We start from the raw sequence: 98,977 nt of genomic DNA, 5'->3' as shown, positions 1-98,977 counted from the left end.
GGTGTCGACCAGCGTCATGCCCAGCTCAAGGCCGGCGTGCAGCGCGGTGACCTCGTCGCCGCGGCGGCCGGGGTCCTCACCCCAGCCCCAGGTGCCCTGGCCCAGCACAGGGATGAACTCCCCGCTCCGCAGCATTATCCGCCGCATCCGCGATCACTTTCCTTCTGGTTGCGCTGAGGTGGGATGTGGGCTGAACTCCTCGAAGGGCCGGCGCGTCCCCGGCCGGTGCCTGCTGCCAACGCTAGCACTCGCGCGCCCGAACGCTACCGATTCAGATACGCGCGCCCATCAGCAGCGGGGCGGCGACGGACCATCAATCTCTTTCAAGGGTCCATCATCGGCTGGTCAGGGGGCGACGGGTGTCGGCCGGGGAGCCGACGAGAACGCCTCAGTCGTGCAGCCGCTGGCTGATCACCGTCGACACGCCGTCCCCGCGCATGGTCACGCCATAGAGCGCGTCGGCGATCTCCATCGTCCGCTTCTGGTGGGTGATCACCAGCAGCTGGGAGTTGTCCCGCAACTGCTGGTAGATCTCCAGCAGACGTCCGAGGTTCGTGTCGTCCAGCGCCGCCTCCACCTCGTCGAGGATGTAGAAGGGGCTCGGGCGGGCGATGAACAGCGCGACCAGGAACGCCACCGCGACCAGCGAGCGTTCGCCACCGGACAGCAGCGACAGCCGCTTCACCTTCTTGCCGGGCGGGCGCGCCTCGACGTCCACCCCGGTGGTCAGCCACTGCCCCGGCTCGGTCAGCACCAGCCGGCCCTCGCCGCCGGGGAACAGCTTGGCGAACACCTGCTCGAACGCGGCCTCCACGTCGGCGTACGCCTCGGCGAACACCTGCTGCACCCGGTTGTCCACCTCGGCGATGATGTCGGTCAGGTCCTTGCGGGTACGCCGCAGGTCGTCCAGCTGTTCGGACAGGAACTGGTGCCGTTCGGTCATCGCGTCGAACTCCTCGAGCGCGAGCGGGTTGACCCGGCCCAGCACCTGCAGGTTCTTCTCCGCCCGGCGCAGCCGCTTCTCCTGCTCGGCGCGCACGAACGGTACCGGCTCGGGTTGCTCGTCGTCCTCGGTCAGCGCCGACCCGTCGGGGCGGGTGAGCACCGGGATCGGCAGCTCCGGGCCGAACTCCCCCATCAGCGTCTCCGCCTCCAGGCCCAGCTCGGCCATGGCCTTCTCGGTCAGGGTTTCGACCCGCATCCGCTGCTGGGCGCGGGCCAGCTCGTCGCGGTGCACGCTGTCGACCAGCTGCTGCAGGTCGGCGGCCAGTTCGCGGGAGCGGCGCCGGGCGTCGGCCAGCGCCCGGTCGGCCTCGGCGCGCTCGCTCTCGGCGGTGCTGCGTTCGACCGCGGCCAGGTCGCGGGAGATCTCGACCCGGCGCAGCAGCCACTCGGCGGCGCTGCGCACGGCGCGGGCGTTCTCGGCCTCGCGCCGCAGCTGCCGGCGGCGGGCCTCGGCGCGGGCCCGGGCGCGGCGTTCGTTCTCGGCGGCGCGTCTCAGGGAGTCGGCGCGGCCGGCCAGCCCGCGGACGCGTTCCTCGGTGGTACGCAGGGTGAGCCGGGCGTCCATCTCGCCCTGTCGGGCGGCCCGGGCGACCTCGGCGAGCCGGTCCCGCTCGGCCGGGTCGGCGTCCTCCTCGATCTCCTCGGCGGAGGCGAACTTGAGCCGCTGCTCCAGCTCGGCGAGCTTGTCGGCGTCTGCCGCCTGCTGGGCCTGTGCCTTCTCGGCGGCGGCGGCCAGGCGTCCGGCCTCGTCGGCGGCCTGACGGGCCAGGTTCTGCCACTTGCCGAGGTCCTCGGCCAGGGCGGCCATCACCGCGTCCGACTCGTGCAGCCGGCCCAGCGCGACGTCCAGCCGGGAGCGGGCCTCCTCGTGCCGGCGGCCGACCTCGCCCAGGGCGAAACGGAGCCGCTCCACCTGGTGGTCGGCGGCCACCAGCCGCTTCTCGGCCTCGTCGACCGCGGCCTGGGCCTCGATCAGCGACTGCTTGTGCCCAGATCCGCCGGCGGCGAACCAGGCGGACAGGATGTCCCCGTCGCGGGTGACCGCGGTGACGTCGGGCAGGTCGGCGACCAGCCGGCGGGCGGCGGGCAGGTCGTCCACGACGGCCACCTTCCGCAGCACCCGCAGCACCGAGGGACGCAGCTCGGCGTCGCAACCGACCACGTCGGCGGCGTACTGCGCCCAGTAGGGCAGCTGCGGCCACACCTCCCCGTCGGTGACGGCACCGCGCAGCAGCAGTCCGGCGCGGCCCAGGTCCTCGGCCTTGAGGTGGTCGAAGGCGCCGACCGCGGCGTCCAACCCGGTCACCGCGACGGCATCGGCGGTCTGACCGAAGGCGGCGGAGACGGCGGCCTCGAAGCCACTCTCCACCTGCACCAGGGCGGCCACCTGGCCGAGCAGTCCGCCCACCCGGTCGGTGGCCGCGAGCAGGGCGGCGGAGGCGTCCTTGCGTTCCAGGCCGAGCTTGAGCGCCTCCAGCCGGGCGGCCGCGGCGGCGCGCTCCTGGTTGGCGGACTGTTCCTGTTTCTGCAGGTCTCCGAGCTGCCGCTCGACGGCCTCCAGCTCGCTGGCGGCCTCCTCGTGCTCGGAGTCGAGGTCGACCTCGCCGGCGTCCAGTCCGGCGACCTTGGTCTCGAGCGAGGTGAACTCGGCCCGGGCCCGCTGGGCTCGTTCCAGCGCCTGCGTGCGAGCAGTGGTCAGCCGGCCGATCTCCTCGACCACGGCCTCGGCGCGGGAGCGGGCGGAGTTGACCTGCCCGGTCAGCCGGGCCAGCCCTTCGCGGCGGTCGGCGATGGCACGCAGTTGGGCGGCGAGGCGTTGTTCCTCGGCGGCGTGCGCCTTCTCGGCGGTGTTGCGGCGCTCGGTGGCGCCGGCGAGGGCTTCGTCCGCGCGGGCCACGTCGGCCCGCAGCTCCTCCTCCTGGCGGCCCACCTCATTGGCCTCGGCCTCGAGCTGTTCGGGATCGCGTCCGGGCCGGTCCTCGGTGGGTTGGTTGCTGGCGTTGCGCACCCGTTCGGCGGCGATCGACATGGTCGAGGAGACCCGCTCGCGGAGCCCGGACAGGGCGTACCAGGTTTCCTGGGCGGCGGTCAGCCGCGGCAGTCCGAGGCGCAGCTGTTCCTCGGCCTCCGCCTCGGCCTCGCGGGCGTGGGCGAGGGATTCCTCGATGCGGGTCCGCCGGTCGCGCAGCGCCTGCTCGTCGGCCAGGTCGGACTCCAGCGCCAGGGTGGCCTGGACGAGGTCGTCGGCGAGCAGCCGGGCGCGGGCGTCGCGCACCTCGGCCTGGATCACCACCGCCTTGCGGGCGACGTCGGCCTGCCGGCCGAGCGGCTTGAGCTGGCGGCGGATCTCGCCAATCAGGTCGTTGAGTCGGTTGAGGTTGCCCTCGGTCGACTCGAGCTTGCGGAGCGCCTTCTCCTTGCGCTTGCGGTGCTTGAGTACGCCCGCGGCCTCCTCGATGAACCCGCGCCGACCCTCGGGGGTGGCCTGCAGGATCGAGTCCAGCTGGCCCTGGCCCACGATTACGTGCATCTCACGGCCGATGCCGGAGTCGGACAGCAGTTCCTGCACATCCAGCAGTCGGGCCGCGTTGCCGTTGATCGCATATTCCGAGCCGCCGTTGCGGAACATGGTCCGGCTGATGGTGACCTCGGTGTATTCGATCGGCAGCGCGCCGTCGGTGTTGTCGATGGTCAGCGCCACCTCGGCCCGACCCAGCGGGGCGCGACCGGAGGTACCGGCGAAGATGACGTCCTCCATCTTGCCGCCGCGCAGCGACTTGGCGGCCTGGGCGCCCATCACCCAGGCGAGGGCGTCGACGACGTTGGACTTGCCGGAGCCGTTGGGACCGACCACGCAGGTGATCCCCGGTTCGAAGTTCAGCGTGGTCGCGGAGGCGAAGGACTTGAAGCCACGCAGCGTCAGGCTCTTCAGATACACGATCAGCCCCCGGGCGGGGTCTCGGGTCGGCGCCGGTCCTGCAACTCGTTGCCGTCCTCGTCGACCAGTTCGGGCGCGACGGCGGCGGCGACCATCGGCAGGTCGTGCTCGGGGTGCTTCTTGCGCCCCCGGACAGCGCGGAAGGTCCACACCTTGTTCACCACGTAGTTGATCGGCATGGTCAGCACGATCTGGATCAGCGTGGCCCAATAGAGCGCGGTCCGCAGCCCGGTCGAGTCGTCGAAGAACGGGAACTGGTGCAGCGACACCGGCGAGGTGTCCTTCAGCAGCAGGGTCAGCAGCACCTGCCCGACGACGTAGGCCACCATGCCGACCGCGAGGAACGGGAAGAACTCGCGCCACCAGCTGGCGTGCTTGCCCGACTTGAACGTCCAGGACCGGTTCAGCTGGAAGTTCCACGTGTTGGCGACCAGGAACGCGATCGTGGTGATCACGTGGTACCAGCGCACATTGAAGTCGGTCACCGGCAGCGGGAAGGCGATGCTCAGATAGGGCGGCAGCAGCTTCTTGCAGATGACCGTGACGATCAGGTTGACCAGAACCCCGGAACCGCCGACCAACCCGAACCGCAGGAATTGCAGCCAGTTGTGGCGTTGACGCACGAAGACGTAGTGGGCGGCCCTTTTCACGATTGGCCCAGCCTAGCCCCAGGCGGGCCCCTTCGCAGAACCTGCGCGAGCGCGTGGCGTGGGGCGGGGGCCCGCAGCGGACCGGCCATCCCGGTCGGCTCGCCCGACCCGCTGCTGAAGGTTGCTCCGTCGCACAGGGGTGATCTTGTCGATCATGACGTCGTTGTCGTTTCGCAAGCCGCTCGAGTCTGTCGCTTCGATCCGGTGTCTGAGCAAAGGCGCGTCAGTCAGGGTCGACGTGAGTGGGGCCACGGTGACGGAGTCGGTGCGGTCAAATGGATCATCCTGGACGATCAGAGCTGGCCTGGGATTCGTCGCATAGACGCCGCCCGCGACGGTCCAGAGTTCCCCTCGCCTCACTCCTTTCATCCCCGCCGAATTAGCGCTTCCGCTGGCACTTCGGGCAGAAGAAGCTGGATCGATTCATGAACGGCTCACGCCGAATCGGCGTACCGCAGCGCTCGCACGGCAGGCCCTCCTGGCCGTAGGCGTGTAGGGCCCGGTCGAAGTAGCCGGATTCGCCGTTGACGTTGACATAGAGCGCGTCGAAGCTGGTCCCGCCCTGCTGCAGCGCCTCGGCCATCACGGCCCGCGCGGCCTCGAGCACGCCGACGGCCGCGGATTGGCTGAGCCGGTCGCAGAACCGCCCATAGTGCAGCCGCGCTGCCCACAGCGCCTCGTCGGCGTAGATGTTGCCGATCCCCGACACCACGGTCTGGTCCAGCAGGGCGCGTTTCACTGCGGTACGCCGACTCCGCAGTCGGCGCGCGGTCTGGTGCACGTCGTAGGCCGGGTCGAACGGGTCGAGGGCGATGTGCGCGACCTCGGCGGGCAGTTCGGCGCCGCCGAGCGACAGCGACACTCCCCCGAACATCCGCTGGTCGACGAACCGCAGCTCGGATCCCCCATCGGTGAACCGGAACCGGATCCGGGTGTTGCGAGCGTCCGGCAGACCGACCTCAGCCGTGCGGAACTGCCCGCTCATCCCCAGGTGCACCAGCAGCGCATCCCCGTCGTGGAACGGCAGCCACAGATACTTGCCGCGCCGCCGCGGCGTACCGAACGTGCGCCCGACCAGGGTGGCGGCGAAGTCCTCGGCGCCGGCCAGGTGACGGCGTACCGGACGGGGGTGCAGCACCTCCACCGCGGCGATGGTGCGGCCACCAAGGTGTGGGGCGAGGCCGGCGCGAACCACCTCGACCTCGGGCAGCTCAGGCACCGACGTCTTCGGTCGCTTCGGTTCCGCTGCCGGTGTCGGCGGGCTCGGGGGCGGCCGCCTGCTGACGTTCCCGCAGCTCGGCGAACGCGGTGCCGGCGGCCTCCTGCTCGGCCTGCTTCTTGTTGCGGCCGCTGCCGTGGCCAAACCGCAGCTCGCCGAGCACCACCACGGCCTCGAACCGCTTGTCGTGATCGGGTCCGGACTCGCTCACCTGATAGCGCGGGGCGCCCAGCCCGAGCGCGGAGGTGAGCTCCTGCAGTGAGGTCTTCCAGTCCAGCCCGGCGCCGAGCTGGGCGGCCTGCTCCATCAGCGGATCGAACAGGTGGTGCACCAGCGCGCGGGCGCCGGCCAACCCATGGCCGAGATAGACCGCGCCGATCAGCGCTTCCATCGTGTCGGCCAGGATCGATGACTTGTCCGCACCGCCGGTGGTGACCTCCCCGCGCCCCAGCCGGATCAGCGGCCCGACCTCAAGACTGCGAGCCACCTGCGCCAGCGCCCGTGCGTTCACGACGGCCGCCCGCAGCTTGGCCAATTCGCCCTCGCTGTGGTCGGGGTGCACCCGATAGAGGTGTTCGGTGACGACCAGCCCGAGCACCGAGTCGCCGAGGAACTCCAGGCGCTCGTTGGTGGGCAGCCCGCCGTTCTCGTAGGCGAACGAGCGGTGCGTCAGCGCAAGCACGAAGAGCTGGGGGTCCATCGGGACCCCCAGCTCGGTGCACAGCTGCTCAATGCCAGCCATCGAGTTCGCAGGCCGACCCCGTTGGGGCGTCGGCCGGCCGGGTCGGCGACCCGGCGTCAGGTCAGGACTCGATGACCTGACGGCGCGCGGTACGCGGGCCGTACTGTCCGCAGGACGGGCAGGCGGTGTGCGGCAGGTGCTTCTCGCGGCAGGCGGGGTTGGCGCAGGTGACCAGGGTCGGGGCCTGGGTCTTCCACTGCGCGCGACGGTGCCGGGTGTTGCTGCGGGACATCTTCCGCTTCGGGACGGCCACGGTTCTCTCCTGTGTCGGTTGCGCACCGGAGGCTCCGGCGCTGTCCCCGCGGGTGCGGGGTTGGTCTTGATCTCAGTTGTCGCTGCGGTTCTGCCAGGCGGCCAGGTCACCCCAGCGGGGATCGACGGCCTCCTCGTGTCGGTGCTCCGGGTCGGCGTTGAGGTTGGCCCCGCAGGTGGGGCACAGTCCCTCGCAGTCGTCACGGCACAACGGCATGAACGGCAGCTCCAGCACCACCTCGTCGCGGACCAGGGGTTCGAGGTCGATCAACTCGCCCTCCATCCTGCTGGCCTCCGCGTCGTCCGGCTCGGTGCCCGGGTAGAGGTAGAGCTCCTGGACGTCGATCTCGAGCCCCTGCTCGATCGGGTCCAGGCAGCGTCCGCACTGCCCGACCACCGTGACCTCGGCGGTCCCGGTGACCAGCACCCCCTCGACGACCGACTCGAGCCTGAGGTCGAGTTGGATCGGCGATCCGGTGGGTACGCCGATTACGTCGCCGCCAATCCCCTCGGGCGCCTCGGTGCTGGTGTGCAGCTCCTTCATCGCGCCCGCCCGACGACCCAGGTCGTGGGTGTCGATGACCAGAGGGTCCCTCCGGTCCAGCGGGCGTGCAGAAGTGCTCATCATCAACCCCTTCCGCGCACGACGGCATGACGGCGTCATAACCGACGCACCAGATTACCTGCGCCCCCGAGCACGACGCAAACCGCGCGGAGGATCGTGCCAGCACCGTACGCTGACCCGCGTGGCGCGCACCGACCAGAGCAGGGCCTCGGCCTCGGCCGGGCCGCGCCGCCAGCGCGTCTGGATGAGCGTCCGCTATCGCGTCCTGCTCGCCGTGACGGTGCTCTCCCTGCTGGCGATGACCCTGGCGGGAGTCGTGGCGTACGCCCTGGAACGCCAGCGGGTCGACAACGAGCTGGACGCCCTGCTGCGGATGCGGCTGACCGAGACCGTGTCTCTCACCGAACGCGGCCGCAGTCCGGTCACCGGCGAACCGCTCGCCGACACCCGGGCACTGCTGGCCGCCGCCGTCGAGCAGGGACTCCTCCAGCAGCACGAGGGGCGGATGGGACTGATCGGTGGCCGGGTGCTCCAGATCGCTCCCTCGGCCGCGACGGTACGCCCGGAGCGCAACCTGGAGTTCGTCGCCAGCCTGGGCGGGGTCCCGCTCGACCACGCGACGCTGGACAGCTTCTATGAACCTCGGCCGGGCGGTTCGCCGATCTTCCGCTATCTGGCGGTGCCGGTGCAGATGGCCGGCGATCCGGAGCCCGGGCTGCTGGTGATGGCCATCGACTACCGCGCCGAGCACCAGGCCCTGGATCGAAACTTCCGGACCTATCTGTTCGTCGCGGCGGGGTCGCTGGCGCTGGTGTGGTTCGTCGCGTGGCTCCTGATCGGTCAACTGCTGGCGCCGATCGCGCTGCTGCGGCGTACCACCCGGGAGATCACCGACACCGACCTGAGCCGGCGGGTCCCGGTCCAGGGCCACGACGACCTGGCCCTGCTGACGCGCACCGTGAACGACATGCTGGACCGGCTGGAGCAGACCTTCGAGACCCAGCGCAGCCTCTATGACGACGTGGGCCACGAACTGCGCACCCCGCTCACCATCCTGCGGGGCCACCTGGAGGTGATGGATCCGACCGACCCGGCCGAGGTCCGCGCCACCCGGGCGCGCGGCATCTCCGAGGTGGACCGGATGGCCCGTCTGGTGGAGGACCTGATCACCCTGGCCAAGGCGGAGCGTCCCGACTTCATCCGCCTGCAGTCGGTCGACGTCGGTCCGCTCACCGATGAGGTGCTGGAGAAGGCCCGCGCCCTCGGTCCGCGCCAGTGGCGCCTCGCGGAGGTGGCCGACGTGGCGGCGGAACTGGATCCGCAACGGGTTTCCCAGGCCCTGCTGGAGCTGGCGCGCAACGCTGTGAAGTTCTCCCCGGCCGGCTCGGAGATCAGCATCGGCTCGCGCCAGGAGGGAGCTCTGGTACGCCTGTGGGTGCGCGACCAGGGGTCCGGGATCGACCCGGATCTCGTCTCGCGGGTGCAGGAACGGTTCGTCCGCGGCGGGCACCAGGTCGACGGCTCGGGACTCGGACTGTCCATCGTGGCGGAGATCGCAGCCTCCCACCGCGGCTCGCTGGAGATCCAATCCGTGCAGGGATCGGGCAGCACCATTAGTCTCGTTCTGCCGGTCCACCCCCTCCCGCCGGTTCTTCAGTCAGGTCAAGAGCGCGAGGAAACCAGATGAGTACCATCCTGATCGTCGAGGATGAGGCGGAGATCGCCTCCTTCATCGAGCGAGGGTTGCAGCGCGCGGGCTATGACACGGAGACCTCGAGCAGCGGTCAGGCGGCGATCACCCGGGCTGCCGAGGGAGCGGTCGACCTGATGGTGCTCGACCTGGGCCTGCCTGACATGGACGGTTTCGACGTGGTACGCGAGATCAGGCAGACCGGTTCGCGGCTGCCTGTGGTGATCCTCACTGCCCGCGGGACGGTGTCCGACACGGTGGCGGGGCTCGAGTCCGGGGCCGACGACTACATGGCGAAGCCGTTCAGCGTCGAGGAGCTGCTCGCCCGGATCAAGCTCCGACTCCGTGCTCCCGAGACCGAATCGCTGGTGCTCACCCACGGCGACCTGACGCTGGATGTGCGCACCCGGCGAGTCCGGGTCGGGGGCCGCGAGATCGAGTTGACCGCTCGTGAGTTCGCACTCGCCGAGGCGTTCCTGTCCCATCCGGGCGAGGTGCTGAGCCGGGAGCAGTTGCTCTCCAAGGTCTGGGGACTGGACTTCGACCCGGGCTCCAACGTGCTGGAGGTCTACGTGCGCTATCTGCGTCGCAAGATCGGTGCGGAATACTTCCAGACGGTGCGCGGGATGGGTTACAAGCTGGTCTGAGCCGACGGCACCGCGGGGGGAGACTTCTTCCTGCCCCCGCCGGATGACTTGGTGACCGGGGATGACTTGGTGACCGGGGACGCCTTGGTGTCCGCGGGGCGCTTCCCCTTCTGCTGCACCCCGACCTCGGGAGTCTTGCCGCCATCGACGGTCGGCCTGGTCGCCACCGGCTTGCGGGGAGCGGGCTGCTGCTCACCCTGATCATCCTGGTCACCGTTGCCCGCGCCCTGACTGCCCTGGACCTGATTGTGGCCCGGGCTGCCGCTGGTGGCGGGGGCCGACTGTGCTGCCTCGGTCGTTGCCAATATCCGCTCGACCGGCCGTTTGGCAACCGTCGTCTGGACCGATGGCATCGGTCGGGCGAGGTCGTCACCTTCGCGGGTGGCCGCGGTGCTGGCGGAGGGCATACGCGTCCCCGTGCCGACGCGGCCCACCTGAGCTCCGCCCGCCGGGAGGTTGGGGGTGGCGCCCACCGCCGGCGCGACGGCTGGGGCGGGCTCGGCGGCCGGTGCCGCGCCAGACGTGGCCGGGCCGGGTTCGGAAACCGGCCCCGGGACGGGAACACCTGGTTCCGGGGCCGGGGCGGAACTCGGCCCGGACGGCCGTGCCGCTCCGGGGTCCGGCATGGCAGGGGTCTCGGTCCTCTCCCCGGGGTCGAAATCGCCGACCGGTTCCGCGGCCCCGGCCTGCTGGCCGAACAGGGCTCCGCACAGCACCTGACCTCCGGGGAGCAACGAATAGTTCACCCCGACGATGCCGACGGCCATCAGCACAGCCGAACCGACGACTGCTGCGGTGGCGCGTCTGGCGGGCATTCAGTCCCCTCGTGGCTGTGGATTATGAGTGAACCCTACTGGAGGAGGCCCCGCCAGCGATATAGGTCACCTGAACAGAAACGGCGACAGGTGCGGATCAGTCGTGCGAGGGCAGCGGCTCGACGTGCTCGGCGTCCAGCCCGGAGCGCTCGGAGAGTCGCTGCCGCGCGGTAGCGACCTGGCTGGAGGTCTTGTGCAGCACCGACTCGAAGGACGCCAGCCGGGAGTCGATGAACACGTCGGTCTCGCGGCGCAGGGCGGCGCACTCCTGCTCGGTGTCCCGGCGCAACCGCTCGGCCTGCTCCCGGGCCACCCGGGTGATCTCGTGCTCACTGGCCAGTTCGTCGGCGCGCGCCTGGGCCCGGGCCAACACCTGGTCGCGCTGGGCGTCCGAGTCGGCAAGCACCTGGTTCGCCTGGGCCAGCTCCTCGGGCAGGGCGGCGCGGATCTGCTCGATCAGGTCGAGCAGTTGGCTGCGATTGACCATGCACGAGGCGGACATGGGTACGCCCTTGGCCTGGGCCAGCGCCTGCCGCAGCTGCTCCAGCCCGTCCATCACCTGATCGTTGCTCATCGCTTCTCCTCGTTGCGCTCCGCCACCCTGGCCGCGATCCTGGCGGCGGTCGCCGCCGGCACGAACTCGGCCACGTCCCCGCCCAGCTGCGCGATCTCGCGTACCAGGGTGGACGACACGAAGGACCATTCCGCCGCCGTCGGCAGCAGGATCGTCTCGATCCCGGTCAGCCGGTGGTTCATCTGGGCCATCTGCAGTTCGTAGTCGAAGTCGGAGGCGAACCGAAGCCCCTTGACGATCGCCCCGATCCCCTGCTCGGCACAGAAATCGACCAACAGCCCGGAGATCAGCGTGACGCGTACGCCGGCCACGCCCTCCAGCGCCTCGGTGAGCATCTCCACCCGCTCGGCCGGGGCGAACAGCCCGTTCTTGGCGGTGTTGTTGCCGACCCCGACGACCACCTCGTCAAAGAGCACGGCGGTACGCCTGATGATGTCGAGGTGCCCGTGGGTGCACGGGTCGAAGGAGCCCGGACAGATCGCCCTCATCGCTGCGCAGTCTCCTGTTCTGCTCCGCTGGCCTGCCGGTCATCGCCCAGGTCGACGGCGAAGTGCAGGGTGGTCTCACCGTAGCGGCGCTCCCAGCCGTCGCCGACCCCGGGCGGCCAAGTGGGGTCGGCGCCGCGACTCGAGCGCTCCACCACAACCAGCCCGTGCCGGGCCAGCCAGCCACCGGCGACCAGCGCCGTGAGCACCTGGTCGAGCTTGTCGGCGGGCGCGTCATAGGGCGGGTCCAGCCAGACGATGTCAAACGCGTGCAGCGCCGGGGCGGCCAGGAAGGTCTCCACCTTGGCTGTGCGGACGGTGACCGCCAGCTCGGTGTCGGTGGCGTTGCGGCGGGCCAGGTCGGCGGTGCTGCGGTCGGCCTCCACCAGCACCACCGGGCCGGCGCCGCGACTGGCGGCCTCCAGTCCGATCGCGCCCGTTCCGGCGTACAGGTCGAGCAGGCTGAACCCGCGCAGCGCCTCGTCCGAGGGCTGGTCCTGGCCGTCGGCCCAGGACACCAGGGCCGAGAACAGGGCCTCGCGTACACGGTCGGAGGTGGGCCTGGTGCGCTGGTGGTCCGGCGTCAGCAGGCGACGGCCGCGGGCGGTACCGGTGATGATCCGACTCACCCGGCCATTATCCAGCGACGCCCGAAATGCCGTGGGACCTCTCGCACCGGATTCGACCGAAACTCCCCCGCGGCCCGACCGCGGCGGTGACAATGGACCCATGGACTCCAACGACATGAACGACCCCGTCCAGGAGCTCGACGAGTCCGAGTGCTGGCGGTTGCTGGGCAGCCAGCAGGTCGGTCGGCTGGCCACCGGTGCGCAGCCCCGGCCGGAGATCTTCCCGGTCAACTTCGTGCTCGACGAGGGCTCGATCGTCTTTCGGACCGCGCCGGGGAACAAGCTGATCACCCTGGTGATCAACAACCAGGTCGCCTTCGAGGTGGACGAGTACGCCGCAGAGGCCAGCGGGTGGAGTGTGGTCTGCCACGGCAGGGCGGCGATCGTCGAGGACGCCGAGCGGATCGACCGGATCGCCGGTCTCGGGCTGCAACCGTGGGTGTCCACGATCAAGACGCACTACGTGGCGATCGAGGTGGACGAGATCACCGGGCGCCGGTTCAACTTCGGCGAGCAGCCCGAGATCGAGGGCTGACCCGAGTTATCCGGCTGGCGTCACGTACGCTCCAGCCACTCGGCGGCGGCCAGCTCCTCGACCTGGGTGATGGCGTCGGCCACCCCCGGTTCGGTGCACTCGGGGTCGCGCGCCACACACTCCTCGGCGATCGCGCGGGCCTGCTCGAGCAGGGTGACGTGGTCGAGCACCCGCAGCAGCCGCAGCGAGGAGCGGGCCCCGGCCTGGCTGGCGCCGAGCACGTCCCCCTCGCGGCGCTGGGCCAGGTCGACCTCGGCCAGCTGGAACCCGTCCCGGGTCGCGGCGACCGCCCGCAGCCGCTCGGCGGCGGTCGAGTCACCCGGCGTACGCGTCAGCAGCAGGCACAGGCTCGGATGCTCGCCCCGGCCGATCCGACCGCGCAGCTGGTGCAGCTGGGAGATGCCGAACCGGTCGGCGTCGCAGATCACCATCACCGAGGCGTTCGGCACGTCCACCCCGACCTCGACCACGGTCGTGGAAACCACCACGTCGAGCTCGCCGGCGGCGAAGCGGGCCATCACCTGGTCCTTCTCCTCGGCCGGCAACTGTCCGTGCAGGGCCGCCACCCGCAACTCCGCCAGCGGCCCGCCCGGGCCGGTCAGCTCGGCGTACAGGTCGGTGACGTTGCGCGGTGGCGGTGCATCCGGTTCGACCGGCATCAGGTCGACCTTGTCGCCGGCGGAGATCTGCGGGCAGACGACGAACGCCTGCCGTCCGGCGGCGACCTCCTCGGTGATCCGCTGCCAGGCCCGCTGCACCCACGCCGGGTGCTGCTGCTCGGGCACCACCTGGGTGACCACCTCGCTGCGGCCGGCGGGGATCTCGGTGAGCGTGGACACCTCGAGGTCACCGAAGACGGTGATCGCGACCGTCCGCGGGATCGGGGTCGCGGTCATCACCAGCACGTGCGGGCGGGCCTCGGCCCGGTCGTTCAGCGCCGCGCGCTGCTCGACGCCGAAGCGGTGCTGCTCGTCGACCACGACCAGGCCCAGATCGGCATACTGCACCCGGTCGGCCAGCAGCGCGTGCGTACCGACGACAATCCCGGCCTCGCCGGAGGCGATCTGCAGCAGCGCCTTCTTCTTGCGGGCGGCGGTCATGGACCCGGACAGCAGCACGACGCGGGTGCTCAACCCGGCGTCCAGCAGCCCGCCGTCTCCGGCCAGCGAGCCGAGCATCCGGGTGATCGTCTGGTGGTGCTGCTGGGCGAGCACCTCGGTCGGCGCCAGCAGCACGGCCTGGCCGCCGTTGTCGACGACGGTGAGCATGGCCCGCAGCGCGACCAGTGTCTTGCCGGAGCCGACCTCGCCCTGCAGCAGCCGCTGCATCGGGTGGGTCTGCGCCAAACCGGTGAAGATTTCCTCGCTGACCTCCTGCTGTCCAGCGGTGAGCGTGAACGGCAGCTTGGCGTCGAAGGCAGCGAGCAACCCGTCGGTACGCCGGGGCCGCGGCGTACCGGGTTGGTTGCGGGCGGCGGCACGCCGGTAGGCCATCGCCGCCTGCACCGCGAACGCCTCGTCGAACAGGAACCGCTGCCGGCCCAGCCACGCCTGCTCGAGGTCGTCGGGTCGGTGCACGAACTGCACGGCGTCGGCCAGCTCGGGCAGCTTCTGATCGGCGGCGGGTTCGTGTTCGACGGCGCGGTCGGCCCGGGCCAGCGCCACCAGGTCGACCGCCTCGCGGATGTGTGCCGGGAGCGGTTCGGGCAGGGCGCCGGACTGCTCGCGGACCAGGTCGACGCACTGGGCGACGGTCCAGGTGGGCAGCTTGGCGGTGGCCGGATAGATGCCGATCAGCCCGCCGATGCGCGAGGCCAGCTCGCCCATCTGCTGGTTGCGCTGCGCGCCGCCGATGATCGCCCCGTTGTCGTCCAGGATGACGAAGTCGGGGTGGGTGAGCTGCAGCTGCCCGTTGAACACGCCGATCTTGCCGGCGAACAGCCCGCGGGCGCCCTCGTCCAGGGTGCGGTCCCAGAAGTCGATCAGGTGCGGACGCCCGAAGAAGGTGAGCCGCAGCGTACCCGTGCCGTCACCGACCACCACCTCGAGTCGCAGCGCCCGCTGGTGGCCCTTGACGCCCTTGTTGATCACCCGGGAGATGAACGCGGCGTCCTCCCCCACCCGCAGGTCGCGCAGGCTGGTCGACTCGGCGCCGCGCAGGTAGCGCCGCGGGACGTGGCGCAGCAGCTCGCCGACGGTGTGCAGCTTCAGCTGGGCGAACTGCTTGGCGGTGCGGTCTCCCAGCACGGTCTCCAGCCGGGTGGCCTGGACGCGGTACGCCGGGGTCTGCCACATGGGGCTCACCCTAGCCAAGCCGACAGACAGTGCGGGCAAACAGAAAGGACCTGCCCCGCTCGGGACAGGTCCTCACGTCGGCACTGATTCAGCGGCTGACCTTGCCGGCCTTCAGGCAGGAGGTGCAGACGTTGACCCGCTTCGGGGTCCCGCCGACCACGGCCTTCACGCGCTGGATGTTCGGGTTCCAGCGACGCTTGGTCTTCTTCTTCGACCAGGGCACGTTGTGGCCGAAGCCCGGGCCCTTGGCGCACACGTCACATACGGCAGCCACTGGAGTGTCTCCTCGTCAGAACTTTTGATTGGGGGCCGATCCGGTGAATCGGCAACCGGTAAACCATAGCCGACGGGCGTACGCCCCTCCAAATCAGCACGGGCGTACGCCGCAGCGGCTCAGCGCCGCAGCAGCATCAGCACCGCACTCACCCGGCGGTGCTGACCGGTGTCGCCGTGCAGGCCGAGCTTGGCGAACCAGCACCGGCGGGGCGATCCCCCGGCTCGGCATCCGCAGCTCAGTCAGCGCCTCCTGGCTGAGCAGGGTGTACGCCACAGCGGCCTCGCCGTGCGCCAGCCCGCGGGCCACCCACGGCGGGCTGATCAGGAACAGCAGCCCGATCAGGCCCTGGGTGAGCGCCTGGGCCGGCATCCACATGATGCCGAAGAACTCGAGCCCGGAGCGGTACTCACGGCCGGCAGCACGCTGTCCAGGATCACGGTGGCGTTCGGGGCGAGTTCGGTGCACGCGGCACCGATCGTCCAGGTGCGGGCGATGCTGAAGGTGACGGTGGAGACGATGAAGTGCAGCACGGCCCTCCCGCAGGCTGGCGTCCCGGCGTCGGGCTGGCCCGACACCTCGAACCCTGAGCCTGCCGAAGGGTTGACCCGAGCCTCAGTGGCTTCGACAAGCTCAGCCGGCGTACCCGGGCTTCGACAAGCTCAGGTGGTGACGACGGTGGGGATGATCATCGGCCGGCGGCGGTGGGTCTTGTTCACCCAGCGACCGACCCCGCGGCGCAGCACCTGCTGCAGCTGCTGGGAGTCCTCGACCCCCTCCTGCATCGCCCGGACGAGCGCGTCGGCCAGTTCGCGACGGATGCCGTCGAACACCGAGTCGTCGTCGACGAACCCGCGCGCGTGCAGGTCGGGGCCGGAGACGATCTGGTTGGTGTGAGTGTTCACCACGGCCAGGATCGAGATGAACCCCTCCTCGCCGAGGATGCGCCGGTCGGTCAGCTCGGTCTCGGAGATGTCGCCGACAGTCGACCCGTCGACGAACACATAGCCGGCGTCCACCCGGCCGACCACGGACACCTTGCCGTCGCGCAGGTCGACCACGTCGCCGTCCTCGACGATCACGGTGTGGTCGCGGCGTACGCCCGTGGCCTGCGCCAGCTCGGCATTGGCGATCAGGTGACGCACCTCGCCGTGCACCGGCATCACATTGCGCGGGCGGACGATGTTGTAGCAGTAGAGCAACTCGCCCGCCGAGGCGTGTCCGGACACGTGCACCAGCGCGTTGCCCTTGTGGATCACCCGGGCACCGAGGCGGGAGAGCCCGTTGATCACCCGATAGACCGAATTCTCGTTGCCCGGGATCAGGCTGGAGGCGAGCAGCACGGTGTCGCCGGCGCGCAGCTCGATCACCGGGTGCTCGCGGTTGGCGATCCGGGACAGCGCCGAGAGCGGCTCGCCCTGGGAGCCGGTGGAGATGATCACCACGTCCTCGGGCTTGTACTGGTCGAGGTCCTTCAGCTCGATCAGTGTGTTGCCGGGCACCTTGAGAAAGCCGAGGTCGCGGGCAATGGACATGTTGCGCACCATCGAACGGCCGACATAGACCACCTTGCGGCCGTAGCGCACCGCCTCGTCCATCACCTGCTGCACGCGGTGCACGTGGGAGGCGAAGCAGGCCACGATCAGCCGCTGGCTGGAGGTGGCGAACACCCGCTGCAGCGCGGGCTGGATGTCCTTCTCCGGGGTGGTGAAGCCGGGCACCTCGGCGTTGGTGGAGTCGGTCATGAACAGGTCAACGCCCTCCTCGCCGAGCCTGGCGAAGGCGCGCAGATCGGTGATCCGACCGTCCAGCGGCAGCTGGTCCATCTTGAAGTCGCCGGTGTGCAGCACCTTGCCGGCCGGTGTACGCAGGAACAGCGCCATCGCGTCGGGGATGGAGTGGTTGACCGCGACGAACTCGAGCTCGAACTGCTCCAGCTTGACCAGTGAGTGGTCGCCCACCTCGCGCAGGTCGGTGTTGCGGATCCGGTGCTCGCGCAGCTTTTCCCGCAGCAGCGCCAGGGTGAGCCGGGAGCCGAACACCGGGATGTCGTTGCGCAGCTTGAGCAGATAGGGCACCGCGCCGATGTGGTCCTCGTGGCCGTGGGTGAGCACCAGCCCGACGATGTCATCGAGCCGGTCGCGGATCGCCTCGATGCCGGGCAGGATCAGGTCCACGCCCGGGTGCGCGTCGTCGGGGAAGAGTACGCCGCAGTCGATCAGCAGGATCTTTCCGTTGACCTCCAGGCTGGCCATGTTGCGGCCCACATCACCCAGACCCCCCAGCGGGATCACCCGGAGGGTGTCGGGCTTGAGCTTGGGCGGAGTACGCAATCCGGCAGCAGACATGACTTTCAGGCTACTGCACGTTTTGTTGTCGGCTCGCGCACCCGCGCCATCACCCGCTCTCAACGCACCCCGACCGGCGCGATGCCCCCGACTTGCGCAACGCCCCCGATACACCGGGGGCGAGGCGCAGGCCAGGGTGCGAGGCGAGTGGTGGGCGACTCACACCGAACAGTGCAGGCGTACCTGCTTGATGCGCACGCTCTCGTCGTCGGCGCCGATCTCGCGGTGGGAGCCGTCGGGGGCCCAGCCGGAGTCGGTGAGGAACTTGCGCAGCGCGTCGTCGGTGGAGGTGACCCACCAGTTGGCGATCTCGAACCCGTCGGCACGCAGGGTGTCGATGCAGGCGTTCAGCAGCCGGGAGCCGTGCCCTGCGCCGCGGGCGGCCGGGTCGATCAGGAATTCGCCGATCATCCCGTCGGTGCCGGCGGTGGCGTCGGGGTCGTCGCTGGGCATCGTGGCGGCCATCCCGACGACCCGGTCGGGGCCGGAGCGACCATCGTTGGCGGCGACGGCGACGAGGACGCGATGGGCGGCGAGCGGGGGGCGTTCGATGGAGCGCTGCCACGCCTCGGTCATCGTGGCCAGATCGAGCTGCCCGAGCAGCACCTCGGCGCGGTCCCCCAGCTCGACCGCCCACACCCGCCGCTGCAGGGCAGCGATGTCTGCGGCCTCCCGCGGCAGCGCCAGGCGGACAGAGTCAGGACGGGGTTCGCTCACCCGGCAAGGTTAGGCGCAAGAGCCCGCAATCCAACACGGGGAGCGTCCCCTGGGCTGAGTTGGCGAGCCCGAGGACGAAATTCGGTACGCCGACCGCAGGCGGTCCGCGAACCGCACCCGGATTTCGGCCGAAGGGAGCCAACTCAGAGCGACCGTTCGCGCGCGGAGCGCGCAATTCAATGCAGGCAGCCCACGATTGCCGGCTCGGGGGAGCTGGCAATCGCGAGCTGCTGGGTCAAGGCACATGTCTGATGTCCATCACACGTTCATCAGCAAAGTCTCATACCGGGAGGTAAGTGATCGTTCATCAACCGCCGGTCAGCACCACGTTCCGCCCCGCCAGACCCAGCATCGGGCCCTCTCCGGTGAGCTGGAGGCTTTCGGCGCGGATGCCCATCGGCAGGTTGAGCGGCACCGACGGAACCGCCTGATCAACCATCCGTTGCACGACCGCGGCGGGCAGCTGGTACCCCGCCAGCTCGGCCTGCACCTCACGGACCCGAAGGCTCTGCTCGTTCACGTCCAGCACCGGCCGTCCGCGCAGTGTCACCGGGGCGCGCTGTCCGAGCACCGACAGCGAAACCGTCAGTTCGACCCGGCCGTCGGGCAGCGGCGTCACCGGTACCCCCGCGGCCTCCTGCACCGACGCCCAGCCGACCTCGGCACTGCCCTGGAGAGAGCCCGCGGTGATCCGCCGGTAGTTGTCCGCGGTTGTCACCTCACCGAGTTGCAGGTGCAAAGCCCGCACCGTCAGCGGGCGGTCTCCCCCGGTCCGCACCCCGGCGGCCTCGACGTTGACCCGGTTGAACCGGTTGGCGGCGACCTGGGTGAGGAACGGGAACCCGATGATGTCCACCGTGGGCCGTTCGGCCAGTCCCAGCTGGGTCTGCAGCTGGGCGGCCACCTGTTCGTTGGTTTTCGTACGCGCCACCCGGTCGGCCACGATCACCCCGGCGACCAGCAGCACCACGACGACCAGCAGGATGACCGGCCCGCGCTGACGCCTCCTGCTCAACGGGCCCCTTCGTCCAGCCCGAGGATGCTCTCGATGCCGATGGTCAGCCCGGGCCGGTTGGGCACCGCGCGGACGGCGGCGATGACGCCGGGCATGAAGCTGACCCGATCCAGCGAGTCGTGGCGTACCGTCAGCGTCTCCCCCTCAGTGCCGAACAGCACCTCCTGGTGCGCGATCAGGCCCTTCAGGCGTACCGAGTGCACGCGGATCCCGTCGACGTCGGCACCGCGCGCGCCGGGGACCTCCTGCTCGGTGGCGTCCGGGACCGGCCCCACTCCCGCCTCGGCGCGCGCCGCGGCGATCTGGCGGGCGGTGGCGGTGGCGGTACCCGAGGGCGCATCCGCCTTGCTCGGATGGTGCAGCTCGACCACCTCGACCGAGTCGAAGAACCGCGCGGCCCGCTTGGCCATGTCCATCATCAAAATCGCCCCGATGGAGAAGTTGGCGGCGACGACAACGCCAACACTGGGCTTCTCGGCCAGCCACTCGCGTAACTGCTCGAAGCGCTCCTCGGTGAAACCGGTGGTCCCGACGACGGCGTGGATGCCGTTGTCGATGCTCCAGCGCAGGTTCTCCATCACCGCTTCGGGGTGGGTGAAGTCGACGACGACGTCGGCCGCGCGCGCGTCCTCCTTGGGATCGCCATAGTCGAGACCGGCGAGCAGATCCAGCCCGTCGGCGCGGGTGACCGCACGACAGACCTCGGCGCCCATTCGCCCGTTCGCTCCAAAGACGGCAACTTCCATGTTCTCCACTTTCTCAGCAGGTGTGTCTGGTGCGACAGCGTCGTCGGCGAGTTCCTCCGCAAGGCCCTGTCAGGGCCCCGAAGGCGTACGCCTCCACTCTAGGGCGTACGCCGAATCGGCCGCTGGCGGGCATGAGACCGCGTCCCCTGCGCCTGTCAAGACCCAGATCTGGCCACTCACCGAACATTGACCCAGCCCGAGAACCCGACGCTACGTTCCGCGGACTGAAGGAGGCCCACCATGGGCGATGCGACGATGGGTCGCCGGGTATTGGGGGGTCTGGCGCTGGGGGCCGCGGCAGCTGCCGTGGCGTCCGGGGGAATCACGCGGAGGCGGCGCCGACACCTGCGCCGAGCGAACCCCCGCGACCGGCGGCACCGCGCGCCGACCTGACCGCGGGCTTGCCGCGAGTCACCAGCGACGCGTGGCACCTGGCCCGCCGCGCCACCCTGACCCCGACCATCGACATCGTGCGCGAGATCGAGCAAGCGGGGATCGACAACTGGCTGAACCAGCAACTGAACCCCGGCAACATCGTCGACTCGGTGGCCAACGGCCTGGTCGAGAAGTACTACCCCGGCACGACGAAGGAGAACCCCGCCGACATCGTCAGCTACACCGGGCACAGCCAGACCAATTTCCAGGCGTTCAAGCTGTCCCACCACCTGGTCCGGGCGGTGGTGCTGCGTCAGGTGTTCGGCAGGCGCTACCTGCTGGAGGCGATGACCGAGTTCTTCTCCGACCAGATCTTCGTCTCCGCGCGCGGCCTGGCCGAGTGGTACGTCGCGCACTTCAACCAGGTGGTGCTCCGCCGGCACGCGCTCGGCAGGTTCAGCGACCTGTTGTACGCCGCGTTCAGGCCGGCGGCAACGGCCAGGGCGTGCAGTGGGTCGAGGGCTTCGCGATGGACATCCAGACCATGGTGGGCGACTCGGGTGCCCCGGTGATGGCCGGCAGTCGCGCTGTCGGATTGGTGACCAGCGGCGGTACCAGCGCCGGCGGCACCACCTATGTGACCAACCTGAACTGGGTCGAGGGTCGGGGGCTCCGCCTGCTCACCAACGCCGCCCCGAACTTCCCGGTGGTCGGCGCCATCGCCGCCAAGTGGAATGCGCTGGGCGGGCTGAACGGCTTCCTCGGTCAGCCGCTGGCGCCTGAGGGGTGCGGGCTGAAGGACGGCGGCTGCTGGCAGCCGTTCGCCGGCGGCAAGATCCACTGGTCGCCGAAGACGGGCGCCTTCTTCACCCGCGGGCTGATTCAGCAACGCTGGGAACAGCTGGGCTGGGAGAACGGCGTGCTTGGCTATCCGACGACCGACGAGAACTGCGGGCTGAAGGACGGCGGCTGCTGGCAGGGGTTCCAGGGCGGCAGCGTCTATTGGGCGCCCAACACCGGGGCGCACTTCATCCGCGGCGCCATCCGCGACCGTTACGGCTCGGTCGGCTGGGAGGGCGGCCAGCTCGGCTTCCCGCGTACCGACGAACTGTGCGGGCTACGCGACGGCGGGTGCTGGCAGCAGTTCGAGGGCGGCCGGATCTATTGGTCGCCGGGCACCGGCGCACAACCGGTGTGGGGAGCGATCGGCATCTATTGGGACGCCAACGGGATCGAGAACGGCCGCTTCGGCTATCCGGCAGCCGGCGAGTCCTGCGGTGGTGGCGGTTGCTCGCAGCGGTTCCAGGGCGGCACGATCACCTGGCATCCGGTCAACGGCACCCGCGGCTGACCGGTCAGATCCAGCGTTCGACCAAGCCGCTCAGCCGCGACCGGTTCACCCGGCCGCCGACCACGCCGAGCACCGGCGGCACCGTCAACACCTCGGCGGCGACCGCGGCGACCTGCTCGACGGTGACCTGCTGATAGTGCTCGAGCACCTCGGTGACCGTCCGGGTGTCCCCTGCCAGTTCGGCGGTGCCGAGCCGGTTCATCCGGGCGCCCGGGGTCTCGTACGCCAGCGCCGTCTGCCCGCGCAACTGGCCCTGGGCGCGGGCGAGCTCCTCCTCGGTGATGCCGTTCTCGACGACCTCGGTGAGCGCTCCGCGGACCACCGCGGTGATGTCGGCGACCCGGTCCGGCAGGCTGCCCCACTCGATGGTGAAGCCGCCGGCGTCGGCGTACGCCCCCTCCCCCGCGTCGATCGCGTACGCCAGCCCGCGCCGCTCGCGGACCTCGACGAACAACCGGGAACTCATCCCGCCGCCGAGCACGGTCGCCAGCAGGTTGAGCGGATAGCGCCGCTCGTCGATCGCGCTGCCCACCCCGTCGGTGAACACCCCGGGGCTGGGGAAACCGAGCACGGCCTGGGTGTGCTCCAGCGGGCGGCTGCGGACCAGCACCGACCCGGGCTGATACTTCACCCGGCTCGGGCGGGACCGAGCGGTGTCGCGGCTGCCGGCGAGCTGCTCGTCGAAGGGCAGCAACTGCTGCACCAGGCGATCGTGGTCGACCATCCCGGCCGCGGCCACCACGATCCGCGGGCCGCGATAGTGCCGACGCCAGAACCCGTGGATCTGGTCGCGGCTGAGCGCTCCGATCGACTGCTCGGAGCCGATCACGCTGCGTTCCAGGGACGACCCGGCGAACAGGCGTGCGGAGACGAGTTCAGAAGCTGCCTCGGCGGGGTCGTCGTGGTGCATCGCGATCTCGTCGATGATCACGGCACGTTCGGCGTCCACGTCGGCCTCCCGCAGCAGCGAGCGGGAGAGCATGTCGGTCAGCACCTCGACGGCGACGTCGGCGTGGTCGGCCAGCACCTTGGCGTGGAAGCAGGTGAGCTCCTTGCCGGTGTAGGCGTTCAGGTCCCCGCCCAACTCCTCGATGGCCCGGGAGATCTCCTCCGGTCCGCGGCGGCGGGTGCCCTTGAACAGCACGTGCTCGAGGAAGTGTGACACCCCGTGCAGGTGGGGTGACTCGTTGCGCGACCCGGTGCCGACGAAGCAGCCGATGCTGAAGCTGTGCAGCCCCGGCATGTGTTCGGTGACCACACGCAGACCGCCCGGCAGCACCGTGCGGCGGCTTTCGCCGCCGAGGTACTGCCGGGCGGAAACGCTGGTCGGACTGGCCAAACTCAGGCCTCGGTGCCCGCGGACTCGGCACCGGAGGTGTCGCCGGAGTCCTCGGACTCCTCGACCACCGGGATCAGCGACAGCTTGCCGCGGTCGTCGATCTCGGAGATCTCCACCTGCAGCTTCTGCCCCACCGACAGCACGTCCTCGACCGACTCGACGCGCTTGCCACCGGCCAGCGGACGCAGCTTCGAGATGTGCAGCAGGCCGTCCTTGCCGGGCAGCAGCGACACGAACGCGCCGAAGTTGGTCAGCTTCACCACGGTGCCGAGGTAGCGCTCACCCTTCTCGGGCATGGTCGGGTTGGCGATCGCGTTGATCGTCGACCGGGCGGCCTCGGCGGAGGTCCCGTCGACCGCACCGATATAGATGGTGCCGTCGTCGTTGATGGTGATCTCGGCGCCGGTGTCGTCCTGGATCTGGTTGATCATCTTCCCCTTGGGGCCGATCACCTCACCGATCTTGTCGACCGGGATCTTCACGGTGATGATGCGCGGGGCATATTCGCTCATCTCGTCGGGGCGATCGATCGCCTCGTTCATCACCTCGAGGATCGTGTGCCGGGCCTCGCGGGCCTGCAGCAGCGCCTTGGCCAGTTCCTCGGCAGGGATGCCGTCGAGCTTGGTGTCCAGCTGCAGTGCGGTCACGAAGTCCTTGGTGCCGGCGACCTTGAAGTCCATGTCACCGAGGGCGTCCTCGTCACCGAGGATGTCGGTCAGCGCGACATAGTGGGTCTTGCCGTCGATCTGCTCGCTCATCAGACCCATCGCGATGCCGGCGACAGGCGCCTTCAGCGGTACGCCGGCGTTCAGCAGCGCCAGGGTGGAGGCGCAGACCGAACCCATCGAGGTGGAGCCGTTGGAGCCGAGCGCCTCGGACACCTGACGGATGGCGTACGGGAACTCCTCGCGATCGGGCAGCACCGGCAGCAGGGCGCGCTCGGCGAGCGCACCGTGGCCGATCTCGCGCCGCTTCGGCGACCCGACCCGGCCGGTCTCACCGGTCGAATAGGGCGGGAAGTTGTAGTGGTGCATGTAGCGCTTGGAGTCCTCCGGCGCCAGGGTGTCGAGCTTCTGCTCCAGGCCCAGCATGTTCAGCGTGGTGATGCCCAGGATCTGGGTCTCGCCGCGCTGGAACAGGGCGGAGCCGTGCACGCGCGGGATCACGCCGACCTCTGCGGACAGGGTGCGGATGTCGGCGACCCCGCGGCCGTCGATGCGGACCTTGTCGGTCAGGGTGCGGTGCCGGACGACCTTCTTGGTCAGCGCCTTGAGGGCACCGGAGATCTCCTTCTCGCGGCCCTCGAACTGCTCGGCGAGCTTGGCGGTGACCTCCTGGCGGATGCCGTGGGTGGCCTCGTTGCGCTCCTCCTTGCCGGCGATCTGCATGGCCTGCTTGACCCGCTCGCCCGCCTCGGCCTCGACCGCGGCGTACACGTCGTCCTGATAGTCCTTGAACACCGGGAAGTCCGCGGTGTCCTTGGGGAACTGGGCGGCCAGCTCGACCTGGGCGTCGCAGAGCGCCTTGATGAACGGCTTGGCGGCCTCCAGACCCTTGCCGACGACGTCCTCGGTCGGCGCGGTCCGGCCGGACTTGACCAGGTTCCAGGTCTGGTCGGTCGACTCGGCCTCGACCATCATGATCGCGACGTCGCCGTCGGAGAGCACGCGGCCGGCCACGACCATGTCGAAGGTGGCGTCCTCGAGCTGCTCGACGGTCGGGAAGGCGACCCACTGGTCGTCGATCAGCGCGATGCGTACGCCGCCGATCGGGCCGGAGAACGGCAGGCCGGCGAGCTGGGTGGACAGCGAGGCGGCGTTGATCGCGACCACGTCATAGAGCACGTTCGGATTCAGCGCCATCACGGTGACGACGACCTGGACCTCGTTGCGCAGACCCTTGACGAAGGACGGGCGCAGCGGGCGGTCGATCAGCCGGCAGGTCAGGATCGCGCCCTCCGAGGGGCGGCCTTCGCGACGGAAGAAGGAGCCGGGGATGCGGCCGGCGGCATACATCCGCTCCTCGACGTCGACGGTCAGCGGGAAGAAGTCGATGGCGTCGCGCGGGGTCTTCTGCGCGGTGGTGGCGGACAGCAGCATGGTGTCGCCGTCCAGATAGACCGCGGCGGAGCCGGCGGCCTGGCGGGCCAGCAGGCCCGACTCGAAGCGCACGACGTGCTTGCCGTGCTTGCCGTTGTCGATGATGGCCTCGGTGAACTTGAGGTCAGGTCCCTCCACAGGGACTCCTTTCGTGTGCGATCGCAACCACACACGGGCGACCCGTTGGATGGAGGCCGGTCTTCGATCGAGGTCCGCGGGTCGGCGTACGATGGCTGAGCCTGTCGAAGCCTCCCGAAGACCACTACCGAGGACCGAGGACTCCCGGACACGGCCGGGCGAGCGCGATCTGGTTGATCTTGATTCACAATTCTTCGGTTGTACGCCTCAGGCTACCGGACCGGTCCGCCGAGGCTCGAATCGGCCTTCTGCGCGCCGAAACGGGAACTCAGCCGAACCGCCCCAGCCCATAGGCGATCGCCAGCAGGATCAGGGCGACCAGCAGCATCCCGCCCAGCGCGATCAGCATGTAGCGCAGGATCCGGCCGAAGTCGAGGACCTTGAACTCTTTCCCGTCGCCCTCCGGCCCCGGCTCAGGGGTGCGCTCACTCACGCGGGCAGGCTACCGCGCCGCGCCACCTCGGCGGCCATGCCAGCGCGGTCGGCGCCGCCGGCCAGCAGCAGCTGCACCAGCAGGCGTACCTTAAGCGGCGCCAGCCAGCCGGCCGCGATGAGGCCGCGGCCGATCAGGTCGATCTCGGCCCCGGGATAGCCGTAGGTGCGTTCGAACACCGGACCGGCGAGGGTACGCGAGGCGAGCACGACCGGGATGCGCTCGGCCAGCGTGCCCAGCGCGTCGGCGGCGGCCTCGCTGACGTGACCGGCGCCGGTACCGGCGATGACCAGGGCCGCGGCCCCTGCCTCGGCGGCGGCACGGGCCAGGCGTCCGGTGTCGTCGAGGTGGGAGCCGATCAGCGGCACCCACGGCCACTCCTCCGCGGCGTTGGGCGGCCGGACCCGGTCCAGGCCGAGAGGCGGTTGGCGCCGCGGCACGGTCAGCCAGTGCGCCGTCCCCTCGGCCAGCACGGCAACCGGCCCGACGCCGGTGGACTCGAACGCTCCGGTGAGCGAGGTGTGCGCCTTGCGCACCCAGCGGGCCCGGTGCACCTGGTCGTCGAGCACGGTCAGCACCCCGCGGTCGCGGGCCCGGGGGTCGGCGGCCACCGTGAGGGCGGCGAGCACGTTGGCGGGGCCGTCGGCACCTGGCTGCTCCGGACCCCGCATCGCGGCGGTGACCAGGAACGGTTGCGGTCGGTCCCAGAGCAGGTCCCAGAAGTACGCCGTCTCCTCCAGGGTGTCGGTGCCCTGGGAGATGACCGCGCCGACCGCACCGTCGTCCACCTGCTGCTCGGCCCAGCCCAGGGCGTCGAGCAGGTGGGTCGGGGTGAGCGAGGAGGACCCGACGCGCTGCAGCGTGGCTGGGCGTACGCCGACCCCGGCGGCCCTGGCCAGGCTGCCGACCAGGTCGTCGGCGCCCAGCCGCGGGCTGATCCCCGGCCCCGACCCACCGGTCATCGAGATGGTGCCACCCAGCGCGCCGAACGCCACCACGGGTTCGTCGGTCGGCTGGTCACTGCTGCTGGTGTTCACGGGTGACCAGTGTGCCGGGTCTGCCGCTCAACGGGATCACGAACCAAACCTCTGCGAAGGGTCACCGGTGTTCACCATCAGATCAGCAGCCATCGGCGCCGTCGCCGTCACCGCGGTGGCCGCGGTCAGTGCCCCCGTCGTCGCCAGTGCGGTGTCGGCCGCCAGCCTCAACAGCACCCAGCGCGAGAACGCCCGGGTGATCATCGCGGTCGGACGCGAGCTGAACCTGCCGGACCGGGCGATCGGCATCGCGCTGATGACCGCCAGGCAGGAGTCGACCCTCGGCGCGAACACGGCCACCCGAAAGCCGAACAGCGAGGGTGACTCTGGGCTGTTCCAGCAGCGTTCGGTCTATCGCGACGGGGCCTACTACGGCACCGTGGACCAGACCAACGACCCGGCGTGGGCCGCCCGCACCTTCTACAAGGGGGTCACCACCAGGGCCGGGCACCTGCCGGGACTGCTCGACATCAAGGGCTGGGACTCGATGCCGATGTGGCAGGCCGCGGCCAAGGTGCAGCGACCGGCGAAGCGTTACGAGGTCTACTACGACAAGCACAAGTCGATGGCGCTGGAGCTGCTCGGGTTGAAGAGCGAACCCGGGGCGACCCCGGCCAGCATCCGCAGGAGCTGGACGAGCGGATGCTGCGCGGGATGCTGGCGGTGGCCAACAAGGGGTACCGGATCCGGGTCACCGCGATCGCCGGCGCCGACCACAGCGCCACCTCCCGGCACTATCGCGGGACCGCGTTCGACGTCGACCAGATCAACGGCGTCGGGGTGGGCTCGGGTGCGGCGCACCAGGCGGTGCTCAGCGCCTGCCGCGAGGCCGGTGCGACCGAGAACCTCGGCCCGGGCTATCCCGTCCACGACACGCACGTGCACTGCGGTTGGTGATCCCCGGAACGCAACGAACGCCGCCACCTTGCGGTGACGGCGTTCGTTGCGTGTGGGGGTTGATCAGCGGCGCAGACCGAGGCGCTTGATCAGCTCGCGGTAGTGCTCGACGTCCTGCTTGGCGACGTAGTTGAGCAGCCGGCGGCGCTGACCGACCATCAGCATCAGGCCACGACGGGAGTGGTGGTCACCCTTGTGCTCCTTGAGGTGCTCGGTGAGGTGCGCGATCCGCTTGGTGAGCAGCGCGATCTGCACATCCGGAGAGCCGGTGTCGCCGGGGGTCGTGGCGTACTCTTCGATGGTCTTCTTCTTGGTGTCGGCGTCCATGACGCTCTCCTTCCGGTTTCCCGTTGCGCGGCGCCTCCCGGTCGGTGGGTGGGAAGCTCTTGTGGGTCCGCGGCCGTCGTGACGGCAACCGTAGTAGCGTACCAGCGGAGGACGTTGGCCCCCAAAACGGAGGAGGACCCGATGCAGGTGGTGGCGCTCGACATCGGCGGCACGAAGATTGCGATGGCGATCGTCGACGAGCAGGGGACGATCGTGCGGGAGGTACGCCGGCCGACGGTGCCGGGCGGAGATGCCGAGGAGCTGTTCGCGCCGGTGGCCGATGGGCTGCCGGAACTGCTCGCCGGCTGGGACCCGGGAGACGAGGTGCTGGTCGGGATCGGGTCGGCCGGGCCGATCAACGAGCCGAAGGGCACCATCTCGCCGATCAACGTGCCGGGCTGGCGGGACTTTCCGGTGTCGGCCCGGGTGGAGGCAGTGGTCGCCGAGGTGACCGGGCGACGGGTCCGGGTCGGTCTGGCCGGTGACGGTCACTGCATCGCGCTGGGTGAGCACTGGTTGGGTGCCGGACGCGGGGCCGACTCGATGGTCGGGATGATCGTCTCGACCGGGGTGGGCGGTGGCGCCGTGCTGGGCGGACGGTTGTTCTATGGCGACTTCGGCAACGCGGTGCACGTCGGGCACACGTCGGTGAACTTCCTGGGGACGGCCTGCGACTGCGGCTCGCGCGGTTGTGTGGAGATGTACGCCAGGGGCCCGGCGATGGTGGCGTACGCCCGTGAGCTCGGCTGGGAGGGTGAGGACGCCCGCGCCCTGGCCGACGACGCGCGCGCTGGCGACGAGACCGCACGGGCCGCGATCGACCGCGGGATGCGGGCGCTGGCCGCCGGGATCGCGGCACTGTCGGCCGAGCTCGACGTTCGGGTGTTCGTGATCGGTGGCGGGGTGGCCAACGCGGGCGAGGTGGTGTTCGCGCCGCTGCGGAAACACCTGGCCGACTTCTCGGGGACCCTGTTCGTCCCCTCGATCGACCTCCGCCAGGCCGAACTCGACAACGCCGGCCTGGTCGGCGCCGCCGCCGTCGGCCTCGGCCTGGTCGGCCTCGGCCCCCTCCGCCCCCACTGAGGGCGTGGCTCCTTTCCTTGACCAGCGGAACCGGGCAGAGGGGTCGCCTACGTTCCTTGAGTAGCAGGGCATGCGGAGCAATGCCCCTGCGTGTCGAAAGGAGCTCGATCACGGAACGGTCCTCAGGGTGGTGAGTTGCCGGTGGTGGGTCCGCGGTCGCGGTGCAGTCGTTTGCGTCCGGTGTGGGCGGCGTCGAACAGGATGCACGGGTCTTCTTCGTGGTCTCAGTGGGGTCGTTGACGACGTGTTCGGGTGGTGGTTTTCGCCACGTCCCGTGGCAGCTGGTCCAGGCTTGTTGTCCGGCGGGGGTCATCCAGTGCAGCAGCCCGTTCTTGATCTGCTCGACCCGGAATCGGCGTGGGTTTTCGCTCGGCGGGGGTGCGGGTGAACGGCGCGAGGTTGGTCTGGTGGGTGGGTCCTTCGGGCCATTCCCTGGTGTGGTCGTTGGAAAGAATTTTGAGCGGGTCACGCCCCCTGAGGGCGGGTTCCCTCGACACGGTCGAACGTGGAGCGTGGAAACTGGAGGTTGGGCGCTGAGGTGGTGGAGGCGGAAAGGGCGTCGGGGCGTGGTCGGGCGTACCGAGCTGGAGACCAGACCAGCGGCAGCGCAACCCAGACCGCCAGCGAGGTGGGCGGGACGCCCTTTCCGCCGCAACCACCGGACGCAACCACAACCAGCAGCCTTCGACAGGCTCAGCCAACGTGGGGTGGCTTCGACAGGCTCAGCCAACGTGGGGCTTCGACAGGCCAAGCCAACGTGGGACTCAGCCAGTGCGGACGTGGCAGGATGAACAGGTAATCCCCCGCGAAAGGACTCCCCGATGGCCGAGCTCAAGGACCGTCTGCGCGCCGACATGACCGCCAGCATGAAGGCCCGTGATTCTGAGACCACCAAGGTGCTGCGCGCCGCGCTGACGGCGATCCAGACCGAGGAGGTGTCCGGCGAGTCCGCGCATCAGCTGACCGCCGACCAGGAGCAGGCGATCCTGACCAAGCAGGTACGTCAGCGCAAGGACTCCGCGGAGGCGTACACCGCCGCCGGCCGCGAGGAGCTGGCCGAGGTGGAGCGCACCGAGGTTGAGGTGCTGCAGCGCTACCTCCCACAGCCGCTCACCGACGACGAGCTGGCGGCCCTGGTCACCGAGGAGGTCGCCGCCGCCGGACCGGATGTGTCGATGAAGCAGATGGGCCAGGTGATCAAGGCCGTCAACGCCCGCGCCGCCGGTCGGGCCGAGGGCGGCAAGGTGGCGGCGCTGGTGAAGGCGCGGCTACAGACCCGCTGACCGCACCGCCCCGGCACCCTCCAGCCCAGCGCGCTGGGCCAGGGCCCGGTCGGGCACGTTGCTGATCACGGCATCGACCCCGAGACCCATCGCCCAGCGCAGGTGCTCGGGGTCGTCGATCGTCCACGGATGGATCCGCACCCCCGCGGCGTGGCACAGCTCGACCGCCCCGTTCACCCGCAGGAAGTTGTACGCCGGATGGATCGCCACCGCACCGAAGGATCGGGCATACTCCCACGGCATGAGCAGGATCTCGCTGAACAGCAACCCCAGTTGGATTTCCGGGGCCGCCTGCTGAACGGTTTTCAGCGAATGGTGGTTGAACGAGCTGACCAGCACCCGCTCCCCCATCCGCAGGTCGCGGATCAGCCTGACCACCCGCGCCTCTATCCCCGGCTGGAAGTTCAGGTTGGTCTTCAGCTCGAGGTTGATCAGCATCCCGCCGGGCCGCAACTCTTCGAACACCTCGGCCAGGGTCGGAATCCGCACGTCACGAAACCCGTCCAGACCGTTGCTGAAATCCAAGCCACGCAGGGATTCCAGCGTCATCTGCGACACCTCACCGGTACCATCGCTGGTCCGGTCCACGGTCTCGTCATGGATCACCACGACTTCGCCGTCGGCGCTCAGGTGGACATCCAGCTCCACCCCGTCCGCACCCTGTTGCTCGGCCAGCCGGAAGGCCTCGATCGTGTTCTCCGGGGAGTACGCCGACGCCCCCCGGTGGGCCCAGACCTGGCTCATGCCGGCAGCCTAGCGGCTACCGATGACCCATCCCGATAGGTCATCATGGGACGCCTGACCAGCGCACGCCCCGAGGCGACCACGGCCTGCCCCACGCAGTCGCGACCGGCCGGCTACACCTACCAGGAGACCCTGACCGCAACCGCATCTCGGTGGGTAAAGGCATCCTGACCCTGGTGCTCCTGGTCGTCGCGGCCATCGTGAACAGCGCCGCCCTCGCCCTCGCGCACGGCTCGGTCGACTTCTGGCAGAACCTCTCCTACTTCGTCTTCGGCGTCTCGATGACCGTCGTCGCCTGACGAACGGCCGGACTGGAGATGCTGATCCTGCTGCACGCCCACCAATGTGACCAACTTCCTCGTCGGTCTGGCGATGTCGGAAGACCTGAACAAGACGATCACCGCGGGTGATCAGAAGGCATCGCCGATGATCCTGCTCCCGGTGGCGGTGAACGTGCTCGTCGCCGTGGTGGGCTGGATCCAGACCCCCAACGGACCGGCCCGCGGCCAGGTCGACCCTCCAGCGACACCGGCACCGGCCCCGGCAGCGGGCTGAGTCGATCTGACATTTGTCACCACCGACCCGTGCAGAGCGCCCGGGAAGTGGTGCCACGGCGCAGGGGTCGGCGCCCGCTTCCGGGTCGAGCATGGAGCCATGAGCGATTCATCCCCCACTCCGCCACTGGTCCTCCCCCACTCCCCCGTCGCTGCCCACGGCGCCGGCCCCACGGCCGCGCCGGCCCACGAGTACCAGCAGCGCCTCGCGATCGAACGCCCCGCGGCCTGGCGCGGCATCCTGGCCCTGCTGCTCCTCCTGGTCACCTTCGGCGTGCAGATGGCAGTCTTCGGAAGCATCGGCATCGGCATCGACCTGCTGACCGGCCGCTATTCCCCGGCGAACGGCTCGCCCACGATGAGCCCCGCTCTGCTGGGTTCCGGCGTGGCCGGCCTGGCCACCCTGATCCCGATCAGCATGGGCATCCAGCGGCTGATGTTCGGCGTACCGGCACGCTCCCTGCACTCGGTCTTCAGCCGCTTCCGCTGGCGTCTGCTGGGCCGGGCCGCCCTGGTCGTGGTGCCGGTCTGGACCGTCTACATGGTCGCTTTCAGCTCTCTGATTCCGCAACCGACGAAGCCGATGCCGATGATCGACGTGATCGCGTACGCCGCCATCGGCCTGCTGATCATCCCCTTCCAGGCCGCCGGTGAGGAGTACGCCTTCCGTGGGCTCGCGCTGCGGGTCGCGGCCAGCTGGGGTGGCGGCCCCCGCGCCGGGCTGGTGCTCGGTGTGCTCGTGTCGAGCCTGCTGTTCATGGTTGCCCACGCGTCCACCGACGTCTGGCTGAATCTCTACTACTTCACCTTCGGTGCCTGTCTGGCCCTGATCGCTTGGCGTACCGGCGGATTGGAGCTGCCGGTGCTGGTGCACGCGGTGAACAACGTGCTCGCCACCTTGGTCGGCCTGATCCTCCAGTCCGATTTGGACAAGGGGTTCGACCGTTCCGCCGGAGCGGGCAGCGTACACATGATGATCCCGGCCGCCATGCTGGTCGTCACCGCCGCCGTCGTCTGGTGGCGTACTGGGCCGTGCCCGGTTACCGGCCCGGCCGAGCCGACCCGCTGACACAATGGGCACGATGCCCAGATGGTCTGCCACCGGCGCACGTAGATTCGAGCTCTACGTGCGCTGGAGCCTGTACCTGATGCTCGGCTGGAACCTGGTGCAGGTGCTGCTGATCGACCCCAAGAAATGGGCGACACCGGTCACCGTCCTGGTGGTGGGTCTGCTGATCGTGTCGCTGGTGCTGAACGTCAAGGTGACGAACTGGGCGCTGGCCCGGATGCTGAACGACCAGCAGGCACGGCCGCGGTGGTTGCTCCCCCTCTGGGCCGTCGCGCTGGTGGCCACCACGACCGTGGTCACGATCTGGTATCACGGACTGCTGCTGGCCGTGGTCCCGCTGATCCTGGCCATGGCCAGCATCAGCCCGATCCTGTCGGCGCGGATGGTCGCACTGTTCACGGTGGTCACCAGTGGGCTGCTCGGCGTGCTCGCCCTGTTCTACGACGGCGTCCAGGTGATCGGCGCGATCTTCCTGGTCTGGTTCCTGGTCTGGGGTTTCTGGCTCACCGCGTGGATGCTGCGGGTGATGGGCGAGGTGCACCAGGCGCAGGCGGCGCAGGCCCAGCTGGCCCTGGCCGAGGAGCGGCTGCGGATCTCCCGGGACCTGCACGACGTGTTCGGGCGTACCCTTGCCACCATTTCGGTGAAGAGCGAACTGGCGGCAGAACTGGCCCGTCGCGGCCGCAGCGGCGAGGCGGCGGCCGAGATGTCCCAGATCCGAGAGATCGCCAACGGCGCCGGCAGCGAGGTGCGCAAGGTGGTCCGCGGCGAGCGGGTCAGCTCGTTCAGCGAAGAGCTGGAGGGAGCCAGGGCGTTGCTCGACTCGGCGGGGATCGACTGCACCGTCGCGGGTGGGCGGACCGAGCCTCCGGCGTACGCCGACACCCTGGCCTGGGTGGTGCGGGAGGCGGCCACGAACATCCTGCGGCACTCGCGAGCGAGCCGGGTCACGATCGCCCTGGCCGTCGGCTCCGGAGCGGACACGGAGACCACCTTGACGCTCACCAACGACGGCGCCGGCGGCCGTCCGGCCACGGAGTCCACCGGCACCGGCCTGCCGTCGATGGCCGACCGGCTCGAGGCCGTCGGCGGCCGACTCACCGTGCAGCCGGAGGGCGATTGGTTCACCGTGACCGCCGCCGTGCCCAGCGCACCGCGACCTGCGAAGGAGATCCGATGATCCGCGTGCTGATCGCCGACGACGAGAACCTGATCCGCGACGCCCTGGAGGGCCTGCTCGCGCTCGAGGACGACCTCGAGGTGGTGGCCCGGGCGGCGTCGGGACCGGAGGCGTTGGCCGCAGCCCGCAAGCACTCCCCCGACGTGGCCCTGCTCGACCTGCAGATGCCCGAACCCGACGGCATCGAGGTGGCCCGACTGCTGGCCACTGAGCTGCCGCAGTGCCGGTGCATCATCCTCACCTCGCACGGGCGACCCGGCTATCTGAAGTCGGCGCTATCGGTGGGGGTGAAGGGTTTCCTGCCGAAGACGGTGTCGGCCGGTGAGCTGGCCAAGGTGGTCCGGACGGTGGCCGGTGGGGGCCGTCACGTCGACCCGCAACTGGCCGCCGAAGCGATCGGCGCCGGCGACTCACCGCTGTCCCCCAGGGAGGCCGACGTGCTGACGTACGCCCGCGACGGCGCCCCCGTCGACGAGATCGCCCAGCGGGCGTCGCTTTCCTCCGGCACGGTGCGGAACTACCTCAGCGCGGCCGCCGCCAAGCTGGGCGCGGCCAACCGCCACGAGGCCGCCCGCATCGCCGCGGACCGCGGTTGGATCTGAGCGGACGCGCGGCCGGGCTCCCTCGCTGATCGAGCGGCGCCCACTAGGGTGCCGATGTGACCCGAATCAGGGAGAACGTCGGCCGTTGGGTGGCGTTGGTCGGTGCCGCCCTGGTGGCGTGCGCGGCCGGTTGGTATGCCAGCCTCTATCCGGTCCGCGAACCGGAGGATCCGCGGTGGTGGTCCAGGGCCGAGGATCTCTACGTCTATTGGAATGCCGCCGGAAAGGTGCTGCACGGCGGTGACGTCTATGTGACCGATCCGGGGGTCTTCGCCTACATCTATCCACCCTTCGCGGCGATCGCCGCGTTGCTGCTGCGCCCCATCCCCTGGCCGGTGACCGCCATCGTCTGGGCGGCACTGAACGGGCTGATGTGTCTGGGCGTGCTGCACCGACTCGGTTTTCGTCGGGCGTGGCAGCTCGGTTTTGGTGCCGCCGCGACGGTGGTGCTGCTCCTGCCGTTCCAGACCGGCATCCAGTTCGGGCAGTTGGGCGTCCTGCTGCTCTGGTTGGTCGTGCTGGACCTGATCGATCCACCGGGGCGGCGCTGGCTGCCCCAGGGGGTGCTGATCGGCCTGGCCACGGCGATCAAACTGACCCCGGCCGCCTTCATCGTCTATCTGCTGCTCACCCGCCGATTCCGGGCTGCCGCCTGGGCATGCGGCGTCTTCGCCGCGACCGTACTGGCGGGTTTCGCGGTGATGCCGACCGCCGCAACCGGCTACTGGCAACGGTTGATGGCCGGTGACTCGGGGGCCAACCCGGTGGTGTACGGGCTGATCTGGAACATCTCGGTGATGTCCACCGTGCAACGGTTCCAGGGGGTCGAGCAGGGGCGTACGCTCGGGCTGATCCTGAGCGCCGCACTGCTGCTGCTGTGCCTGATCGCCGCCTGGCTCGCGCATCGGGCGGGCAAGGAGCTGCTCGCCCTGACCGCCGTCGGGGTGGGGTCAACCCTCGCCAACCCGGTCGCGTGGACCCACCACCTGACCTGGGTGTTGCCCGGAATCGTCTGCCTGGCTCAGATCTCTGCGGGATGGCTGCGCTGGGTCGGGCTCGTCTGCATGGGGATCCTGACCCTCGAGCCGCAGCTGCGGCTACCCGGCTCGCCCGGGGTGACGACCGAATATGGCCCGGGTCAGCTGTGGCTGTCGACCATGCCGGGGTTCACCGCCCTGCTGTTCGTCGTCGCGGTCGGCGTGTGGGCGCTGGCCGCGAGACCGCGGGGCCGGCGTGCGGCGCGTGCGCGCAGCGGCCATTCCCGGTCGGGGCAGGCGATCGCGCCGTCTCGGGCGCTGCGGGACGCACACGATCCGAGCTGACCTGCGGCCGAGGCCGTCCTCTGCTCGACATCGCGTCAGCGGACGCGCGACCCCTTGGCGAGCTCAATCAGCCGGCCCAGCACCCGACCGTTGCTGGTCCGCAACCCGCTGTGCTCGTGCTCACTGGTCACCCAGGGGTGCACCCCCGGCAGCAGGGCCGCGGTCTGCATCGAGAAGTCGAAGGGGACGAAGGCGTCGTTCAGATACACCGCCGCGGCACCGACGGCGCCGCTCTGGCGCAGGGCGTCGGCGTCATAGAGTTGCGGCCAGTCGTGCTGGGCCAGGATGCGGGTGACCTCGGCCCAGGGACGGAATGCGGGGACGGTGTCCAGCCACTCCCGGCGAACGTGCTCACCGGTGAACAGGGTCGGGTCGTCGGCGAAGTCGTCTGGTTCGGTCCGCTCGGCCGACCAGTCTGTGACGCACCCGTCGGCGTACGAGGACTCGTGCAGCACGTAGTAGAGCGGGTTCCTGCCCCGGTAGGACATTGCGGCCGCCAGGTCGTACCGGAACGCGTTCGATCGCGGATCGAGCTCGAGCAGCCAGTGCAGGGATCGCCAGCCGTGGTCGGCGCCGAGCTGGTGACCCACATTGCGCAACCGGCTCACCGACACGACCTCGCCGTCGGGCAGCACCAGCTCCCCGGCCGCGGCAAGGTCGACGAGCCGCCGGACTTTTTCGCGGTCATGAGGAAAGCGCCGATAGTACGCCTCGGAGAGTTGCCGCATCAGCTCATAACAGCTGGCGTAGATGTCGTCGCAGTGTCGGCCGATCGCGGAGAGACCTCCGGTGAAGTACGCCTCGGCGACCGAGTCGGCGTGCCGGCTCAGGTAGTGCAGCAGGGTGAACCCGCCGAACGACTGGCCCAGCACGCTCCAGCGGCGTACGCCCAGGTGTTCGCGCATCGCCTCCGCGTCGCGCACGATGCCGTCTGCGCGCAGGTGGGTGAGATGTTCGGCCACCTCGTCGGCGCTGCGATCGGTGAGTAGGTGATCTCCGACCGGGGTCGAGCGGCCGGTCCCGCGCTGGTCCAGCAGCACCACCCGGTAGTGCTCGAGAGCCGCGGGGAGCCAGGACGGTTCCGTCGGTTCCAGGGTCGGCCGCGGCGCCTCCACGCCAGGCCCACCCTGCAGATACACCAGATGGGGCAGGTCCTCCCCACCTTCACGGGCCACCACCCGGGCGAACACGTCGATGGTGCGTTGGTCACCGGGATCGGTGGTCAGCGGCACGGTGATGGTGTGCTCGGTCAACGGCAGGGGGCCAATGCGATAGCTCTCACTCACCCGCTCGACCCTAGCTGGCAGCCCGGACAGGATTGGGCTCGATCTCGGCGCTGACCGGGGTCGGCGGCTGTTCGGCGTACGCCTGGAGGTCCACCCGGCGGACCGCCGCCTCGGCGTACCCGCGGATGACCAACCACGACGGTGAAGGCTGGCATCTGCGCTATCGCGACGACCACGCTCCCGCGCTGCCACACGTGCTGCGTGCGGTGATCAGCGTCGGCACCGCGATGCACCTGACCGGTCGGGGCATGCACCGACTGGGCCGCTGCGCGGCCGGCGAAACGGGTGAGGCTCACAACGGTGGTCGCAGAGGGACTCGAACCCCCGACACCCTGCTTGTAAGGCAGGTGCTCTAACCAACTGAGCTATGCGACCGCAACTCCCAGAGGGTACTTGAACCGGCCCCACTCGGCCACTTCGGCTCGCTCCCCGATGACTGTCGGACCGGCCCTCTAACGTTTTCGACAACGGCAACGAAAGGGCAGCGATGAAGGTGCAGATGAGACCGCCGGTGTCACGGCAAAGGTGGATCGACGGCGATCCCGAGTGGGCGCGGCGGCTGCGCGACCACCGAATCCTCACCGCCGCCGAGGAGTCGGAGCTGGGCCTGCGGATCCAGGCCGGTGACGCGTCGACCGAGTTGGCGGTCGAGTTCGCGGGCGCCCGTCGGCTGCATCCCGACGACCGGGCCCGACTCGCCGAGGCGGCCGCCGATCGGGCCGAGGCGCGGGACACCTTCATCCGCCACAACCAGCGCCTGGTGGTCCAGGTCGCCCTGGCCACCGCCGACACCCTGCCGCTGGAGGATCGGGTGCAGGCGGGCAACCTCGGCCTGCTGCAGGCCGCGGAGAAGTTCGATCCCGGCCAGGGCAGCAAGTTCTCCACCTACGCCGTGTGGTGGATCCGACAGGCGATCGATCGCGCGATCGCCAACGAGAGCAGGGTGATCCGGCTGCCGGTGCACGTCCACGATCGGGTCGAGACGCTGCGACGGGCCGAGCGTCGGCTCCGCCGCGACGGCCGCTCCAGCGACGCGGAGCTGTGCGCCGAGCTCGGGTGGAGCGCCGACGAGCTCACCAAGGTGCGCGCCGTCGTCGCCGAGCACCTGTCCTGGGAGTCGGAGCTGTCCGACCCGGCTGCCGCCGAATGGCTGCCGGAGCGGCCGGACGACGGGGACGCGGTCCTCGATGAGGCGGCGCTGCAGCGCTTCGTCGCCGACGTCCGCACCCACCTCGACGACCGCTCCTTCCAGGTGCTGTGCCTGCGCAACGGGCTCGTCGACGGCGACCCGCAGACGCTGGACCAGATCGGTCAACGGTTCGGGGTCACCCGGGAGCGGATCCGCCAGATCGAGAAGAAGGCCGTCACCCTGCTGCGGGAGCGTCTCCCCCAGCCGACGTGAGTTCGCGGACGACCGCCAGATGAGCGTCCAGGTCCCGGCCCTCGCCGATCGGGTTCACCACGCTCCAGCGCAGCACCCCGTCCGGGTCGAGCAGGAACGACCCGCGGATCGCGCAACCGCGCTCGGCGTCGAACACCCCGAACCGTTCGGCGATCGCCCCGTGCGGCCAGTGATCGGCGACCAGGTCGAACCCGAACCCTTCGCGGTCGTCGAACACCCGCAGGGAAAACATGGTGTCGCAGGAGATCGCGGCGATCCGGCACCCGGCATCGGCGTACGCCTGCCGGTCCGCACGCAGCCGACCCAGCTCACCGGTGCAGATGCCGGTGAACGCGAACGGATAGAAGAACAGCAGCGACCACCCGCCCTCACCCAGGCGTACGCCTTGGCCGAATTGGTTGGTCGCCTCGACCACACCCACCCGATCCCCGATGCCGGGCACGCTCACCGGCGGGACCCCTTGGGGCGGACGAGCTTGCTGGCCGCCCAGTCGCCGGACACCTGGGCTGTGCTGGTCTGGGAGAGCCCCGCGGTGGTGGCGGCCTCGGCGATGTCGGAGGGGTCGACGTGACCATCGCGGCCGACCTTGGGGGTGAGCAGCCAGACCCAGCCCTTGTCTGCCAGATCGGTCAGCGCGTCGACCAGTCCGTCGACCAGGTCGCCGTCGTCCTCGCGCCACCACAGCAGCACCACGTCAACCGCCTCCATGGCCTCCTCGACCATTTCCGCGTCGATCGCGTCCTCGACGGCGATGCGGAGCCCGTCGTCCACGTCGTCGTCCCAGCCCAGCTCCTGAACGGCCATCTCATTCGATAGCCCCAACTGCTCGGCTGCGGCTGCTGCCTTGCCCCCGGCCGTACTCACCACCCACAGACTCCCGTCCCGTTGTTCGATGTGGACCCAGCTCGTCCATCTTTCAGCAGCATCGTGCCATGAGCCGCTGCTGCGCGGTACCCCAGCGACCCCAGCTCACCACCACGAGGGATTTCGACCGATCGCTCCGTGGCGAGACCCCGCGCTGGTGAGGTCCGACCAAGGGGTGCAAAATGGGCCTGGACAGTACGTCCCAAAAGGAGATCTGCTTTGGCCAGGCCAGGAGAACGTCCCGCAATCACCGCCGAGGGCACGGCCTTCCAGCTGCCCGACATCGATCCGGAAGAGACCCAGGAGTGGCTCGACTCGTTCGACGGGATGCTGGACAGCGACGGGCAGAACCGGGCCCGCTTCATCATGCTGAAGCTGCTCGACCGGGCCCGTCAGCGGCAGGTGGGTCTCCCCTCGCTGCGCAGCAGCGACTACATCAACACGATCGCCCCCGAGGACGAGCCGTGGTTCCCCGGCGATGAGGACCTCGAGCGCGAGATCCGCCGGGCCATTCGCTGGAACGCGGCGGTGATGGTGTCCAAGGCCAACCGCAAGGGTCTCGAGGTCGGCGGGCACATCGCCTCGTACGCCTCGGCCGCCAGCCTCTATGAGGTCGGTTACAACCACTTCTTCCGCGGCAAGGACCACCCCGGCGGAGGCGACCACATCTTCGTCCAGGGCCACGCCGCGCCCGGCATCTACGCCCGTTCCTACCTGCTGGGGCGGCTCAGCGCCGACCAGCTGGACGGCTTCCGCCAGGAGCACTCGCGCGGCCCCGGTCGCGGCTTGTCCTCCTATCCGCACCCGCGCTCGATGCCGGACTTCTGGGAGTTCCCGACGGTGTCGATGGGCATCGGGCCGATGAACGCGATCTATCTCGCCCGGTTCAACCGCTATCTGCAGAACCGCGGCATCAAGGACACCTCCCAGCAGCACGTGTGGGCGTTCCTCGGTGACGGTGAGATGGGCGAGCCCGAGTCGCTCGGCGCGATCGGGGTCGCCGCCCGCGAGGGGTTGGACAACCTCACCTTCGTGATCAACTGCAACCTGCAGCAGCTCGACGGCCCGGTGCGCGGCAACGGCAAGATCGTCCAGGAACTGGAGTCGTTCTTCCGCGGCGCCGGCTGGAACGTGATCAAGGTGCTGTGGGGCCGGGACTGGGATCCGCTGCTCGCCAAGGACACCGACGGTGCGCTGGTGAACAAGATGAACACCACCCCCGACGGACAGTTCCAGACCTACACCGTCGAGGACGGCGCATACATCCGCTCGCACTTCTTCGACGACCCGCGGCTGCAGAAGATGGTGTCGGGCATGTCCGACAAGGACATCGAGCTGCTCTCGCGCGGCGGCCACGACTATCGCAAGGTGTTCGCGGCGTTCAACCAGGCGTACAATCACCACGGCCAGCCGACGGTGATCCTGGCGCAGACGGTGAAGGGGTGGACGATCGACGCCCTGGAGGCGAAGAACGCCACCCATCAGATGAAGAAGTTGACCAGCGACGACCTGAAGGCGTTCCGCGACCGGATCCACATCCCGATCCCGGACAAGGATCTCGAAGACTCCTACAACCCGCCCTACTACCACCCGGGTGAGGATTCCGAGGTGATCAAATACATGGTCGAGCGGCGGATGAAGCTCGGCGGCTATGCGCCGATCCGTCGGGTCAAGCCGCGCAAGGTGGAGTTGCCGGGCGACAAGACCTACAAGCCGCTGATGGCCTCGCCGGCCGAGGGGCACAAGATCCCCAAGGTGGCGACCACCCAGGCGTTCGTACGCCTGCTCCGCGACCTGATGAAGGATCCGGAGATCGGCAAGCGGATCGTGCCGATCGCCCCCGACGAATATCGCACCTTCGGCATGGACTCGATGTTCCCGACCGCCAAGATCTACAACCCGGCCGGGCAGACCTACGAGTCAGTGGACCGCAAGCTTCTGCTGTCCTGGAAGGAATCCGCGCAGGGCCAGTTGCTGCACGAGGGCATCTCCGAGGCGGGCGGGCTCTCCTCGTTCACCGCTGCCGGCAGCTCATACGCCACCCACGGTGAGCCGATGATCCCGGTGTTCATGTTCTATTCGATGTTCGGCTTCCAGCGGGTCGGTGACTTCATCTGGGCCGCCAGCGACCAGCTCGCGCGCGGCTTCCTGATCGGGGCCACGGCGGGCCGGACCACGTTGACCGGTGAGGGGCTGCAGCACGCCGACGGGCACTCCCCGCTGCTGGCCGCCACCAACCCTGCCGTGGTGCACTACGACCCCGCGTTCACCTTCGAGGTCGCGCACATCGTGAAGGACGGGCTGCGCCGGATGTACGGCTATGGCTCGGATGAGAAGCACCCCAACGGTGAGGACCTCATCTACTACCTCACCGTCTACAACGAGCCGACCGACCAGCCCGGCCCGCCGGAAGAGCTGGACGTCGAGGGGCTGCTCAAGGGGATGTACCGCTACTCCCCCGCCCAGGGCGACGACAAGATGGCCAAGGCGCAGATCCTGGCCTCCGGCGTCGGCGTCCCGTGGGCGCTCAAGGCCCAGCAGATGCTGCGTGAGGAGTGGTCGGTGGACGCGGCGGTGTGGTCGGTGACCAGCTGGAACGAGCTGGCCCGCGAGGCGATGGCGGTCGAGGAGCGCAACTTCCTGCACCCCGATGAGCCGAACAGGACCCCGTGGGTGACCACCAAGCTCGCCGACGCTGACGGTCCGGTGGTGGCCGTCAGCGATTATCAGCGGGCGGTGCAGGACCAGATCCGGCCGTATGTGAAGCACGAGTGGCGCTCGCTGGGCACCGACGGGTTCGGCTTCGCCGACACCCGGGCCGCGGCACGCCGGTTCTTCATGGTGGACGCCGAGTCGATCGTCGTGGCGACCCTGGACGCCCTGGCCCGCGACGGGAAGTATCGCAAGGACGCGCCGGCCGAGGCCTTCCGCCGCTACAAGATCGACGATCCGACCGCGGTGTCCAACGTCAAGCAGGAGGGCGCGGGCGCCTGAGATGGCTGAGCCTGTCGGAGCCCTCAGCCCCGCCGAGGAGAGCCTGCTCGCCGCGGTGGTGGCGTTGGAGACGACGCGCTTCTTCGACGGCAACGAGCCCTCGGCGACCGTCGGTCTGGACAGCCAGCTGATCGGGATCCGGCGCCGGCCCAGTGACGACCCGTGGCGGGTGCCGCTGGTGGTGCGCGATGCTCCGCCGGTGGCGCTCTCCGACGGGCCGCTGCTCGGCCGCTACTGGGTGGGTGAGGAGCGTCGCGGCGAGGTCGTCGTCCGGGTGGTCGACGGCCTGCTGGCGTCGCTGGAACTGATCTGGGCCGAGGGTACGCCGCAACGCTGGCCCGAGCCCGGCGAGCTCACCGTCGGCTGAATAGCGGCGTACGCCTCAACCGCGGTCGCAGAACTCGAGCAGCTTCTCCAGCGGCCAGGTGTTGATGATCCGGTCGAGCTCGATCCCGTGCTGCTCGGCGCGCTCGCAGCCGTAGGCGACCCACTCCAGTTGACCCGGAGCGTGCGCGTCGGTGTCGATGGAGAAGTGACACCCGAGCTCCACCGCCAGCGACAGCAGGTCATCGGGCGGATCGCAGCGCTCGGGTCGGGAGTTGATCTCCACCGCGACGCCGAACTGGGCGCAGGCGGTGAACACCACCTCGGGGTCGAACACCGACTGCGGCCGGGTGCCACGCCCTCCGGTGACCAGCCGGCCGGTGCAGTGCCCGAGGATGTTGGTGGCCGGGTTGGCGATCGCGGCGACCATCCGGTGGGTCATCGACTCCGAGTCCATGGCCAGCTTGGAGTGCACCGACGACACCACGACGTCGAGCTCGCGCAGCAGCGCCGGCTCCTGGTCCAGCCGGCCGTCGTCGAGGATGTCCACCTCGATCCCTTTGAGCACACGGAAATCCGCGTCGGCGAAGGCGTCGTTGAGGTCGTCGACCAGCTCCAGCTGCTCGCGCAGTCGCTCGGCGCTCAGCCCGCGCGCCACCTTCAGCCGCGGCGAGTGGTCGGTGATCGCCTGATAGGAATAGCCGAACGACTTGGCGACCAGCATCATCTCCTCCAACGGCGACCCGCCGTCGGACCAGGTGGAGTGGCAGTGCAGGTCACCCCGCAGCGCCTCGCGTACCTGCTTGCCGCCGTGCGCCAACGGTTGCTGCTCGGTGCGCAGCTGCGCGAGATAGTCGGGTACGCCGCCGGCGACGGCCTGGGCGATGACGGTCGCGGTCTTCGGTCCCAGCCCGGGCAGCGACTGCCAGTCCCCCGCGCGTTGGTGCTCCTCGCGTTCGGTACGCCGCATCTCGGCGATCAGGTCGGCGGCCCTCCGGTAGGCCTTCACGCGGTGGGTGTCGGCGCGGCCACGCTCCAGCAGGAACGCGATCTCGCGCAGGGCTTCCACCGGGTCCATCGAGCCTCCTCAGCGCCTCGGCGATCGTGCCCGCCCAGCGTACCCATCACAACCGCCGGACTCAGTAAGGTCTGACCCATGACCCCGGAGCCACGCGGCGCACGATCGCCCCAGCTGTCCGCGCGGCAGCGGGCCGCGATCAGCCGTCGGTTGTCCGGGATCGCCTCGGTGATGGCGACCGCCGCGGCCGCCGAGATGGAGCAGCGGCACGCCTGGTTCAGCGCTCTGGGGGCGGAGCACCGGTCCTGGGTTGGCGTGGTTGCCCGGGCCGGTATTGACGGGTTCATCGAGTGGTTCGGCGACCCCGACTCGGCCAGCTCGGGGCTCGAGGTGTTCGCCACCGCCCCGCGCGCCCTGGCCCGCCACATCTCGCTGCACCAGACCGTCGAGCTGGTGCGCACCACCATCGAGGTGGTCGAGTCCAAGCTGCAGGAGCTGCTCCCGCGCGGCGATCGCCCGGTCGCGCAGCTCGCGATCATCCAGTACAGCAGGGAAATCGCGTTCGCGGCCGCCGAGGTGTACGCCCGCGCCGCCGAGACCCGCGGCGCCTGGGACGCCCGGCTGGAGGCGCTGGTGGTCGACGCTGTCGTACGCGGCGAGGCCGACGAGACGGTGCTCTCGCGGGCGTCCACGATGGGCTGGACGGCGACCAGCGCCGTGGCGGTCGCGGTCGGGGCGGCGCCCGGCAACGACGACCCGCGGCTGGGTGAGGACCTGCGGCGTACCGCCGCCCGCAGCGATGTGGACCTGCTGTCGGCGATCCAGGGCGACCGGCTCGTGCTTGTGCTGGGCGGCAGGCCGATGGCCGAGGTGGAGAGCGGTCTGACACTCACCGGACGGCTGCTCGACTTCTTCGGGCCCGGGCCGGTGGTCCTCGGGCCCTCGGTGGACCACCTGGTCGACGCCTCCGCCTCGGCCCGCTCGGCACTGTCGGGTCTGCGCGCGGCCGCGGCCTGGCAGGAGGCGCCGCGGCCGGTATCCGCGGTCGATCTGCTGCCCGAGCGCGCGTTGAACGGCGACGGCCACGCCCGACGCGCCCTGGCGCACGAGGTGTTCGGCCCCCTGGCCGAGGCCGGCGGCGGCCTGCTGGAGACCCTGGTCGCCTTCCTCGATGCCGGCACCTCGATCGAAGGAACCGCGCGCGCGTTGTTCGTACACGCCAACACCGTGCGCTATCGACTGCGCCGGATCACCGAGGTTTCCGGCTACAACCCCGCCGACCCGCGGGACGCCTATGTGCTGCGGATGGCGCTCACCCTGGGCCGGCTGCTGGGCCCGGGCACCCGCGACCAGGAGTCACGATGACGACCGCCACCGGGCTCCGCGACTGAAATGACCGACCGGTTTGTGGGAACCCCACAAAATCGCGGAGACCTTTTCGTGATGTCGCTGCGCGCGTGCGAGTACGCCGAGGCGACAGAGTGGGAGCGTGCTCGCAATCGTTGCGCCAGGTCAGGGCGCCCAGACACCAGGATTCCTCGAACCGTGGGTCGTTGACTCCCGGTTCGCCAGCCGGTTGGAGTGGTTCTCCGCCGTGACCGGGATGGACCTGCTGCACTACGGCACCAAGGCCGAGGCCGACACGATCCGCGACACCGCCGTGGCCCAGCCGCTGCTGGTGGCCGCCGGACTGCTCAGCGCGGTGTCGCTGTTCTCGCACCCGGCCGACGCGTTCCCGATGATCGGCGTCGGCGCCGGCCACTCGGTCGGCGAGATCACCGCCGCCGCCGGAGCCGGCGTACTGTCCGCCGAACAGGCGATGGTGCTGGTCCGCGAGCGCGGCCGCGGGATGGCCGACGCCTCGGCCGCCACCCCCACCTCGATGACCGCGATGGTGGGCGGTGACCCCGGGGAGGTGCTCGCCGCCATCGAACGGCACGGCCTGACCGCGGCCAACAACAACGGCAGCGGTCAGATCGTCGCCGCCGGGACCGTCGAGCAGCTGGCGGCACTGGCCGACGACGCACCCCGCCGCTGCCGGCTCGTCCCGCTCAGCGTGGCCGGCGCGTTCCACACCGAGCACATGGCCCCGGCGGTCGCCCACCTGGCGAAGCTCGCCGACGCGGTGTCCACCCACGATCCGCGGGTACGCCTGCTGTCCAACGTCGACGGTGCCGTGGTGCACGACGGTCACGACGTGTTGCGTCGGATCGTCGGTCAGGTGGCCAACCCGGTGCGCTGGGACCTGTGCATGGAGACGATGCTCGACCTCGGGGTGACCGGCATGCTGGAGCTCACTCCGGCCGGCACGCTGACCGGGATCGCCAAGCGGAATCTCAAGGGGGTCGAGCTTTTCGCGCTGAACACCCCCGATCAGCTGCCCGAGGCCCAGGAGTTCGTACGCCGCCACGGCGAGCCGTCCACCCCGGCCGAGCTGAACAACAACCCCACCTGGCGGCTGGTCGTGTCCCCCGGCAAGGGCCAGTTCACCCGTACCGACGGGGTTTCCGAGCAGTCGGTGCTGCCGGCGCTGGCCACCATCGGCACCGTCGCCAACCTGCGCGACGAGATCGCCGTGACCACCCCACACGGCGGTCTGGTCACCGAGTGGCTCGTCGAGGACGGCGATCCGGTCAGCCCGGGGCAGCCGCTGCTGCGCCTCTATCCCACTGTTGAGACGACCCAGGCGACGGAGGTTTCCCCGTGAGCGAAGCAATCCAGAAGACCGGGAAGATCCAGGCGCCGGCCGGCGCGCCCTACAGCCGGATCCTCGGTTTCGGCGCCTACCGCCCCTCGCGCGTGGTGAGCAACGAGGAGATGTGCACCATCATCGAGTCCACCCCGGAGTGGATCGAGCAGCGCACCGGGATCACCGAACGACGCTGGTCCACCAAGGAGGAAACCCTCGCGGTGATGTCGGAATCGGCGTCCCGACAGGCGATCGAGCGGGCCGGCATCGCGCCGGAGCAGATCGACCTGGTGATCGTCGCCACCGTCTCGCACCACCAGATCACCCCTGGTCTGGCCCCGCAGTTGGCGTACGCCCTGGGCGCCGGAACCGCTGCGGCGTACGACATCTCGGCGGCCTGTGCCGGCTTCTGCCACGCCCTGGCCCAGGCCGACGCGCTGATCCGCACCGGTGCCGCCACGCACGCTCTGGTGGTCGGCGCCGAACGGCTCAGCCAGATCACCGAGTTCTCCGACCGCAGCACCGCCTTCCTGTTCGCCGACGGGGCCGGCGCGGCCGTCGTCGGGCCGAGCGACACCCCGGGCATCGGCCCGGTCGTCTGGGGCTCCGACGGCGCGTCCGCCGAGGTGATCCACGCTCCGCTGACCACCGAGTGGGAGGGCGAGGGCCTGCCGAAGCTCAAGATGGACGGGCAACCGGTGTTCAAGTGGGCGTCCACCTCGGTGGCCCGCAAGACCGTCGAGATGCTCGACCGGGCAGGGATCACCGTCGACGAACTCGAGGTGTTCATCCCGCACCAGGCGAACAACCGGATCACCGACGCGATGATCCGCACCCTGCGCCTGCCCGAGCACGTCACCGTCGCCCGCGACATCAAGAAGCAGGGCAACACCTCGGCCGCCTCCATCCCGCTGGCGATCGAAACCTTGTACGCCGAGGGCCAGGGCCACAGCGGTCAGGTCGCCCTGATCGTCGGCTTCGGTGCCGGCCTCGTCTATGCCGGTCAGGTCATCGTCCTGCCCTGACCGTCCCCAGATTTCCAACCCGACCACCAAGACCTGGAACCCAGGAAACAAGAAGGAGAAGCCCAAGATGGCCACCACCGAAGAGATTCGCAGCCAGCTCGCCGAGATCGTGCACGAGGTGTGCAACGTGCCGGTCGAGGACGTGCAGATGGACAAGTCGTTCATCGACGACCTGGATGCCGACTCCCTGGCGATGAGCGAGATCATCTACGCCGCCGAGGACAAGTTCGGCGTCTCGATCCCCGACGAGGAGGCCAAGAACCTCAAGACCGTCGGTGACGCCGTCGCCTACATCGAGCGCGCCCAGTCCTGATTCCTGGCCGGCGGGATCCCCGTGAATCCTCGTGTGAGCGGGGATCCCGCCGAACGCACCACTCAACCGAACGAGAGCTGACATGAGCCGCACTGTTGTGATCACCGGGCTGGGCGCCACCACTCCGCTGGGCGGAGACGTCGCCAGCACCTGGCAGGGACTGCTGGAGGGCCGGTCCGGCGTACACGCGTTGACCGAGGACTGGGCCGAACAGCTCCCCACCCGGTTTGCGGCGAGGGTCGTCACCGAGCCGACCGAGGTGGTCCCCCGCCACGAGGCGCGCCGAATGGACCGAGCCAGCCAGCTGGCCGTCGTGGCCGGCCTGGAGGCGTGGGCCGACGCCGGTTTCGGCCTGGGCGAGGAGAACGACCTCGACCGCGAGCGCCTGGCCGTGTCGATCGGCACCGGCATCGGCGGCCTGCACTCCCTGCTGGAGAACTGGGACGTGATGAAGGAGCGTGGCGTCCGCCGGGTCTCCCCGTTCACGATTCCCATGCTGATGGCGAATGCGCCCGCCTCGCAGATCGGACTGCGGATCGGCGCCAAGGCCGGCGTGCACACTCCCGTGTCCGCCTGCGCCTCCTCCAACGAGGCCCTGGCCCAGGGTCTGACCATCGTCCGCGACGGCCGCGCCGACGTGTGCGTGGTCGGCGGCACCGAGGGTGTGGTGCACCCGCTGCCGATCGCCGCCTTCGGACAGATGCAGGCGCTGTCGCGACGCAATGACGAACCCGAGCGCGCCTCCCGACCGTGGGATGTCGACCGCGACGGGTTCGTGCTCGGCGAGGGCGCGGTGGTGCTGGTGCTGGAGACCCTCGAGCACGCCACCGCCCGCGGCGCCAAGATCTACGGAACCCTCGCCGGGGCAGGGATCTCGGCCGATTCGCACGACATCGTGCAGCCCGACCCGACCGGCACCGGACAGGCGTCGGCGATGGCTCGGGCGCTGGCCGATGCGCAGTTGAGCGCCGGCGACATCGCGCACGTCAACGCGCACGCCACCTCCACCCCGCAGGGGGACATCACCGAGGCCGGGTCCATCCGCAAGGCGCTGGGCGAGAACAACCACGCCATCGTGACCGGCACCAAGTCGATGACCGGGCACCTGCTCGGCGCCGCCGGCGCGCTGGAGTCGCTGGCCACCGTGCTGGCGCTGCGGCACCGCCAGGTCCCGCCGACGATCAACCTGGAGAACCCCGAGCCCGACCTCGGCATCGACATCGCCGCCAACACGGCCCGATCGCTGCCCGAGGGAGATCTGGCGGCGCTGAACAACTCGTTCGGCTTCGGCGGCCCCAACGTCGCCATCGCCTTCACCAACGCCAACGTGACTGGAGCGTGAGTGTGACCACCGATCAGGCCCAGGCCCAGCCGGCCGCTCCGGCGAAGAAGCAGAAGCTCCCCCGCGAACAGGATCCGCGCAACCCGAACCACCGCCTCGCCGCCCTGTTGGACGAGGGGTCGGTCGAACTGATCACCCCCGACGACGACTCGGGCATGCTGGCCGCCACCGGCACCATCGACGGCAACCGCGTCGTCGCGTTCTGCTCCGACGCCACCGTGATGGGCGGGGCGATGGGCGTCGACGGCTGCGACGTGGTCGTGCGGGCCTATGAGCGGGCAATGGCCGACCGGGTGCCGATCCTGGGCATCTGGCACTCCGGCGGCGCCCGGCTGGCCGAGGGTGTGCTGTCGCTGCACGCCGTCGGGCGGATCTTCAACGCGATGACCAAGGCGTCGGGAAAGATCCCGCAGATCTCCATCGTGCTTGGGTTTGCCGCCGGTGGTGCGGCCTATGGCCCGGCGCTGACCGACATCGTGATCCTGGCCCCGGAGGGGCGCATCTTCGTCACCGGGCCGGACGTGGTGCGCTCGGTGACCGGCGAGGACGTGGACATGCTGCGGCTCGGCGGACCGGACACCCACGGGCGTCGCTCCGGTGTGGTGCACGTGGTCGCCAACGACGAGGCGCACGCGCTCACCGAAGGTCAGCGACTGGTGTCGCTGCTGGCGAATCAGGGGCAGATCCGCGACTCGGTCGAAGATGACGACCTGGCCGAGAACCTCCCCACCTCCGCCAAGCGCGCCTATGACGTGCACCCGCTGATCAACGACCTGCTGGATGACTTTTCGGTGGTCGAGCTGCACGCGCGCTGGGCCCCGAACGTGACCGTCGCGCTCGGGCGGCTGGGTGGGCGTACCGTCGGCGTGATCGCCAACAACCCGCTGCGCCTGGGCGGTTGCCTGGATTCGCTGTCGGCGGAGAAGGCGGCCCGGTTCGTGCGGATGTGCGACACCTTCGGCGTACCGATGGTCGTGCTGGTGGACGTGCCCGGCTATCTGCCGGGTGTCGGCCAGGAGTGGGACGGCGTGGTACGCCGCGGCGCCAAGCTGCTGCACGCGTTCGCCGAATCGGTGGTCCCGCGGGTCACCCTGGTCACCCGCAAGGCCTACGGCGGGGCATACATCGCGATGAACTCACGCTCGCTCGGCGCCACCAAGGTGTTCGCCTGGCCCGGCGCCGAGGTCGCGGTGATGGGCCCGGTCGCGGCGGTGCGGATCCTGCACCGGCGCAAGCTGGCCGCGGTCGCCGACGATCTGCGCCCGCAGGTCGAGGCCGAGCTCGCCGCCGAGCACGAGCGGATCGCCGGCGGTGTGGACAGGGCCGTGGAGATTGGGGTGGTGGACGAGATCGTCACCCCCCAGGCCACCCGCTCGGCCCTGGCGGCGGCGCTGCGGGAGGCCGATCACGGCGAGCGCGGGGCGCACACCAACATCCCGTTGTGAGCCGGAGCGCTCGGCCGCCTCAGACGACCTTGTGCAGCCAGCGCACCGGGGCACCCTCCCCGGCGTACCGGAACGGCTCGAGCTCGTCGTCCCACGGCCGGCCGAGCAGTTCGTCGACGGCGTCGTGCAGCGACTTGCCGCCGAGCGCCTCGGCGACGACGGCGGCCTTGAGCCGATCCTCGGGCACCAGGATGTCTCCGTGCTGGCCGGTCGCGGCGTGGAAGACGCCCAAGCTCGGGGTGTAGCTGTAGCGGCAGCCCTCACCGTGCCGCGAGGCCTCCTCGGTGACCTCGAAGCGGATCCGCTGCCAGCCCTTGAGGGCGCTGGCCAGCCGGGCCGCGGTGCCCGCGGGGCCGGTCCAGGAATATTCGGCGCGATAGGCGGCCCGCTCGGCGGGCTGCGGGGTCCAGTCCAGGGAGGCAGGCATGCCGAGTATGCCGCCGGCCGCCCACTCGATGTGCGGGCACAGCGCGGACGGCGAGGAGTGGATGTAGAGAACTCCACGGGTCGTCGTGCTCATCGTTCCTCCCAAGGCTCTGAGGTTTGCCTTCCCCGACATCCTCAAACGATGGGTCGAACGATGAGCCCCATTGTGCATCACAAGTCACTTCTGCACCAGCGGTCACCTGACGTTCCGTGAGCGAGGAGCGTTGCAGGGTCACCCCGGCCAGTACTGGTTGGGGTCGAGCCGAGCGCCGAAGATGGCCTGACCGACGCGGACCGTGGTCGCCCCGTAGGCGATCGCCAGCTCGAAGTCCCCGCTCATCCCCATCGACAGCTCGTCATACGACCCGGCGGCCCGGTCGTCGTCGCGCAGTTGCCGTTGCAGCTGCTGCATCCGCTCGAAGCAGGGGCGTACTTCGTCGGGGTCGGTGGAGAACACGGCCAGCGTCATCAGCCCGCGGACGTTCAGTGCGTCGAAGGAGCGCAGCTCGGCGGCGAAGGTGGCCACGTCCTCGGGCGCCAGGCCGAACTTCTGCGGCTCGGCGGAGGAGTTCACCTGGATGAACACGTCGAGCCCGCGGCCCTCGGCCTGCAGCCGCTTCTCCAGTTCGGTGGCCACCTTGAGCGAGTCGAGGGCGTGGAACTCGTGCGCGAAGCGGGCCAGATTCTTCGCCTTGTTGGTCTGCAGGTGCCCGATCACCGCCCAGCGGATGTCGGTGTCGGCGAGCTCCTCGGCCTTCGCCTGGGCCTCCTGGACCTTGTTCTCCCCGAAGATCCGCTCCCCTGCGGCGTACGCCTCCAGCAGCGCCTCCGGCGGCTTGGTCTTCGACACCGGCAGCAGGCGCACCTCCCCCGGATCCCGCCCGGCCCCCTCGCACGCCCGCTCGATTCGTTCGTGAATGGCGGCGAGATTGCTGGCGATGCTCATGCCCCCAAACCTATTACGGCCAGCGGGCGCCGAGGGAGACGATGCCGAGGCTGGCGAGCAGGCCGAGGACGAGGCCGCCACCGACATAGCGGGAGGTGACTTCCAGGTACGCCTTCTCGGTGCCGGCGGAGCGGCGGATGTCGGCGTACACCTCGCGGAGTTTCTCCACCGTGGGGGCGTAGTAGCCCTTGCCGCCGCCCTCGGCGGCGATCTCGGCGAGCTGCTCCTTGTTCACCGCGACCCCCTCCTTGCGGCCGGTGCGCTTGTCGATGATGTAGCCGTTCGGGGTGCCGAAGGCGATCGTGTTGACCGGTACGCCGCGCTTCTTCGCCTCGGCGGCCGCCGCGAACGGGCTCCGGCCACGCTGCGACTCGCCGTCGGAGAGCACCACCATCGTCGCCGGCACCTTGGCGTTCGGGTCCTTCGGGTCGGGCGGGGCCATCAGCAGGGCGTCCAGCGCGGTGTAGATGCCCTCACCGATGGCGGTGGACTCCCGCAGCTGCAGGTTGTCGATGCCGGCGTTCACCACGCCCCGGTCGGTGGTCGGCGGCACCACGATCGAGGCGTTCCCGGCGAACTCGACCACCGCCACGTTGAAGCCCACCGGCAGGGAGTTCACGAACTCCTTCGCCGACACCTTGGCCGCCGCCAGCCGATTGGGCGGCACGTCCGCGGCCTCCATCGACAGCGACACGTCCAGGGCGACCACCACCGTGGCGCGCTCCCGCGGCACGTCGACGGTCTGGCGGGGGGTGGCCCAGGCGACCGTGAGCAGACCCAGGCTGAGGATCGCCAGCACCACGGCGAGGTGCCGCACCCACTTCCGGTCGACGTTGATCGCCAGCGTCTGCGGTCCCCGATCGCGGCGATACCACAGCAGCAGCAGATAGAGGCCGGCGAGCGCCGGCACCGCGATCAGGGCCCAGAGCCGCCCGGCGTGGGCAAAGCTGGGCAGTTCCAGCGGGAGCATCAGCAGATCGGTCATGGCCACCTCGCAGCCAAGGAGATTGCGGCAAGCGCTGCCAGCACGGCGAAGCCGAGGCCCCAGCCGGCCCAGGCAGCGGTGGTCTCCCGTTCGGCCTTCTCATAGCCGACCGAGGAGCCGATGTTCTCGTACACCTTCTTGAGTTGATCGGGGCTGGCGGCCTTGAAATAGGAGCCACCGGTCATCTCGGCGACCCGCTGCATCAGCGCCTGATCGACGGGCACGTGCTCCCGCTTGCCGTCCAGCTCGACGTAGCCGTTCTCGGTGCCATAGCCGATGGTGTAGACCTTCGTCTTGGCCTTCACCGCCTCCTGCGCCCCCTGTTCGGCGGGCCGACCGACGGTGTTGGTGCCATCGGAGAGCATCACCAGCGCGCCCGGCGCGGGCTTGTCGTCACCGGACTTGTCCTTGGGTGCCTGGTCCAGCGCCCGCAGCCCGACCACGATCGACTCCCCCACCGCCGTGGAGTCACGCAGCTGCAGCGAGTCGATACCGCGGATCAGCGCGTTGCGGTCCAGGGTCGGCGGGATCACCAGCGCCGGGTTTCCCGACATCGCGACCAGCGACACGTTGTACTTCTCCGGCAGGCTGCGCGCGAAGTCCTTGGCTCCGTTCTTGGCCACGGTGAGCCGGTCGGGTTTGACGTCGTTGGCGGCCATCGACTGGGAGACGTCGATGATCAGCACGATGGTGGCGCGCTCGCGCGGGACGTCCACCTGATCCACTGGCTTCGCCCAGGCCCCGGCCAGGCTGACCAGCGACAGCAGCGAGAGCGCGACCGCCAGGTGACGACGCCACTGGGACTGCTTGGGGACGACCGCACCGAGCATCGAGGTGTTGGTGAACCGCATGCCGCGCCGGTTCCTGCGGCGCGACGCCCACACGTACGCCGCCACCAGCAGCGGGATCGCAAGCAGCCAGAGCAGGCGGGTTGGCGCGGAGAAGTCCGGCAGCCACCCCTCGAGCGGACTCATCGACTCACCCCCTGCGGTGGTGCGTGCAGCATGCTGGCCACGCGTCGGTACGCCAGCACGAACCGCGCGATGTCGGCCACCCAGTCCCGGTCGGTGCGGAGCTGGATGTGACCCACCCCCGCACGGCGCAGGGCGATCCGGACCCGCTCGCGCTGGGCAGCGCTGGCGGCGTCCATCCGCTGTCGGGCGGCCGCATCCCCAGTATTCACGTAGCGTTCAAAGTCGGTCTCGGGATCGCGGATCAGGATCTCACCGACGTTGGGGAACTGCAGCTCGAAGCGGTCCACGACCTCGATGCAGAGCACCTGGTTGCGCACCGAGAGCCGCCGCAGCGGCCGCTCCCAGGGTGGCTCGATGTTCGGGTCGAGCTCATGATCACCGGGGGTCAGGAAGTCCGAGACGACCACCCGCAGACCCCGCCTCCGTTGGCTGCGGGCGAGCTGCTCGATCCCCTCGGGCAGGTCGTAGGGCCCGGTGGCGTGGTCGTCGACGATCGGCTCGTCCAGCATCTTGCCGAGCAGCCCATAGAGCGCGGTACGCCCGGAGCTGGCCGGCAATCGGCGGATCTTGTCCGGTCGCATGATCAGCCCACCGAACCGGTCGCCCATCTTCTGGCTCAGGAAGCCGATGGTGGCGATGGCCGCGATCCCCAGGTCACGCTTGGTGATGCCGGCGGTCCCCCAGTTCATCGATGGGGTGACATCCAGCAGCGCCCACACCTCGAGCTCCCGGTCGGCCATCGTGTCCCGCACGTGCGGGACCGTGGTGCGGGCGGTGACGGCCCAGTCCATCTTGCGGACGTCGTCCTGACCCGGCACGTATTCGCGGGCGTCGTTGGTGTCCGAACCCGGCCCCGGCAGCAGCCCCAGGTGGTCTCCGTGCAGGAAACCTTCGAGTCGGCGTACGATCGCCAGCTCGAGGCGACGCAGCGCCGCCTCGGGCGCCAGCTTGTGCAGCGGGACGGTGGCCCGGGTCGGCACCCCGAGCACCGAGGCGGCGGCCGCCGGTGCGCTGAAGTCGATCGGGTGCTGGCTCACGTCGGGTCCCCTGGCGGCTCAGTGCTGGTTGAAATCGGGTTGGCCCTGGCCGGGACCGGGCTGTCCCGCACTGGCGTGGCCGTTCTGCCCCTGGTGGCCCTGATGTCCCTGCTGTCCCTGACCCGGGTGGGCCTGGTCCTGGCCCTGGTGAGCCTGCGGGCCCTGCTGACCCTGCGGCTGGTTCCACACCGGGGTGGGCGGCGGGACCATCGCCAGGATCCGCTCGATCACCTGGCTGGGCTGGATGTTGTCGGCGACGGCGTCGAACCCGAGCACCAGCCGGTGCGACATCACGTCCTTGGCGACGGCCTGCACATCGGTCGGCAGCACGTAGTCGCGGCCGTGGATCAGCGCCAGCGCCCGGGAGGCGGCGACCAGGCCGAGGGTGGCGCGCGGGGAGCAGCCGATCTGGATCACCGAGGTGAGGTCGGGCATGTTGAACTCGGCGGGGGTACGCGTGGCCAGCACCAGCCGCACGATGTATTCGGCGACCAGGTTGTGCACGAACACGTCCGCGGCCTGGCGCTGCAGCTGCAGCACCAGCTCCGGGTCGAGCACCGGACGCGCCTCGGGCGGGTCGACGCTCATCCGGCGCAGGATCTCGAACTCCTCGTTGCCGCGCGGATAGGGCACGTCCACCTTGAGCAGGAACCGGTCGCGCTGCGCCTCGGGCAGCGGATAGACACCCTCGGACTCGACCGGGTTCTGGGTGGCGATCACGATGAACGGCTTGGGCGCGGGGTAGGTGTGGCCGGCGATGGACGCCTGCTTCTCGGCCATCAGCTCCAGCATCGCCGACTGCACCTTGGCCGGCGCGCGGTTGATCTCGTCGGCGAGCACGAAGTTGACGAACACCGGCCCGAGCTCGACCTCGAACTTCTCCTGGCTGGCCAGATAGATCCGCGTGCCGACGATGTCGGAGGGGACCAGGTCGGGGGTGAACTGGATCCGGGCGAACTCGCCACCGACCACGGTCGCGAAGGAGCGCACCGCCAGGGTCTTGGCGACACCCGGGACGCCCTCGAGCAGGACGTGCCCCTTGGCCAGCAGTCCGACCATCAACTGCTCGACCATGTGCTCCTGACCGACGATGATCCGTTGCACCTGACGAATGGCGTCCCCGAGCAGGCGGGCTGCGTCCTGGGTGCTGACCGAGGACTGGCTGGTCGGACTGGTCACTCACATCTCCTGTACGTACCGGTGGTTCACCGCGCGCGGGCTCGACCCAGCGTACCCAAGTCCGGAGTCCCACCCGGCTCAGCCGATCCGGATCCCGGAGGCTGGCACAATGGGAGCCGGCTGCCCGCTGCCGGGCCCGCCCGGCCCGTGTCCCGACCAGTGAGCAGGATGGATGTCGACCAACAACCGCGACGCCCAGCAGGGTGATGCGTCCGCCGAACCCGATTGGCACGGGTTCGAGGTGACGCCGGTGCTGCCCGAGGACCCGGCGAAGATCGGTGACTTCTGGCTCGACGGTCGGCTGCACTGGCGCCCGTCGGGGACCGCCTATCTGGGGCACGGCGACGGCCTCGAGCACCACACCCGAGGCACCACCACCAGTTCCGAGCAGTCGGTGGTGCTGCTGCAGCTGCACGCCGGGGCCGCCGCGGACAAGGTCGCCCGCGACCGCTTCTCGGGGATGATCAACCAGTTGCACATCGACGATGTGCTGGCCCGCGGCGGGCACGAGCAGGACGAGGGGCGCCTCGGTCGGCGGTTCCGTTCCGAGGACGACGACCCGGTCGACCCCGACGACAGTCACCCGATCGCACCCTGGGCCGCGCTCACCCTGACCGGTGAACCCGGCAACGCCCGCCGGATCTCCGAGCTGGCCAACAGCATCCTGGCCGAGGTCGACCTGATCGACCTGGCGCCGATCGGCGAGCCGAAGGGGCCGGACTATCGGCTGCCCTGGATCGACCGGTTCGGCTCCGGGCACAACCGGGTCTGGCCGCTGCCCTGGCCGGGTCGCTATGACCGGGCCGGGTTCCTGAGCATCCTGGCGTCCTGGTTGCTGATGGTGCTGCTGGCCACCCTGGCGGTACTGATCGCGATCCTCATCTTCCGGAACTCAGCCCCGCAGTCCCCGCCGCCGCAACCCGGCCAGGGTTCCGGGACTGGCCAGACCGGATCCGGTTCCCCGGGCACGGGCACGGGCACCGGCAGCGCGCCCCCGCCACCCCCGTCGGGGACCGCGACGCCGACGCCCTCACCGGCTCCGGGGCAGGGGTCGGGCTCGCCCACCCCGCAGAGCCCGTCCCCGTCCGGCTCCAGTTCCGCAGGTCCGGACGGGCCGACCCCGGATCCGTCCGCCAGCGCCCGGGGCACCCCGACCCCGCCCTCGCGGCTGTGAGTCGCCCCCGGCTGGTGGCGACGGACCTGGACGGCACGTTCCTCTCCCCCGACGGCACTGTCAGCGCCGAGAACGCCCGGGCGGTCGCCGACGCGATGGCCGCCGGGCTGCTGGTGGTGTTCGCCACCGGCCGCCCCCCGCGCTGGTTGTCGGTGCTGGCGGAGCTGCCCGTCTCCCACCCGATCGTGGTGGCCAGCAACGGAGCGCTGCTGTGGGATCTGGGCGATGAGCGCGCCCTGCACAGCCACCCGATTGATCGCCGGGTCGCGCGGCGGGCGATCCGGGACCTGCGGGCGGCCCTGCCGGAGGTCAGTTTCGGGTTCGAACAGGGGATGCGCTTCGGCGCGGAACCGGCGTACCGGATCGGTTGGCAGCCCGCCTCCGAGCTGGGCGACCCCCGCTTCTTCACCGGGGATGCCGAGGAACTGTCCGCCGAACCGTTCGTGAAGCTGCTGATCCAGCACCCCGCGCTCGGGTCCGCCGAGCTGGCGGCACGGGCCGCCGAGGTGGTCGGGGACGCGCTGACGCTGACCTGGAGCTCGTTCTCCGAGTTGCCGGGGCTGCTGGAGGCGAGCGCCCCGGGGGTGACGAAGGCGCGGACCCTGGCCGCGTACGCCGCAGAGCTCGGCGTCGCACGCGAGGAGGTGGCCGCCTTCGGCGACATGCCGAACGACCGGGCCATGCTCGAATGGGCCGGTCAGGCGTACCTGATGGCACAGTCGCACGTGAGCCTGGCGGATCTGTCCGCCACGGTGATCGGGAGCAACGCGGAGTCCGCGGTTGGGCGTACCATCCGAGCGTGGTTGTGACTCGGCGGCTGTTGACTGGCCTGGGCCGGGCGCTGTTGCCCATCCTCGCCGCCTGCTATGCGGTCGCGAGCATCCGCGGTGCCAGCGTCTGGCCGTGGCAGCCGTGGAGCCAGGATCTCGAGGTCTATGTCAACGCGGCCCGTTTCCTGGTCCGCGGCGAGGACTTCTACACCAGCACCGTCACCTTCCCCTACATCTATCCGCCGATCGCGGCCGTGCTGGCGATTCCGTTCACCTGGCTGCCATGGTGGCTGAGTCAGCTGATCTGGGCCTCGGCCAACGGCCTGATGACGATGGCGGTGCTGCGCCGGCTCGGGCTGCGGCCGTGGTGGGCCAGCGTCGCGGCCGCGGCCGTGGTGGTGCTGGCCGATCCGTTCCTGACCACGATCCGGCTCGGTCAGCTCGGCATCCTGCTGCTGACCCTGGTGCTGTTCGACGTGCTCGGCCCGGCCGACGGGCGTCGGCGCAGGCTGCCCGGCGGGATGCTGATCGGCCTGGCCACCGGGCTGAAACTCACCCCGGCTGTGTTCATCGTCTATCTGTTCCTGGTCGGTCGGCGCCGCGACGGGCTGGTCGCCATCGGCACCTTCGTGGGCACCATCCTGCTCGGGCTGGCGGTGGCCCCGGGACCGGCCGCCGGCTATTGGGGTCGACTCGCCGGGGGCGATTCGGGCGCCAACCCGGACGCGTTCGGCTGGATCTACAACCTGTCGGTCTCCAGCGCCGCCCAGCGCTTCCTCGGAATCGAGACGGGTACGACCGTCGGCCTGGCCCTCGGGGTGGTGATGGTGGTGATCGGGCTGGCCGCCGCCTGGCGTTGCTGGCGTATCGGACATGAGGTGCTCGGGCTGGGCATTCTCGGGCTGATCTCCAGCCTGGCCAACCCGATCGCCTGGTCGCACCACCTGACCTGGCTGCTGCCGCTCGGGTACGCCGCCTGGCGCGACCGGCTGCCCGTCTGGACGCGGATGCTGGCGATGGCCGCGGTGCTGTGGTGCCTGATCAACCCGCAGTGGAGCCTGGGCGGGGCGCCCTGGGCCCAGCGGGAGATCTTCGAATATTCGATCGGGCAGAAGTGGTTCGCGGCCGGGCCCAACCTGCTGAGCACCGCGATCGCGATCGCGGTCCTCTTCCTGCCCCGCTCCGCGGCGGCGTCGAGCCCATCGGAAAATCGAGACTCGCCGTGGGAGACGCACTCCAAAGCGGCGAGCCGGTAGTGTCGTGCCGGTGCTGGATCGCGGTGCTGGATTGAGGACGAGCAACGAAGAGGGCGCTGCATGGAGAAGGTGAAGCGGGTCGCACTGTGGGTGATCTACGCACTCCCCCCGCTGTTCGCGGCGGTGTACGCCGGCGCCACCGAGGTCAAGGAGGGGCAGTTCACCCCGTGGTCCCCCAACATGATCGACCTCGAGGTCTACGTGCGCACCGCCCACCGGGTGCTCGAGGGGCGCGCCTTCTACAACATCCGCGGTGACTGGCTGCCCTTCATCTACCCGCCGTTCGCGGCCCTGCTCGCGGTCCCGTTCGCCCTGCTGGACAAGATCCCCGGCGAGGTCGCCTGGCTGCTGCTGAACGGCCTGGCGGTGATGGCGATCTGCTACCGGTTGAAGTTCCGGGGCTGGCAGCTGTCACTCGTCGCGACCGCGGCGATCTGGATGATCGAGCCGCTGCGGATGACCCTCGGCTTCGGCCAGGTGAACATCTTCATGATGGCCCTGGTCGCGCTCGACCTGATGCCCGGTCCCCGACTGCTGGGCAAGCGCCGCTGGCTGCCCGAGGGCTGGCTGACCGGGATCGCGACCGCGGTCAAGCTGACCCCGGCGCTGTTCGCGGTCTACCTGTTCCTGTCCGGCCGGGTGAAGGCGGCGATCGTCACGTTCGTCTCGTTCGTTGCCGCGACCGTGATCGGCGGCCTCCTGCTGCCGAGGCCCTCGCTGCTCTTCTGGACCCGTCTGGTCGGCGGCGACTCCGGGATGAACACGCAGATGAAGTACTACACGAACCAGTCGGTGATCGGGAACTACATCCGCTTCACCCACGCGCCGTCGGACAAGATCCCGCTGGAGGGACTCGCGCTGGCCGGCATCGTCTGTGTGATCGGGCTGGTGGCCGCGGTGCTGTGGCACCGCAACGGGCATGCCGCGCTGGGCATCTGCCTGACCGGCTTCGCCGGCCTGCTCGCCTCGCCGATCTCGTGGAGCCACCACTTCGTCTGGGTGATGCCGCTGGCGATCGTGCTGGTGATCGACAAGGCGCTGCCGTCGGCGCTCCGCTTCTATGGCCTGGTCACCTCGTTGTGGGTGGCGTACGCCCCGTTCATGCAGTTCGTCGACTTCCAGGACGAGTTCAAGTACACCGACGGGCAGAAGCTGATCGACGCCGGCACCATGTTCTTCAGCATCGGGCTGTTCGTGCTCGCGCTGGTGCTGGCGATCGTCGAGCGGCGCCGGCGCGGGCTGCCCTGGCTGCCGCTGACCCTGCGCCGCTATGAGGTGCCCACCGATGCCGGATCGGAGCTCGCCACCAGCGCGGTTGGCGCGGGCGGCTCCGGATCCACGGCCGTGGGACTGCCGGTCAGCGACACCGGGGATCAGCACTCCCGCCAGGACTGACCCTTCCGGAGGCCGCGCGCGGTCGGGCGCCCACTTCGCGTACCCAACGCCACTTCGCGTGCTGAGTTTCACTTCGCGGCTCACCGGTAGTCCGTTGAGTGACGTTCGGTCCGCGAAGTGAGCTTTGGTACGCGAAGTCAGCGCTAAGATGGCCGCCGCATGCGCCGATAGCTCAGCCGGTCAGAGCAGGGGACTCATAATCCCTGGGTCGTGGGTTCGAGCCCCACTCGGCGCACCCGGCTCACGCTTATCGCTCCACACTCACGCTCTCCCAACTGGGGACGCGGGACAATTGACCGATAAGCGTGAGCAGGCTTGGCCCGGGTCAGGGGCGCGTGAGTTCGAGGTCGAGGATGGCACCGGCCGCGGCGACCACGGCGTCGTCGAGCCACGGGGGCACCGGGATCTGGGCGCCGATGAACGGGCGTACCAGGCCATAGGGACACTGCTGCACGGCGATCGCGACCACCAGCGCCAGGTGCTCGTCGCGGCGGCCGAACACCGCCTCGGTCTGCCGGGCGACCATCGCCCAGACCGCGTCGTTGAGCTCCCCGACCTCCGTCCGCAGCGACTCGGGCGCCGACTCGCGCAGCACGCTGTGCCGATACAGCGTCATGCACAGCGCGACCTGCGGGTTGTCGCGACAGAACCGAGGGATGTGCACCGCCTGTGCGAGCAGCGCCTCCCGTGGGTCGTCGATCTCGGCGGTGGCCAGCAGCCCGACGTGAAAGGCGCGGATCGAGCGCATCCACAGGGTGACGAACAGGTGCTCCCGGGAGGGGAAGCGGTGATAGATCGAACCCACCGGCGCCCCCACCTCGGCGGCGACCTGTCCGATCGACGCCCCGAGACCGTGCTCGACCACCGCACGCTGCGCCCCGTCGAGCAGGTCGTCGGTGCTGAACTTCGCCGGTCTGGCCATGACCCGACCCTAGTGCTAGTTTTGGAACATGCAAACTAGAACGCAGTCTCTAGAACTCCCCCGCTGGCTTCACACGGTGGCCCGGGTGTCCTTCGCCTGCGCCATCCCCTCCGCCATCTGGCGTCTGCTGATGCTGGGCGGCCTGCTCCCCGGCACGGCCGACCTCCGAGCGATGTACGCCGAAACGCCCGGCTATGTGATCGGGCTCAGCGTGGTCCAGTTGAGCGCCGGTTTCCTCACCACCGGGCTGGTCAGCCGCTGGGGACGCCAACTCGGCCCGCTCCGGATCAACCCGTGGTTCCCGGTGATCGCCGGCACGATCGGCGGGGCCATCGTGACCTGGCTGTTCAGCATCGACCTGCCACTGGCTCTCCTGCGGGGCGTACGCCCGGACTCCGGACTGCTGCACGGAAGCGCCCTGGCGCTGATGGTCGCCTGCTATGCCCCGATCTTCGTGTGGGGACCGCTGGTGCTGACCAGCGTGGCCGGCTTCGCCCGGCACCGCCTGCGGCCGCTGCGCAACGCCGCGACCACCACGTTGGTCAGCTGACCCGCCACACCCCGGCCCCCTGCGGGCCACGCACCAGCACCAGCCACCCGCCATCAAACGCGCGAACCGCGCCGACCGGCCGCCCGGCCGGACCGTCTCCACCTCGACCGGCCACCTTCACCACCCCGCCCGACTGGGCGACGACCAGCGCCCCAGATCCGTCCAGCAGCACCTGCGCCGGCGTACCGGCATCGACCGCCAGCTCGGGCACCGCCACGGCGCGCACCGATCCCGGCCACACCTGCCAGAGCGCCGCCCGGCCACCCGTCACTCCGGCCACGAAGCAGGCCGACTCGGAGCAGGACGCGCTGTCGGCCCGCCCCTCGTCGGCGGGCAGCTCGATCCGGCGTACGGCCGCCCCGCGCGACTCCCAGATCCAGACAACCGGTCGCCGCCGCAGCTCGTGGTCGAGTTCCAGCTGCTCCCCCGCCACGACCACCAGCTCACCGCCACTGCCGGCCGCGCCGTGCGCCTCGTACTGACGGGTCGTCGTCGAGGCCAGTTCGGTCCCCGCCGACTCCCGTCGCTCCCACCTGGTCCCGTCCTGATCCGCGGTCCACAGCGCCACGTCCATCCCGCGCTCACCGGCCCAACTGCCCACCACCACCGGCCCGGCGCTGCCGGCCACCAGCGCCACCATCGTCCCGGACTCGTGCCCGCCGAACACCCAGAACACCTGCTCGTGCTCGACCACCGCACCGGCGTCCCCGGACCAGGTGGTCCAACGCGGGTTGCCGTGTGCCCCACCCCGCGCCGTGCCCAGCAGGTGGATCCGGTCACCGACCGCGGCGACCTGGACGGGCTCGGCCACCTCTCCGTAGGGCGTTGCCGACCGCAGCGAAACCTCGCTCACCCGCCCGTCCCGCAACGAGAGCAACCGCGGTCGGGTCTGCTCAACGGCGACGGTGTGCCCACCGACCAGCACCTCGGTGCCGGCAGTCGCCAACGAGTCCGGGCTGACCCCGCCGACCTCGATCCGCTGCCAGGCCGACGAGGGCGCCGGATCGGGCCGCGGCGTACACGCAACCAGCAGCAGCACCGAAACCAGCGCCAGCCCCCAGCCGCGACGCCACCACATCAGCCGGTGAAGTAGACCCGTCCGGGCTGGCCCGGTCCGAGCAACTCGCTCACGGTGACCATGGTGAACCCGCGATCCTTCAACCCGCGCACGATGGCCGGGGCCGCGTCGACGGTCGTCGCGTGCAGGTCGTGCATCAGCACCACCGAATTCGGACCCGCCTCGTTGAGCACCCGGCCGGCCACCACTGAGGCGTTGCGATCCCGCCAGTCCCAGGTGTCGTAGTTCCAGTTGATCACCGCGAGCCCGTTCTCCGCGGCCACCCGGTTCACGGTGGCGTTCGTGGCCCCATAGGGCGGACGGAAATAGGTCGGGTTGACCCCGCTGGCGTCCCGGATGCGCCGGTTCGTGTCGCCGATCTCGTAGCGGATCTGGCTCTCCGAGCGGGTCCGCAGGTCGGGGTGGTTCACCGTGTGGTTGGCCACCTCCATGCCCAGGTCGCGCATCCGGCGTACCGTGCCGGGACGGCCGCTCACGTTCGTCCCCACCATGAAGAAGGTGGCCCGGGCGCCCTCGCGGGAAAGCGTGTCCAGCAGGCGATCCGTGTGGGCGCTCGGGCCGTCGTCATAGGTGAGTGCGATGCACTTCTGCACCCGACAGTCCACCCCGGTGCTGATCCCGCGGTCGCTGCGCCAGGTGATCCGACCGCCGGCGAAGTCCTGTTCACAGCTGGTCACCCCGCCCTCGACCCGGCACCGCTCGTTGCTGCGGGCGTACCCGAACCGGCCGGTCTCCCAGCCGGTTTCGGCATAGAACAGTCCGATCGCGCCGAAGACGGCGTACGCCCCAGCGGGCGACCAATAGACCAGCCCGCCCTGGAACCGTTGCACGCAACCGCCGTCGCGCAGGCCGCAGAACTCCTCCTCGGTCGGATAGCTCAGCGGTGAGTTCTCCCAGCCCACCGAGCGATAGCCCTCCCAGATCATGCCGGCGACCCGGTGGGTGCCGACGAACGGCGAGTGATAGATCGCGCCATTGCCGAACCGCTGCACGCAGCCGCGGGCGCGCAGCCCGCAGAACTCCTGGGAGGTCGGATAGCCGGAGGCCCCCGCCTCCCAGCCGTGCGCGATCCAGGTGCGCAGGATCTCCCCGCCCACCTCCCAGGCGCCGGTCGCCGGCGACCAATAGATCGACCCGCGCTGGAAGTGCTGACCACACCCGCCGTCACGCAGACCGCAGAACTCGTCGGTCACCGGATAGCCGAGAAAACTGCGCTCCGAACCGAGTACGCCCCAGCGCCCGAGGATGGCGCCGGTCACCGGGTGCGCCCCGGAGGCAGGCGACCAGTAGATGAACCCGCGTTGGAATCGCTGGCCACAGCCCCCGCCGACCAGCCCGCAGAACTCGGGCTGCTCGGCCTCACCGACCAGCCCGCGGACCTGTTCCCACTTCATCCCGATCGCCCCGGTGACCGGGGCGGCGTGGGCGACCCGGGTCGGCCCGAACAGGGCGAGCAACAGTGCCAGGGCCAGCAGCAACCGGCCGGTCGGTGCGAGACAGCGCGTCATCCCGATCCCCCTCAGGTGTCGCGAGCAGGCTATACCGACCCGTGGACAGGGACCCTTCGACAGGCTCAGGGAGCGGGTCAGCGGCCGAGCAGGCCGGCCAGGCCGGCCAACCACTCGGCGACCCCTTCGGGCCCGTCACAGATGAGGTTGGCCCGATCGGCCAGGGCCTGCTGTTCGACGGAGGCCGAGCAGATGGTCAGCCCCGGGGTTCCCAGCTCCCGCAGGGAATCCACCACGTCGAAGGCAGGCAGGTCGCCCAGGTCGTCCCCGGCGTACGCCACCGCCCGGATCCGCTTTTCCCCCACCAGCACCCTCAGCGCGGCGCCCTTGTCCTGGCCCGGCGAGCGGACCTCGAGCACGTTCTTGCCCGGCTCGACGTGCAGCCCGAGTTCGGCGGCCCGCTGCGAGATCGGCTCGGTGATCGTGCGCAGCGCCCCCGCCGGGTCGTCGGCGCGGCGGGTGTGCACCGCGACCGCCCTGCCCTTGTCCTCCACGTGCAGGCTCGCCAACCCCAGCCGAACCAACAGGCCCGGCAGCTCGTCGAAGAACTCGCGGACACCCTCCGGCACCGGTGGCTCGTCGTACTCACCGGTCGCCGCCTCCCAGCGCTCCACCCCGTACTGCCCCAGCACCACCAGCCGCTCCAACCCCTCGCGCCGATCCAGCTCCCCGAGCCGGACCGCGGTGCGCACCGGCCGTCCGGTGATCACCGCCAGTTGCAGCACCGGGCCGAGACGGGTCAGCGCGTCGACCGCCGCCGGCAGGGCGTACGCCTGCTCGGGATCGGGCACGATCGGGGAGAGCACCCCGTCGAAATCCAGCGCCAGCAGGGAATGCGTGGGGTCGGCGACCATCGCGGCCACGGCGCGGGCACCGTCCGGGTCGCCCCCCAGCTCACTGATCCGTGCGGTGTCAGGCATGCCCACAGCCTCGCAGACGCCGGGGTGACCCGACTGACCGCCCCGGCACCGGGGTATCTAGACTGACCAAAGATCCCGAGGAGGCAGTGTCCCGATGGCTCGCAAGGCACCCCAGCCCGAACGCGCCGACTTCGTCGTGGTGGCGAACCGGTTACCGGTGGACCGGGTGGTGCTGCCCGACGGCACCGTCGACTGGCGCACCTCCCCCGGCGGTCTGGTCACCGCCCTCGAACCGGTGATGCACGGTCAGGACGGCGCCTGGGTCGGCTGGCACGGCGCCCCGGACGAGACGCTGGAGCCGTTCACCGACGACGGGCTCAAGCTGGTCCCGGTACCGCTGTCCACCCAGGAGGTGGAGGAATACTACGAGGGGTTCTCCAACGCCACCCTGTGGCCGCTGTACCACGACGGGGTCGCCTTCCCCGAGTTCCACCGCGAGTGGTGGGACGCCTACCTCACCGTCAACCGCCGCTTCGCCGAGGCCGCCGCCGGGATCGCCGACGACGGGGCGACGGTGTGGGTGCAGGACTACCAGTTGCAGCTGGTGCCGCAGATGCTGCGGGAGCGGCGCCCCGACCTGCGGATCGGCTTCTTCCTGCACATCCCGTTCCCGCCCACCGAACTATTCCTGCAGCTGCCCTGGCGGCGCGAGATCGTGGCCGGTCTGCTGGGTGCCGACCTGATCGGCTTCCAGCTCCCCGGCGGCGCGCAGAACTTCCTCCGACTGGCCCGGGGCCAGCTGCGGATGGACACCAAGGGCGACACGGTACGCCTCCCCGACGGCCGCACAGCCCGGGCCCGGGCGTACCCGATCTCGATCGACGCGCGCGCCTTCGAGGAGATGGCCGGGACGCCGGAGGTGGTGCAGCGGGCCGAGCAGATCCACGCCGACCTGGGTCATCCGAAGACGGTCTTCCTCGGCGTCGACCGGCTCGACTACACCAAGGGCATCAAGCAGCGGATCCGCGCGTTCGGGGAGCTGATCGCCGAGGGCGCCCTCGACCCGGAGGACGCCGCCTTCGTGCAGGTCGCCACCCCCTCGCGGGAACGGGTCGAGGAATACAAGCTGCTGCGTGACGAGATCGACCGGCTGGTCGGGCAGATCAACGGGGACACCGGACGGATCGGGCGACCGCCGATCACCTACCTGCACTCGTCGTTCCCGCGCGAGGAGATGGCAGCGCTCTACACGACCGCCGACATCATGGTGGTCACCCCGCTGCGCGACGGGATGAACCTGGTCGCCAAGGAGTTCGTGGCCTGTCGTCGCGACGGTGACGGGGCGCTGGTGCTCAGCGAGTTCGCCGGTGCCGCCAAGGAACTCAAGCAGGCCTATCTGGTCAACCCCTATGACATCAACGGGTTGAAGGCGTCGATGATGGAGGCCGCCTCGGCCCCCGAGGCCGAACGCAAGCGGCGGATGCGCGCGATGCGCAAGCAGGTTTTCGAGAACGACATCGACCGCTGGGCCGACCGGTTCCTCACCGACCTGAAGCAGGCCGACCCGACCGCGGAGGCCGACCAGACCGGCTGACGTCGGCCGTTTCGCCCTCCGGCACACCCGGCACCGGGCCCGGGTTCGCCTGCCTACTATCGAGTAAGCGGACGTGTCCACAGCAAGGAGGCCCAGATGACCGATCGCCAGAACTTCGACACCGAGCGCAGCCAGCAGCACCAGCAGTTGGCCGACGCCCTGCTGGCGGCATATCGGACCAAGCAGCCGATCCAGCCGTTGCGCGAGCAGCTCTCCGAGATGACCGTCGAGGACGCGTACGCCATCCAGCAGCTCCAGGAGCAGAAGCTGCTGGCCGACGGCGGCACGCTGATCGGGCGCAAGATCGGGTTGACCTCGCTGGCGATGCAGAAGGCGCTGGGAGTCGACTCCCCCGACTTCGGGTTCATGTTCGACGACGACCGGTTCATCGGCCACGAGGACGCCCACTTCAACTCCAAGGACTTCATCCAGCCGAAGATCGAGCCCGAGTTCGCGTTCGTGCTGAAGAAGGACCTGACCGGCCCCGGGGTCACCCTGGCCGATGCCGTGGACGCGATCGACACCGTGCACATGGCGATCGAGATCATCGACTCCCGCGTCGCCGACTGGAACATCAAGCTGGTCGACACCGTCGCCGACAACGCCTCCTACGGTGCCATCGCCTGGTCGGAGCAGGCGCTCAAGCTGGACAAGGACGACCTGCCGATCGTGCAGTGCACCCTGACCGTCGACGGCGAGGTCGTCGGCAGTGGAACCGGTGCCGACGTGATGGGCCACCCGGCCGGGCCGCTGCAGTGGCTCGCCAACACCCTCGGTGAGCGCGGGGTGCCGCTGAAGGCCGGACAGGTCGTCCTGCCGGGCAGCTTCTGCGCCGCAGCCGTGGTCGAGGCGGGTTCCACCGCCACCGCCGACTACGGCGACCTCGGCTCCTTCACCATCCACTTCGACTGAACCCGTCCGACGGGCTCGTCGACCAAGACAAGGAAACGATTTCACGTGTCTGACCCCCAGTTGCCCGACGCATCGGGCCGCAAGTACACCGCAGCGATCGTCGGACCGGGCAACATCGGCTCGGACCTGATGTTCAAGCTGTTCCGCCGCTCCACCCAGATCCAGCCGATCTACATGATCGGCGTCGACCCCACCTCGGACGGCCTGTCCCGCGCCAAGCGGCTCGGCCTGGAGGCGTCGGCCGAGGGCGTGGACTGGCTGCTCAAGCAGGACCGGTTGCCCGATTTCGTGTTCGAGTGCACCAGCGCCAAGGCGCACAGCGCCAACGCGCCGCGCTACAAGGAGGCCGGGATCAAGGCGATCGACCTGACCCCCGCCGCCGTCGGGCCCTACCTGTGCCCGCCGGTCAACCTGGACAGCCTGACCGACATCGACAACGTCAACATGATCACCTGCGGTGGTCAGGCGACCACGCCGATGGTCGCGGCCGTCTCCCAGGTGGTTCCCGTGGAGTACGCCGAGATCGTCGCCTCGATCGCGTCCAAGTCGGCCGGCCCCGGTACCCGGGCCAACATCGACGAGTTCACCGAGACCACCTCCAAGGCGCTCGAGGTCGTCGGCGGTGCCGAGCGCGGGAAGGCGATCATCATCCTCAACCCGGCCGAGCCGCCGCTGATGATGCGCAACACTGTCTATTGCTCCCTGCCCGCCGAGGCCGCCGAGGAGGGCGCGCTGCAGGACAAGGTCCGCGACTCCATCGCCGAGATGGTCAAGACGGTTCAGGACTACGTCCCCGGGTACGCCCTCACCGCCGACCCGCAGTTCGACCACGCCCGTCCGGAGTGGAACGGCTGGGGCCGGGTCACCTGCCTGGTGCAGGTCCGCGGCGCCGCCGACTATCTGCCCGAATATGCCGGCAACCTCGACATCATCACCTCCGCCGCCGCGCGGACCGGCGACATGCTGGTCCAGCGGATGGAGGAGCACGCAGCCAAGGAAGGGGCGCAGGCATGAGCCAGCAGCTGACTGATCAGCAGCAGATCGACGGCGCCGGCCACGGCGAGGCCGTCGGCGACCAGCGTCCGGCCCACCAGGTCCGGATCACCGACACCACCCTGCGCGACGGGTCGCACGCGATCCGCCACCAGTACACCAAGGAGAACGTCACCGACGTCTCCAAGGCGCTGGACGAGGCCGGCGTGCCCATCATCGAAGTGACCCACGGCGACGGCCTGGCCGGCTCGTCGTTCAACTACGGCTTCTCCGGCACCAACGAGATGGACCTCATCTCGGCGGTGAGGGACACCGTCAAGAACGCCAAGGTGGCCGCGTTGATGCTGCCGGGCCTGGGCACGGTGCACGACATGAAGGAGGCGAAGGAACGCGGCATCGACATGATCCGCATCGCCACCCACTGCACCGAGGCCGACGTGTCGATCCAGCACTTCAACGAGGCCCGAAACCTGGGCCTGGAGACCGTCGGCTTCCTGATGCTGTCGCACATGATCGACCCCGAGGGGCTGGCCAAGCAGGCCCGGATCATGGTCGACGCCGGCTGCCAGAACGTCTACGTCGTCGACTCGGCCGGCGCGCTGATCCTGGAGGACGTGTCCGACCGGGTCACCGCGATCAAGCAGGAGATCGGTGACGAGGCCGAGATCGGCTACCACGGCCACCAGAACCTCAGCTTCGGCGTGGCCAACTCGGTGCTGGCGGTGCGGGCCGGGGCGACCCAGATCGACGGTTCGCTGTGCGCAATGGGCGCCGGTGCCGGCAACTCCCCGACCGAGGTGCTGATCGCCGCCTTCGAGCGGCTCGGCATCGAGACCGGGGTGGACCTGAAGAAGATCCTCAGCGCCTCCGACGACGTGATGCGCCCGATCATCCCGCGGCTGCCGATCATGGACCGCGCGTCGATCATCCAGGGGAAGGCGGGGGTCTACAACTCCTTCCTGTTCCACGCGGAGCGGGCCGCCGAGCGCTACAACGTGCCGATCACCGAGATCCTCGAGGAGATCGGCCGGCGGCGCTACGTCGGTGGCCAGGAGGACATGATCATCGACGTCGCCGTGGCCATGGCCAACGCCGGTCAGGACGCCTGACGCTGGCTGAGCCTGTCGACGCTGGCTGAGCCTGTCGAAGCCCGGAGCGGCCCGGTCCCCACACGGGGACCGGGCCGCTGTGGCGTACGCCCGCTGGAGTGACTGGCCCACCCAGAACCAGGAGGATCATGAGCCAGGCAGTCCCGGTCGCGACCCCGCCCACCCACCGACGCGTCCTGGTCGGCTCTCTGGTGGGCAGCGCGATCGAGTGGTGCGACTTCCTGCTCTATGCCCACGGTCGCGCCGCTGATCTTCAACAACTACTTCTTCCCCGCCGACGACCCGTTCGTGGCGATCATGCTCGCTTGGTTCGGCAACGCGTTGACCTTCTTCTTCCGGCCCTTCGGCGGGATCGTGTTCGCCCACATCGGCGACCGGATCGGGCGCTAGAAGACCCTGGTGCTGACCCTGTCGATCATGGGCGCCGCCACGATGGCGATCGGCCTGCTGCCCACCTACGCCGCGATCGGCGTCGCCTCCCCCGCCCTGCTCCATCTGTTCGATGTGGAACGGGCGGTCCGGGCCAGCCAGGTGGTGCTGTGCTGCACCTCCGCACCCACCCCGCTGTTCGACGGCGACTGGGTCGGCGACGGGGCCTGTGTGGTCGCGATGGGCTCGCACTTCCCTGACCAGCGCGAGCTGGACGGTTCGCTGGTCGGCCGCTCGCTGGTGGTGGTCGAGGACCGCGCGACCGCGCTGCGCGAGGCCGGTGACCGCTGCGCGAGGCCGGTGACCGCTGCGCGAGGCCGGTGACGTGGTGCTGGAGATCGCCGAGGGGCAGCTGGCCGAGGACGACCTGCGCACGATGGCGGAGCTCGCCACCGGGAGGGGTGCCGCGGGCCACCGACCGGCCCAACGTGTTCAAGACCGTCGGGATGTCCTGGCAGGACGTGGTGATTGCCGAGGCCGCAGCGGCGGGTGCAGGGTTAGACTGACCTCCCTGCCGACGAATTGAGCACGATGACCACCAACAGCCGCGACAGCCGCACCGCTGTCGACAAGGCCCTCGCCCTGCTGGGCGCGTTCGGCAAGGACGCCGGATCCGGCGTGGGGGTCAGCGAGCTGGCCCGGCGTACCGACCTCTCCAAGTCCACCGCCTTCCGGGTGCTGGGCATGCTCGAGCGCAACGGTGCCGTGGAGCGGGCGGGCAGCAACTATCGACTGGGGCCGCTGCTGACCGAGCTGACCGCGCCGGTGACGCTGCCCGAGGTCGAGCAGATCCGCGACGTGCTCACCCCGTTTCTGGCGCACCTCTATGAGCGGACCCGGCAGACCGTGCACCTGGCCATGCTCGAGGGCAGCGACGTGGTCTATCTGAACAAGCTGCACGGCCTGCACCGCGTGCCCTCCCCCTCCCGCATCGGCGGCCGCATCCCGGCCTACTGCACCGCCGTGGGCAAGGTGTTGCTGAGTCACGCCCCCGATCTGGTGGAGGAGGTGCTCGCCGAGGAGCTGCCGGCGTGGACCGAGCACACGGTGACCGATGCCGACGAGTTGCGGGCCGAGCTGGCCTGGATTCGCGAGGCCGGCATCGCCTTCGACCGCGGGGAGGTGCGGCTGGGGCTGAACTGCGTGGCCGCACCCGTCCTCGGGCCGACCGGAGTCCCGGTGGCGGCCATGTCGGTGTCCGGACCGACCCAGCACTTCGACCCGCGGACCCAGGCGAACGCGCTGCGCGAGGTGTGCGCGAAGGCGTCCCAGGCGTACGCCGCCAGGCTCAGGGCGCGTCGCCGGCAGCACCGGGCCTGAGCCCGACCAGCCAGACCTCGCTGCCGCGGACCTCCACCTGGTAGGCCCGGACCGGCTCCGAGGCGGGCAGGGTGAGCGCCTCGCCGGTGCGCAGGCAGAAGGCGGCGGCGTGCACCGGGCACTCGATGGTGTCCCCCTCGACCCAGCCGTCGGCGAGCCACGCCAGCGAATGGGTGCAGGTGTTGTCCACCGCGAAGAACTCCCCCGACTCCGTGCGCGCCAGGCACAGGTTGTCCCCGGTCCCGGCCATCCGGTGATCGATCTGCACGGCCTGGCCGGGTTCGACGTCGGCGACCTCGGCGATCTTCACGGGTTCGGACATGACCCGCAGGTTAGCGCAGCCACTCCTGCTGGGATGGTCCGGACCACGGATCCGGCCCGGCCCCCGGCCGCGGACCATAACCGGCGAACGGACCCTGCGGGAGAGCGCTGGGTGGGAGTCCACTCGGTGGCGGCGGTACGCCCGGCTGCGGGCGGACCTTGTCCCGGTCAGCGGCCCGGGCCCAGATGCCGACCAGCAGCGCGGGCAGGAAGCCGAGCACGGTGATGATCGCGGACCCGGTGATCTCCAGCCCGAGGCCCTGCTCGCTGCCCGAGTCGAAGACCGAGATGATCGCGGCGGTCCACAGCAGCCCCATCAGCGCGAACAGATAGAAGAAGACCCGCAGCACCTTGGGGAAGGTCTTGCGCAGGTCGAGCAGCAGCAGGTGGCGGACGTGCTCGCCAAGGGTGCGGGTGCGCGGGCGGGGCCCGTCGTCCGCCAGGTCCGAGGACATCACCTGATAGCTGCGCTCGAGGTCGAGCAGGGCGCGCTGCAGTTTGACCTCGCGCTCCGGGTCGCTGTCGGGCAACCGGTTCAGCGCGGACAGCCAGGTGTCGATGTAGCGGACCTCGTTGGTCGCCTTGGTGAGTGCCCGGTCCCGCTCGTCGTCCCAGCGGCGGACCGACAGCTGCTCGCGCACGGTGTAGGCGATCAACGCCAGCAACCCGGTCAGCAGCGGTCCGATGATCGCGCCGATAATCTCGCTGTCCCACATGCCGCCCCCCAAGACTCTGCCTCGATCGTAGGGCCGTCGGGGAGCACCCCGAATCGTGCGGGACTCGGGGAAAGCAAAAGCTCCTGACCGGTTTCACCTTGTCAGGAGCTTGTGGGGTTGGCTCCCCCGACTGGACTCGAACCAGTAACCCTTCGATTAACAGTCGAATGCTCTGCCAATTGAGCTACGGGGGAACGCCGCGGCGCGGTTGATAACTCTAGCAGTGTCGGGTCAAAAGTCGTAATCGGTTTGCAGCCGCTCGATCTCGGCCGCGAGCCGCGCCCTGACCTCCGCGGTGTCGGGGGTGCCGCGACCGCGTCTGGTACGCCACAGCAGTCCCGCCGCGCGGTCACCCAGGTCGCGTCGGGCGCTGATCACCGCCCCTTCGCGGGAGTCGGGCAGGTCGATGTGCTGCTGCACGACGATGCTGGCCGCCACCCGCTCGGCGAACACCTCGGGCAGCCGCCCCGGCTCGTCGAGCACCACCGCCCCGCGGCGGCCGTCGACCAGTTCCCAGCGCAGCTCGTTGTTCTGGGAGTTCCAGCCACCGCGGTCGACCTCGTGCCACCCCACGAACCGCCAGCCGTCTGCACGTTCCTCGGCCAGCGCGTCCGGCAGCAGCACACACCAGCACCCGTCGGTTCGGGTGGCGGTGATCGGCCGGCCGATCGCCCGGCCGAAGCGTTCGGCGTACGCCTGTGCGAGGGTCTCGCGGGTGGTCGGGTCGAGGCTCGTGCGGTGCCGGCGGAACAGGACCATGCGGTCATCCTGCCACCCCCTCCAGCAGGCCACGACCAACCCGTCAGACCGCCATCGGCAGGTCGTCGGTGTGGCACAGCTCTCGCAGCCGGTCCAACGCGCGCGCCTCCAGCCGGCGTACCCGATTGGGCTGCAGCCGCAACTGGCGCCCGACCTCGGCGTACCCGTGCGGACCGCCGGCAAAGCCGAACCGCAGCCAGATCACCTCGCTCTCCAGCCGGGGCAGGGTGGCCAGCCACCGCTTGACCGGCACCCGGTGCTGCAGCACGGCCGCCAGCCGCGCCTGGGCGGCCTCGTCCGACGGCTCCCGCCAGGTGGTGTCGTCGAACAGCACCACCCCGTGATCCGCGTGCAGCGCCCGGGCCACCCGCACCGAGTCCTGGCCCAGGTCGGCGGCCACCTCGACCGCCGTGGGTTCGCGTGACAGCTGCTGGGCCAGCCGCCACCACGCCCGGCGGGCCTGGTGCCGGCGCTCCTGGTCCGGCTCTCCGAGCTGGCGCTCGATGGCCCGCGCGACCGACGAGCGGATCCACGGCAGCGCATAGGTGGCGAAACGCACCCCCGCCCGGGGATCGAACCGTCGCAACGCCTGCGCCAGCCCCGCGCACCCCTCCTGGAACAGGTCGGGTTCCTGGTGACCGGTCCCCCGGGCCGTCGCCCGCGACACCATCGACACCAGCCGCAGGTTGGCCAGCAGGAACCGGTCCCAGGCCTCGGCACCCAGCCGTTCCAGCTCGGTCAGTTCGACCTCACCGACCCTCGGGTGCCCGCCCGCCGAGCGCAGCGCTGCGGCGTACACCCCCACCTCGATGCGGTACGCCAACTCGCGCTCCTCGGCCGCATCCAGCAGCCGTCCCGACCTCAGCCGTGTGATCTCCATGCCTTCACGATGGGCCACGATCGAGCGATCGGACGCCGCCTCGGTCCGGTTGTGGAGTCATCATTCGGACGACACCGGATCCCCACCCTCGGTGACATCGACCCCGCCCCGGGGGCCTCCCCGACCGGCTCAGTCGTTGACACCCAGCGTGCGCGCCTGCAGTTCCTTGCGCTCGGTCTCCAGCGACAGCAGCTTGGCGAACATCTGGTTGTAGACCGGTTGCTGCTCGACCGGGTTGGTGCGCTGCAGCCGCGACTTCAGGTCGGCGATCTGCCGGTTGGCGGTGAGCAGCTGCAGCTTGGCCAGATAGGCCGCGACGTAGTCCTGGTCTGGTTCGTGCAGCAGCGGTTCCACCGACAGCGCCACCACCAGCTGCGCCAGCTCGGGAGAGCTGGCCGCCTCGCGCACCCGCTGGCTCCAGTCGACCCCGGACTGCTGCTGTTCGGTGGCCTGGTGGCAGGCCCCCAGCACCGCGGCGTACGCCGGATGCGTGAAGTCCTCGGGCCGCAGCCGCAGCCAGGAATCGCCGAACAGCGCGGGATGCTGCAGCAGCAGCTTGACGGTGTCCCGCTCCACCACGAGGCGTCGTTCGCGTGGGTCGGGCCACGGCATTCCCTGCTGACGTGGGGTTTCGGCCGGTTCGGTCGGCAGCTCCGGCTCGGCCTCGCCGCGGCGACGCCGGTCGGCGGCGCGGGCGAGCTCACGGCGTACCTCGTCGACGTCCATGCCGATCATCCCGGCCAGCTCGCGGGCATAGCCGGACACCAGCGAGGTGTCGCGGATCGAGGAGACCAGCGGTGCCGCGGCGCGCAGCGCCCCGAGCCGCCCGTCGGCCCGGTCGAGGTCAAACTTGGACAACACGTTGCTCATCACGAACCGATAGAGCGGCACCCGGCGTGCCACCAGCTCCCGCACCGCGGCCTCACCGTGGGCGAGCCGCAGGTCGCACGGGTCAAGGCCGGTGGGTTCGATCGCCACGTAGGTCTGGGAGATGAACTTCTGGTCGAAGTTGAACACCTTGAGCGCCGCGGCCTGGCCGGCGGCGTCACCGTCGAAGGTGAAGATGATCTCGCCGGTGAACGCGTCGCCGCCCATCAGCCGCTGCAGGGTGCGCGCGTGGTCCTCGCCGAAGGCGGTGCCGCAGGAGGCGACCGCGGTGTCCACCCCGGCCAGGTGTGCGGCCATCACGTCGGTGTAGCCCTCGACCACCACCGCCTGGGCCTTCTTGCCGATCTGCTGGCGGGCCAGGTCGAGACCGTAGAGCACGTGGGATTTCTTGTAGACCGGGGTTTCCGGGGTGTTGAGATATTTCGCCGGCATCCGGTCGTCGTCGAAGATGCGGCGCGCGCCGAAGCCGACCACCTGCTTGGAGGAGTCCCGGATCGGCCACAGCAGCCGACCCTGGAAGAAGTCCCAGCCGGACTCCCGGGCCAGCCCCGCCTTCACCAGGTCGGATCGGGAGAATCCCTTGCCCTGCAGGAATCGCTGCAGCTCCTTGCCGCCGCGCGGGGCCCAGCCGATGCCGAAGTGCTCGGCCGCCGACCGGTCGAATCCTCGCTGGGCAAGGAATTGTCGTCCGGCCAGGGCGTCCGGGCTGGTCAGTTGGTCGGAGAAGAAGTCGGCAGCGGCGGCGTTCGCCTCCAGGATGCGGGTGCGCAGGCCGGGTTCGGCCCGGGGGGCGCCGGGGCCGTCCACATGACGCAGTTGTACGCCGACCCGGTCGGCCAGGTTTTCCACGGCCTCGCTGAAGGACAGGTTGTCGTGCTTCATCAAGAAGGTGATCACGTCACCGCCCTCGGAGCAGCCGAAGCAGTAGTAGAACCCCTTGCTCGGGGTCACCTGGAAGCTGGGCGTCTTCTCGTCGTGGAACGGGCACAGCCCCTTGAGGGAACCGCCGCCGGCGTTGCGCAGCGCCACGACCTGACCGACCACCTCTTCGATCCGGGCACGGCTGCGTACCTCCGCCACGTCCTCCTCGTTGATCCTGCCTGCCACGGGCGCAGTCTATGCGGTGGCGCGGACGCCCCCACACTCACAGCAACCGCACAGACACCGCACAGGCCGCGGCCGGGTCGATCGGTCAGATTTGGTGTCACCAAACGAACCGATCGAGCGAACCTGACGAGCGAGGCCGAGATGACCGACCCGAACACCGAGAACGACCGCTATGTCCGCGCCGTGCACGACCGCGGGCTGGGCTTCGACCTGGGCACCCTGAACCGCCGGCGGGCGCTGCTGCTGTTCGGCGGCGGCGCGGCCGGGCTGCTCGGGCTGGCCGGATGCGCACCTCAGCAGGTCGCCAGTGGCAGCACCGCAGCCGCCGACACCACCTCCACCTCGACGACCGGGAGCACCGCGGGCTCCGGCAGTGCGGGCACCGCAAGCACCCAGTGTGTGACGGAGGTGCCCGACGAGACCGCAGGCCCATATCCGGGTGACGGCTCCAACGGGGCGAACGCGCTCACCCAGAGCGGCATCGTGCGCACCGACCTGCGCTCCAGCTTCGGCGGGCCCAGCGGGGTGGCTGCCGGCGTACCGCTGACCATGGAGCTGACCGTGCTCAACCTCGCCCAGGCCTGCCGGCCGCTGGTCGGTGGGGCGGTCTATCTGTGGCACGCCGACCAGCTCGGCCAGTATTCGATGTATTCCAGCGCGATCCGCAACGAGAACTATCTGCGCGGGGTGGCCGAGACCGACGGCAACGGGACGGTCCGCTTCACCACCATCTATCCCGGCTGCTATGACGGGCGCTGGCCGCACCTCCACTTCGAGGTGTTCGGTTCCCTGGCCGCGGCCACCTCGGGACGGCGGCAGATCGTCAAGACCTCCCAGATCGCGCTGCCCGAGGACGCGTCGCGGGCCGTCTATGCGAGCACCGGATATACCCGCTCGACGAGCAACCTGGACCGCACCAGCCTGGGCCGGGACATGGTGTTCCGAGACGACAACGGGGCCCGGCAGTTGGCAACGGTGACCGGGTCGGCGAGGGACGGCTATGTCGCGAAGCTCACCGTCGCGGTCAACTGACGCTCAGTCGACGGGGCGACGCCGCTCCACCCGGTCCAACACCTGGGGATCGGCACGGAACACGATGTGTTGCACGTGGCCGTCGGTGACCGCGAAGTCGAAGGCGACCCGGGTGACTCCCTGGTGGATCCAGGCGGCCCCGGCTCGCCCGTCGAGCAGGGTGGGCAGGGCGGCTTTCGCTGCACCGTTGAAGAATCGGGCGACGGCGTCGCGGCCCTCGATCCGCTCGGGGGTGCCCGCGGCGACCGCGTCGGCGTCACCGAACACCACCACGTCGGGGGCGAGCAACTCGAGCAGCCGACCGAATTCGCCACGGCGGGCGGCGTCGAGGAAGGCGTCCACCACCTCCCAGTCCGCACGGTCGGCCGGGTCGGGCACGCTCACCTTGGCCCGGGCCCGGGAGGCCAGCTTGCGGGCGGCGACCGGCGTACCCCCGAGGATCGCGGCGATGGTGTCGAACCCGATGCCGAAGCTGTCGTGCAGCACGAACGCCACCCGCTCGCTGGGGGTGAGTCGGTCCAGCACCACCTGCAGGGCGATCCCGACGGTCTCGGCCAGCGCCACCTCCTCGGCCGGGTCCGCGGTCGTCTGATCCGGGCCCGGCTCCGGCTCCTCGGTCGGCAGCGGCGTACGCGCCCGCAACCGGTCGAGGCACAGCCGAGTGGTCACCGTCGTCAACCAGGCGGGCAGACTGTCGATCGGTTCGGGGGTACGCCGCAGCCGCAGCCACGCCTCCTGCACGATGTCCTCGGCCTCCACCGGGTCACCGAGGACCCTGGTCGCGATCCGGACCAACCGAGCTCGTTCGGCGTCGAACTGCTCCGCCCGTGCATCTGAGTCCACCATCTCCGGCCCCCTTCGTCTGCTCCTGCCATCCTGACGAACCACCTGGAGCGAATGTGACAACCCCGGGACACCGGAACTTTCCTGCTGACGAAGGGGAAACTTCCGTCGATCGGGAGCGGACAACTCCCCCGCCGGGTCCTAGGTTCAAAGGCACCCCAACGAGGAGTCAGCCTGATGAGCAACCCGACCACCATCCAGCATCCCCGCCTGAGCCGCCGCGCCCTGATCGGCGGAGCCGCGGCCGTCGGCATCACCGCCGCGCTCGGCGTCGGTGGCGCCACGGCGTACGCCGCCGTCTCGCGCCCCCGGATCTACAGCACCCGCGAGTGGGGAGCCCGCCGGCCCGACCGGGAGCTCACCACGCTCGGTTACCGGCCGACCTATGTGGTCATCCACCACACCGCCGGGCCGAACAGCGCCGACACCTCCCAGGCCCACGCGTTCTCGGTGGCCCGCTCGATCCAGAGCGATCACATGAGCAAGGGGTGGGGTGACTCCGGCCAGCAGTTCACCATCTCCCGCGGCGGGGTGATCATGGAGGCCCGGCACGGCAGCCTGGCCGCCGCGATCGGCGGAAAGACCTTCATCGAGGGCATCCACGCCCCCGGTTCCAACCGCACCGGGATCGGCATCGAGAACGAGGGCACCTACACCAGCCAGCTCCCGCCCGCCGCGCAGCGCAAGGCGCTGGTTCAGTTCGTGGCCTGGCTCTGCCAGCAGTACAAGATCCCCGTCTCGCACATCATCGGCCACCGCGAGTCGCACGGGTCGAGAACGGCCTGTCCCGGCGACCAGTTCTATGCCGACCTGCCCCGCCTGCGGGCCGAGGTGGCCAGGGCGATGGGCAGCATCCAGCCGCCCCCTCCCCCGCCGCCGGCCACCGACTCCTGGCCGGTGCTCAAGCAGGGCAGCACCGGACTCGCCGTCCGCGTCGCCCAGCAGCTGCTCCGCCACCACCGCGCCTCGATCGAGGTGGACGGCTCGTTCGGCCCGGCCACCAGGGCGGCGGTGATCGCGTTCCAGCGCGGCAACGGCCTCGCTGCCGACGGTGTGGTCGGCCCCGCCACCTGGCCGCGGCTGGCCGTGACCGTCCGGCAGGGTGCCACCGGCGACCTGGCACGGGCGGTCCAGCTGGCGCTGAACGCCGGCGGGGCCAAGATCGCGGTCGACGGCTCCTTCGGCCCGGCCACCCTGGCCGCGGTCAAGGCGTACCAGTCGCGGGAGGGGCTGACCGCCGACGGTGTCGTCGGCCCGCTCACCTGGCGCTCGCTGGTCGCCGGCTGACCCAGCGGTCCAGGCGTACGCGCGGTTCGCGCGCACACCGCGTGGCTTCGACAGGCTCGGCCACCGTTCACCGCGGTGTGCGCCCTGTCGTGAGGTGCCGGGAACCTCAGCGCGTCAGGCGCCGGGTCTCAGGGGTTGCGGTCGATGCCCTGCGGGAGCTCGTCGACCGGCCAGGCGAGCACGCGCACGGCCGTGTCGAAGGCGTACCGGTCGGTCATCCCACCGATCCAGGTGACGGCCGCACGGACGGCCTCGGGGCTGCCGGGGTCGGCCGCGTTGCCCCCGGGCACCTCGCGCGGGCGGACGGCGTAGTGCTCGGTGAGCGCCCGCAGCAACCGGACCACGGCCTTCGCCTGGGCCACCGATTCGGGCCGGGTATAGATGCGTTCGTAGTTGAACGCCCGCAGCCCGGCGAGCGCCTGGGCCGGCTCCGGGGCCATCCCGACCTGTCCGGTCTGGTGGACGCCGTCGATCACCGCGTGGACGAAGGTGCGCAACTGGTCGCGTCGGGTACGCCCACAGACCGCGGCCACTTCGGCGGGGATGTCCGACTCGGCGACTATTCCGGCGTGCACGGCGTCCTCCAGGTCGTGGGCGCAGTAGGCGATGCGGTCGGCCCAGGACACGATCTCGCCCTCGACCGTGCCGGGCGCCGGCCGTGACCAGGAGTGGTTGCGGATCCCGTCCAGGGTCTCCGCGCACAGGTTGAGCGAGGTGAGCACCACATCCGCCCCCCAGGGTCCGTGGTCATAGCCCTCGGGGATGTAGTGGTCGAAGGCGTCCTCCGAGGCGTGCCCGCCGGGCCCGTGACCGCAGTCGTGACCCAGCGCGATGGCGTCCACCAGGGCCACGTTCACCCCGATCCCGCGGGCGATCGAGGTCGCCACCTGCGCCACCTCCAGGGCGTGCGTCAGCCGGGTGCGTTCGTGATCGGCCGGGTGCACCACCACCTGGGTCTTGCCGGCCAGCCGACGGAACGCGGTCGAGTGCACGATCCGGTCGCGGTCCCGCTCGAAGCAGGTCCGTTCGGGGTCGGGTTCCTCCTCGCGGGCCCGATTGCCGGCTCCCCTGGCCAGCGTCGCGCCGGGGCTGAGCAGCTCGGCCTCGCGGGCCTCCCGCTCCTCGCGGCCGTGTCGGCCCCGCATCTGGACCGGGGCGTCCGAATCGCGGTGGGCGCGGACCAGCGGGCCGGGCGTACCGTCACCGGAGGTGGAGTGGCCGGCCATGGTGGCGGCCCATTGCACGGCGCGCGGCAGTGGCTCCGACATCAGTTCTCCTCGGCGGTTCGGGGCTGCTGCCGACGCTACTGCACCGTTCCCAGCACCGCTCTCGGGGTGGGAGGGCGCGTACGCCGAAACCTCCAGAATTACCCGAATCTCCCCCCTCGCCGGTTATCGTCTACCAGATCCAGCAGAGGAGGACGGGGATGAACCAGTCTCGGCGACGCCACCACGGCGTGCCGCGTACCTCCCGTGCCATGGACACCCGAACCCGACCGCACCGACCCCTCGCCCGGCCGTTGATGCACGGTGGCCGCCGCCTCAGCGGGCTGGCCCTGCGTCCCGATCGTCGGCAGCAGGCGGGCACCGCGGCGGTACTGCCGGTGCGCAGCGAGCGGCTTGTCGCGGGTGACCGCAGCCGACGTCGGATGATCGGCTTCGCGCTGGTCCAGGCCTGCACCCTGGGCAGCATTCTGCTCGGCCTGGCGGCGATCCTGCTCTCCTCGTCGGGGCGGATGACCGAGGCGCGCGCCTGCCTGCTCGGCTGCATTGCGCTGGACGGACTGGACGGGACACTGGCGCGACGCTTCGGGGTGTCCACTCCGTTCGGCGCCCAGCTGGACTCGCTCGCCGACATGGCCTCCTTCGGCATCGCCACCCCGCTGGTGACCTATTTCTGGCTGGCCGATCGTGGCCCCGCCTGGATCGTCGGCGGCGGCTGCATCGCCATCTCGCTGGCCGCGGCGGTCCGGTTGGCACGGTTCAACGTGACCCCCTACAACAGCACCTGGTTCCAGGGCCTGCCCACCACCATCGCCGCGCTGATCCTGATCGGCGCCAGTCTGGCGGTGCCCGAGCTCGACTTCGTGACGGCGATGGTCATGGTGCTCGGCTGCGCGGCGGCGATGGTGTCGCTGCTGCCCTACCCGAAGCTGAACCAGATGCTGCGGATCCGCACCTGGCTGCTCAGCCTGATCGGCGTCGGCGCGATCATCAGCATGCCGACGGTCTTCCTGGCCGTGATCGGCACCTTCCTGCTGATCGGCCCGATCCTCGGCCTCTGGTACCGCTTCGCCGAGGAAGACGCCCCCACCTTCCTCGAGTAGCCGTCGCCTCCGGTTCAGCCCGCGGAACTCCAGCGGGCGATCACCGTGGAACCCCCGCGTACCACCGCTCCCTTGCTGACGACCGCCTCGGCGGCGTCTGCGGGCAGATAGACGTCGGTACGCGAACCGAAGCGGATCAGGCCATACCGCTCCCCCTTCGCCAGCACCGAGCCCCGCCCGTGCCGGACGACGATCCGGCGGGCCACCATTCCGGTCCGCTGGGTGACCCCGACCCGGCCGCGCCGGGTCTGCAGCACGACGGTCCTGGCGACGTTGTGCTCGGCGGCCGGCTTCATCGCTGCGGCGTACCCGCCCTCGTTGCGGTCGATCACCTCGACCACCCGCCCGGCGACGGGGGCCCGGTTGATGTGCACGCTGAAGATGGACAGGAAGGTGGCGATCCGCAGCCACGGCCCGGGGCCGAGGTGCTCGTCGGACTCGAGCCGCTCGACCTTCAACACCTTGCCGTCGACCGAGGACACCACCGCGTCCGGGTCGGCAGGAATCTGGCGGACCGGGTCGCGGAAGAAGGCTGCCCCGGCCACCCCGGCCAGCGCCGGCAGCAGCCAGAGCCGGCGGGCTGCGCCAGTGGCACGGCGGGTGGCCAGGGCGGTCACCCCCGCCAGTACGCCGGCACCGGCGGCCACCGCGATCCCGTCGCGGTCGATCCCCATTCCCGGCCACAGTCTGGAAGTCGTCGGCACGGGGGCGGCGACGACCTGCTCCGCCTCCTCATCGGCGACCTCGGTGAAGCGCAGGTGGTGCGCCCACGACGGCGGCACGTTGCCGAGCACCAGGTCGGTCCGATAGCGGTAGCGCCTGAGCTGTTCGTCGAGGAAGGCCGAGTGCCCGCCGCCGCGCCCGACCAGGCCGGTGAACGCGTCGCGCAGGGTACGCAGCCAGGCGTACTCGATGTAGGTGCAGGTGCCACCCGGCCGCAGCACCCGGCGTACCACCTCGAAGATCTGCTGGGTCACCTCCTCGCCCAGCGTGTTGAACGGTACCGACACGATCGCCACGTCGAACTCGGCGTGCTCCTTGGCCAGGTCGCGTACGTCACCGGTGATCACCTCGCAGCGATCGGCCACCGCCCGGAAATCGGGTTCGGTGCGGAAGCGCTCGCGCAACACGTCGGCGTACTCAGGGATGAGCTCCACACAGGTGAGCCGATCCTCCGGTCCCATCGCTCGGACCACCTGCGCGGTGATCGGCCCCACCCCCGGACCGACCTCGAGGATCCTGGTCGGTGCTCCCCCACGCCGGATCAGTTCGGCGGCCATCGACCGCGACGCCGGCGCCGAGGTGGGCAGCACCGAGGCGACGCTCGCATAGTTGGCGAGGCTGTGCTGCAGGAACAATCGGGCGTGGCCCATTCAAACTCCCATGGTTGACGTCCCGGGCAACCCTAGCGGGGAACAGCGAAGGGCCGTCGGACTCAGCAGCCCGACGGCCCTTCGACTCGTCGCTGGCGCTCCTCGCTCAGGGAGCGTGTGGCTTCGACAGGCTCAGCCACCACGCGCGCGAGGCGGCGCCTCCAATCACAACTTGACGCAGACGTTCGAGGTCTCGGTATAGAACTCCAGACCGTGTACGCCGCCCTCGCGGCCGATGCCGGAGTGCTTCATGCCGCCGAAGGCGGTCCGCAGATCCCGCAGGAACCAGCTGTTCACCCAGATGATGCCGGCCTCCAGCTGCGGCGCGACCCGGTGCACCCGGGACACGTCCTGGCTGAAGAACGTGGCCGCCAGCCCATAGTTGGTGTCGTTCGCCAGCTTGATCGCCTCGTCCTCGTCGGAGAACGGGATCAACCCGGTGCAGGGGCCGAACACCTCCTCGCGCATGGTCCGCGAATCGTGCGCCAGACCCTTCCAGATCGTCGGCTCGACCCAGGAGCCGCCGTCGCGCTCATCGCCGAAGCTGGGCGCGCCGCCACCGTGCAGCACCTCCGCGCCCTCGTCCTGGGCCAGCTTGTAGTAGCTGATCACCTTGTCCCGGTGCTCGTCGGAGACGACCGGGCCGAAGGTGGTCTCCTTCTCGTCCGGATAGCCGTACTTCAGCTTCTTGGCGTACTCGACCAGACCGTCGGCGAACTCGTCGAACACCGACTCGTGCACATAGATCCGCTCGGTGCCCAGGCAGACCTGGCCGGTGTTCAGGAACGACGCGCGTCCGAGCTCGTTGATTGCCACCTCCAGATTGGCGTCGGGGAACACGATGCCCGGGTTCTTGCCGCCCATCTCCATCGAGGAAGCCTTCAGCGTCGGGGCGACGGCCTTGAGGATGTGGGTGCCGGTCACGGTCTCACCGGTGAAGGTGATGCCGTCGACGTCGGGGTGCGAGGTGAGCATGGCGCCGGTGTCGCCGTAGCCGTGGATGACGTTGTAGACACCCTCGGGCACGCCGACGGAGTTCATCACCTCACCGAGCAGGGTGGCGGTCGACGGGGTGACCTCCGACGGCTTGACCACCACGGTGTTGCCGCAGGCGAGCGCGGGCCCGACCTTGAACGTCATCAGCAGCAGCGGCAGGTTCCACGGCGAGATGACCCCGACCACCCCACGCGGGCGGCGCAGTCCATAGTTGAGCGCACCGCGACCGTCCGGGGTGGCCATCGGGAAGGTCTCGGTGGCGTGCTCCTTGAGCACGTCGGCGAACGCCTCGAAGTTCGCCCCGCCGCGCGGGATGTCGACGTGCCTGGCGGTGGCGTACGGCTTGCCGGTGTCCAGCACCTCGGCCTCGAGGAAGTCGTCGAAGCGATTGCGGACGCCCTCGGCGATCGCCTTCACCATGGAAGAGCGCTCGTACACCGACAGCTTGCCCCACGGCCCGGACAGTGCGGCACGGGCGGCGGCCACGGCGGCGTCGACCTGCTCCTGGCCGGCGCGGTGCGCCTTGGCGGTGACCTCGCCGGTGATCGGATAGAGCACGTCGAAGGTGCTTCCGGTCTCCACGTATTCGCCGTTGATGAAGTTCGGCAGCTGCCGAACGGTGATTTCCTTGCGATTGCTCACGTCAGTTGCCTTCCGGATTCTGCTGCTGGGATTGGGATTTCTGGGATTCTGTTGCACGGGTACGCCGTTCGGCGCGTTCGGCGAGGGTTTCGCCGCCAGCCGCGAAATGCGTCGGCGGCACCTCCCGAAGGATCACCCGCACCGACTCGCGGGGGCCCACCTCGGTGTCCACGATCGCGTCGGTGAGTGCGGTGATCAGGCGGCGCAGCTTCTCGGGGCTGCGCCCCTCGGCAAGGGTGACCTCGATCAGCGGCATCAGTTGGCTCCGTGGTCGGAGGTCGGGTACCCGCCCTCGATGGTGATCTCGCCGAGGGTGGAGAACCTGACCTCGGTACGCCCACCGGGCGGGGCGAAGACCGCGTCGGTGATGCCGCCGGTGAGCACGATCCAGCCAGCCTCGATGGCCAGGCCGCGGCGGGCCAGGTCGTTCGCGGCCAGCGCCAGCGCCTCACCCGGGTGCCCCTGCACGTCCTCACCGGTGCCGGTGTAGACGAGCTCGCCGTCGGAGTAGACCTCCACCTTCTCGGCCTTCAGGTCGATCTCGTCGGGGCTGACCTTCTTGTCGCCCACCACGAACGCGCCGGAGGACGCGTTGTCGGCGATCACGTCACCGGCCTTGAACCGGAAGTTCTTGTAGCGGGAGTCGATCACCTCGGCGCCGCAGGAGATGGTGCCCACCGCGGCCATCGCGGACTCGCGGGTGACCCCGGGGCCCTCGAGCCGGTCCTTCATCACGAACACGATCTCGGGCTCGATCCGCGGGTGGATCAGCTTGGCCTGAGGGACGGGCTCACCGGGCTGCAGCACCATGTCGTCGGTCAGCCAGGCCACGAACGGGGCGTACACACCCATCCGCTTCTGCTTCGCCTCACTGGTCAACCCGAGCTTTACCCCGATCAGCTCCTCGCCGCGCGCCAGCCGCTTGGCCAAGTTGGCATCCTGGATCCGGTAACCAGTGTCGACGTCGAGCTCGGGCCATTCATCGGTGAACGGTTCGCGGTCTCGTCGCTCGGCCTCGCACGCGAGCAACTCCTCGGCGACGCTGGTCTCATCCCACTTGGCCACAGATCCTCCTCGTTGAAGGGCCGGACATCCGCAGTGCCCCGCGGATCCGGCGCTATCGGCACTTCGGCCGCTCAGGTACCAATCTAGGCTCCCCTCGGGTGGCCCTGCGAGGCATGTTCCGGGGATAGGAACGAGCGCATCAGATGGGTTGGCGGCGGGCCGTCGACAGTTCGTTGGAGATCCGCGTCGCTGCGTGCTGGAGCAGTTGCAGCAGCAACGCCTGGCGGCGTTCCACATCCTCGGTACGCCCGAAGAAGGACACCGCGGCCACCGACTCCCGGCCTACGTCGAGCACCGGCACGGCCATCGTGGTCACTCCGTCATAGGACTCGTCCCGGCTGATCGCGAACCCGCGCTGGCGCACCTCCAGCAGTGCCTGTTCCCAGTCGGCCGCCGAGCGCACGGTGTTTCGGGCCCGGGGCGGAAAACCGGCCTCGACCCGTGCCCGGGCCAGCGGGTCGTTCCAGGCGGCCAGCGCCTTGCCGGAGCTGGACACGTGGGCCGGCAACCGCCGACCCGACTCGTTCAGCCCCACCCCGGTCGGCCCGGCCTCGATCCGTTCCACGAACACCACGTCCGAGCCGTCCGGGACCGACAGGTTGACCGTCAGCCCGGTCCGCCGGACCAACTCCTGACAGACCGGCAGGGCCACCTGCCGCAGGGTGGAGCGGACCTGGGCGAGGTGACCGAGCTCGAACAGGTGCAGCCCGAGGCGATAGCGCCCGGTCTGCGAGCTCTGCTCGACAAACCCGCGGCTGCGCAGGGTGGACAGCAATCGGTGCGCGGTCGACTTGGCCACGCCCATCCGCCGGGCCAGGTCGGAGACACCCAGCTCGCCGTCGACGGCGAAGCACTCGAGCAGGTCGAGCGCGGCCGCCACCGAACGCAGCCCCTCACCGTCGGTGGCAGGCTTGGGCGTGGTGGTGTGCCACCCGTCCTCCTGCCGATCCATGCGCCGATTCTAGGCACACGGTCGACCTCTGGACAGCTGGTCATCGAACCGCGGCGGCCCCCGCGGACGCCACGTCGGCATCCTCCTCCGCCGATCCACCGGAGACCCCAATCGCCCCGATCAGCTCATCCCCCGCCTTGACGGGTACGCCGCCGCCGAAGACGACCAGCCGGTCCCGGTGCGGGAAACCGAGCTCCAGCGCGGGATCGCCGGAAATCGCCCCGTGCCACTGCGAGGTGGGCAGGCCGTTTCCGGCGATCACGGTCCACGCCTTGTCCTGGGCGATGCTGACACTGATCAACATCGCCCCGTCCATCCGCTCGAAGGCGAGCAGGTGACCGCCGGCGTCGACGATCGCGATGTTCACCTGCACCCCCATCTCCTCGGCCCGGGCGAGCGCGGCGTCCATCGCGGAGCGCGCGCCGGCACGGGTCAGGGTCTGCTGGCTGCGGAGGTTGTCGGACACGGGTTCTCCTTGTCGGGTTGGATTTCTGCGGTTGCGGCCTAGGTCAGGACGCTGGTGAACCGCTCGTTCAGCTCGCGGGCGTGACAGAAGATGCCCTTGCCGATCTGGTCCGCGGTCCAGGTCACCGTGGGTCGATCCGGATAGGCCAGGTAGCCGCCGGCGAACACCTTATTGCGGTTGCCCGCCGGGCGAAGAAATAGACCGTCTGGCCGCGGGTGATACCTCGCCGGGCGAGGCCGATGTCGATCGGCACATCGTCCACCGACATCAGGTCGGACGACCCCCACCAGGTGGCGCGGGAACGCCTCCGGGTTGTGCGTGCCGACCTCGGTGCCCACCTCGGTCATCTGGTGATAGACCTCGAACAATTGCTCCGAGGGGGTGAAGATGCGCAGGCCGCCGGCGACCTCCTCGACCTCACCGTGGGAGAAGCGTTCGGTCGCACACCGAAGCTCTGGCAGCGCTTCTCGATGTCGGCGATCTCGTTGGCGGCGGACCTGGTCTCATGGAGACCGAGCGTGTTCGCGTAGTGGTGCCTGGCCTCGGCCAGGTCGGTGACCCGGTCATGTACGTAGCCCATGCGCATGACGCCCATGAGAACTCCTTCGGTAGCGGTGACAGGTGCTGCCGGGTCAGGCCGCCGGTGGGTGCAGCAGCGGGTTGGTCACCCGCAGTGCGGACTTCATCAGAGTGATCCTGATGTCACCCTGAGGGACCGCCCGGCACCCGAGACAGACGTTCTCGTCACGTTCCTCGAGTGAGAGCGCACTCTCGGCCACCGGCCGGTTGTGCTCGATCTCCCCCTCAGTCACCTGCACCTTGCAGATCCCGCAACCGCCACGTCGGCAGCCGAGAAGGTAGGTGTACCCGTTCTTGTTCAGCGCAGCCATGACGGTTTCGCCCTCGGCCACCGGGACCTCGACACCATTTGGATCCACCGTCAACTTGGGCACAACCCCCACCTTTCGAACCCCGTCGTCCTGTCATGCTCGGTCCAGCATCGCGGTGGTCGGCGATCCTGGAAAGGGGGCGTTCCCCACACCGGAACGTACTACTACTATGCGGCGTAGTTGTCAGGAGTTCTGGTGAGAAAGTGCCTCAGCCGCCGGAATCGGATAGCTCGGCACCGGCCAGGTCGAGCTCCATCCCCGAGGTGTCGTCGAGCCACCCCTCGGGCATCACGACCTTCTCCCGCGGGGTGCCCTGCCTGCCGCGCGGGCTGCCGATCTCGGCCTCCGGGAACGGCTGGTCGAGGTCGAGCCGGGCGAACCAGGCGTCCAGCTCCGCCAGCGAGGAGGCCAGGCCGAGGCCTCGGCGCACCTCTCCCCCCACCGGATAGCCCTTGAAGTACCAGGCGATGTGCTTGCGCAGGTCGGTCACCCCGCGCTGCTCCCCCATCAGCTCGCTGAGCAGCTCGCCGTGCCGGCGTACCGTCGCGGCCACCTCGCCCAGGGTCGGCCGAGCGCGCCGGTGGTGCCCGGCGAACGCGTCGGCCAGGTCGCGGAACAGCCACGGCCGGCCGAGACAGCCGCGGCCGATGACCACCCCGGCGACGCCGGTGTGGCGGACCATCGCCAGCGCCGTCTCGGCCTCCCAGATGTCGCCGTTGCCGAGCACCGGGATGTCCACGGCGCCGACCAGTTCGGCGATCGAGTCCCAGTCGGCGGTGCCGGAGTAGGCCTGGGACACGGTGCGCCCGTGCAGCGCGATCGCGGCGCAGCCGGAGTCCTCGGCGATCCGTCCGGCGTCCAGGTAGGTCAGGTGGTCGGCGTCGATCCCCTTGCGGGTCTTCATCGTCACCGGTACGCCGTAGGGCTCGGCCGCGCGGACGGTCGCGGTGAGGATCGCGCGGAGCCGGTCGCGTTTCCACGGGAGTACGCCACCGCCGCCCTTGCGGGTCACCTTGGGCACGGGGCAGCCGAAGTTGAGGTCGACGTGCCCGACGCCGAACTCGCCGCAGAGGAGCTCGGTCGCCTTCGCCATGGTCGGCGCGTCGACGCCATAGAGCTGCACCGAGTGCAGGCTCTCCCCCGGATCGAACGCGAGCATCTCCAGCGACTTGCGGTCGCGTTCGACCAGCCCGCGCGAGGTGATCATCTCGCAGACGAACAGCCCCTTCCGCCCTTCACCTGCCGGGCCACCCGCCTCGGCCTGCTCGCGACACAGCTGCCGGTACGCCGCATTGGTCACCCCGGCCATCGGCGCCAGCACCACCGGGGTCTCGCTGACCACGGCCTGGCCACCGGGGGCGCGCAGGCGCAGCGGCCGGCTGAGCACAGCGGTATCGGTCACGTCACACCTCCACGCTCGGAGCACGGGAATCGGGCCCACCAAGTCTAGACCGACCGCACCCCAGCCACAGACAGCACTTGTGCAACGACCGTTCACCAGTTGCTCATCTGTCCGACACCGCGTGTTACGGGGTTCACGCCACGATCCGGATCGTGAGCGCGCAGGTTTCCAACAGGTCAAGGATGGATCCCCATCCGGACCGCGTCCGGCGCCCGCGCCGACAACGGCTCGACGCCCGCGAGGTGCTGCTGGCCGCGGCGCTCCTGCTCCCCAACCTGGTGCTGCTGGCCGTGTTCACCTATCGCCCGCTGCTGGACAACATCCGGCTCTCCTTCTTCAACTGGAACATCTCCTCCCCCTACGCCACCTTCATCGGGATCGAGAACTACCAGGAGTGGGCCGGCCGCGCCGACACCTGGCAGGTGCTCTCCAACACCGCCATCTTCACCCTGGTCACGGTCGTCGGATCGATGGCGATCGGGCTGTCCCTGGCGCTGCTGCTGGACCAGAAGCTGGTCGGCCGTGCCGCGGTCCGCTCGATGGTGTTCGCGCCGTTCGTGATCTCGGGGGCCGCGATCGGGGTCGCCTTCCAGTTCGTCTTCGACCCGTCGTTCGGGCTGATCCAGGACCTGCTGCGCCGCGTCGGGCTGACCCCGCCGGACTTCTACCAGAACGCCGGTTGGGCCCTGTTCATGGTCACCGCGACCTACATCTGGAAGACCGTCGGCTACGTCTTCGTGATCTATCTGGCCGCGCTGCAGGCCCGGCGCTCCGAGCTGGACGAGGCCGCCGAGATCGACGGAACCTCACCGTGGCGCAGATTCTGGCGGGTCGTCTTTCCGCAGCTGCGGCCGACCACCTTCTTCCTGTCGGTCACCGTGCTGCTGAATTCCATGCAGGTGTTCGACATCATCAACGTGATGACCCGCGGCGGCCCCTACGGCACCGGCACCACGACGATGGTCTATCAGGTCTATCAGGAGACCTTCGTCAACACCCGCGCCGGCTACGGGGCCACGGTAGCCACCATCATGTTCCTGATCCTGCTGATGATCACGCTGATCCAGGTGCGGCTGCAGGACAGGCAGGACTGAGATGGCGGAGAACTCCTCGACCCGCCGCGGCACGCTGGGGCGTACCCTCGGCTATCTCGGACTGCTGGTCACGGTGCTGATGATCCTGGTGCCGATCTATTTCATCGTGATCACCTCGCTCAAGGAGCGGCCCGACATCTATGCCCAGCCGGTGACGTGGCTGCCGAATCCTTTCACCGGTGCGAATTTTGTGACGGTGATGACCGAGGTGCCCTTCCTCAACTACCTGGTCAACTCGATCGTGATCACCACCGCGCTGACGATCGCCAAGGTGACGCTCGGGGTGATGTCGGCGTACGCCCTGTCCTTCCTGCGCTTCCCCGGGCGCAACCTGCTCTTCATCGTGGTGATCTCGGCGCTGATGGTGCCCAACCAGATCACGGTGATCTCCAACTACGCCCTGGTCGCCCAGCTCGGCTGGCGCAACACCTTCCAGGGGATCATCATCCCGCTGGCCGGGGTGGCCTTCGGCACCTTCCTGCTGCGCAACCACTTCGGCTCACTGCCCACCGAAATCATCGAGGCGGCGCGGATGGACGGCGCCGGTCCGCTCAAGCTGCTGTTCCGGGTCGTGCTGCCGATGTCGTGGCCCACCCTGATCGCGTTCACGCTGATCACCATCGTCAACGAGTGGAACGAATACCTGTGGCCGTTCCTGATGGCCAACAACGACAAGGTCGCCCCGCTGCCGGTCGGGTTGACCCTGCTGCAGAACAACGAGGGCCTGACCAACTGGGGCCCGGTGATGGCCGGCACCGTGCTCACCATGCTGCCGATCCTGGTCATCTTCCTGGTGCTGCAGAAACAGATGATCAAGGGCCTCACCGCCGGCGCGGTCAAGGGCTGACCGCACACGACTTCAACCGTCCCCGATCCCCGCACCACAAGGAGAACCATGCAGATCAACCGCCGAAACTTCCTCACCCTGGCCGGTGGCGTCGCCGCCGCCACCACCCTCACCTCCTGCGCCGGCACCGGTTCGGCTCCCGTCCAGAAGGGCGAGGAGGGGGTGATCAAGTTCTGGTCCAACCACCCGGGCAAGTCGAAGGAGATCGAGCAGAAGCTGATCGACGCCTTCGTCGCCGCCAACCCCGGCACCAAGGTGGAGCTGGTCGACGCCGGCGCCAACTACGAAGAGGTCGCCCAGAAGTTCAACGCCGCGCTCACCGGCGGCGACCTGCCCGACGTGCTCGTCGCCTCCGACGTGACCTGGTTCAACTTCGCGCTGAACAAGGCGATCACCCCGCTCGATGAGCTGTGGAGCCAGGTCGGGGTGAAAGCCGACGACTACATCGACACCCTGCGCGAGGACTACACGTTCAACGGCAAGCACTATGCGATGCCGTACGCCCGCTCGACCTGCCTCTTCTACTACAACAAGGACATGTGGGCGAAGGCCGGGCTGGAGGACCGCGGACCGACCACCTGGCAGGAGTTCGACCAGTTCGCCAGCAAGCTGCAGCAGGCCAACGGCAACGTCGCCCCGCTGACGGTGTCCAACGGCACCAACTACCTGGACTGGTACTTCCAGGGGATGATCTGGACCTTCGGCGGAAAGTACTCCGACAAGTGGGACATGAAGTTCAGCTCCCCGCAGTCGCTGGAGGCCGGCAAGTTCCTCGCCTCGATGTCCAAGGCGAACAAGATCAAGGTGACCAAGGACCCGACGAACGAGTTCGGCACCGGCCTGTCCGCCGCCCTGCTCGAGTCGACCGGCTCGCTCGGCGGCCTGATCAAGCAGGCCAAGGTGAACTTCGGCACCGCCTATCTGCCCGGCCCGAAGCCGGGCTGTCCGACCGGTGGTGCCGGCTTGGCCGTGCCTGCGAACATCTCCGACGAGCGCAAGAAGCTGGCCGTGAAGTTCATCGACTTCATCACCAACGCCCAGAACACCGCCACCTTCACCCAGGCCACCGGGTACATGCCGGTGCGCAAGTCGGCGATGCAGGACCCCTCGGAGCAGAAATACCTGCAGGGCGAGCCCCGGGCGATGACCGCCATCAAGCAGCTGCAGGAGAACACCGGGCCGCAGGACTACGCCCGGGTGTTCGTTCCGGGTGGCGGTCGTCGAATCGGTGAGGGTCTGGACAAGATCACCACCGGCGGCCAGGACGTCGCCGCCGTCTTCGCCCAGCTGGACGAGGACTCCAGGAAGACCTACGAGCGCGACATCAAGCCGAAGCTCTGACCGGTACGCCCGGGGCCCACTCCTGCCCCGGGCGGACACCCGCCGGCGGCCACGGGCCACCGGCCCAGCTCACACGGACAACGAAGGACCCACCATGGCAACGGTCAGTTTCGATCAGGCCTCACGCATCTTCGAGGCCGGCAGCCGTCCCGCCGTGGACGCTCTCGACCTGGAGATCACCGACGGCGAATTCCTTGTCCTGGTGGGACCCTCGGGCTGCGGCAAGTCCACCAGCCTACGGATGCTGGCCGGGCTGGAGCCCACCGATGAGGGGCACATCCGGATCGACGGCAAGGACGTGACCGGCGTACGCCCCCGCGACCGCGACGTGGCGATGGTGTTCCAGTCCTATGCGCTCTATCCGAACATGACGGCCCGGCAGAACATGGCGTTCGCGCTGGAGAACCACAAGTTGTCGCGCAGGGAGATCACCCAACGGGTCGACGAGGCGGCGAAGATCCTGCAGCTGCAGGAGTTGCTGGATCGCAAGCCGGGCAAGATGTCCGGCGGCCAGCGGCAGCGGGTGGCGATGGGCCGGGCGATCGTCCGCCAGCCGGCGGTGTTCTGCATGGACGAGCCGCTTTCCAACCTGGACGCGAAACTTCGGGTTTCCACCCGCTCCGAGATCGCCGCCCTGCAGCGCCGCCTCGGCATCACCACGGTGTACGTCACCCACGACCAGACCGAGGCGATGACGATGGGCGACCGAGTCGCCGTGCTGCTGGACGGCCGGCTGCAGCAGGTCGCCTCGCCCGAGGAGCTCTACAACCAGCCCCGCAACACGTTCGTGGCCGGCTTCATCGGTTCACCGGCGATCACCCTGATCGACGGACTCGAGGTGCGCGAGGGAGCAGCAATCCTCGGCAGGCATCGGTTTGCGCTGCCCGCCCGCGCCCACGCGGCGACGGTGACCTTCGGCGTACGCCCGGAATCGTGGCAGCTGGTGGGTGAGACCGAACCCGACGCGATCGCCCTGCAGGTCGACCTGGTGGAGGCGCTGGGTTCGGAGTTCTTCGTGTACGCCACCCCGCGGATCACCCAGGACGAGGCGGCCTCCGTCCGCCAGGACCGGATCACCGTCCGGCTGGACAAGCGGACCCGCCCGCAGATCGGTGACGTGCTGCACGTACGCCCGCTCGCGGATGAGCTGCACTTCTTCGACGGGGACAGCGGGCTGAACCTGGCGGGCCGGGACTGATCCGGGCCGTGACTCCCGGCTGCCACATCTGGTCCCTTCCTGCGACTCGAGGCGCAGATCTGGACCAGGAGACCAGCCTCTCAGCCGCTGGTGTCGATCCGCTCCTTCGAGATCCGGAAGCCCCGGTCGGTGCCGTCGACGCCGCAGCGCACCTCGGTGGTTCGTGATTCGCAGCGATAGCGGCCGACGGTGAGCACCTGCCCATAGCCGAGCACCTTCGGGTTCTGCCCGATGAAGAAGCCCTGGTTGACGCAGTCCTTGTGCACCGGTGAGTTGTCGTCCGAGCCGAACCACGCGCCGGGCGCCAGGGAATCGGGCTTGTTGCACTTCGGCAGGGTGGGGATCACCTGGTCGGACTGGCATCCCACGGTCTGCACGTCGCTGCGCGGTTGGATGGCACAGAAGATGTTTCCGCTGGGCGACTTGAAATAGTACGCCCGGTCGACCCGGTAGCCCTCCGGATCGACCGGCCCGGCGGGCGCCGCTCCGCCACTGGGCGTTCCGGACCGGCCAGAGGTGGGCGTCGCGGCGCGCGAGCCGGTGGATGCCGCCGCGGACGGACCGCGGGACGGCTGGGGCGTACCCGAGGGGGTGGCGGCCGGGGCGCTGGAGGTGGCGGGAGCGCTCGCCTCGGGCAGCGGCGCGGGGGCGGACGGGGTGGCCGGGGTCCCCTGCGCCGAGCACCCGGCCAGCAGGAGCAGCGCCGCCAGGGCCGGGAGTTTCGTTCGCATGGCTCATCATCCCCCGGCCGCAGGGTCAGCGAGAACCCCTCAGCAGCCGATCAGTCGCTGGGCCAGGTAGCTCTCGACCTGGTCCAGCCCCACCCGCTCCTGCGCCATCGTGTCGCGGTCGCGCACGGTCACCGCGTTGTCCTCGAGGGTGTCGAAGTCGACGGTGATGCAGAACGGCGTACCGATCTCGTCCTGGCGGCGATAGCGGCGCCCGATCGCCTGGGCGTCGTCGAAGTCGACGTTCCAGTGCTGCCGCAGCTGCTTGGCCAGGTCGCGCGCCTTCGGCGAGAGCGCCTCGTTGCGCGACAGCGGCAGCACCGCGGCCTTGACCGGGGAGAGGCGACGGTCGAGCTTCAGCACGGTGCGGGTGTCGGTGCCGCCCTTGGCGTTGGGGGCCTCCTCCTCGGCGTACGCGTCGACCAGGAACGCCATCAGCGAGCGCGTCAGCCCGGCCGCCGGCTCGATCACATACGGGGTCCAGCGCTCGTTGGCCTGCTGGTCGTAGTACTGCAGCTGCTTGTCCTTGCCGGAGTGCTGACCGTGCGTGGTGAGGTCGAAGTCGGTGCGGTTGGCGACCCCCTCCAGCTCCCCCCACTCCGAGCCGACGAAGCCGAAGCGGTATTCGATGTCGACGGTGCGCTTCGAATAGTGCGACAGCTTTTCCTGCGGGTGTTCATAGAGCCGCAGGTTGTCGGCGTCGATGCCGAGGCCGGTGTACCAGCCCATTCGCTCGTCGATCCAGTACTGGTGCCACTCCTCGTCGCTGCCCGGCTTGACGAAGAACTCCATCTCCATCTGCTCGAACTCGCGGGTGCGGAAGATGAAGTTGCCGGGCGTGATCTCGTTGCGGAACGACTTGCCGACCTGGCCGATGCCGAACGGCGGCTTCATCCGGGCTGCGGTCATCACGTTGGCGAAGTTGACGAAGATGCCCTGGGCGGTCTCTGGCCGCAGGTAGTGCAGGCCGGACTCGTCCTCGACGGGTCCGAGGAAGGTTTTCAGCAGCCCGTTGAACTGCCGCGGCTCGCTCCACTGATTCTTGGATCCGCAGTGCGGACAGGCGATCAGCGCCATGTCGACGTCGTCGGGGTTGGCGATCCCCTTCTTCTCCGCGTACTCCTCCTGCAGGTGGTCCTCACGGAACCGCTTGTGGCAGGACCTGCACTCGATCAGCGGGTCGACGAACGCCTTCAGGTGGCCCGAGGCCTCCCACACCTTGGTGGGCAGGATGACCGACGAATCGAGCCCGACGATGTCGTCGCGGGAGGTGACCATCGACCGCCACCACTGGCGCTTGATGTTCTCCTTCAGCTCCACGCCGAACGGCCCGTAGTCCCACGCCGAACGGGTACCGCCGTAGATCTCGCCACACGGGAAGACGAACCCGCGGTCCTTGCACAGGTTGATGACTTTGTCGAGCTTGCTGGTCGGGGCCACGTCTCTCCTCCTCGAATGGTCGTACGCCGTGGCGGACGACCCACGGGCACCCGGCTGGCACCCGCTTCTGGTCCATCGCACAGGCTATCGGACTTTCACCGCCGGCCGAGCCCGTCGAGGCCTCAGCTGCCGCGCGGCCGGTTCTCCCCCACCGCGTCGGAGGCGTCGTACGCCGACGGCTCGTCGATCGCCTGACTGAGCAGCGGGACCACGATCAGCTTCGACTCCATGCCCCCGAGGGCGCGGCGATAGGAGCCGACATCGCGCCAGCGGGTGACCAGCACCCACAGGTCGGGCTCGTCCAGGTTGCGACCCACCTCGGCGTCGACGAACCCGTCCCTGCCGCTGAGCAGCTCGACCACCGGCGCCAGCCGCGCCTCGAACCCGGAGCCGGCCCGGAAACGGTTCACCACGATCACCGCACCCACGCTACTCGGCGCGGGCGGCGTATGCAGGGGAACTCCTTATTGATTTTGATTTTCACCTGCACAATGGCAGGATCGACCCATGCGGAAGCCCCATCACCTGCTCGGCAGCCTGCTCCTCACCTCGGTCCTCCTCCTGGCCGGGTGTGGCGGGGGCAGCGCCGACCCCGGAAAGGCCCAGCCTGGTCAGCTGAAGGTCGTGGTCGCGTTCTATCCCTTCCAGTACGCCGCCGAGCGGGTCGGTGGGGCGTCCGCCAAGGTGACCAATCTGACCCAGCCCGGCTCCGAGCCGCACGACCTCGAGCTCACCCCGCGGCAGGTCGCCTCGCTGAGTGATGCCGACGTCGTTGTCTATCAGAAGGGATTCCAGCCGGCGGTGGACAGGGCGATCGAGCAGGCCCGGCCGAAGCGCGCCCTCGATTTGGCCACCGTGGTCACCCTCGCCCCCCAGGCAGGCGGCGATGACGGCCACGGGCATGACCACGGCCACGGGGAGGCCAACGACCCGCACGCCTGGCTGGACCCCACCAACATGGTCAAGATCAGCCAGGCCGTCAGCAGGGAGCTGAGCGCCGCCAAACCCGAACAGGGCACGACGTTCGCGCAGAACGCGCAGACCGTCGAGACAGAGTTGACCAACCTGGACCGGGAATTCCAGACCGGGTTGGCGAACTGCAGGCGCAAGGAGTTCATCACCTCCCACGCGGCTTTCGGCTACCTCGCCAACCGCTACCGGCTGACCCAGATCGGCATCCGCGACCTCAGCCCCGACGAGGAACCGTCGCCGGCCAGGGTGGCCAGCGTGCAGCAGGAGGCCCGGCAGCACGGGGTGACGACCATCTTCTACGAAACGCTGGTCTCCCCCGAGGTCGCCAAGGCGGTGGCCGGCGACCTCGGCCTCAAGGTCGACGTGCTGGATCCGCTGGAAGGGCTGACCAAGGATTCCCGCGGCACCAACTACATTGAGGTGATGAAATCGAATCTCAACTCCCTCAAGGCTGCGAACGAGTGCAACTGACCCGCGAGACCCGACCGACTTCACCCACCGAGGTGGTCACCCTGACCGACCTCCGCGTCAGCCTGGGCGGCGTGGCGGTGGTGTCGTCGGTCTCGGGACAGCTGTACGCCGGCGAGGCGGTGGCGCTGATGGGCGCCAACGGGTCCGGCAAGACCACCCTGGTCCGGGCGCTGCTCGGCCTGGTCCCCCACCGCGGCCAGATCTCGCTGTTCGGTACGCCGCAGCAGCGGTTCCGCGACTGGGCCAAGGTCGGCTACGTGCCGCAGCGGTCCGCCACCTCACTGCAGGGAGCCACCGTCCGCGAGGTCGTCGCGTCGGGACGACTCGCGCAACGTCGCCCCCTGCTGCCCGCTCGGGCCCGTGATCGCCGGCTGGTGCAGCAGTGCATCGAGCGGGTCGGGCTCGGCGACCAGGCCGGGCTGGAGCTGGGCGAGCTCTCCGGCGGCCAGCAGCAGCGGGCGCTGATCGCGCGGGCACTGGCCAGCGAACCGCGGTTGATGGTGCTCGACGAGCCGATGGCCGGGGTCGACCTACCCACCCAGGCCGAGCTCACCGGCGTACTTGACGGGCTGAAGCGACAGGGGATGGCCATGCTGGTCGTGCTGCACGACCTCGGGCCGCTGGATCGGATGATGGACCGGGCGTGGGTGCTGCGCAACGGGCGGCTGGTGCACGACGGTGCGCCGCGGTCGGCGGGGCACGATCACCACGATCCGCACTGTGAGGAACCGGGCCGCGAACCCGAGCTGTCCCTGGTGGACGGTGCAGTGGAGCGGGAGTGGCAGCGGTGATCGAACTCCTCGGCTATGACTTCATGCAGCGGGCGCTGATCGCGGCGCTGCTCACCGG

At 69.8% G+C, this 98,977-nt stretch carries 104 protein-coding genes, 3 tRNA genes and 1 pseudogene (1 of these 108 running past the window's edge); 47 read left to right on the top strand and 61 right to left on the bottom strand.

Going from position 1 to position 98,977, the window contains the following annotated elements; translation table 11 throughout:
* Positions 1 to 388: 388 nt before the first annotated feature.
* From smc to CGZ93_RS17295, 7 genes are all read right to left on the bottom strand, one after another.
* Positions 389 to 3,943 carry a chromosome segregation protein SMC gene (gene smc, locus CGZ93_RS17325; RefSeq protein WP_094365395.1) on the bottom strand — a complete coding sequence of 1,185 codons (3,555 nt, stop codon included), beginning with the start codon at positions 3,941 to 3,943 and terminating at the stop codon, positions 389 to 391.
* 2 nt (positions 3,944 to 3,945) lie between these two features.
* Positions 3,946 to 4,593 (bottom strand): GtrA family protein, encoded by a 648-nt coding sequence (locus CGZ93_RS17320; protein ID WP_094365394.1) that lies wholly within the window; start codon positions 4,591 to 4,593, stop codon positions 3,946 to 3,948.
* Positions 4,594 to 4,605: 12 nt separating this feature from the next.
* Entirely contained in the window at positions 4,606 to 4,962 is a 357-nt protein-coding gene (locus CGZ93_RS20175; protein WP_407643957.1) for a type II toxin-antitoxin system PemK/MazF family toxin, read from the bottom strand.
* Positions 4,963 to 4,972: 10 nt separating this feature from the next.
* On the bottom strand, positions 4,973 to 5,812 hold the full coding sequence (mutM, locus tag CGZ93_RS17310) for a bifunctional DNA-formamidopyrimidine glycosylase/DNA-(apurinic or apyrimidinic site) lyase (protein WP_094365392.1): 840 nt from the start codon (positions 5,810 to 5,812) through the stop codon (positions 4,973 to 4,975).
* Positions 5,805 to 6,554, bottom strand: coding sequence for a ribonuclease III (rnc, locus tag CGZ93_RS17305; protein WP_094365391.1), 750 nt, complete (start codon positions 6,552 to 6,554; stop codon positions 5,805 to 5,807). The genes mutM and rnc overlap by 8 nt, the downstream gene beginning before the upstream one ends.
* Positions 6,555 to 6,615: 61 nt before the next feature.
* Positions 6,616 to 6,807: a 50S ribosomal protein L32 gene (rpmF, locus tag CGZ93_RS17300; RefSeq protein WP_094365390.1), complete on the bottom strand. Its 192-nt coding sequence runs from the start codon at positions 6,805 to 6,807 to the stop codon at positions 6,616 to 6,618.
* A 72-nt stretch (positions 6,808 to 6,879) separates the two neighbouring features.
* On the bottom strand, positions 6,880 to 7,431 hold the full coding sequence (locus CGZ93_RS17295) for a YceD family protein (RefSeq protein ID WP_094365389.1): 552 nt from the start codon (positions 7,429 to 7,431) through the stop codon (positions 6,880 to 6,882).
* A 121-nt stretch (positions 7,432 to 7,552) separates the two neighbouring features.
* Between CGZ93_RS17295 and CGZ93_RS17290 the strand changes: the two genes are divergently transcribed.
* A complete protein-coding gene (locus tag CGZ93_RS17290) occupies positions 7,553 to 9,058 on the top strand; it encodes a sensor histidine kinase (RefSeq protein ID WP_141211268.1) in 1,506 nt (501 codons plus the stop codon).
* Positions 9,055 to 9,708 (top strand): response regulator transcription factor, encoded by a 654-nt coding sequence (locus CGZ93_RS17285; protein ID WP_094365387.1) that lies wholly within the window; start codon positions 9,055 to 9,057, stop codon positions 9,706 to 9,708. Before CGZ93_RS17290 ends, CGZ93_RS17285 begins: the two co-directional genes overlap by 4 nt.
* Here the strand turns inward: CGZ93_RS17285 and CGZ93_RS17280 are convergent.
* From CGZ93_RS17280 to rsmD, 4 genes are all read right to left on the bottom strand, one after another.
* Positions 9,693 to 10,523, bottom strand: coding sequence for a hypothetical protein (locus CGZ93_RS17280; RefSeq protein ID WP_141211267.1), 831 nt, complete (start codon positions 10,521 to 10,523; stop codon positions 9,693 to 9,695). The two genes, CGZ93_RS17285 and CGZ93_RS17280, sit on opposite strands and share 16 nt — an antisense overlap.
* Before the next feature lie 97 nt (positions 10,524 to 10,620).
* Entirely contained in the window at positions 10,621 to 11,097 is a 477-nt protein-coding gene (locus CGZ93_RS19110) for an ATP synthase subunit B family protein (RefSeq protein ID WP_094365385.1), read from the bottom strand.
* A complete protein-coding gene (gene coaD, locus CGZ93_RS17270) occupies positions 11,094 to 11,585 on the bottom strand; it encodes a pantetheine-phosphate adenylyltransferase (protein WP_094365384.1) in 492 nt (163 codons plus the stop codon). Before coaD ends, CGZ93_RS19110 begins: the two co-directional genes overlap by 4 nt.
* Positions 11,582 to 12,211: a 16S rRNA (guanine(966)-N(2))-methyltransferase RsmD gene (gene rsmD, locus CGZ93_RS17265; protein ID WP_094365383.1), complete on the bottom strand. Its 630-nt coding sequence runs from the start codon at positions 12,209 to 12,211 to the stop codon at positions 11,582 to 11,584. The genes coaD and rsmD overlap by 4 nt, the downstream gene beginning before the upstream one ends.
* Positions 12,212 to 12,311: 100 nt before the next feature.
* Between rsmD and CGZ93_RS17260 the strand changes: the two genes are divergently transcribed.
* Positions 12,312 to 12,746, top strand: a complete 435-nt coding sequence (locus tag CGZ93_RS17260) for a pyridoxamine 5'-phosphate oxidase family protein (protein WP_229117556.1) — start codon at positions 12,312 to 12,314, stop codon at positions 12,744 to 12,746.
* A gap of 20 nt (positions 12,747 to 12,766) precedes the next feature.
* On the opposite strand, the gene CGZ93_RS17255 is transcribed toward CGZ93_RS17260, so the two are convergent.
* The 7 genes from CGZ93_RS17255 to dapB all read right to left on the bottom strand — a co-directional run bounded on the left by CGZ93_RS17255 (position 12,767) and on the right by dapB (position 20,140).
* Positions 12,767 to 15,040, bottom strand: coding sequence for an ATP-dependent DNA helicase RecG (locus tag CGZ93_RS17255; protein ID WP_094365382.1), 2,274 nt, complete (start codon positions 15,038 to 15,040; stop codon positions 12,767 to 12,769).
* Positions 15,041 to 15,128: 88 nt separating this feature from the next.
* Positions 15,129 to 15,314 carry a 50S ribosomal protein L28 gene (gene rpmB / locus CGZ93_RS17250; protein ID WP_094365381.1) on the bottom strand — a complete coding sequence of 62 codons (186 nt, stop codon included), beginning with the start codon at positions 15,312 to 15,314 and terminating at the stop codon, positions 15,129 to 15,131.
* A gap of 93 nt (positions 15,315 to 15,407) precedes the next feature.
* On the bottom strand, positions 15,408 to 15,782 hold the full coding sequence (locus CGZ93_RS17245) for a hypothetical protein (RefSeq protein ID WP_094365380.1): 375 nt from the start codon (positions 15,780 to 15,782) through the stop codon (positions 15,408 to 15,410).
* Positions 15,783 to 15,976: 194 nt separating this feature from the next.
* Positions 15,977 to 17,662 carry a ribonuclease J gene (locus CGZ93_RS17240; protein ID WP_094365379.1) on the bottom strand — a complete coding sequence of 562 codons (1,686 nt, stop codon included), beginning with the start codon at positions 17,660 to 17,662 and terminating at the stop codon, positions 15,977 to 15,979.
* Positions 17,663 to 17,821: 159 nt separating this feature from the next.
* A complete protein-coding gene (locus CGZ93_RS17235) occupies positions 17,822 to 18,379 on the bottom strand; it encodes a GNAT family N-acetyltransferase (protein ID WP_094365378.1) in 558 nt (185 codons plus the stop codon).
* Between the two features lie 307 nt (positions 18,380 to 18,686).
* Complete coding sequence (locus CGZ93_RS17230) at positions 18,687 to 19,394, bottom strand: LmeA family phospholipid-binding protein (RefSeq protein ID WP_094365377.1); 708 nt, start codon at positions 19,392 to 19,394, stop codon at positions 18,687 to 18,689.
* Positions 19,391 to 20,140, bottom strand: a complete 750-nt coding sequence (gene dapB / locus CGZ93_RS17225; protein WP_094365376.1) for a 4-hydroxy-tetrahydrodipicolinate reductase — start codon at positions 20,138 to 20,140, stop codon at positions 19,391 to 19,393. Before dapB ends, CGZ93_RS17230 begins: the two co-directional genes overlap by 4 nt.
* Before the next feature lie 401 nt (positions 20,141 to 20,541).
* Between dapB and CGZ93_RS17220 the strand changes: the two genes are divergently transcribed.
* On the top strand, positions 20,542 to 21,087 hold the full coding sequence (locus CGZ93_RS17220) for a DUF1800 family protein (protein WP_176451823.1): 546 nt from the start codon (positions 20,542 to 20,544) through the stop codon (positions 21,085 to 21,087).
* Positions 21,045 to 21,866 carry an LGFP repeat-containing protein gene (locus CGZ93_RS17215; protein ID WP_094365374.1) on the top strand — a complete coding sequence of 274 codons (822 nt, stop codon included), beginning with the start codon at positions 21,045 to 21,047 and terminating at the stop codon, positions 21,864 to 21,866. The genes CGZ93_RS17220 and CGZ93_RS17215 overlap by 43 nt, the downstream gene beginning before the upstream one ends.
* 4 nt (positions 21,867 to 21,870) lie before the next feature.
* On the opposite strand, the gene CGZ93_RS17210 is transcribed toward CGZ93_RS17215, so the two are convergent.
* The 5 genes from CGZ93_RS17210 to CGZ93_RS17195 form a co-directional block, all read right to left on the bottom strand.
* Positions 21,871 to 23,205 carry a M16 family metallopeptidase gene (locus CGZ93_RS17210; RefSeq protein WP_094365373.1) on the bottom strand — a complete coding sequence of 445 codons (1,335 nt, stop codon included), beginning with the start codon at positions 23,203 to 23,205 and terminating at the stop codon, positions 21,871 to 21,873.
* A 2-nt stretch (positions 23,206 to 23,207) separates the two neighbouring features.
* Positions 23,208 to 25,442: a polyribonucleotide nucleotidyltransferase gene (locus tag CGZ93_RS17205; protein WP_094365372.1), complete on the bottom strand. Its 2,235-nt coding sequence runs from the start codon at positions 25,440 to 25,442 to the stop codon at positions 23,208 to 23,210.
* A 268-nt stretch (positions 25,443 to 25,710) separates the two neighbouring features.
* Positions 25,711 to 25,875 (bottom strand): hypothetical protein, encoded by a 165-nt coding sequence (locus tag CGZ93_RS19105; protein WP_176451822.1) that lies wholly within the window; start codon positions 25,873 to 25,875, stop codon positions 25,711 to 25,713.
* Entirely contained in the window at positions 25,872 to 26,912 is a 1,041-nt protein-coding gene (locus CGZ93_RS17200) for an asparaginase (protein WP_229117555.1), read from the bottom strand. Before CGZ93_RS17200 ends, CGZ93_RS19105 begins: the two co-directional genes overlap by 4 nt.
* Before the next feature lie 36 nt (positions 26,913 to 26,948).
* Positions 26,949 to 27,212 (bottom strand): hypothetical protein, encoded by a 264-nt coding sequence (locus CGZ93_RS17195; protein WP_094365371.1) that lies wholly within the window; start codon positions 27,210 to 27,212, stop codon positions 26,949 to 26,951.
* A gap of 342 nt (positions 27,213 to 27,554) precedes the next feature.
* Here CGZ93_RS17195 and CGZ93_RS17190 point away from each other — a divergent pair, with 342 nt between their 5' ends.
* Complete coding sequence (locus tag CGZ93_RS17190; protein WP_094365370.1) at positions 27,555 to 27,809, top strand: hypothetical protein; 255 nt, start codon at positions 27,555 to 27,557, stop codon at positions 27,807 to 27,809.
* A 63-nt stretch (positions 27,810 to 27,872) separates the two neighbouring features.
* Here the strand turns inward: CGZ93_RS17190 and rpsO are convergent, their stop codons facing one another.
* Entirely contained in the window at positions 27,873 to 28,136 is a 264-nt protein-coding gene (rpsO, locus tag CGZ93_RS17185) for a 30S ribosomal protein S15 (protein ID WP_094365369.1), read from the bottom strand.
* A gap of 141 nt (positions 28,137 to 28,277) precedes the next feature.
* Here rpsO and CGZ93_RS17180 point away from each other — a divergent pair, with 141 nt between their 5' ends.
* A complete protein-coding gene (locus tag CGZ93_RS17180; protein ID WP_094365368.1) occupies positions 28,278 to 29,219 on the top strand; it encodes an ROK family protein in 942 nt (313 codons plus the stop codon).
* Between the two features lie 821 nt (positions 29,220 to 30,040).
* A complete protein-coding gene (locus tag CGZ93_RS17175; protein WP_094365367.1) occupies positions 30,041 to 30,502 on the top strand; it encodes a GatB/YqeY domain-containing protein in 462 nt (153 codons plus the stop codon).
* On the opposite strand, the gene CGZ93_RS17170 is transcribed toward CGZ93_RS17175, so the two are convergent.
* Positions 30,488 to 31,246 carry a glycerophosphodiester phosphodiesterase gene (locus CGZ93_RS17170; RefSeq protein ID WP_094365366.1) on the bottom strand — a complete coding sequence of 253 codons (759 nt, stop codon included), beginning with the start codon at positions 31,244 to 31,246 and terminating at the stop codon, positions 30,488 to 30,490. The genes CGZ93_RS17175 and CGZ93_RS17170 overlap by 15 nt on opposite strands.
* A 176-nt stretch (positions 31,247 to 31,422) precedes the next feature.
* On the opposite strand from CGZ93_RS17170, the gene CGZ93_RS19795 reads away from it, so the two are divergent.
* From CGZ93_RS19795 to CGZ93_RS17145, 6 genes are all read left to right on the top strand, one after another.
* Positions 31,423 to 31,545, top strand: coding sequence for a hypothetical protein (locus CGZ93_RS19795; protein WP_267489753.1), 123 nt, complete (start codon positions 31,423 to 31,425; stop codon positions 31,543 to 31,545).
* A 46-nt stretch (positions 31,546 to 31,591) separates the two neighbouring features.
* The gene (locus CGZ93_RS17165) at positions 31,592 to 31,801 is read left to right on the top strand and encodes a hypothetical protein (protein WP_094365365.1); all 210 of its coding nucleotides are present in this window, start codon (positions 31,592 to 31,594) and stop codon (positions 31,799 to 31,801) included.
* A gap of 99 nt (positions 31,802 to 31,900) precedes the next feature.
* On the top strand, positions 31,901 to 32,869 hold the full coding sequence (locus CGZ93_RS17160; RefSeq protein WP_094365364.1) for a CPBP family intramembrane glutamic endopeptidase: 969 nt from the start codon (positions 31,901 to 31,903) through the stop codon (positions 32,867 to 32,869).
* A gap of 13 nt (positions 32,870 to 32,882) precedes the next feature.
* Positions 32,883 to 34,049 (top strand): sensor histidine kinase, encoded by a 1,167-nt coding sequence (locus CGZ93_RS17155; RefSeq protein WP_176451821.1) that lies wholly within the window; start codon positions 32,883 to 32,885, stop codon positions 34,047 to 34,049.
* A complete protein-coding gene (locus CGZ93_RS17150) occupies positions 34,046 to 34,651 on the top strand; it encodes a response regulator transcription factor (RefSeq protein WP_094365362.1) in 606 nt (201 codons plus the stop codon). The genes CGZ93_RS17155 and CGZ93_RS17150 overlap by 4 nt, the downstream gene beginning before the upstream one ends.
* A 56-nt stretch (positions 34,652 to 34,707) precedes the next feature.
* Positions 34,708 to 35,973 (top strand): glycosyltransferase 87 family protein, encoded by a 1,266-nt coding sequence (locus CGZ93_RS17145; RefSeq protein WP_094365361.1) that lies wholly within the window; start codon positions 34,708 to 34,710, stop codon positions 35,971 to 35,973.
* A 35-nt stretch (positions 35,974 to 36,008) separates the two neighbouring features.
* Here the strand turns inward: CGZ93_RS17145 and CGZ93_RS17140 are convergent, their stop codons facing one another.
* From CGZ93_RS17140 to CGZ93_RS17135, 3 genes are all read right to left on the bottom strand, one after another.
* Complete coding sequence (locus CGZ93_RS17140; protein ID WP_094365360.1) at positions 36,009 to 37,259, bottom strand: alpha/beta fold hydrolase; 1,251 nt, start codon at positions 37,257 to 37,259, stop codon at positions 36,009 to 36,011.
* 10 nt (positions 37,260 to 37,269) lie between these two features.
* A complete protein-coding gene (locus CGZ93_RS19790) occupies positions 37,270 to 37,392 on the bottom strand; it encodes a hypothetical protein (RefSeq protein WP_267489752.1) in 123 nt (40 codons plus the stop codon).
* A 168-nt stretch (positions 37,393 to 37,560) separates the two neighbouring features.
* Positions 37,561 to 37,634 (bottom strand) — tRNA-Val (locus CGZ93_RS17135).
* A 124-nt stretch (positions 37,635 to 37,758) separates the two neighbouring features.
* Between CGZ93_RS17135 and CGZ93_RS17130 the strand changes: the two genes are divergently transcribed.
* Positions 37,759 to 38,661, top strand: a complete 903-nt coding sequence (locus tag CGZ93_RS17130; protein ID WP_176451820.1) for a sigma-70 family RNA polymerase sigma factor — start codon at positions 37,759 to 37,761, stop codon at positions 38,659 to 38,661.
* On the opposite strand, the gene CGZ93_RS17125 is transcribed toward CGZ93_RS17130, so the two are convergent.
* Positions 38,624 to 39,109, bottom strand: a complete 486-nt coding sequence (locus CGZ93_RS17125; RefSeq protein ID WP_094365358.1) for a redoxin domain-containing protein — start codon at positions 39,107 to 39,109, stop codon at positions 38,624 to 38,626. The two genes, CGZ93_RS17130 and CGZ93_RS17125, sit on opposite strands and share 38 nt — an antisense overlap.
* The gene (locus tag CGZ93_RS17120; protein ID WP_094365357.1) at positions 39,106 to 39,465 is read right to left on the bottom strand and encodes a DUF3052 domain-containing protein; all 360 of its coding nucleotides are present in this window, start codon (positions 39,463 to 39,465) and stop codon (positions 39,106 to 39,108) included. The genes CGZ93_RS17125 and CGZ93_RS17120 overlap by 4 nt, the downstream gene beginning before the upstream one ends.
* Before the next feature lie 279 nt (positions 39,466 to 39,744).
* Between CGZ93_RS17120 and aceE the strand changes: the two genes are divergently transcribed.
* Together aceE and CGZ93_RS17110 are read left to right on the top strand one after the other, a co-directional pair.
* The gene (gene aceE / locus CGZ93_RS17115) at positions 39,745 to 42,519 is read left to right on the top strand and encodes a pyruvate dehydrogenase (acetyl-transferring), homodimeric type (protein ID WP_094365356.1); all 2,775 of its coding nucleotides are present in this window, start codon (positions 39,745 to 39,747) and stop codon (positions 42,517 to 42,519) included.
* Position 42,520: 1 nt separating this feature from the next.
* Positions 42,521 to 42,886 (top strand): hypothetical protein, encoded by a 366-nt coding sequence (locus CGZ93_RS17110; protein ID WP_094365355.1) that lies wholly within the window; start codon positions 42,521 to 42,523, stop codon positions 42,884 to 42,886.
* A 15-nt stretch (positions 42,887 to 42,901) separates the two neighbouring features.
* Here CGZ93_RS17110 and CGZ93_RS17105 read toward each other — a convergent pair whose 3' ends face one another.
* Positions 42,902 to 43,921: a PHP domain-containing protein gene (locus tag CGZ93_RS17105; protein WP_094365354.1), complete on the bottom strand. Its 1,020-nt coding sequence runs from the start codon at positions 43,919 to 43,921 to the stop codon at positions 42,902 to 42,904.
* 171 nt (positions 43,922 to 44,092) lie between these two features.
* On the opposite strand from CGZ93_RS17105, the gene CGZ93_RS17100 reads away from it, so the two are divergent.
* The 6 genes from CGZ93_RS17100 to CGZ93_RS17075 all read left to right on the top strand — a co-directional run bounded on the left by CGZ93_RS17100 (position 44,093) and on the right by CGZ93_RS17075 (position 50,675).
* The gene (locus CGZ93_RS17100; RefSeq protein WP_094365410.1) at positions 44,093 to 45,226 is read left to right on the top strand and encodes a PucR family transcriptional regulator; all 1,134 of its coding nucleotides are present in this window, start codon (positions 44,093 to 44,095) and stop codon (positions 45,224 to 45,226) included.
* Between the two features lie 124 nt (positions 45,227 to 45,350).
* Positions 45,351 to 46,568 carry an acyltransferase domain-containing protein gene (locus CGZ93_RS17095; protein WP_094365353.1) on the top strand — a complete coding sequence of 406 codons (1,218 nt, stop codon included), beginning with the start codon at positions 45,351 to 45,353 and terminating at the stop codon, positions 46,566 to 46,568.
* Entirely contained in the window at positions 46,565 to 47,575 is a 1,011-nt protein-coding gene (locus CGZ93_RS17090; RefSeq protein ID WP_407643956.1) for a beta-ketoacyl-ACP synthase III, read from the top strand. The genes CGZ93_RS17095 and CGZ93_RS17090 overlap by 4 nt, the downstream gene beginning before the upstream one ends.
* Positions 47,576 to 47,642: 67 nt before the next feature.
* Positions 47,643 to 47,888 (top strand): acyl carrier protein, encoded by a 246-nt coding sequence (locus CGZ93_RS17085; protein ID WP_094365352.1) that lies wholly within the window; start codon positions 47,643 to 47,645, stop codon positions 47,886 to 47,888.
* An 82-nt stretch (positions 47,889 to 47,970) separates the two neighbouring features.
* On the top strand, positions 47,971 to 49,230 hold the full coding sequence (locus CGZ93_RS17080) for a beta-ketoacyl-[acyl-carrier-protein] synthase family protein (RefSeq protein WP_094365351.1): 1,260 nt from the start codon (positions 47,971 to 47,973) through the stop codon (positions 49,228 to 49,230).
* On the top strand, positions 49,227 to 50,675 hold the full coding sequence (locus CGZ93_RS17075) for a carboxyl transferase domain-containing protein (protein WP_229117553.1): 1,449 nt from the start codon (positions 49,227 to 49,229) through the stop codon (positions 50,673 to 50,675). The genes CGZ93_RS17080 and CGZ93_RS17075 overlap by 4 nt, the downstream gene beginning before the upstream one ends.
* Positions 50,676 to 50,694: 19 nt before the next feature.
* Here CGZ93_RS17075 and CGZ93_RS17070 read toward each other — a convergent pair whose 3' ends face one another.
* From CGZ93_RS17070 to CGZ93_RS17045, 6 genes and pseudogenes are all read right to left on the bottom strand, one after another.
* Entirely contained in the window at positions 50,695 to 51,195 is a 501-nt protein-coding gene (locus CGZ93_RS17070; protein WP_094365349.1) for a DUF3145 domain-containing protein, read from the bottom strand.
* A gap of 138 nt (positions 51,196 to 51,333) precedes the next feature.
* Positions 51,334 to 52,047 carry a YggS family pyridoxal phosphate-dependent enzyme gene (locus CGZ93_RS17065; RefSeq protein ID WP_229117552.1) on the bottom strand — a complete coding sequence of 238 codons (714 nt, stop codon included), beginning with the start codon at positions 52,045 to 52,047 and terminating at the stop codon, positions 51,334 to 51,336.
* A gap of 13 nt (positions 52,048 to 52,060) precedes the next feature.
* Positions 52,061 to 53,032 carry a VWA domain-containing protein gene (locus CGZ93_RS17060; RefSeq protein WP_229117551.1) on the bottom strand — a complete coding sequence of 324 codons (972 nt, stop codon included), beginning with the start codon at positions 53,030 to 53,032 and terminating at the stop codon, positions 52,061 to 52,063.
* Positions 53,029 to 54,006, bottom strand: a complete 978-nt coding sequence (locus CGZ93_RS17055) for a VWA domain-containing protein (protein ID WP_094365347.1) — start codon at positions 54,004 to 54,006, stop codon at positions 53,029 to 53,031. Before CGZ93_RS17055 ends, CGZ93_RS17060 begins: the two co-directional genes overlap by 4 nt.
* Positions 54,003 to 55,043, bottom strand: a complete 1,041-nt coding sequence (locus CGZ93_RS17050; RefSeq protein WP_094365346.1) for a DUF58 domain-containing protein — start codon at positions 55,041 to 55,043, stop codon at positions 54,003 to 54,005. The genes CGZ93_RS17055 and CGZ93_RS17050 overlap by 4 nt, the downstream gene beginning before the upstream one ends.
* Positions 55,044 to 55,208: 165 nt before the next feature.
* A pseudogene (locus CGZ93_RS17045) lies at positions 55,209 to 56,222 on the bottom strand (AAA family ATPase); the annotation flags it as partial.
* 172 nt (positions 56,223 to 56,394) lie between these two features.
* On the opposite strand from CGZ93_RS17045, the gene CGZ93_RS19100 reads away from it, so the two are divergent.
* The 5 genes from CGZ93_RS19100 to CGZ93_RS17020 all read left to right on the top strand — a co-directional run bounded on the left by CGZ93_RS19100 (position 56,395) and on the right by CGZ93_RS17020 (position 61,052).
* A complete protein-coding gene (locus CGZ93_RS19100) occupies positions 56,395 to 57,396 on the top strand; it encodes a hypothetical protein (RefSeq protein WP_094365344.1) in 1,002 nt (333 codons plus the stop codon).
* Positions 57,393 to 58,205 (top strand): HAD family hydrolase, encoded by an 813-nt coding sequence (locus CGZ93_RS17035; RefSeq protein ID WP_094365343.1) that lies wholly within the window; start codon positions 57,393 to 57,395, stop codon positions 58,203 to 58,205. Before CGZ93_RS19100 ends, CGZ93_RS17035 begins: the two co-directional genes overlap by 4 nt.
* Entirely contained in the window at positions 58,196 to 59,422 is a 1,227-nt protein-coding gene (locus CGZ93_RS17030) for a glycosyltransferase 87 family protein (protein WP_176451819.1), read from the top strand. The genes CGZ93_RS17035 and CGZ93_RS17030 overlap by 10 nt, the downstream gene beginning before the upstream one ends.
* 60 nt (positions 59,423 to 59,482) lie before the next feature.
* A complete protein-coding gene (locus CGZ93_RS17025; RefSeq protein WP_094365341.1) occupies positions 59,483 to 60,817 on the top strand; it encodes a glycosyltransferase family 87 protein in 1,335 nt (444 codons plus the stop codon).
* 161 nt (positions 60,818 to 60,978) lie between these two features.
* Positions 60,979 to 61,052: transfer RNA gene (locus CGZ93_RS17020), tRNA-Ile, on the top strand.
* A gap of 90 nt (positions 61,053 to 61,142) precedes the next feature.
* On the opposite strand, the gene CGZ93_RS17015 is transcribed toward CGZ93_RS17020, so the two are convergent.
* Positions 61,143 to 61,739 (bottom strand): TetR/AcrR family transcriptional regulator, encoded by a 597-nt coding sequence (locus CGZ93_RS17015; protein WP_094365340.1) that lies wholly within the window; start codon positions 61,737 to 61,739, stop codon positions 61,143 to 61,145.
* A gap of 85 nt (positions 61,740 to 61,824) precedes the next feature.
* Between CGZ93_RS17015 and CGZ93_RS17010 the strand changes: the two genes are divergently transcribed.
* The gene (locus CGZ93_RS17010) at positions 61,825 to 62,289 is read left to right on the top strand and encodes a hypothetical protein (protein WP_176451818.1); all 465 of its coding nucleotides are present in this window, start codon (positions 61,825 to 61,827) and stop codon (positions 62,287 to 62,289) included.
* Here CGZ93_RS17010 and CGZ93_RS17005 read toward each other — a convergent pair.
* The 3 genes from CGZ93_RS17005 to otsB all read right to left on the bottom strand — a co-directional run bounded on the left by CGZ93_RS17005 (position 62,282) and on the right by otsB (position 65,795).
* Positions 62,282 to 63,367, bottom strand: coding sequence for a hypothetical protein (locus CGZ93_RS17005; protein ID WP_094365338.1), 1,086 nt, complete (start codon positions 63,365 to 63,367; stop codon positions 62,282 to 62,284). The two genes, CGZ93_RS17010 and CGZ93_RS17005, sit on opposite strands and share 8 nt — an antisense overlap.
* A complete protein-coding gene (locus CGZ93_RS17000) occupies positions 63,367 to 64,875 on the bottom strand; it encodes a polysaccharide deacetylase family protein (RefSeq protein ID WP_094365337.1) in 1,509 nt (502 codons plus the stop codon). Before CGZ93_RS17000 ends, CGZ93_RS17005 begins: the two co-directional genes overlap by 1 nt.
* Before the next feature lie 77 nt (positions 64,876 to 64,952).
* Entirely contained in the window at positions 64,953 to 65,795 is an 843-nt protein-coding gene (gene otsB, locus CGZ93_RS16995; RefSeq protein ID WP_094365336.1) for a trehalose-phosphatase, read from the bottom strand.
* Positions 65,796 to 65,889: 94 nt separating this feature from the next.
* Between otsB and CGZ93_RS16990 the strand changes: the two genes are divergently transcribed.
* The 7 genes from CGZ93_RS16990 to CGZ93_RS16965 all read left to right on the top strand — a co-directional run bounded on the left by CGZ93_RS16990 (position 65,890) and on the right by CGZ93_RS16965 (position 72,092).
* Positions 65,890 to 67,329 (top strand): alpha,alpha-trehalose-phosphate synthase (UDP-forming), encoded by a 1,440-nt coding sequence (locus CGZ93_RS16990; RefSeq protein WP_094365335.1) that lies wholly within the window; start codon positions 65,890 to 65,892, stop codon positions 67,327 to 67,329.
* 96 nt (positions 67,330 to 67,425) lie between these two features.
* Entirely contained in the window at positions 67,426 to 68,241 is an 816-nt protein-coding gene (locus tag CGZ93_RS16985) for a 2-keto-4-pentenoate hydratase (protein ID WP_094365334.1), read from the top strand.
* 45 nt (positions 68,242 to 68,286) lie between these two features.
* Entirely contained in the window at positions 68,287 to 69,255 is a 969-nt protein-coding gene (locus CGZ93_RS16980; protein WP_267489751.1) for an acetaldehyde dehydrogenase (acetylating), read from the top strand.
* On the top strand, positions 69,252 to 70,343 hold the full coding sequence (dmpG, locus tag CGZ93_RS16975) for a 4-hydroxy-2-oxovalerate aldolase (RefSeq protein ID WP_094365333.1): 1,092 nt from the start codon (positions 69,252 to 69,254) through the stop codon (positions 70,341 to 70,343). The genes CGZ93_RS16980 and dmpG overlap by 4 nt, the downstream gene beginning before the upstream one ends.
* Before the next feature lie 228 nt (positions 70,344 to 70,571).
* The gene (locus CGZ93_RS18595; protein ID WP_141211265.1) at positions 70,572 to 70,733 is read left to right on the top strand and encodes an MHS family MFS transporter; all 162 of its coding nucleotides are present in this window, start codon (positions 70,572 to 70,574) and stop codon (positions 70,731 to 70,733) included.
* 9 nt (positions 70,734 to 70,742) lie between these two features.
* Positions 70,743 to 71,096, top strand: a complete 354-nt coding sequence (locus CGZ93_RS19095) for a hypothetical protein (protein WP_229117550.1) — start codon at positions 70,743 to 70,745, stop codon at positions 71,094 to 71,096.
* Positions 71,097 to 71,303: 207 nt separating this feature from the next.
* A complete protein-coding gene (locus tag CGZ93_RS16965) occupies positions 71,304 to 72,092 on the top strand; it encodes an IclR family transcriptional regulator (protein ID WP_094365332.1) in 789 nt (262 codons plus the stop codon).
* On the opposite strand, the gene CGZ93_RS16960 is transcribed toward CGZ93_RS16965, so the two are convergent.
* The 6 genes from CGZ93_RS16960 to dnaG all read right to left on the bottom strand — a co-directional run bounded on the left by CGZ93_RS16960 (position 72,061) and on the right by dnaG (position 76,763).
* Positions 72,061 to 72,414: a non-heme iron oxygenase ferredoxin subunit gene (locus CGZ93_RS16960; protein ID WP_094365331.1), complete on the bottom strand. Its 354-nt coding sequence runs from the start codon at positions 72,412 to 72,414 to the stop codon at positions 72,061 to 72,063. The two genes, CGZ93_RS16965 and CGZ93_RS16960, sit on opposite strands and share 32 nt — an antisense overlap.
* A gap of 10 nt (positions 72,415 to 72,424) precedes the next feature.
* On the bottom strand, positions 72,425 to 73,129 hold the full coding sequence (locus tag CGZ93_RS16955; RefSeq protein WP_094365330.1) for a hypothetical protein: 705 nt from the start codon (positions 73,127 to 73,129) through the stop codon (positions 72,425 to 72,427).
* 118 nt (positions 73,130 to 73,247) lie between these two features.
* Positions 73,248 to 73,323: transfer RNA gene (locus tag CGZ93_RS16950), tRNA-Asn, on the bottom strand.
* 37 nt (positions 73,324 to 73,360) lie between these two features.
* Complete coding sequence (locus tag CGZ93_RS16945) at positions 73,361 to 73,888, bottom strand: hypothetical protein (protein WP_094365329.1); 528 nt, start codon at positions 73,886 to 73,888, stop codon at positions 73,361 to 73,363.
* 43 nt (positions 73,889 to 73,931) lie between these two features.
* Entirely contained in the window at positions 73,932 to 74,768 is an 837-nt protein-coding gene (locus CGZ93_RS16940) for a sigma-70 family RNA polymerase sigma factor (RefSeq protein ID WP_094365328.1), read from the bottom strand.
* Between the two features lie 129 nt (positions 74,769 to 74,897).
* Positions 74,898 to 76,763 (bottom strand): DNA primase, encoded by a 1,866-nt coding sequence (dnaG, locus tag CGZ93_RS16935; RefSeq protein ID WP_094365327.1) that lies wholly within the window; start codon positions 76,761 to 76,763, stop codon positions 74,898 to 74,900.
* Between the two features lie 141 nt (positions 76,764 to 76,904).
* Here dnaG and CGZ93_RS16930 point away from each other — a divergent pair, with 141 nt between their 5' ends.
* Positions 76,905 to 77,795: a dioxygenase family protein gene (locus CGZ93_RS16930; protein ID WP_094365326.1), complete on the top strand. Its 891-nt coding sequence runs from the start codon at positions 76,905 to 76,907 to the stop codon at positions 77,793 to 77,795.
* 3 nt (positions 77,796 to 77,798) lie between these two features.
* Here CGZ93_RS16930 and CGZ93_RS16925 read toward each other — a convergent pair whose 3' ends face one another.
* A complete protein-coding gene (locus CGZ93_RS16925; RefSeq protein ID WP_094365325.1) occupies positions 77,799 to 78,641 on the bottom strand; it encodes a sigma-70 family RNA polymerase sigma factor in 843 nt (280 codons plus the stop codon).
* A gap of 174 nt (positions 78,642 to 78,815) precedes the next feature.
* Here CGZ93_RS16925 and CGZ93_RS16920 point away from each other — a divergent pair, with 174 nt between their 5' ends.
* Positions 78,816 to 79,925, top strand: a complete 1,110-nt coding sequence (locus CGZ93_RS16920) for a peptidoglycan recognition protein family protein (protein ID WP_212753661.1) — start codon at positions 78,816 to 78,818, stop codon at positions 79,923 to 79,925.
* A 128-nt stretch (positions 79,926 to 80,053) separates the two neighbouring features.
* Here CGZ93_RS16920 and CGZ93_RS16915 read toward each other — a convergent pair whose 3' ends face one another.
* Positions 80,054 to 81,193, bottom strand: a complete 1,140-nt coding sequence (locus CGZ93_RS16915) for an HD domain-containing protein (RefSeq protein WP_094365324.1) — start codon at positions 81,191 to 81,193, stop codon at positions 80,054 to 80,056.
* Positions 81,194 to 81,351: 158 nt separating this feature from the next.
* Here CGZ93_RS16915 and CGZ93_RS16910 point away from each other — a divergent pair, with 158 nt between their 5' ends.
* Positions 81,352 to 82,251, top strand: coding sequence for a CDP-alcohol phosphatidyltransferase family protein (locus CGZ93_RS16910; RefSeq protein ID WP_094365323.1), 900 nt, complete (start codon positions 81,352 to 81,354; stop codon positions 82,249 to 82,251).
* A 14-nt stretch (positions 82,252 to 82,265) separates the two neighbouring features.
* Here the strand turns inward: CGZ93_RS16910 and CGZ93_RS16905 are convergent, their stop codons facing one another.
* The 7 genes from CGZ93_RS16905 to CGZ93_RS20170 all read right to left on the bottom strand — a co-directional run bounded on the left by CGZ93_RS16905 (position 82,266) and on the right by CGZ93_RS20170 (position 87,912).
* Entirely contained in the window at positions 82,266 to 83,624 is a 1,359-nt protein-coding gene (locus CGZ93_RS16905) for a phosphatidylserine decarboxylase (protein ID WP_094365322.1), read from the bottom strand.
* A 165-nt stretch (positions 83,625 to 83,789) separates the two neighbouring features.
* Positions 83,790 to 85,262, bottom strand: coding sequence for a 2-hydroxymuconic semialdehyde dehydrogenase (locus tag CGZ93_RS16900; RefSeq protein WP_229117549.1), 1,473 nt, complete (start codon positions 85,260 to 85,262; stop codon positions 83,790 to 83,792).
* A 1-nt stretch (position 85,263) separates the two neighbouring features.
* A complete protein-coding gene (locus CGZ93_RS16895) occupies positions 85,264 to 85,518 on the bottom strand; it encodes a tautomerase family protein (RefSeq protein WP_094365321.1) in 255 nt (84 codons plus the stop codon).
* Positions 85,518 to 86,327, bottom strand: coding sequence for a 2-keto-4-pentenoate hydratase (locus CGZ93_RS16890; RefSeq protein WP_229117548.1), 810 nt, complete (start codon positions 86,325 to 86,327; stop codon positions 85,518 to 85,520). The genes CGZ93_RS16895 and CGZ93_RS16890 overlap by 1 nt, the downstream gene beginning before the upstream one ends.
* 139 nt (positions 86,328 to 86,466) lie before the next feature.
* A complete protein-coding gene (locus CGZ93_RS16885; protein ID WP_094365319.1) occupies positions 86,467 to 87,279 on the bottom strand; it encodes an IclR family transcriptional regulator in 813 nt (270 codons plus the stop codon).
* A 40-nt stretch (positions 87,280 to 87,319) separates the two neighbouring features.
* Positions 87,320 to 87,745 carry a GlcG/HbpS family heme-binding protein gene (locus CGZ93_RS16880; protein WP_229117547.1) on the bottom strand — a complete coding sequence of 142 codons (426 nt, stop codon included), beginning with the start codon at positions 87,743 to 87,745 and terminating at the stop codon, positions 87,320 to 87,322.
* A gap of 38 nt (positions 87,746 to 87,783) precedes the next feature.
* Positions 87,784 to 87,912, bottom strand: a complete 129-nt coding sequence (locus CGZ93_RS20170) for a hypothetical protein (protein ID WP_267489750.1) — start codon at positions 87,910 to 87,912, stop codon at positions 87,784 to 87,786.
* Positions 87,913 to 87,984: 72 nt separating this feature from the next.
* Between CGZ93_RS20170 and CGZ93_RS19655 the strand changes: the two genes are divergently transcribed.
* A complete protein-coding gene (locus tag CGZ93_RS19655; protein ID WP_094365318.1) occupies positions 87,985 to 88,275 on the top strand; it encodes a hypothetical protein in 291 nt (96 codons plus the stop codon).
* Between the two features lie 102 nt (positions 88,276 to 88,377).
* Here CGZ93_RS19655 and CGZ93_RS16870 read toward each other — a convergent pair whose 3' ends face one another.
* Both CGZ93_RS16870 and dusB read right to left on the bottom strand, forming a co-directional pair.
* Positions 88,378 to 88,698 carry a 2Fe-2S iron-sulfur cluster-binding protein gene (locus CGZ93_RS16870; RefSeq protein ID WP_176451817.1) on the bottom strand — a complete coding sequence of 107 codons (321 nt, stop codon included), beginning with the start codon at positions 88,696 to 88,698 and terminating at the stop codon, positions 88,378 to 88,380.
* 145 nt (positions 88,699 to 88,843) lie between these two features.
* On the bottom strand, positions 88,844 to 90,022 hold the full coding sequence (gene dusB / locus CGZ93_RS16865) for a tRNA dihydrouridine synthase DusB (protein ID WP_407643958.1): 1,179 nt from the start codon (positions 90,020 to 90,022) through the stop codon (positions 88,844 to 88,846).
* A 197-nt stretch (positions 90,023 to 90,219) separates the two neighbouring features.
* On the opposite strand from dusB, the gene CGZ93_RS16860 reads away from it, so the two are divergent.
* The 4 genes from CGZ93_RS16860 (at position 90,220) to CGZ93_RS16845 (ending at position 94,517) form a co-directional block, all read left to right on the top strand.
* On the top strand, positions 90,220 to 91,131 hold the full coding sequence (locus CGZ93_RS16860) for a carbohydrate ABC transporter permease (protein ID WP_094365315.1): 912 nt from the start codon (positions 90,220 to 90,222) through the stop codon (positions 91,129 to 91,131).
* Between the two features lies 1 nt (position 91,132).
* Positions 91,133 to 91,978 (top strand): carbohydrate ABC transporter permease, encoded by an 846-nt coding sequence (locus CGZ93_RS16855; protein ID WP_094365314.1) that lies wholly within the window; start codon positions 91,133 to 91,135, stop codon positions 91,976 to 91,978.
* A gap of 48 nt (positions 91,979 to 92,026) precedes the next feature.
* Positions 92,027 to 93,319: an ABC transporter substrate-binding protein gene (locus CGZ93_RS16850; RefSeq protein ID WP_094365313.1), complete on the top strand. Its 1,293-nt coding sequence runs from the start codon at positions 92,027 to 92,029 to the stop codon at positions 93,317 to 93,319.
* Between the two features lie 94 nt (positions 93,320 to 93,413).
* Positions 93,414 to 94,517 carry an ABC transporter ATP-binding protein gene (locus CGZ93_RS16845; RefSeq protein ID WP_094365312.1) on the top strand — a complete coding sequence of 368 codons (1,104 nt, stop codon included), beginning with the start codon at positions 93,414 to 93,416 and terminating at the stop codon, positions 94,515 to 94,517.
* An 80-nt stretch (positions 94,518 to 94,597) separates the two neighbouring features.
* Here the strand turns inward: CGZ93_RS16845 and CGZ93_RS16840 are convergent, their stop codons facing one another.
* The 3 genes from CGZ93_RS16840 to CGZ93_RS16830 all read right to left on the bottom strand — a co-directional run bounded on the left by CGZ93_RS16840 (position 94,598) and on the right by CGZ93_RS16830 (position 97,104).
* The gene (locus CGZ93_RS16840; RefSeq protein ID WP_094365311.1) at positions 94,598 to 95,248 is read right to left on the bottom strand and encodes a hypothetical protein; all 651 of its coding nucleotides are present in this window, start codon (positions 95,246 to 95,248) and stop codon (positions 94,598 to 94,600) included.
* A 39-nt stretch (positions 95,249 to 95,287) separates the two neighbouring features.
* Positions 95,288 to 96,685: a glycine--tRNA ligase gene (locus tag CGZ93_RS16835; RefSeq protein ID WP_094365310.1), complete on the bottom strand. Its 1,398-nt coding sequence runs from the start codon at positions 96,683 to 96,685 to the stop codon at positions 95,288 to 95,290.
* A gap of 122 nt (positions 96,686 to 96,807) precedes the next feature.
* On the bottom strand, positions 96,808 to 97,104 hold the full coding sequence (locus tag CGZ93_RS16830; RefSeq protein ID WP_094365403.1) for an antibiotic biosynthesis monooxygenase family protein: 297 nt from the start codon (positions 97,102 to 97,104) through the stop codon (positions 96,808 to 96,810).
* Positions 97,105 to 97,192: 88 nt separating this feature from the next.
* Between CGZ93_RS16830 and CGZ93_RS16825 the strand changes: the two genes are divergently transcribed.
* The 3 genes in view from CGZ93_RS16825 to CGZ93_RS16815 are tightly spaced (each overlapping or abutting the next) and all read left to right on the top strand, a layout consistent with a single transcriptional unit that may run on beyond the window.
* The gene (locus CGZ93_RS16825) at positions 97,193 to 98,128 is read left to right on the top strand and encodes a metal ABC transporter substrate-binding protein (protein ID WP_094365309.1); all 936 of its coding nucleotides are present in this window, start codon (positions 97,193 to 97,195) and stop codon (positions 98,126 to 98,128) included.
* Positions 98,119 to 98,919 carry a metal ABC transporter ATP-binding protein gene (locus tag CGZ93_RS16820; RefSeq protein WP_229117546.1) on the top strand — a complete coding sequence of 267 codons (801 nt, stop codon included), beginning with the start codon at positions 98,119 to 98,121 and terminating at the stop codon, positions 98,917 to 98,919. The genes CGZ93_RS16825 and CGZ93_RS16820 overlap by 10 nt, the downstream gene beginning before the upstream one ends.
* On the top strand, positions 98,907 to 98,977 hold the 5' end (the start) of the coding sequence (locus tag CGZ93_RS16815; RefSeq protein WP_407643955.1) for a metal ABC transporter permease. The gene runs 823 nt beyond the window's last position; the window shows 71 of its 894 coding nt (coding positions 1-71); it begins with the start codon at positions 98,907 to 98,909; its stop codon lies beyond the right edge, outside the window. Before CGZ93_RS16820 ends, CGZ93_RS16815 begins: the two co-directional genes overlap by 13 nt.

It is taken from the genome of Enemella dayhoffiae (assembly GCF_002250625.1).
GTDB classification, from domain to species: domain Bacteria; phylum Actinomycetota; class Actinomycetes; order Propionibacteriales; family Propionibacteriaceae; genus Enemella; species Enemella dayhoffiae.
Note: the sequence above shows the minus strand (reverse complement) of the source record. Positions and strands in the feature narration are given on the sequence as shown.

Bases quoted from the DNA above. Each gene is read 5' to 3' on its own strand.
- CGZ93_RS20175 (WP_407643957.1), bottom strand. From the start codon at position 4,962: ATGAAAGGAGTGAGGCGAGGGGAACTCTGGACCGTCGCGGGCGGCGTC.
- rnc (WP_094365391.1), bottom strand. From the start codon at position 6,554: ATGGCTGGCATTGAGCAGCTGTGCACCGAGCTGGGGGTCCCGATGGAC.
- CGZ93_RS17295 (WP_094365389.1), bottom strand. From the start codon at position 7,431: ATGAGCACTTCTGCACGCCCGCTGGACCGGAGGGACCCTCTGGTCATC.
- CGZ93_RS17285 (WP_094365387.1), top strand. From the start codon at position 9,055: ATGAGTACCATCCTGATCGTCGAGGATGAGGCGGAGATCGCCTCCTTC.
- CGZ93_RS17280 (WP_141211267.1), bottom strand. From the start codon at position 10,523: ATGCCCGCCAGACGCGCCACCGCAGCAGTCGTCGGTTCGGCTGTGCTG.
- CGZ93_RS19110 (WP_094365385.1), bottom strand. From the start codon at position 11,097: ATGAGCAACGATCAGGTGATGGACGGGCTGGAGCAGCTGCGGCAGGCG.
- coaD (WP_094365384.1), bottom strand. From the start codon at position 11,585: ATGAGGGCGATCTGTCCGGGCTCCTTCGACCCGTGCACCCACGGGCAC.
- CGZ93_RS17260 (WP_229117556.1), top strand. From the start codon at position 12,312: ATGGACTCCAACGACATGAACGACCCCGTCCAGGAGCTCGACGAGTCC.
- CGZ93_RS17255 (WP_094365382.1), bottom strand. From the start codon at position 15,040: ATGTGGCAGACCCCGGCGTACCGCGTCCAGGCCACCCGGCTGGAGACC.
- CGZ93_RS17240 (WP_094365379.1), bottom strand. From the start codon at position 17,662: ATGTCTGCTGCCGGATTGCGTACTCCGCCCAAGCTCAAGCCCGACACC.
- dapB (WP_094365376.1), bottom strand. From the start codon at position 20,140: ATGGAAGTTGCCGTCTTTGGAGCGAACGGGCGAATGGGCGCCGAGGTC.
- CGZ93_RS17215 (WP_094365374.1), top strand. From the start codon at position 21,045: ATGGACATCCAGACCATGGTGGGCGACTCGGGTGCCCCGGTGATGGCC.
- CGZ93_RS17190 (WP_094365370.1), top strand. From the start codon at position 27,555: ATGCTGCGCGGGATGCTGGCGGTGGCCAACAAGGGGTACCGGATCCGG.
- rpsO (WP_094365369.1), bottom strand. From the start codon at position 28,136: ATGGACGCCGACACCAAGAAGAAGACCATCGAAGAGTACGCCACGACC.
- CGZ93_RS17180 (WP_094365368.1), top strand. From the start codon at position 28,278: ATGCAGGTGGTGGCGCTCGACATCGGCGGCACGAAGATTGCGATGGCG.
- CGZ93_RS17175 (WP_094365367.1), top strand. From the start codon at position 30,041: ATGGCCGAGCTCAAGGACCGTCTGCGCGCCGACATGACCGCCAGCATG.
- CGZ93_RS17170 (WP_094365366.1), bottom strand. From the start codon at position 31,246: ATGAGCCAGGTCTGGGCCCACCGGGGGGCGTCGGCGTACTCCCCGGAG.
- CGZ93_RS17160 (WP_094365364.1), top strand. From the start codon at position 31,901: ATGAGCGATTCATCCCCCACTCCGCCACTGGTCCTCCCCCACTCCCCC.
- CGZ93_RS17155 (WP_176451821.1), top strand. From the start codon at position 32,883: ATGCCCAGATGGTCTGCCACCGGCGCACGTAGATTCGAGCTCTACGTG.
- CGZ93_RS17150 (WP_094365362.1), top strand. From the start codon at position 34,046: ATGATCCGCGTGCTGATCGCCGACGACGAGAACCTGATCCGCGACGCC.
- CGZ93_RS17130 (WP_176451820.1), top strand. From the start codon at position 37,759: ATGAGACCGCCGGTGTCACGGCAAAGGTGGATCGACGGCGATCCCGAG.
- CGZ93_RS17120 (WP_094365357.1), bottom strand. From the start codon at position 39,465: ATGGCCGTTCAGGAGCTGGGCTGGGACGACGACGTGGACGACGGGCTC.
- CGZ93_RS17110 (WP_094365355.1), top strand. From the start codon at position 42,521: ATGGCTGAGCCTGTCGGAGCCCTCAGCCCCGCCGAGGAGAGCCTGCTC.
- CGZ93_RS17105 (WP_094365354.1), bottom strand. From the start codon at position 43,921: ATGGACCCGGTGGAAGCCCTGCGCGAGATCGCGTTCCTGCTGGAGCGT.
- CGZ93_RS17100 (WP_094365410.1), top strand. From the start codon at position 44,093: ATGGCGACCGCCGCGGCCGCCGAGATGGAGCAGCGGCACGCCTGGTTC.
- CGZ93_RS17085 (WP_094365352.1), top strand. From the start codon at position 47,643: ATGGCCACCACCGAAGAGATTCGCAGCCAGCTCGCCGAGATCGTGCAC.
- CGZ93_RS17080 (WP_094365351.1), top strand. From the start codon at position 47,971: ATGAGCCGCACTGTTGTGATCACCGGGCTGGGCGCCACCACTCCGCTG.
- CGZ93_RS17070 (WP_094365349.1), bottom strand. From the start codon at position 51,195: ATGAGCACGACGACCCGTGGAGTTCTCTACATCCACTCCTCGCCGTCC.
- CGZ93_RS17065 (WP_229117552.1), bottom strand. From the start codon at position 52,047: ATGAGCATCGCCAGCAATCTCGCCGCCATTCACGAACGAATCGAGCGG.
- CGZ93_RS17060 (WP_229117551.1), bottom strand. From the start codon at position 53,032: ATGACCGATCTGCTGATGCTCCCGCTGGAACTGCCCAGCTTTGCCCAC.
- CGZ93_RS17055 (WP_094365347.1), bottom strand. From the start codon at position 54,006: ATGAGTCCGCTCGAGGGGTGGCTGCCGGACTTCTCCGCGCCAACCCGC.
- CGZ93_RS19100 (WP_094365344.1), top strand. From the start codon at position 56,395: ATGTCGACCAACAACCGCGACGCCCAGCAGGGTGATGCGTCCGCCGAA.
- CGZ93_RS17025 (WP_094365341.1), top strand. From the start codon at position 59,483: ATGGAGAAGGTGAAGCGGGTCGCACTGTGGGTGATCTACGCACTCCCC.
- CGZ93_RS17015 (WP_094365340.1), bottom strand. From the start codon at position 61,739: ATGGCCAGACCGGCGAAGTTCAGCACCGACGACCTGCTCGACGGGGCG.
- CGZ93_RS17005 (WP_094365338.1), bottom strand. From the start codon at position 63,367: ATGTGGTGGCGTCGCGGCTGGGGGCTGGCGCTGGTTTCGGTGCTGCTG.
- CGZ93_RS17000 (WP_094365337.1), bottom strand. From the start codon at position 64,875: ATGACGCGCTGTCTCGCACCGACCGGCCGGTTGCTGCTGGCCCTGGCA.
- otsB (WP_094365336.1), bottom strand. From the start codon at position 65,795: ATGCCTGACACCGCACGGATCAGTGAGCTGGGGGGCGACCCGGACGGT.
- CGZ93_RS16990 (WP_094365335.1), top strand. From the start codon at position 65,890: ATGGCTCGCAAGGCACCCCAGCCCGAACGCGCCGACTTCGTCGTGGTG.
- CGZ93_RS16985 (WP_094365334.1), top strand. From the start codon at position 67,426: ATGACCGATCGCCAGAACTTCGACACCGAGCGCAGCCAGCAGCACCAG.
- dmpG (WP_094365333.1), top strand. From the start codon at position 69,252: ATGAGCCAGCAGCTGACTGATCAGCAGCAGATCGACGGCGCCGGCCAC.
- CGZ93_RS18595 (WP_141211265.1), top strand. From the start codon at position 70,572: ATGCCCACGGTCGCGCCGCTGATCTTCAACAACTACTTCTTCCCCGCC.
- CGZ93_RS16965 (WP_094365332.1), top strand. From the start codon at position 71,304: ATGACCACCAACAGCCGCGACAGCCGCACCGCTGTCGACAAGGCCCTC.
- CGZ93_RS16960 (WP_094365331.1), bottom strand. From the start codon at position 72,414: ATGTCCGAACCCGTGAAGATCGCCGAGGTCGCCGACGTCGAACCCGGC.
- CGZ93_RS16955 (WP_094365330.1), bottom strand. From the start codon at position 73,129: ATGTGGGACAGCGAGATTATCGGCGCGATCATCGGACCGCTGCTGACC.
- CGZ93_RS16945 (WP_094365329.1), bottom strand. From the start codon at position 73,888: ATGGTCCTGTTCCGCCGGCACCGCACGAGCCTCGACCCGACCACCCGC.
- CGZ93_RS16940 (WP_094365328.1), bottom strand. From the start codon at position 74,768: ATGGAGATCACACGGCTGAGGTCGGGACGGCTGCTGGATGCGGCCGAG.
- CGZ93_RS16930 (WP_094365326.1), top strand. From the start codon at position 76,905: ATGACCGACCCGAACACCGAGAACGACCGCTATGTCCGCGCCGTGCAC.
- CGZ93_RS16925 (WP_094365325.1), bottom strand. From the start codon at position 78,641: ATGGTGGACTCAGATGCACGGGCGGAGCAGTTCGACGCCGAACGAGCT.
- CGZ93_RS16920 (WP_212753661.1), top strand. From the start codon at position 78,816: ATGAGCAACCCGACCACCATCCAGCATCCCCGCCTGAGCCGCCGCGCC.
- CGZ93_RS16915 (WP_094365324.1), bottom strand. From the start codon at position 81,193: ATGTCGGAGCCACTGCCGCGCGCCGTGCAATGGGCCGCCACCATGGCC.
- CGZ93_RS16910 (WP_094365323.1), top strand. From the start codon at position 81,352: ATGAACCAGTCTCGGCGACGCCACCACGGCGTGCCGCGTACCTCCCGT.
- CGZ93_RS16905 (WP_094365322.1), bottom strand. From the start codon at position 83,624: ATGGGCCACGCCCGATTGTTCCTGCAGCACAGCCTCGCCAACTATGCG.
- CGZ93_RS16895 (WP_094365321.1), bottom strand. From the start codon at position 85,518: ATGCCGCTGATCGAGGTCACCCTTGCCGAGGGGCGCAGCCCCGAGAAG.
- CGZ93_RS16885 (WP_094365319.1), bottom strand. From the start codon at position 87,279: ATGGATCGGCAGGAGGACGGGTGGCACACCACCACGCCCAAGCCTGCC.
- CGZ93_RS19655 (WP_094365318.1), top strand. From the start codon at position 87,985: ATGTCGATCGGCACATCGTCCACCGACATCAGGTCGGACGACCCCCAC.
- CGZ93_RS16860 (WP_094365315.1), top strand. From the start codon at position 90,220: ATGGATCCCCATCCGGACCGCGTCCGGCGCCCGCGCCGACAACGGCTC.
- CGZ93_RS16855 (WP_094365314.1), top strand. From the start codon at position 91,133: ATGGCGGAGAACTCCTCGACCCGCCGCGGCACGCTGGGGCGTACCCTC.
- CGZ93_RS16850 (WP_094365313.1), top strand. From the start codon at position 92,027: ATGCAGATCAACCGCCGAAACTTCCTCACCCTGGCCGGTGGCGTCGCC.
- CGZ93_RS16845 (WP_094365312.1), top strand. From the start codon at position 93,414: ATGGCAACGGTCAGTTTCGATCAGGCCTCACGCATCTTCGAGGCCGGC.
- CGZ93_RS16840 (WP_094365311.1), bottom strand. From the start codon at position 95,248: ATGCGAACGAAACTCCCGGCCCTGGCGGCGCTGCTCCTGCTGGCCGGG.
- CGZ93_RS16825 (WP_094365309.1), top strand. From the start codon at position 97,193: ATGCGGAAGCCCCATCACCTGCTCGGCAGCCTGCTCCTCACCTCGGTC.